Source organism: Nocardia sp. NPDC004168, from assembly GCF_040610355.1.
Classification (GTDB): Bacteria; Actinomycetota; Actinomycetes; order Mycobacteriales; family Mycobacteriaceae; genus Nocardia; species Nocardia sichangensis.
In genome coordinates this window covers 1-114,394 of record NZ_JBEXME010000001.1, presented here as the reverse complement: position 1 = coordinate 114,394, position 114,394 = coordinate 1, and the positions used below count along the sequence as shown (strand labels likewise).

The 114,394-nt window shown below is 68.9% G+C and carries 105 protein-coding genes, 2 tRNA genes, 1 pseudogene and 1 riboswitch (1 of these 109 cut by a window edge); of the genes and pseudogenes, 37 read left to right on the top strand and 71 right to left on the bottom strand.

Annotation, left to right across the window (positions count from 1 at the left end; translation table 11 throughout):
* The 3 genes and pseudogenes from ABZW96_RS00540 to ABZW96_RS00530 all read left to right on the top strand — a co-directional run.
* A pseudogene (locus ABZW96_RS00540) lies at positions 1-366 on the top strand (M23 family metallopeptidase); its annotated part reaches 156 nt to the left of the window's first position; the annotation flags it as partial.
* Positions 367-494: 128 nt separating this feature from the next.
* Positions 495-1,007, top strand: coding sequence for a DUF1990 domain-containing protein (locus tag ABZW96_RS00535; protein ID WP_355069919.1), 513 nt, complete (start codon positions 495-497; stop codon positions 1,005-1,007).
* A gap of 102 nt (positions 1,008-1,109) precedes the next feature.
* Positions 1,110-1,601, top strand: coding sequence for a hypothetical protein (locus ABZW96_RS00530; protein ID WP_355069918.1), 492 nt, complete (start codon positions 1,110-1,112; stop codon positions 1,599-1,601).
* A 12-nt stretch (positions 1,602-1,613) separates the two neighbouring features.
* Here ABZW96_RS00530 and ABZW96_RS00525 read toward each other — a convergent pair whose 3' ends face one another.
* The 5 genes from ABZW96_RS00525 to ABZW96_RS00505 form a co-directional block, all read right to left on the bottom strand.
* On the bottom strand, positions 1,614-3,515 hold the full coding sequence (locus ABZW96_RS00525) for an alkyl sulfatase dimerization domain-containing protein (RefSeq protein WP_355069916.1): 1,902 nt from the start codon (positions 3,513-3,515) through the stop codon (positions 1,614-1,616).
* Between the two features lie 47 nt (positions 3,516-3,562).
* Positions 3,563-3,871 carry a DUF202 domain-containing protein gene (locus ABZW96_RS00520; protein WP_355069915.1) on the bottom strand — a complete coding sequence of 103 codons (309 nt, stop codon included), beginning with the start codon at positions 3,869-3,871 and terminating at the stop codon, positions 3,563-3,565.
* Positions 3,868-4,266: a DUF202 domain-containing protein gene (locus ABZW96_RS00515; RefSeq protein ID WP_355069913.1), complete on the bottom strand. Its 399-nt coding sequence runs from the start codon at positions 4,264-4,266 to the stop codon at positions 3,868-3,870. The genes ABZW96_RS00520 and ABZW96_RS00515 overlap by 4 nt, the downstream gene beginning before the upstream one ends.
* Positions 4,267-4,793: 527 nt before the next feature.
* Positions 4,794-5,525: an acetoacetate decarboxylase family protein gene (locus tag ABZW96_RS00510; protein WP_355069911.1), complete on the bottom strand. Its 732-nt coding sequence runs from the start codon at positions 5,523-5,525 to the stop codon at positions 4,794-4,796.
* Positions 5,526-5,667: 142 nt separating this feature from the next.
* Positions 5,668-6,429, bottom strand: a complete 762-nt coding sequence (locus tag ABZW96_RS00505; RefSeq protein ID WP_355069910.1) for a TetR/AcrR family transcriptional regulator C-terminal domain-containing protein — start codon at positions 6,427-6,429, stop codon at positions 5,668-5,670.
* A 54-nt stretch (positions 6,430-6,483) separates the two neighbouring features.
* On the opposite strand from ABZW96_RS00505, the gene ABZW96_RS00500 reads away from it, so the two are divergent.
* The 3 genes from ABZW96_RS00500 to ABZW96_RS00490 all read left to right on the top strand — a co-directional run bounded on the left by ABZW96_RS00500 (position 6,484) and on the right by ABZW96_RS00490 (position 9,247).
* Positions 6,484-7,947 carry an MFS transporter gene (locus ABZW96_RS00500; RefSeq protein WP_355069908.1) on the top strand — a complete coding sequence of 488 codons (1,464 nt, stop codon included), beginning with the start codon at positions 6,484-6,486 and terminating at the stop codon, positions 7,945-7,947.
* 205 nt (positions 7,948-8,152) lie between these two features.
* Positions 8,153-8,404, top strand: coding sequence for a hypothetical protein (locus ABZW96_RS00495; protein WP_039799516.1), 252 nt, complete (start codon positions 8,153-8,155; stop codon positions 8,402-8,404).
* A 177-nt stretch (positions 8,405-8,581) separates the two neighbouring features.
* On the top strand, positions 8,582-9,247 hold the full coding sequence (locus tag ABZW96_RS00490; RefSeq protein ID WP_355069907.1) for a serine protease: 666 nt from the start codon (positions 8,582-8,584) through the stop codon (positions 9,245-9,247).
* Between the two features lie 29 nt (positions 9,248-9,276).
* Here the strand turns inward: ABZW96_RS00490 and ABZW96_RS00485 are convergent, their stop codons facing one another.
* Positions 9,277-9,966, bottom strand: coding sequence for an FHA domain-containing protein (locus ABZW96_RS00485; protein WP_355069905.1), 690 nt, complete (start codon positions 9,964-9,966; stop codon positions 9,277-9,279).
* Positions 9,967-10,178: 212 nt separating this feature from the next.
* Here ABZW96_RS00485 and ABZW96_RS00480 point away from each other — a divergent pair, with 212 nt between their 5' ends.
* Positions 10,179-10,676, top strand: a complete 498-nt coding sequence (locus ABZW96_RS00480) for a GNAT family N-acetyltransferase (RefSeq protein WP_355069904.1) — start codon at positions 10,179-10,181, stop codon at positions 10,674-10,676.
* 1,210 nt (positions 10,677-11,886) lie between these two features.
* Here the strand turns inward: ABZW96_RS00480 and ABZW96_RS00475 are convergent.
* The 13 genes from ABZW96_RS00475 to ABZW96_RS00415 all read right to left on the bottom strand — a co-directional run bounded on the left by ABZW96_RS00475 (position 11,887) and on the right by ABZW96_RS00415 (position 26,526).
* The gene (locus ABZW96_RS00475; protein WP_355069902.1) at positions 11,887-12,810 is read right to left on the bottom strand and encodes a tyrosine-type recombinase/integrase; all 924 of its coding nucleotides are present in this window, start codon (positions 12,808-12,810) and stop codon (positions 11,887-11,889) included.
* A 54-nt stretch (positions 12,811-12,864) separates the two neighbouring features.
* Entirely contained in the window at positions 12,865-14,025 is a 1,161-nt protein-coding gene (gene dprA, locus ABZW96_RS00470) for a DNA-processing protein DprA (protein ID WP_355069901.1), read from the bottom strand.
* A 779-nt stretch (positions 14,026-14,804) separates the two neighbouring features.
* The gene (locus ABZW96_RS00465) at positions 14,805-16,313 is read right to left on the bottom strand and encodes a YifB family Mg chelatase-like AAA ATPase (protein WP_355069899.1); all 1,509 of its coding nucleotides are present in this window, start codon (positions 16,311-16,313) and stop codon (positions 14,805-14,807) included.
* Entirely contained in the window at positions 16,314-16,670 is a 357-nt protein-coding gene (locus tag ABZW96_RS00460) for a YraN family protein (RefSeq protein WP_355069898.1), read from the bottom strand.
* A 102-nt stretch (positions 16,671-16,772) separates the two neighbouring features.
* Positions 16,773-17,078 carry a DUF2469 domain-containing protein gene (locus ABZW96_RS00455; RefSeq protein ID WP_011210678.1) on the bottom strand — a complete coding sequence of 102 codons (306 nt, stop codon included), beginning with the start codon at positions 17,076-17,078 and terminating at the stop codon, positions 16,773-16,775.
* Positions 17,079-17,124: 46 nt separating this feature from the next.
* Positions 17,125-17,910: a ribonuclease HII gene (locus ABZW96_RS00450; protein ID WP_355070990.1), complete on the bottom strand. Its 786-nt coding sequence runs from the start codon at positions 17,908-17,910 to the stop codon at positions 17,125-17,127.
* 48 nt (positions 17,911-17,958) lie between these two features.
* Positions 17,959-18,741, bottom strand: coding sequence for a signal peptidase I (lepB, locus tag ABZW96_RS00445; RefSeq protein WP_355069897.1), 783 nt, complete (start codon positions 18,739-18,741; stop codon positions 17,959-17,961).
* A gap of 77 nt (positions 18,742-18,818) precedes the next feature.
* Positions 18,819-19,160 (bottom strand): 50S ribosomal protein L19, encoded by a 342-nt coding sequence (gene rplS / locus ABZW96_RS00440; protein ID WP_014352079.1) that lies wholly within the window; start codon positions 19,158-19,160, stop codon positions 18,819-18,821.
* Positions 19,161-19,371: 211 nt separating this feature from the next.
* Entirely contained in the window at positions 19,372-19,662 is a 291-nt protein-coding gene (locus ABZW96_RS00435; RefSeq protein WP_355069896.1) for a hypothetical protein, read from the bottom strand.
* 165 nt (positions 19,663-19,827) lie between these two features.
* Positions 19,828-20,748 (bottom strand): hypothetical protein, encoded by a 921-nt coding sequence (locus ABZW96_RS00430; protein WP_355069895.1) that lies wholly within the window; start codon positions 20,746-20,748, stop codon positions 19,828-19,830.
* A gap of 27 nt (positions 20,749-20,775) precedes the next feature.
* Positions 20,776-23,151, bottom strand: a complete 2,376-nt coding sequence (locus tag ABZW96_RS00425; RefSeq protein WP_355070988.1) for a Tex family protein — start codon at positions 23,149-23,151, stop codon at positions 20,776-20,778.
* A 106-nt stretch (positions 23,152-23,257) separates the two neighbouring features.
* Complete coding sequence (locus ABZW96_RS00420; RefSeq protein WP_355069894.1) at positions 23,258-24,895, bottom strand: AMP-binding protein; 1,638 nt, start codon at positions 24,893-24,895, stop codon at positions 23,258-23,260.
* Positions 24,892-26,526, bottom strand: a complete 1,635-nt coding sequence (locus ABZW96_RS00415; protein ID WP_355069892.1) for an AMP-binding protein — start codon at positions 26,524-26,526, stop codon at positions 24,892-24,894. Before ABZW96_RS00415 ends, ABZW96_RS00420 begins: the two co-directional genes overlap by 4 nt.
* 99 nt (positions 26,527-26,625) lie before the next feature.
* On the opposite strand from ABZW96_RS00415, the gene ABZW96_RS00410 reads away from it, so the two are divergent.
* Complete coding sequence (locus tag ABZW96_RS00410) at positions 26,626-27,477, top strand: LuxR C-terminal-related transcriptional regulator (RefSeq protein WP_355069891.1); 852 nt, start codon at positions 26,626-26,628, stop codon at positions 27,475-27,477.
* Between the two features lie 119 nt (positions 27,478-27,596).
* On the opposite strand, the gene ABZW96_RS00405 is transcribed toward ABZW96_RS00410, so the two are convergent.
* From ABZW96_RS00405 to rpsP, 5 genes are all read right to left on the bottom strand, one after another.
* Positions 27,597-27,887, bottom strand: a complete 291-nt coding sequence (locus tag ABZW96_RS00405) for a WHG domain-containing protein (protein WP_355069889.1) — start codon at positions 27,885-27,887, stop codon at positions 27,597-27,599.
* 21 nt (positions 27,888-27,908) lie between these two features.
* On the bottom strand, positions 27,909-28,613 hold the full coding sequence (trmD, locus tag ABZW96_RS00400) for a tRNA (guanosine(37)-N1)-methyltransferase TrmD (protein ID WP_355069887.1): 705 nt from the start codon (positions 28,611-28,613) through the stop codon (positions 27,909-27,911).
* A gap of 73 nt (positions 28,614-28,686) precedes the next feature.
* Positions 28,687-29,211, bottom strand: a complete 525-nt coding sequence (gene rimM / locus ABZW96_RS00395; protein ID WP_355069886.1) for a ribosome maturation factor RimM — start codon at positions 29,209-29,211, stop codon at positions 28,687-28,689.
* The gene (locus tag ABZW96_RS00390; protein ID WP_011210690.1) at positions 29,212-29,454 is read right to left on the bottom strand and encodes an RNA-binding protein; all 243 of its coding nucleotides are present in this window, start codon (positions 29,452-29,454) and stop codon (positions 29,212-29,214) included.
* 94 nt (positions 29,455-29,548) lie between these two features.
* Entirely contained in the window at positions 29,549-29,980 is a 432-nt protein-coding gene (gene rpsP, locus ABZW96_RS00385) for a 30S ribosomal protein S16 (RefSeq protein ID WP_355069884.1), read from the bottom strand.
* A 222-nt stretch (positions 29,981-30,202) separates the two neighbouring features.
* Between rpsP and ABZW96_RS00380 the strand changes: the two genes are divergently transcribed.
* Positions 30,203-30,358: a hypothetical protein gene (locus ABZW96_RS00380; protein WP_355069883.1), complete on the top strand. Its 156-nt coding sequence runs from the start codon at positions 30,203-30,205 to the stop codon at positions 30,356-30,358.
* 20 nt (positions 30,359-30,378) lie between these two features.
* Here ABZW96_RS00380 and ABZW96_RS00375 read toward each other — a convergent pair whose 3' ends face one another.
* The 9 genes from ABZW96_RS00375 to ftsY form a co-directional block, all read right to left on the bottom strand.
* Complete coding sequence (locus ABZW96_RS00375) at positions 30,379-31,116, bottom strand: class I SAM-dependent methyltransferase (protein WP_355069881.1); 738 nt, start codon at positions 31,114-31,116, stop codon at positions 30,379-30,381.
* 49 nt (positions 31,117-31,165) lie between these two features.
* On the bottom strand, positions 31,166-32,149 hold the full coding sequence (locus ABZW96_RS00370) for an LLM class F420-dependent oxidoreductase (RefSeq protein WP_355069879.1): 984 nt from the start codon (positions 32,147-32,149) through the stop codon (positions 31,166-31,168).
* Between the two features lie 54 nt (positions 32,150-32,203).
* Positions 32,204-33,298, bottom strand: a complete 1,095-nt coding sequence (locus ABZW96_RS00365) for an amidohydrolase family protein (protein WP_355070987.1) — start codon at positions 33,296-33,298, stop codon at positions 32,204-32,206.
* 166 nt (positions 33,299-33,464) lie between these two features.
* A complete protein-coding gene (ffh, locus tag ABZW96_RS00360) occupies positions 33,465-35,027 on the bottom strand; it encodes a signal recognition particle protein (protein ID WP_355069877.1) in 1,563 nt (520 codons plus the stop codon).
* A gap of 104 nt (positions 35,028-35,131) precedes the next feature.
* Entirely contained in the window at positions 35,132-35,446 is a 315-nt protein-coding gene (locus ABZW96_RS00355) for a hypothetical protein (RefSeq protein ID WP_355069876.1), read from the bottom strand.
* A 121-nt stretch (positions 35,447-35,567) separates the two neighbouring features.
* On the bottom strand, positions 35,568-37,982 hold the full coding sequence (locus ABZW96_RS00350; protein WP_355070985.1) for a [protein-PII] uridylyltransferase: 2,415 nt from the start codon (positions 37,980-37,982) through the stop codon (positions 35,568-35,570).
* A 143-nt stretch (positions 37,983-38,125) separates the two neighbouring features.
* Complete coding sequence (locus tag ABZW96_RS00345) at positions 38,126-38,464, bottom strand: P-II family nitrogen regulator (protein ID WP_330249397.1); 339 nt, start codon at positions 38,462-38,464, stop codon at positions 38,126-38,128.
* Between the two features lie 5 nt (positions 38,465-38,469).
* Complete coding sequence (locus ABZW96_RS00340) at positions 38,470-39,849, bottom strand: ammonium transporter (RefSeq protein ID WP_355069874.1); 1,380 nt, start codon at positions 39,847-39,849, stop codon at positions 38,470-38,472.
* 353 nt (positions 39,850-40,202) lie between these two features.
* Positions 40,203-41,696: a signal recognition particle-docking protein FtsY gene (ftsY, locus tag ABZW96_RS00335; protein WP_355069872.1), complete on the bottom strand. Its 1,494-nt coding sequence runs from the start codon at positions 41,694-41,696 to the stop codon at positions 40,203-40,205.
* Between the two features lie 193 nt (positions 41,697-41,889).
* Here ftsY and ABZW96_RS00330 point away from each other — a divergent pair, with 193 nt between their 5' ends.
* Positions 41,890-42,279: a DUF2237 domain-containing protein gene (locus ABZW96_RS00330; RefSeq protein ID WP_019048221.1), complete on the top strand. Its 390-nt coding sequence runs from the start codon at positions 41,890-41,892 to the stop codon at positions 42,277-42,279.
* 119 nt (positions 42,280-42,398) lie between these two features.
* On the opposite strand, the gene ABZW96_RS00325 is transcribed toward ABZW96_RS00330, so the two are convergent.
* Positions 42,399-43,172, bottom strand: coding sequence for a helix-turn-helix domain-containing protein (locus tag ABZW96_RS00325; protein ID WP_355069871.1), 774 nt, complete (start codon positions 43,170-43,172; stop codon positions 42,399-42,401).
* A 106-nt stretch (positions 43,173-43,278) separates the two neighbouring features.
* Here ABZW96_RS00325 and ABZW96_RS00320 point away from each other — a divergent pair, with 106 nt between their 5' ends.
* Complete coding sequence (locus tag ABZW96_RS00320) at positions 43,279-44,196, top strand: NmrA family NAD(P)-binding protein (RefSeq protein WP_355069869.1); 918 nt, start codon at positions 43,279-43,281, stop codon at positions 44,194-44,196.
* 93 nt (positions 44,197-44,289) lie between these two features.
* On the opposite strand, the gene smc is transcribed toward ABZW96_RS00320, so the two are convergent.
* The gene (smc, locus tag ABZW96_RS00315; protein ID WP_355069867.1) at positions 44,290-47,910 is read right to left on the bottom strand and encodes a chromosome segregation protein SMC; all 3,621 of its coding nucleotides are present in this window, start codon (positions 47,908-47,910) and stop codon (positions 44,290-44,292) included.
* Between the two features lie 418 nt (positions 47,911-48,328).
* On the opposite strand from smc, the gene ABZW96_RS00310 reads away from it, so the two are divergent.
* Positions 48,329-49,990 (top strand): hypothetical protein, encoded by a 1,662-nt coding sequence (locus ABZW96_RS00310; RefSeq protein WP_355069865.1) that lies wholly within the window; start codon positions 48,329-48,331, stop codon positions 49,988-49,990.
* A gap of 57 nt (positions 49,991-50,047) precedes the next feature.
* Here the strand turns inward: ABZW96_RS00310 and ABZW96_RS00305 are convergent, their stop codons facing one another.
* A complete protein-coding gene (locus ABZW96_RS00305) occupies positions 50,048-50,473 on the bottom strand; it encodes a DUF1707 domain-containing protein (RefSeq protein ID WP_355069864.1) in 426 nt (141 codons plus the stop codon).
* Positions 50,474-50,699: 226 nt separating this feature from the next.
* On the opposite strand from ABZW96_RS00305, the gene ABZW96_RS00300 reads away from it, so the two are divergent.
* The gene (locus ABZW96_RS00300; RefSeq protein ID WP_355069863.1) at positions 50,700-51,785 is read left to right on the top strand and encodes an S-(hydroxymethyl)mycothiol dehydrogenase; all 1,086 of its coding nucleotides are present in this window, start codon (positions 50,700-50,702) and stop codon (positions 51,783-51,785) included.
* Positions 51,782-52,408 (top strand): MBL fold metallo-hydrolase, encoded by a 627-nt coding sequence (locus ABZW96_RS00295; protein ID WP_355069861.1) that lies wholly within the window; start codon positions 51,782-51,784, stop codon positions 52,406-52,408. The genes ABZW96_RS00300 and ABZW96_RS00295 overlap by 4 nt, the downstream gene beginning before the upstream one ends.
* A gap of 46 nt (positions 52,409-52,454) precedes the next feature.
* On the opposite strand, the gene ABZW96_RS00290 is transcribed toward ABZW96_RS00295, so the two are convergent.
* From ABZW96_RS00290 to kdpF, 4 genes are read right to left on the bottom strand one after another with little or no spacing between them, the layout of a single operon-like run.
* Positions 52,455-53,318, bottom strand: a complete 864-nt coding sequence (locus ABZW96_RS00290) for a potassium-transporting ATPase subunit C (RefSeq protein ID WP_355069859.1) — start codon at positions 53,316-53,318, stop codon at positions 52,455-52,457.
* A 1-nt stretch (position 53,319) separates the two neighbouring features.
* Positions 53,320-55,473 carry a potassium-transporting ATPase subunit KdpB gene (kdpB, locus tag ABZW96_RS00285; protein ID WP_355069857.1) on the bottom strand — a complete coding sequence of 718 codons (2,154 nt, stop codon included), beginning with the start codon at positions 55,471-55,473 and terminating at the stop codon, positions 53,320-53,322.
* A gap of 1 nt (position 55,474) precedes the next feature.
* Positions 55,475-57,145 (bottom strand): potassium-transporting ATPase subunit KdpA, encoded by a 1,671-nt coding sequence (gene kdpA, locus ABZW96_RS00280; protein WP_355069855.1) that lies wholly within the window; start codon positions 57,143-57,145, stop codon positions 55,475-55,477.
* Entirely contained in the window at positions 57,146-57,232 is an 87-nt protein-coding gene (gene kdpF / locus ABZW96_RS00275) for a K(+)-transporting ATPase subunit F (protein WP_195128160.1), read from the bottom strand. It abuts the gene before it with no gap.
* 369 nt (positions 57,233-57,601) lie between these two features.
* Here kdpF and ABZW96_RS00270 point away from each other — a divergent pair, with 369 nt between their 5' ends.
* The 8 genes from ABZW96_RS00270 (at position 57,602) to ABZW96_RS00235 (ending at position 64,442) form a co-directional block, all read left to right on the top strand.
* Positions 57,602-57,727: a hypothetical protein gene (locus ABZW96_RS00270; protein WP_355069854.1), complete on the top strand. Its 126-nt coding sequence runs from the start codon at positions 57,602-57,604 to the stop codon at positions 57,725-57,727.
* A gap of 69 nt (positions 57,728-57,796) precedes the next feature.
* Positions 57,797-60,337: a sensor histidine kinase KdpD gene (locus tag ABZW96_RS00265; protein ID WP_355069852.1), complete on the top strand. Its 2,541-nt coding sequence runs from the start codon at positions 57,797-57,799 to the stop codon at positions 60,335-60,337.
* Between the two features lie 31 nt (positions 60,338-60,368).
* Positions 60,369-61,073, top strand: a complete 705-nt coding sequence (locus ABZW96_RS00260; RefSeq protein WP_355069850.1) for a response regulator — start codon at positions 60,369-60,371, stop codon at positions 61,071-61,073.
* Between the two features lie 98 nt (positions 61,074-61,171).
* Complete coding sequence (locus tag ABZW96_RS00255) at positions 61,172-61,639, top strand: OsmC family protein (RefSeq protein WP_355069848.1); 468 nt, start codon at positions 61,172-61,174, stop codon at positions 61,637-61,639.
* Positions 61,639-61,917, top strand: coding sequence for an acylphosphatase (locus ABZW96_RS00250; protein ID WP_355069847.1), 279 nt, complete (start codon positions 61,639-61,641; stop codon positions 61,915-61,917). The genes ABZW96_RS00255 and ABZW96_RS00250 overlap by 1 nt, the downstream gene beginning before the upstream one ends.
* A 334-nt stretch (positions 61,918-62,251) precedes the next feature.
* The gene (locus tag ABZW96_RS00245; protein ID WP_355069846.1) at positions 62,252-62,755 is read left to right on the top strand and encodes a hypothetical protein; all 504 of its coding nucleotides are present in this window, start codon (positions 62,252-62,254) and stop codon (positions 62,753-62,755) included.
* On the top strand, positions 62,756-63,922 hold the full coding sequence (locus tag ABZW96_RS00240; protein ID WP_355069844.1) for a glutathionylspermidine synthase family protein: 1,167 nt from the start codon (positions 62,756-62,758) through the stop codon (positions 63,920-63,922).
* 64 nt (positions 63,923-63,986) lie between these two features.
* Complete coding sequence (locus ABZW96_RS00235) at positions 63,987-64,442, top strand: DUF350 domain-containing protein (RefSeq protein ID WP_355069843.1); 456 nt, start codon at positions 63,987-63,989, stop codon at positions 64,440-64,442.
* Between the two features lie 81 nt (positions 64,443-64,523).
* On the opposite strand, the gene ABZW96_RS00230 is transcribed toward ABZW96_RS00235, so the two are convergent.
* The 11 genes from ABZW96_RS00230 to ABZW96_RS00180 all read right to left on the bottom strand — a co-directional run bounded on the left by ABZW96_RS00230 (position 64,524) and on the right by ABZW96_RS00180 (position 75,135).
* Positions 64,524-64,712: a hypothetical protein gene (locus tag ABZW96_RS00230; protein ID WP_039799555.1), complete on the bottom strand. Its 189-nt coding sequence runs from the start codon at positions 64,710-64,712 to the stop codon at positions 64,524-64,526.
* A 95-nt stretch (positions 64,713-64,807) separates the two neighbouring features.
* Positions 64,808-66,919, bottom strand: coding sequence for a glycogen debranching N-terminal domain-containing protein (locus tag ABZW96_RS00225; protein ID WP_355070982.1), 2,112 nt, complete (start codon positions 66,917-66,919; stop codon positions 64,808-64,810).
* Positions 66,920-66,933: 14 nt separating this feature from the next.
* Positions 66,934-68,127: a glycosyltransferase family 4 protein gene (locus ABZW96_RS00220; RefSeq protein WP_355070981.1), complete on the bottom strand. Its 1,194-nt coding sequence runs from the start codon at positions 68,125-68,127 to the stop codon at positions 66,934-66,936.
* Positions 68,128-68,485: 358 nt separating this feature from the next.
* Positions 68,486-70,012: a substrate-binding domain-containing protein gene (locus ABZW96_RS00215; protein ID WP_355069841.1), complete on the bottom strand. Its 1,527-nt coding sequence runs from the start codon at positions 70,010-70,012 to the stop codon at positions 68,486-68,488.
* 103 nt (positions 70,013-70,115) lie between these two features.
* Complete coding sequence (locus ABZW96_RS00210; RefSeq protein WP_355070980.1) at positions 70,116-71,153, bottom strand: PHP domain-containing protein; 1,038 nt, start codon at positions 71,151-71,153, stop codon at positions 70,116-70,118.
* Between the two features lie 28 nt (positions 71,154-71,181).
* Positions 71,182-71,763 (bottom strand): dihydrofolate reductase family protein, encoded by a 582-nt coding sequence (locus ABZW96_RS00205; RefSeq protein WP_355069839.1) that lies wholly within the window; start codon positions 71,761-71,763, stop codon positions 71,182-71,184.
* Between the two features lie 64 nt (positions 71,764-71,827).
* Positions 71,828-72,688, bottom strand: a complete 861-nt coding sequence (gene mutM, locus ABZW96_RS00200) for a bifunctional DNA-formamidopyrimidine glycosylase/DNA-(apurinic or apyrimidinic site) lyase (protein ID WP_355069838.1) — start codon at positions 72,686-72,688, stop codon at positions 71,828-71,830.
* Between the two features lies 1 nt (position 72,689).
* Positions 72,690-73,403, bottom strand: coding sequence for a ribonuclease III (gene rnc / locus ABZW96_RS00195; protein WP_355069836.1), 714 nt, complete (start codon positions 73,401-73,403; stop codon positions 72,690-72,692).
* Between the two features lie 22 nt (positions 73,404-73,425).
* Positions 73,426-73,608, bottom strand: a complete 183-nt coding sequence (rpmF, locus tag ABZW96_RS00190) for a 50S ribosomal protein L32 (protein WP_014987105.1) — start codon at positions 73,606-73,608, stop codon at positions 73,426-73,428.
* Positions 73,609-73,661: 53 nt separating this feature from the next.
* Positions 73,662-74,291, bottom strand: coding sequence for a DUF177 domain-containing protein (locus ABZW96_RS00185; RefSeq protein WP_355070978.1), 630 nt, complete (start codon positions 74,289-74,291; stop codon positions 73,662-73,664).
* Between the two features lie 97 nt (positions 74,292-74,388).
* Positions 74,389-75,135 carry a DivIVA domain-containing protein gene (locus ABZW96_RS00180; RefSeq protein ID WP_355070976.1) on the bottom strand — a complete coding sequence of 249 codons (747 nt, stop codon included), beginning with the start codon at positions 75,133-75,135 and terminating at the stop codon, positions 74,389-74,391.
* A gap of 381 nt (positions 75,136-75,516) precedes the next feature.
* Here ABZW96_RS00180 and ABZW96_RS00175 point away from each other — a divergent pair, with 381 nt between their 5' ends.
* Complete coding sequence (locus ABZW96_RS00175) at positions 75,517-76,035, top strand: GtrA family protein (protein WP_355069834.1); 519 nt, start codon at positions 75,517-75,519, stop codon at positions 76,033-76,035.
* Positions 76,036-76,349: 314 nt separating this feature from the next.
* On the opposite strand, the gene coaD is transcribed toward ABZW96_RS00175, so the two are convergent.
* From coaD to ABZW96_RS00160, 3 genes are read right to left on the bottom strand one after another with little or no spacing between them, the layout of a single operon-like run.
* On the bottom strand, positions 76,350-76,835 hold the full coding sequence (gene coaD, locus ABZW96_RS00170) for a pantetheine-phosphate adenylyltransferase (RefSeq protein ID WP_355069832.1): 486 nt from the start codon (positions 76,833-76,835) through the stop codon (positions 76,350-76,352).
* A 53-nt stretch (positions 76,836-76,888) separates the two neighbouring features.
* On the bottom strand, positions 76,889-77,452 hold the full coding sequence (rsmD, locus tag ABZW96_RS00165) for a 16S rRNA (guanine(966)-N(2))-methyltransferase RsmD (RefSeq protein WP_355069831.1): 564 nt from the start codon (positions 77,450-77,452) through the stop codon (positions 76,889-76,891).
* Positions 77,449-80,853, bottom strand: coding sequence for a pyruvate carboxylase (locus tag ABZW96_RS00160; protein WP_355069830.1), 3,405 nt, complete (start codon positions 80,851-80,853; stop codon positions 77,449-77,451). The genes rsmD and ABZW96_RS00160 overlap by 4 nt, the downstream gene beginning before the upstream one ends.
* A 560-nt stretch (positions 80,854-81,413) precedes the next feature.
* A riboswitch (cobalamin riboswitch) is annotated at positions 81,414-81,601 on the top strand.
* Positions 81,602-81,768: 167 nt separating this feature from the next.
* Here ABZW96_RS00160 and metE point away from each other — a divergent pair.
* Together metE and ABZW96_RS00150 are read left to right on the top strand one after the other, a co-directional pair.
* Positions 81,769-84,036 carry a 5-methyltetrahydropteroyltriglutamate--homocysteine S-methyltransferase gene (gene metE, locus ABZW96_RS00155; protein ID WP_355069829.1) on the top strand — a complete coding sequence of 756 codons (2,268 nt, stop codon included), beginning with the start codon at positions 81,769-81,771 and terminating at the stop codon, positions 84,034-84,036.
* Positions 84,037-84,502: 466 nt separating this feature from the next.
* Complete coding sequence (locus ABZW96_RS00150) at positions 84,503-84,745, top strand: hypothetical protein (RefSeq protein ID WP_355069827.1); 243 nt, start codon at positions 84,503-84,505, stop codon at positions 84,743-84,745.
* A gap of 4 nt (positions 84,746-84,749) precedes the next feature.
* Here ABZW96_RS00150 and ABZW96_RS00145 read toward each other — a convergent pair whose 3' ends face one another.
* Positions 84,750-85,121 (bottom strand): limonene-1,2-epoxide hydrolase family protein, encoded by a 372-nt coding sequence (locus tag ABZW96_RS00145; protein ID WP_355069825.1) that lies wholly within the window; start codon positions 85,119-85,121, stop codon positions 84,750-84,752.
* A gap of 279 nt (positions 85,122-85,400) precedes the next feature.
* On the opposite strand from ABZW96_RS00145, the gene ABZW96_RS00140 reads away from it, so the two are divergent.
* A complete protein-coding gene (locus tag ABZW96_RS00140; protein WP_355069823.1) occupies positions 85,401-86,822 on the top strand; it encodes a short-chain fatty acyl-CoA regulator family protein in 1,422 nt (473 codons plus the stop codon).
* 230 nt (positions 86,823-87,052) lie between these two features.
* On the opposite strand, the gene recG is transcribed toward ABZW96_RS00140, so the two are convergent.
* Both recG and ABZW96_RS00130 read right to left on the bottom strand, forming a co-directional pair.
* Complete coding sequence (gene recG / locus ABZW96_RS00135; protein ID WP_355069822.1) at positions 87,053-89,335, bottom strand: ATP-dependent DNA helicase RecG; 2,283 nt, start codon at positions 89,333-89,335, stop codon at positions 87,053-87,055.
* 2 nt (positions 89,336-89,337) lie between these two features.
* On the bottom strand, positions 89,338-91,080 hold the full coding sequence (locus tag ABZW96_RS00130) for a DAK2 domain-containing protein (protein WP_355070975.1): 1,743 nt from the start codon (positions 91,078-91,080) through the stop codon (positions 89,338-89,340).
* A gap of 329 nt (positions 91,081-91,409) precedes the next feature.
* Here ABZW96_RS00130 and rpmB point away from each other — a divergent pair, with 329 nt between their 5' ends.
* From rpmB to ABZW96_RS00115, 3 genes are all read left to right on the top strand, one after another.
* Positions 91,410-91,601 (top strand): 50S ribosomal protein L28, encoded by a 192-nt coding sequence (gene rpmB / locus ABZW96_RS00125; RefSeq protein WP_039799620.1) that lies wholly within the window; start codon positions 91,410-91,412, stop codon positions 91,599-91,601.
* An 88-nt stretch (positions 91,602-91,689) separates the two neighbouring features.
* The gene (locus ABZW96_RS00120) at positions 91,690-92,229 is read left to right on the top strand and encodes a GNAT family N-acetyltransferase (RefSeq protein WP_355069820.1); all 540 of its coding nucleotides are present in this window, start codon (positions 91,690-91,692) and stop codon (positions 92,227-92,229) included.
* A gap of 79 nt (positions 92,230-92,308) precedes the next feature.
* The gene (locus tag ABZW96_RS00115) at positions 92,309-93,097 is read left to right on the top strand and encodes an enoyl-CoA hydratase-related protein (protein WP_355069818.1); all 789 of its coding nucleotides are present in this window, start codon (positions 92,309-92,311) and stop codon (positions 93,095-93,097) included.
* Between the two features lies 1 nt (position 93,098).
* On the opposite strand, the gene ABZW96_RS00110 is transcribed toward ABZW96_RS00115, so the two are convergent.
* Genes ABZW96_RS00110 through thiL form a run of 4 tightly spaced genes read right to left on the bottom strand, consistent with a single transcriptional unit; the run spans position 93,099 to position 96,158 of the window.
* On the bottom strand, positions 93,099-93,962 hold the full coding sequence (locus tag ABZW96_RS00110; protein ID WP_355069816.1) for an alpha/beta hydrolase: 864 nt from the start codon (positions 93,960-93,962) through the stop codon (positions 93,099-93,101).
* A 59-nt stretch (positions 93,963-94,021) separates the two neighbouring features.
* Positions 94,022-94,261: a hypothetical protein gene (locus tag ABZW96_RS00105; RefSeq protein WP_355069814.1), complete on the bottom strand. Its 240-nt coding sequence runs from the start codon at positions 94,259-94,261 to the stop codon at positions 94,022-94,024.
* A gap of 50 nt (positions 94,262-94,311) precedes the next feature.
* Positions 94,312-94,995: a uracil-DNA glycosylase gene (locus ABZW96_RS00100; protein ID WP_355070973.1), complete on the bottom strand. Its 684-nt coding sequence runs from the start codon at positions 94,993-94,995 to the stop codon at positions 94,312-94,314.
* Between the two features lie 11 nt (positions 94,996-95,006).
* Positions 95,007-96,158, bottom strand: a complete 1,152-nt coding sequence (gene thiL / locus ABZW96_RS00095) for a thiamine-phosphate kinase (protein ID WP_355069812.1) — start codon at positions 96,156-96,158, stop codon at positions 95,007-95,009.
* A gap of 152 nt (positions 96,159-96,310) precedes the next feature.
* Here thiL and ABZW96_RS00090 point away from each other — a divergent pair, with 152 nt between their 5' ends.
* Positions 96,311-97,078 (top strand): DUF3515 domain-containing protein, encoded by a 768-nt coding sequence (locus ABZW96_RS00090; protein WP_355069811.1) that lies wholly within the window; start codon positions 96,311-96,313, stop codon positions 97,076-97,078.
* 52 nt (positions 97,079-97,130) lie between these two features.
* Here ABZW96_RS00090 and ABZW96_RS00085 read toward each other — a convergent pair whose 3' ends face one another.
* Together ABZW96_RS00085 and ABZW96_RS00080 are read right to left on the bottom strand one after the other, a co-directional pair.
* Positions 97,131-98,234, bottom strand: coding sequence for a D-alanine--D-alanine ligase family protein (locus ABZW96_RS00085; RefSeq protein WP_355069809.1), 1,104 nt, complete (start codon positions 98,232-98,234; stop codon positions 97,131-97,133).
* A 76-nt stretch (positions 98,235-98,310) separates the two neighbouring features.
* Positions 98,311-99,306: an NAD(P)H-dependent glycerol-3-phosphate dehydrogenase gene (locus ABZW96_RS00080; RefSeq protein ID WP_355069808.1), complete on the bottom strand. Its 996-nt coding sequence runs from the start codon at positions 99,304-99,306 to the stop codon at positions 98,311-98,313.
* Positions 99,307-99,337: 31 nt separating this feature from the next.
* Between ABZW96_RS00080 and cofC the strand changes: the two genes are divergently transcribed.
* The 3 genes from cofC to ABZW96_RS00065 all read left to right on the top strand — a co-directional run bounded on the left by cofC (position 99,338) and on the right by ABZW96_RS00065 (position 103,226).
* Entirely contained in the window at positions 99,338-100,021 is a 684-nt protein-coding gene (cofC, locus tag ABZW96_RS00075) for a 2-phospho-L-lactate guanylyltransferase (protein ID WP_355069806.1), read from the top strand.
* Between the two features lie 71 nt (positions 100,022-100,092).
* Complete coding sequence (locus tag ABZW96_RS00070) at positions 100,093-102,264, top strand: RNA degradosome polyphosphate kinase (protein WP_355069805.1); 2,172 nt, start codon at positions 100,093-100,095, stop codon at positions 102,262-102,264.
* On the top strand, positions 102,261-103,226 hold the full coding sequence (locus ABZW96_RS00065) for a bifunctional NUDIX hydrolase/histidine phosphatase family protein (protein ID WP_355069803.1): 966 nt from the start codon (positions 102,261-102,263) through the stop codon (positions 103,224-103,226). Before ABZW96_RS00070 ends, ABZW96_RS00065 begins: the two co-directional genes overlap by 4 nt.
* Positions 103,227-103,409: 183 nt before the next feature.
* Here the strand turns inward: ABZW96_RS00065 and ABZW96_RS00060 are convergent, their stop codons facing one another.
* The 3 genes from ABZW96_RS00060 to leuC all read right to left on the bottom strand — a co-directional run bounded on the left by ABZW96_RS00060 (position 103,410) and on the right by leuC (position 106,289).
* Entirely contained in the window at positions 103,410-104,063 is a 654-nt protein-coding gene (locus ABZW96_RS00060; protein ID WP_039799597.1) for an HU family DNA-binding protein, read from the bottom strand.
* A 156-nt stretch (positions 104,064-104,219) separates the two neighbouring features.
* Positions 104,220-104,828, bottom strand: coding sequence for a 3-isopropylmalate dehydratase small subunit (leuD, locus tag ABZW96_RS00055; RefSeq protein ID WP_355069801.1), 609 nt, complete (start codon positions 104,826-104,828; stop codon positions 104,220-104,222).
* 39 nt (positions 104,829-104,867) lie between these two features.
* Positions 104,868-106,289 (bottom strand): 3-isopropylmalate dehydratase large subunit, encoded by a 1,422-nt coding sequence (gene leuC / locus ABZW96_RS00050; RefSeq protein WP_355069800.1) that lies wholly within the window; start codon positions 106,287-106,289, stop codon positions 104,868-104,870.
* 154 nt (positions 106,290-106,443) lie between these two features.
* Here leuC and ABZW96_RS00045 point away from each other — a divergent pair, with 154 nt between their 5' ends.
* The 3 genes from ABZW96_RS00045 to ABZW96_RS00035 all read left to right on the top strand — a co-directional run bounded on the left by ABZW96_RS00045 (position 106,444) and on the right by ABZW96_RS00035 (position 108,010).
* The gene (locus ABZW96_RS00045; RefSeq protein ID WP_355069799.1) at positions 106,444-107,145 is read left to right on the top strand and encodes an IclR family transcriptional regulator; all 702 of its coding nucleotides are present in this window, start codon (positions 106,444-106,446) and stop codon (positions 107,143-107,145) included.
* A gap of 33 nt (positions 107,146-107,178) precedes the next feature.
* The gene (locus ABZW96_RS00040; protein WP_355069798.1) at positions 107,179-107,679 is read left to right on the top strand and encodes a PPOX class F420-dependent oxidoreductase; all 501 of its coding nucleotides are present in this window, start codon (positions 107,179-107,181) and stop codon (positions 107,677-107,679) included.
* Positions 107,680-107,830: 151 nt separating this feature from the next.
* Positions 107,831-108,010, top strand: a complete 180-nt coding sequence (locus tag ABZW96_RS00035) for a DUF5302 domain-containing protein (protein WP_355069796.1) — start codon at positions 107,831-107,833, stop codon at positions 108,008-108,010.
* Between the two features lie 869 nt (positions 108,011-108,879).
* Here ABZW96_RS00035 and ABZW96_RS00030 read toward each other — a convergent pair.
* The 4 genes from ABZW96_RS00030 to ABZW96_RS00015 all read right to left on the bottom strand — a co-directional run bounded on the left by ABZW96_RS00030 (position 108,880) and on the right by ABZW96_RS00015 (position 111,563).
* Positions 108,880-108,952, bottom strand: a tRNA-Glu gene (locus ABZW96_RS00030).
* Between the two features lie 146 nt (positions 108,953-109,098).
* A tRNA-Gln gene (locus ABZW96_RS00025) sits at positions 109,099-109,170 on the bottom strand.
* Between the two features lie 115 nt (positions 109,171-109,285).
* Positions 109,286-110,776: a glutamate--tRNA ligase gene (gltX, locus tag ABZW96_RS00020; RefSeq protein WP_355069794.1), complete on the bottom strand. Its 1,491-nt coding sequence runs from the start codon at positions 110,774-110,776 to the stop codon at positions 109,286-109,288.
* Between the two features lie 13 nt (positions 110,777-110,789).
* Positions 110,790-111,563, bottom strand: coding sequence for a fumarylacetoacetate hydrolase family protein (locus ABZW96_RS00015; protein ID WP_355069792.1), 774 nt, complete (start codon positions 111,561-111,563; stop codon positions 110,790-110,792).
* A gap of 205 nt (positions 111,564-111,768) precedes the next feature.
* Between ABZW96_RS00015 and ABZW96_RS00010 the strand changes: the two genes are divergently transcribed.
* The gene (locus ABZW96_RS00010) at positions 111,769-112,950 is read left to right on the top strand and encodes an MFS transporter (RefSeq protein WP_355069791.1); all 1,182 of its coding nucleotides are present in this window, start codon (positions 111,769-111,771) and stop codon (positions 112,948-112,950) included.
* A gap of 237 nt (positions 112,951-113,187) precedes the next feature.
* Here the strand turns inward: ABZW96_RS00010 and ABZW96_RS00005 are convergent, their stop codons facing one another.
* A complete protein-coding gene (locus ABZW96_RS00005; RefSeq protein ID WP_355069789.1) occupies positions 113,188-114,195 on the bottom strand; it encodes a 3-isopropylmalate dehydrogenase in 1,008 nt (335 codons plus the stop codon).
* Positions 114,196-114,394 lie beyond the last annotated feature (199 nt).

Below are 114,394 nucleotides of genomic sequence, written 5' to 3'. Positions count from 1 at the left end.
AAACCCGCGCAGAACTGGCTACCGGGGCATCGGGGGGTCGATCTGGCAGGCGCCGAGGGGCAAGCTGTGCTCGCGGCGGGAGAGGGGATCGTCATTTTCGCCGGAACGGTGGCCGACAAGCCGGTCGTTTCCATCGACCACTCCGGCGGGCTCCGCACGACATACGAGCCCGTTCGCGCCGAAGTCCCCGTGGGAAGGCGGGTCGGACGAGGTACCCGGATCGGCACGCTGGAGTCGGGGCACCTGGGATGCGTGGCGGTGTGTCTGCACTGGGGAGCCCGCGTCGAGGGCGGTCTCCACCGCAACCGTGAGTATCTGGACCCCCTCGGGCTTCTGCATCTCACTCCCCTGCGGCTCAAGCCGGTGCGTCCTGGTTCCAGCGTCGGACGATCCGCCGCGTCGCAGCGCATCGGTCGGCGGCCTCGGCGCCCCCGGACCGGCGTGTCTGCGGCAGAAGGTGGCGAGACCGTAGGCCGTGGGGCGAAGATCAGGACATGGCGGATGGACTGGAGCCGTTCACGTACTCCGAACTCGGCGCGACCCGGGGTGTGGCGCCGGAGGGCTATCACGGGTTACGCCTGCGGCGGCGCATCGGCCGGGGACGCGCGCTGTTCGAGCAGGCGGGGGCGCAGATTCTGGCCTACCGCGTGCAGAAGGGCACCGGGATCTTCCGATCCGCCGATACTCCGACGGCCGAGCCCGGCACCGCCGTCACCGTGCGGCTCGGAGTCGGGCCGTTCGGGATCACCGCTCCGTGCCGGGTGGTGTACGTCCTCGACGAACCCGACCGGCGGGGTTTCGCCTACGGCACCCTGCCCGGGCACCCGGCCTCCGGTGAAGAATTGTTCGCGGTCGAGTACGACTCCGCCGACGACATGGTGTACGGGCTGATCGTCGCGTTCTCCCGCCCAGCCACCTGGTACACCCGGCTCGGCGGACCCGTGATGCGGCTGACCCAGCGCTTCGTTGCGGGCCGATACCTCGCGACATTGCCGACGTCCGATTGAACGATGACGGAACGGCCGTACGTTCGGAACAACCGAAAAGTGCTTTGTATCAGAACTTTTGATCAACCAGCAGGGCAGCGACGACGGGGCGATACTGTTCCGGTGACCGGCGAACCCGAAATGGCCGAGGGTCCTGTGAATTTCCCTGTGGACAGCGATCCGGCCTCGCCCATTTACGGCGAGGCACTCGACAGCCGTGCCGAGATCCAGGAGATCATCGAATCTTCTCGACTGATGGGCGTCGAGTCCCTTTCGTTCGACCAGATGATGACCTACATCACGGCGAAGCGCGAATACCAAGCATCGGCCTATGCCGACACCGAGGCCGTCGATCGAGCTCGGCGCGACCATGAACTGCAGGCGGAGTCGCGCCGCACCGAGCTGATCAAAGAAGAGGCGGAGGCGAAGAACAAGATCCTGGAGGCGCGCTACCGCGCAGGACTCGCCGCCGCGCTGGTGGCGGGCACGGTGGCCGGAGTCATGTTCGGCATCGTCAAAGGTCTGCCCGCACAGGAACTGACGCAATACCTGGCGCCGGTGTCGGGCCTCGCCGGGATCGTGGTCGGCTATTTCTTCGGCCGCGAGGCGAGATGAGCAAAGCGCGAACTATGGTGTGACGATCGCGAAATCGGGGTCCGGGGCGTCGAAGATGTCGACCAGTTCGGCGAGCTTGGTGACGTCTCCCTCGATGACGATGTCGCCGGCGGCCGCCGCGACGCCGAAGTCGTCGCCGGCCAGCAACACGCGGATCAGTGTTGCCTTGGCCAGCGTGAAGGTGGCATCGGCTTCCGGCAGGGACATGCCCGGGGCGACGTCGAAGTGGGTGAGGCGGCCGTTGCGCAACTCGAGCCGATGGGTGCGGTCCTGGTCGGTGAGGATCCAGTCCGTCACCAGCCGATGGTTCCACGCCTTCGGGCCGTCGACGCGCAACGCCAGCGCGTCGAAGATCTGGTCGACGGACAGCGCCGCCGCCATGGTGGCCGATTCCGTCTTGGTGGGCGTGCCGAACGAGCCGTAGCGCAGTTCGTAGGCGCCGCTGAGATAGAAGTTGCGCCACGTGGCGTTCTCCGCGCCGTAGCCCAGTTGCTCGAACGTGCTGGCCTGCAATTCTTTCGCGGCGTCGTTGTCCGGATCGGCGAAGATGACATAGTTGACCACCTGCGCCACCCAGCGGTAGTCCCCGGCGTCGTAGGAGGCCCGCGCTTTGCGGAGCACTTCTTCCGCACCGCCCATGAATTCCACGTGCCGCCGAGCGGATTCGACCGGCGGATGCTCCCACAGATGTGCGGGGTTGCCGTCGAACCACCCCATGTAGCGCTGATAGACAGCCTTCACGTTGTGACTGACCGAGCCGTAGTACCCGCGCGCGTGCCAGGCCTCCTCGATCGCGGGCGGGAGGGCGACCAGCTCGGCGATCTCCGCGCCGACGTAGCCCTGGTTCAGCAGGCGGACGGTCTGGTCGTGCAGATACCCGTACAGATCCCGTTGCAGCGAGAGGAACTCCACCAGGCGGTCGGTGCCCCAGGTCGGCCAATGGTGCGAGGCGAAGACGACGTCGGAGTCACGGGCGAACAGGTTGATCGCCTCGGTCAGGTATCTCGCCCAGACATGCGCGTCACGCACCAGCGCACCGCGCAACGTGAGCACGTTGTGCAGGGTGTGGGTCGCGTTCTCCGCCATGCACAGCGCGCGACGGTCGGGGAAGTGGAAATTCATCTCCGCGGGCGCTTCGGTGCCGGGCGTGAGCTGGAAGACCATCCGTATGCCGTCGATCGTCTTCTCTTCCCCGGTGGCGGTGATGTCGACGGTCGGGGGGATCAGCGTGACCGTGCCGACCGACGTGGTCTGGCCCAGCCCGGAGCCCACCGCGCCCAGCGGACCGCGCGGCAGCACGGCGCCGTACATGTACCCCGCACGGCGCGCCATCGCCGTGCCCGCGTAGATGTTCTCCGCCACCGCGTGTTCCAGGAATCCGGCAGGCGCCAGCACCGGGCAGCGTCCCGTCTCGACCTCCTCGGCGGTGATGACGCCGCAGGCTCCGCCGAAATGGTCGGCGTGCGAATGCGTGTAGATCAGACCGGTCACCGGGCGGTCGCCACGATGCGCGCGGTAGAGCGCGAGACCGGCCGCGGCGGTCTCGACCGAGATCAGCGGATCGATCACGAGGACTCCGGTCTCGCCTTCGACCAGCGTCATATTGGAGATGTCGAAACCACGGATCTGATAGATGCCCGCGCACACCTCGTACAACCCCTGTCGCACCGCGAGGCCGGACTGCCGCCACAGGCTCGGATGGACCGAGGGCGGGCAGGGTTCGCGCAGGAACGAGTAGGAGTCGTTGTCCCAGACGACGGTTCCGTCTTCGGAGGTGACCACCCCGGGTTCCAGCGCGGCCACGAAGCCGCGATCGGCGTCGGCCAGATCGGTCCTGTCGGCGAATGGCAGCGCGGCGGTCGCACGCTCGTGCTCCGCGACGATGAAGCCGCTCGGCTCGCTCGCTGTGCACATTGTCGTCCTCCTGTCGTCTCGGCCAACTTTGCTGGGCCGCTACCCGATCAAGGCAGCGGTTCGAGAGAACCGGCCGCCGCGGCGGCCAGCGCGACCACGACCACGGCCGCGGCCGTCGCGGCGATGACGCGACCACCGTGGGCGTAGCGGCCCCGGCGAAGACCGCGGTTGCGCAGATAACAAGCCCCCGTCAGCGCCGCCATCGCGATCGCGGCGCCGATGGGCGCGACCGCGGCCGCACGCCATCCGCTGCCGAGAGCCTGATGCAGGAACAGCGTGCCGACGACCATCGCCGACACGGCGGTGCGCCGCCACGCCAGTGCGGTGCGTTCGGCGGATAGATGTGGCGCGCTCACCGCAGCAGCACCGCCACCGCCGCCAGTACCGAGACGATCGCGATGCCCGCCGACAGGATCGGCACCAGCACCGTCTCCGGCAGCGGATCGCCGCGCCGCATGGCCACGCCGATGCGCCGCCAGTGCCCGTACGCGCCGATCGCGACGACCGCCGCCAAGACCAGGCAGCTGAGCGCGATCGCGCGCCGCAATCCCGCGATCCGGAACGACTGAACCAGTGTGTGCACCGCGACGCCACCGGCCAGCAGTCCGAGCGAGGTCCGCATCCAAGCCAGGAAGGTGCGCTCGTTGGCGAGCGTGAAGCGGTAGTCGAGCTCCTCCTCACCCTCTTCCCCTTCGGCTCCGGGGTTCGGGTTCGGGAGCGTCACGCCGCCTCGGTTCGGGTCGAACGACATCGGGCGTCCGCCCACCTGCGCCTCGCGAGGGCGACCCGCTCGCGCCCCGCGGGTCTGCATGTCGTTGCGCCAGGCGGTGTTCCGATGCGCAGGAGGACGCCGGACTGCACGGTGGTCACGACACACCACGCTAGTGGGGATCGGGGCAGCTCGCGGCGCACCATCACCGGCGGCGGGAACGCGACCGACTCCGTCACGTGTCCTGAGAATCTTGTCCGGGCGAGCACACTGACCATCGAGCGGTCCGGTCGGCCGGCCGAAGACCCGAACGTTTCTGAATAACTCAGCAACCATAGTTTCGGCACGTATCCGGTACCGGAAATCACTTGCGCAAGCCACCCGAAATCGTGCGATATCCGCTGTTCACAGCGCCCATCAGCGACGCAGGTCCGGTCGGCGACGATCACGGGCACACTCCATAACTTAGAGCGCTGGCAAACGATCCGCTAAGCCAGGCTAACCGCAGCCGCGGCGGACCGTCCACGTACCCCACCCGCCCGTGACCGGGTGGTTATGCGGAAGGCACGTCAGATCGAGATCGCGTCTTCGAACGTCATCGCCAGCCGCGAGACGGACGACGACATCGACGCACGCCGCGGCAGGCCGAGCGACCGGAGTTCCGCGGCGATCGCATGGTCGCCCAGCGTCAGCTCCGCCCCGCCGAGACGCGCACGCATGCCGGAAGGCCGCATCTCCCAGCGCGTGCAGCGAGTGACGCCGTCGATGTGCGAGTAGGCGTCGAACGAGGACGCCGCGGCGCGACCGTTCGGGGTCGCGAATCCCGGCCGCACCGTGAGATCGGCGATGAGCTGCCCGTCCTGGTGCAGCGCGCCGCTGCGCGTCCGGCCGTCGTGATCGACGACGAATTCGGCGAGTTCCTTCGGAAAGCCCCAGATGCCGCGCCCTGCGGCCAAAGTGAACTCGCCGTCCACCGGCAGCTTGTGGATGAACACGCCGGCCTGCCCGGTCACCAGCGCCCGCAGGTCGCCGATTCCGGAGGGCGCCCCCGCGGTGTGGTGGCGCACCATGAACGAGACGCCGAACTCGTTGTACGGACCCAGATCGCCGTCGACGTAGTCGACGAAGACCAGCGTGCACATCGCCCGCCCGCCCGGGAGCCGGAGAATCCCCAAGCCGGAGTAGTCGATGAGGCGCTGCGCCCGTTCAGCGGGCACCAGATAGGTGGCCATGAACGCGTGCGCGAGCCGGATGCGGACCGGCATGCGCACCTCTCGGCCGAGAACGGTGTGCGTGCTCACGTCAGACGCCTTTCTGCGCATCGGCGCTCGGGCGCGCCGCGTGGCCATGCGTGATCCGGTACCGGATCACGTCTATAGAACACGTTTCAATTTATCGGCACAATCCCGATTTTCAGCCCGTTTCAACTATCGAGAACCTGTTTCACGTTTGTTCAGCGTCACCCACGGGCGATCCCGCCGCCCGCGACTCTTGCCCGGGTTCCCGCAGGTTGCGCAGGCGAGCTTCCAGGCCATCGAGGACGCAGAGCAAGCCGAAGTCGAACGCCATCGCACGCCCGGCCTCCTGGTCGGTCGGCACGGTCGCCCGATAGTCCGCCAGCATCTCGGGATAGTCGCCGGCCACGTCCTGCATCACGCGCAGCACGCCGTCGGCGTCGATCTCCATCCCCTCGGATACCTTGTCCCATGCGATCTCCGGAATCACCTGGCCTAAGACGAAACACATCACCGTGCCGCTCGCCAGATAGATGTCCACGCCATGAAAACCCGCCCGGACGAACGCGCGGCGCAGCCGATCGCTCAGACGCAGCGAGTTGGGGCCGATGCTCGGCAGTTGCCCGACCAGCGACGCCATCCATGGGTGCTCCCTGATGGACGCGCGCAAGTTGTAGGCGAAGGTGTTCAGCAGTTCACGCCAGGACGCCTCCTCGGGCTCCGGGGTCCGGACCAGACCCCAGAACTCGTCGAGCACCAATTCCAGCAACTCGTCCTTGTTGGAGACGTGCCAGTAGAGACTGGTCGCCCCCGCACCCAGTTTCGCGCCGAGCTTGCGCATGCTCAGCGACTCCAGCCCCTCGGCGTCGAGAATCTCGACGGCCGCCGCGATGATCTGCTCGCGGCGCAGCCCGGGCGATTTGGGCTGGCGCGGCTGCTTGGTCCATACCGACGCGAACTGCTTGGTCACAACACGATCTTATAATCGCTCGCACGCTGTTCGAGTTTCTCGTACGCTGTGCGAGTGGAATCGAACATTGTGCGAGACCCCCGGCGCTGGTGGGTCCTGGGGGTCCTCTGTCTGTCCTTGCTGGTGCTGATGCTCGACAGCACCGTGCTGAATCTCGCCATCCCCTCGCTGATCCGGGAACTGGGCGCGACACCGTCGGATGTCCAGTGGATCCTGGACGCCTACGTGCTGGTCTTCGCCGGGCTCCTGCTCACCGCGGGCAGCTTGTCCGACCGGTTCGGCAGGCGACGAGCGCTGATCACCGGGCTCGCCGTGTTCGGGATGGCCTCGCTGGCCGCCGTACTGGCGACCGAACCGTGGCAGGTCGTGGCCGCCCGCGTCGCGATGGGCGTCGGTGGGTCGCTGTTGATGCCGTCGACGCTGTCGATCCTGATGACCAGCTTCGCCGAGGACGAACGGCGCACGGCGATGGCGGCGTGGTCGACGGTCTCCATGGTCGGCATCGTCGCCGGTCCCACGCTGGGCGGCTTCCTGCTCCAGCACTACTGGTGGGGGTCGGTCTTCCTGCTCAATATCCCGGTGGCGGCGCTCGCGATCATCGCGGCCGTCGTGCTGATGCCGGAGACCACCGGTGAGCAGCGACCGGTCGATCTCGTCGGCGTCGTCCTGTCCGTCGTGGCGCTGAGCGCCACGGTCTACGTGATCATCGAACGGGAATGGAACTTCGGCGTGCTCGCGCTGGCCGCTGTCGCGGCGACCGCCTTCGTCATCTGGGAGAGCCGTTCGGCACATCCGATGCTGCCGTTGGCGGTGTTCCGCAGCCGCGATTTCACCGGTACATGTTTCACCCTGTTGCTGATGGTCTTCGGCATGGGTGCGGTCATGCTGATGCTCACTCAGTACTTGCAGTTCGTACTCGGCTACGGCCCGATGAAGGCCGGACTGGCGTTGCTCCCGTACGCCGTGGCCGCCGCGGTCTGCAACGGCCTCGGCGCGACGCTCGGCAAGACGCTGAGCAATAAGACACTCGTCGTGTCCGGCCTGCTCGTCATGGGAGTGGCCTTCGGCGTCCTCGCGCTCGGGAGCGGATATCTCTGGGTGCTGGTCAGCATGCTGGTGATGGGTGTGGGCGGCGGCTTGGCGGGTCCGGCCGCCTACGCGGCCATCATGAGCGCCATTCCGCTGGAGCACGCCGGTGTCGGCTCCGCGATGAACGACACGATCCAGCAAGTCGGCATGGCGATCAGCATCGCCGTCCTCGGTAGCGTGCTGGCCGGTGTGTTCACCTCGAACATGCCCGCCGACGCGCCCGACACGGCGCGTGAATCCATCGGCGCCGCCTTCCAGCTCGGCTACGTCGAGCCCGCCAAGGACGCCTTCACCGCCGCTATGTCCACGGGCGCGTGGATCAGCGCCGGATTCAGCATCGCCGCCGCTGCGCTCGGCGCGGTGCTGCTGCGCGCCCGGCGTCCGCAACCGGCCGAGCAGCCGGATCCCGCTGCGGTCGCGCACGGCTGATCGTTTCGGCGGGCCGCCTGATTCGACGCCACATTCGTTTGCGCAGAATAGCGATTCCGATGTCTTCTCGCCTCCTCCGGTATGAATGATTCCGACCCGGAGGCTGATGGCCTCTTGCGCTTGCTCCGAGCAGAGTTGGTTGTGTGTTCACACTGAGGCCTTCAACAAACGAGGGCTGGTGAAGCAATCAACCACTGGAGACATCATGATCACGAACAAAATGCGCGTAACGGCGGCGGCGGTAGCGCTCGCACCGATCATCGCCCTCGGGTCAGGTTTCGCTTCTGCAGCCCCGGACGTAGCACCGGGACCGGTGCAAGTGGCGGACCATCCGGTACCTGTCCAGGTCGAGCCCGCGACACTGGGCCTGATTTGGCCGCTGGGCATTTTCTGCGCTCCTCTGTTGCTGCTTCCGCCGGTGGCCAATGCGGTTGCCGTGGCCATTTGCGCCGCCTGATCGCGTTTCGTCATAAGCTCGTCGAACACGAGTGCGCCTCGGGCGTAGACCCGAGGCGCATCACTTCTGACCATCGATTCCTGTCCCGATGAAGAAATTCGTTTAGAGCCGTATCCCTGCCACGTGAACATCTGGGAATCGACGGTGACGCACGGACAAGTGCGGTTGAATTACCGGATGACCAAGTTCAGGAAACTCGTGGGCGCTGCGGCGGCATTCGCCGCGCTGACAGCGCCGTTCGGAGCACCTGGGACCGCGCAGGCCGCGACGCCATCCGTTCTGGGTGGCGGCTCCGGCATCGTCGTCGGCGGTCAGAACATCTGCACTCTGACCACGATCGGACGCGACTCCGGTGGTCGGCTGGTCGGGTTCACGGCGGGGCATTGTGGTGGGGCGAATGCCGCCATCGTCTCGGAGAACGATCGCGACGCCGGCACCCTCGGCACCATCGTCTACGCCAACAACGACATGGACTACGCCGTCATCGAATTCGATCCGGGGAAGGTGACGCCGGTCAACCAAGTGGGCGGAACCACCATCACCGGCCTGGGCGGGCCGGCTCGATTCCCGGACACCGTCTGCAAGGAAGGCAGGACCACCGGCCGGACCTGCGGGCCTGCCTACGGCGATATGTTGACGGGCGGCAATTCGACGTGGAGCCAAACATGTGTCGCCGAGGGAGATTCGGGCGCTCCGCTCGTCGTCGGAACGACGCTCGTCGGCATGGTCAACGGTTACTTGGCGGTGCCGTGCCTCGGACCGGAACTCGGCGCCGACATCACCGCGGTCGTCGCGGACGTGAATGCACGCGGCGGGGCAGGGTCCGGTTTTCAGCCGATCTGACGGATTTCATTTCGTTCCCAGCCGGAGCCTTACCTCTCCTGGTCGGTGATGATGCCGAATTCGATAGCGCGTTCGACCAGGAACAGCCTCTTCTGGTTCGGGGGTAAGGCTTCGACCTGGAATATCCGGAACAGCGCCCGCATATGCGTCTTCACCGTGGACAGACTCAGACACAAATTGTCCGCGATCTGCCGGTTGGAGGCAGGGTACGAGTACGCGTCGCGCGCGTCGTACGGGTGACACAGAGCCTCGAGAACCACGTACTGGGCCGGGGTAAGGGAGTTTCGTGTCGGCAGTGGTGAATGGGCGAGAGTCATTTCCTCGTCGAAGGACTCGTCGACCCGCAAGACGAATACCGATCGACCCACGCGAATCATGTCGCCGGAACCGAGCTTCCGCCGACCGCCCACACGTTCGCCATTGACGAATGTCCCATTCTTGGACAATCCGTCGTCGACGATGGTCCAGCATCCGCCCACCCGCTCGAGAATGGCGTGCAGCCGGGACACGGTCGGGTCGGAAGTCACGATGATGTCGGCGGCGACGGAGCGCCCGATCGTCATCCTGGACGCGCCGCCGTCGAGGGAGATCTCCCGCGCCCCGTCCGGTGCGGCGGGCTGCGGCGAGGCGGAAGCGATGGCCGAGCGTCGCCACGCGGACTGCCCCACCAGTGGGTACAGTTCGCGACGCAGGGCCTCCGGTCCGCTGGACGTAGACATCGCTCGTCTTCCCACTCGAAGTACGCCGTGAACTGCGGGCACTGATTCGCTACTTCAAGGGTGCCCTTTCTCAACGCCGATCACATGCGTATTCGACTACTTCGCTGCGCGAGCGAGGCAGTACCGGACCGCAGTGCACGACAATGAACGGAAATCCAACCGATCGGTCTGAATAATGCTGCCTCCAGCGTGGGGCAGTAAGAATGGTCGAGATGAGCGTCATCATTCGACCGCGCACCGAGGGTGATCTCGACGCCTGCGCCGCGGCACTGCGGCACGTCCACGACAGCGATCGGTATCCGGACGTGTGGCCTGCGAACCCGGCAGGCTGGCTGTCGCCGCCCAAACTCCTCGCGGCCCTTGTCGCCGAACACGACGGAGCGGTGGTCGGGCACGCCGGACTCGGCACGGGCGGCGGAATGCCGGAGGTCGTGCGCGAATCGGTCGGCGCGGAGACTGTCGTCTCGGTGATCCGGCTGTATGTCGTCCCGGCCGCGCGCCGGGTTGGAGTGGGTTCGCAGTTGCTGACCGCGACTGCGCGCATGGCCGCGAGCCTGGGGCACCGTGCTGTACTCACCGTGGCCTCCGACAGTGCGGCGGCGATTGCGATGTACGAGCGGCACGGTTGGCGGCAGGTGTACAGCGGGCTCGGCGGTTGGCATACCTCGGATGGACAAGAGGCGCGGGTGCATTACTACGTCAGCCCGTGACGGGTCGCGGATGTTGTCGCTTGTCCGCTCACTCCCTTTGTCCGGGAGATCGCGGCCTGCGACGATGCCGGGTGTCCCGGCGCGCGCCGCCTGGGCGGAACCGGCGACCGCACTGCGAAGATGCGGGTTCGGCAGGGGCGCGACGAGCAAAATGGATGCGGCTCACTCGATAAAGCCCACACGGCCTCCCACGCACACGCGCCGGCAGGCAGGCAGGCAGGCAGGCTAAGGCACTGGCCCCGCCCACACTCGTCGCACACAGTCCAGCAGGCCAAGAGCACCGGCCGCCCACACTCCGGTAGGCCAACGCACAGGCCACGCCTCCCTCACCCACACTCTCCAGCAGGCCCACGCACGAACCGCCGCCCCCACACACTCCAGCAAGCCAAGGGCACTAGCCGCCAACACACGCACACGCTCAGGCAGGGCAAGGCACGGACCGCCGCCCCCAGACACTCCAGCAGGCTACGCACGAACCGCCGCCCCCACGCACACACTCCAGGATGGCCAGCACGGGCCGCCAGCACTCGCACACGCTCCAGCAGGCCAACACACGAACCGCCGCCCCACGCATACCCCAGGATGGCCAGCACGGGGCGCCAGCACTCGCCCACGCTCCAGCAGGCCAACACACGAACCGCCGCCCCCCAGACACTCCAGCAGGCTACGCACGAACCGCCGCCCCCACGCACACACTCCAGGATGGCCAGCACGGGCCGCCAGCACTCGCACACGCTCCAGCAGGCCAACACACGAACGGCGCGACTTCACGCACACTCCAGCAGGCCCAGCGGCGCGCCACGGGCCGCCCACACTCGCACATGCTCCAGCAGGCCAACACACGGACCACCGCCCTCCCGGCAGGCCCAGCGGCACGCCACGGGCCGCACGCGCTCCAACAGGCCAAAGCATGGGCCCGGCGCACTGTGCACGTGCGCGCCCGCTGGCGGTACCGGAGGACAGCGTGCCCGGCCATCCGACCGGTTGCCGACACCGTGATTGGCATCGACAGCCGGGCTATTTGTCGTCGCCTTCAAGATGCCGCCGTCTCCGCGTGACCCCAAAGGGCCGAAGCCGATGGACGCCGCGTCGCCGAAGGTGAGCTGCATGCACTCGTTCGCTCGGCCCTCACCCGGACCGATCACTTGGGTATCGGCGAAACCAACGTGCACGCACTACGCCCCGTCGCCGCCACCGCCCCACGAGCGGGTCAGGCGCGGGGGTGAGCCTGGTCGTGCACCTTCTTGAGACGGTCGATGGAGACGTGGGTGTAGAGCTGAGTGGTGGCCATGCTTGCGTGTCCGAGGAGTTCCTGGACCACGCGCAGGTCGGCACCGCCCTCGAGGAGGTGGGTCGCCGCGGTGTGCCGCAGACCGTGCGGCGCCAGGTCCGGTGCGCCGGGGATGGCCGAGACCACCTCGTGCACAACGGTTCTGGCCTGGCGCTGATCCAAGCGCCTGCCGCGGCGGCCGAGCAGCAGCGCTCGACCCGAGTCCGCGGTGGCGAAAGCGGGGCGTCCGTAGCGCAGCCAGTTGCCTACCGCCTCGTCGGCGGGCGTGCCGAACGGCGCCGAGCGCTCCTTGTTGCCTTTGCCGAGCACCCGCACCACGCGCCGCTCGCGGTCCACGTCTTCGATGTCCAGCCCGCACAACTCGCTGACCCGGATACCGGTGGCGTACAGCAATTCCACGATCGCCCGATCGCGCAGCGCCATCGGATCGCGCTGCGCGGCACCGGATTCCGCCGCGTCCATGGCACCGAGCGCCTGTTGCCGCCCGAGTACGGCGGGCAGCACGCGATGCGCCTTCGGCGACCCCAAACGCAGTCCGGGATCGACAGGCAGCCGGCCGGTCCGGGTGAGCCACGCGGTGAACGTGCGCGCCGATGACGCCCGCCGGGCCACGGTCGTGCGCGCCGCACCCGCGGCGGCTTGCCGGGCCAGCCACGAACGCAGCAACATCAGGTCCAGTTCGCGAATCGCCGAATCCGCCGATCGCGCGTACAGATGCTCCAGCAAGGATCGCGCGTCCCCCAGATACGCGCGCACCGTGTGCTCCGAGCGGTTGCGCCCGAGCAGCAGATGCCTGCCGTACTCCGTCAGCAGCGCTTCCAGGTCTTCGGGCAGTTCGTCCATGCCTCCACCGTCCCCACCCGTGGTCCGGATGGCAAGCGACCGCGCCGAACCCGCTCATCGACCCCGTACCGTTCGGTGCCAACCGCTTTCGTCACTGGACACCAGACCCGCCAATTCGAGAGCGGACAAAGTCGCACGGACCACCGGAAGCGACAATCCGCACTGCCGGGCGACCTCCAGTGGCAGTCGTGAGCCGATTCTCGGCAGCGCCGCGAAGACCAGCGCGTCGTCTTCGGTCAGCTGATCCCCCGGATTGCCGCCCGCTGCCGCCGCGGGGATCGACAGCCGCAACGGTCCGGCCTCGTCGACGACTTCTTCGGCTCGGGTCACCAGCAGGGCTTCGCCGTCGCGGATCATGCGGTGACAGCCCACCGAAGCGGCCGAGGTCACCGGACCCGGCACGGCCAAGGCGGGACGACCCATGCGGCGTGCCCATTTGACGGTGTTGCGCGCGCCGCTGCGCAGGCCCGCCTCGACGACGATCACGCCGTCGGCGAGAGCGGCGATCAAGCGGTTCCGGGCCAGGAACTGATGCTTCTGTGCGGTGACGCCGGGCGGGTATTCGCTGACGACCAAACCTGATTCGGCTATATCGGCCAGCAGGCGTTCGTGCTGCACCGGATAGGGCCGGTCGATGCCGCAGGCCAGCACGGCGATCGTGGGGCCTTCCACCGCCAGCGCTGCCCGGTGCGCCATGCCGTCGATACCGAACGCCGCTCCGGACACGATGGTCCACCCCTGCGCGGCGAGGTCGCCCGCGATCTCCCCCGTGACCCGGTTTCCGTAGCCGGTGCTGCACCGCGCACCGACCACCGCCACCGCGCGTTCACTGGATTCCAGCAACGAGCGCGGGCCACGTACCCACAACACCAGCGGTACCGCGCCGTCGCGATCCTTGCCCGGCTCGAGCTGGGCGAGACCGAGCATGCGCCATGCGGGCCATTCCGGATCGTCCGGCGTCACCACGCGCCCGCCGATCCGCTCGACGGTCTCGAGATCCCGCGCCGCGAGATCGATGTCACGCCGCTGCGCCGTGGGACCGCGAAGCGGCTCGGGCAACGCGCACTCCCGCACGGCACGGGCCGCCTCGACAACCCCGACCGACTCGATGAGCGCCGACAGCGGAGCACACGGCCCCTGCACCACCCGCGACAGATACACCCACGCGAGCCGCGGGTCGTCGCATTCACCGGACGACGATCCCGCTCCGCTCACGGGCACACCAACCACCGCAGGCGCATCTACGACCCCAGGAACGCCCGCCGCTGCCGGCGTCTCGACAACCGGTACTCCGTTCGCCGTAGCAGCCACCTCCGCGAGCACAGAGCGATCCGCGCCTGCACTCGAGTCCCCGACTCCAGAGACCGCCACCATCGCGGGCACCTCGACGACGGCAGGCACATCCACGTCGCGCCCTTCGGCATTCCCAGCCACGTCTACAACCACGGACAAACCCGCCCGGGCAGGCAGATCTATTGATGCGGGCACGTCCACGGCCTCACGCGCCTGTCCGACACCAGGAACAACCACCTCGGCGACTGCAGGCGAATCTGCGGCTGCGCGCATGTGGGCCCCCGCCATTGCCCCGAAGACCACAGGGGCGCCGACGATCGCTGGCAGATTCACGACGCCGGATAAATCAATGCTTCGAGGCATGTCCACCACCGCGGGCGCATCGGCGGCCACAGGCGCACTGTCGGCTGCAGTTGCGTTCGCGCCCGCAATCACGTCCGCGCCCCCAGCCACATCCTCGGCGGCAGGCACATCGACTGCCACACACGCCCTATCGGCTGCAACTACGTCCGCGCCCGCAAGCACGTCCGCAACCCGAGGCCCGTCCTCGGCGGTGGATACATCGCCGGCCACACACCCGCTGTCGGCTGCAGTTGCGTTCGCACACGCAAGCACATCCACGACCCCAGCCACATCCCCGGCGGTAGGCACATCGGCGGCCACAGGCAGGTCGTCCGCGCCTTCGGGCGGCACTGTCGCACTCATTGCGCACCCCGCTGACGGAAGTTCAACGCGGACAGTACGTCCTGCGCCGAGGGCAGCTCGCCGCCGCGCAGATCGCATATGGTCCACGCGACGCGGATGGCTCGGTCGGCACCCCGCGCGGACATGCGACCGAGGCGCAACGCGGCCTCGACCGGAGCGAGCGATTCGCGCGGCAACCGGAATCGTTGACGCAGGATGTGGCCGGGAACCTCAGCGTTGGTGAGCCATCCGTATTCGCGCCACCGGTCGGCGGCAGCGCGCCGTGCGACGGCGACCCGGCCGCGGACCACCTCGCTGCTCTCGGCCGCATCGGTGCTGAACGCCGCGCCGGACTGCCCGTGCATCCGCACCCAGATGTCGATCCGGTCCATCAGCGGACCGGACAATTTGCCGAGATAGCGACGGCGAGCCAGCGGCGCGCAGATGCAGTCGACGTCGCGCGCCGGAGCACATGGGCACGGATTGGCCGCCAGCACCAGCTGGAAGCGGGCCGGGTACCGCGCGACACCGTCGCGCCGGGCGATGCGCACTTCCCCTTCTTCCAACGGCGTTCGCATCGCTTCCAGCACTTTCGTGCCGAGCTCGGCACATTCGTCGAGGAACAGAACACCGCGGTGGGCTCGGCTGACCGCGCCCGGCCTCGCGGTCCCCGATCCGCCGCCGATCATCGCGGTCACCGAGGTCGAGTGGTGCGGGGCGACGAACGGCGGCGCGGTGACCAACGGGTGATCGCCTGCGAGTGTGCCCGCCATGGAGTGGATGGCGGTGACCTCCAGCGCCTCGGTCTCCGTGAGCGGTGGCAGCAGCCCAGGAAGACGTTGGGCCAGCATGGTTTTGCCGATGCCGGGCGGCCCGGTCAGCAGCAGGTGGTGCCCGCCCGCCGCGGCCACCTCCAAAGCCCAGCGGGCTTCTTCCTGCCCCACCACCTCGCTCAGATCGCCGCCGTGGCGCACCGTGTCCGGCAGGTCGCCGTCCGGCTCGTCGAGCGTGCCTTCCCCGCGCAACCAGGCCACCACCGCGCGCAAACTGCGCGCCCCGAAGACCTCGATGCCCTCGACGAGCCCGGCCTCCGCCAGGGTCACCGCGGGCACCACGACGGTCGACCAGCCCGCCCTGCGCGCGGCGAGCACGGCGGGCAGGATGCCGCGCACTCGCCGCACCCGTCCGTCCAGCGCGAGTTCGCCGAGCAGCACCGTCTTCGCGAGCCGTTCGGAGGGCACCGAGCCGGACGCGTCCAGCACGGCGATCGCGAGCGCCAAGTCGTACACGCTGCCCAGCTTCGGCAGTGTCGCGGGCGACAGCGCGAGAACCACCCGGCCGTCGGGCCACTTCTCCCCCGAGTTCGCCACCGCGGAGCGGATCCGGTCACGGGATTCCTGCAACGCGGTGTCGGGAAGCCCGACCAGGTGGACCGATGGCAGGCCCTGTCCGATATCTGCCTCGATCTCGACGAGCAGACCGTCCACGCCGGTGACGGCGACCGAGTGCGCCCGCCCCAGCGCCATTCAGAACACCGCCTCGAGATGGTCGATGACCGGTGTACGCCCCCGCGCCACCAGCACCGACACCACGTCGAACCGGATGCGCCGCCACGGTCCGTCCTGCTCGGCCAGCCACAGCAGCGCCAGCCGCCGGATCCGCTGCCGCTTGGCGAAGGTGACCGACTCCGCGGGTGTGCCGTAGCCCAGCCCGGAGCGGGTCTTGACCTCGACGAAGGCGGTCACATCCCCGTCGCGGGCGATCAGATCGAGCTCGCCGTATCGGCACCGCCAGTTCCTGGCGACGATTTCCATCCCCGCGGCGCGCAGAAAGTCCGCCGCTAATTCCTCCCCGTGCGCGCCGAGCGCCTGTTTGTCCGTCACCCGGCCAGCGTGCGCCGCAGCCGGATCAGGTCAGCGCCAGCCGACCTGGGGAATCGGAAAACCTGTTGATAACCGAGTCGCTGTGCAGAACGCCGGGCGGGCTCACTCGGGCAAGCGCAGGTCCGGCTTCTCCAGCTCCTCGATGTTGACGTCTTTGAAGGTGATGACCCGGACGTGCTTGACGAAGCGGGCCGGGCGGTACATGTCCCAGACCCACGCGTCGCTCATCCGCACCTCGAAGTACACCTCGCCGTCCGCGTTCTGCGGCCGCAGCTCCACGGAATTGGCCAGGTAGAAGCGGCGCTCGGTCTCCACCACGTACGAAAACTGACCGACGATGTCCTTGTACTCGCGATACAGCGAGAGCTCCATCTCGGTTTCGTACTTCTCGAGGTCCTCGGCACTCATCGGGTGGGACGTCCTCCTTCTCGCCGCATCGCGTCGTGTGGTGACATCATCGCGCATGCGCTGCATCGGTAGCTACTCGGCCAGCCGTACGCCCGTTCGGAAACTGCTCCGACAGCGCCTCGTCCAAGCCCTCGGCCAGTACGGCGTCCGCGACATCGGCCGCCGCCGCGACCGGGCGCAACCCGGCGGCTTCGCGTACGTTGCGCCAGGAGCGCCGGTGCTCGCTGCTCGGGCCGAGACGTTGCAACGCGGCGGTGTGCTCGGGCGTGTTGTAGCCCTTGTGGGCGGCGAATCCGTAGCCGGGGAACCGCCCGTCCAGCTCGACCATGATGCGGTCCCTGGTGACCTTGGCCAGGATGCTGGCCGCCGCGATGCAGGCCGCCGCACCGTCGCCGCCGATCACCGGCAGCGAAGGCACCGGTATGCCGGGCACCCGGAACCCATCGGTCAGCACGTAGCCGGGAGTGCGCCGGAGCCCGGCCACGGCGCGGCGCATCCCCTCGATATTGGCGACGTGGATGCCGATCGAGTCGATCTCCCAGGCCGGGATCACGACGACCTGATAAGCGAGTGCCAGACGGACGATCACCGGATACAGCTCTTCGCGAGTGGCCTCGGTGAGCTTCTTGGAGTCGTCGAGGCCGGCCAGCCTGTCGTAGGCCTTCGGGGCCAGCAGGCACGCCGCCACCACCAGTGGTCCCGCGCAGGGGCCGCGCCCCGCCTCGTCGACACCCGCGACCGGCCCCAGACCACTGCGGATCAACGCCGCCTCGAGCGTGCGCAATCCTCCGGCCCTGCGCATCACCACACGCGGCGGCCAACCGTTACCCACCGGCACTCGACCTTGCCCCACCGTTCAATTATCCAGCGCCTCGCGTGATCAGTTCTGCTGGGGATTCTCCGAGTGCACCGGACCGATCCGTCCGGGCGGCCAGATCTTGAACACCGCCTTGCCGCGGACGTTCTCCACGGGGATGGTGCCCTGCAGTTCGTCGGTGATGTGGGCGCGGGAGTCGGCGGACTGGTTGCGGTTGTCGCCCATCACCCACAGATGCCCTTCGGGCACCTTCACGGGCTTGAACTCGCGGCCGCCGGACGCGTTGTAGGGCTGGCCGGGCACGTACGGGGCGAGGTACCGGGCGTACGGCTCGTCCAGCGGCTTGCCGTCCACGATGACCCGCCCCTGCGGGTCGCAGCACTCCACGGTCTGGCCGCCGACCGCGATGACGCGCTTCACCAGATCGTTCTCGTCCGGCGGCACCAAGCCGAAGAAGGAGAAGAAGTTCTGCACGCCACGGACCGCGGGATTGTCCGAGCGGATCGACTGGTAGCGGGTGTTCCATGACGGCGGGCCGACGAACACGACCACGTCGCCCGGTTGCGGGTCGCCCCAGTAGTAGCTCAGCTTCTGCACGTAGATGCGGTCGCCGGTGCATCCGGCGCATCCGTGCAACGTGGTTTCCATCGACTCCGAGGGAATCACGTACGGCCGACCGACAAAGGTAACCATCAGCGCGGCGATCACCGCGGCGATCACGATGAGGATCGGCAATTCCTGCCAGAACGGCCGCTGCTTCTTCTTCGATCGCCGCTTGGCGCGACCCGCCCGCGTACTCTCGTCGCCCGATTCGGACACCGATACCGACCCACTTTCGTCTGCCACGCCGAACAGATTAGCCCGGCAGCGAAACCGAGGTCCGATGCCGGGCTGAGGAAGATCTGTTGTGCCGAAAAGCTAACTCAGCGCTTTTCCTTGATCTTGGCGGCCTTGCCACGCAGGTCGCGCAGGTAGTACAGCTTGGCGCGACGGACATCACCGCGGGTCACGACATCGATGTGGTCGATGTTCGGGCTGTGCACCGGGAAGGTGCGCTCGACGCCGACACCGAACGACACCTTGCGGACGGTGAAGGTCTCGCGGATGCCACCACCCTGGCGACGGATCACGACGCCCTTGAAGACCTGGATGCGCTCCTTCGAGCCTTCGATGACCTTCACGTGCACGTTCAGCGTGTCGCCCGGCCGGAACTCGGGGACGTCGCTGCGCAGCGACTTCTCGTCGACGAAGTCAAGGGTGTTCATTTCCATCCTTATGGTTTCGCGCGAACAGAGGACCCTGGCGGCACTTGGCGTGCTCGGCCGGTTCATGCTCCGATCAATGGGATGCGCCGGGTCGACAACCACCCAGGGCAACCTGAGCATTGTGCCAGATCGGCGCGCCGTGGAAGAAATCGACCCTGGTGGTGGCGAGTCGGCGGTCTCTTCACGTTACGCCCGAGGCGGTGCGATCGGTTCACGACTCCGGCGGGAGTATGGGCGAGGCGAACACTTCTTCGAGCGGAATCGGGCCGGTGTAGCGGCGGCAGTTGCAACCGACCCACTCACGCAGGCCGTGGATGCCTTTGCGGGAGATCTCGGCGTGACAAGCGCCCGAGGAGCGGTCGTGCAGTGCCAGGTCGTGACCACAACCGCAGCGTGCGCGAAGCTCCTTCCCCGCCCGGCCTCGCCGAGGCACGAATCGACCACATACCCAGCCGACACCGACGAGGCCGGCGCCGACCGCAAGGCTGAGCGGATCCAACATGAACGCAGTATACGTATACGCATAGCCACCGTCGATCGAAAAATGTCCTGCGACAGAACCATTTACGGGTTACGCGACACAGAGGCTTCCGGCAATCTCACGCGACCCCGATCATCCCCCGCCGCGCACGGCACGTTGCCGGCCGACCCCTCCGCTGAGCGTTCGTCAGCGGTGCTGTTCGCCGGAGATCGCGTCCTGGACAGGCGGCGGGCCGGGCGTACGCGGCGAGCCGTGGTCGGAGTGCCAGAACGAATGGTCGCGGTGCGGAGCGGGCGGGGCGGGCACAACCGTACGGGTGAGTTCCGCCTCCGCCGCCGTGCGGACGTGCTCGACGTCCGGTTTTCCGGCGACCAGATCCTGCACGAAGATCTTGGCGCGGATGACCGGGCGACGGTATCGCCGTTCCCGGACGATGGCCCGGTACCTCAGGCGCCTGCGGTCGCCGTAACGCCAGCGCGCCCAGGGCGCGCCAGGGCGGCTCAGCCGCAGCGCACCGACGACCAGCAACGGCAGGAAGAACATGCCGAACAGGCCGGTCCAGATCTTCCCTTTGGCGATCACGATGGCGGCGAGAGCGAGGTTGACCACGGCGAACACGACGACGAAGGAGCGGACCTCCAGGCTCGGATCCCGCCGGAAATCGTTGATGTCCAGCAGCCACAGCGGATGGAAGCCCAGCAGCAGCAATCCTGTCACGGCGAGCGCGACGAACACCGCGTCCACCGATGTCCGCCCCTGCTCCTCCCAATACACGTCGCGCAGATAGAAGATCAGCGCGAATTCGTCGAGCACCAGAGCGGCGCCCACGCCGAACAGCGCGGCGAGGATGCTGCCCGTGGCGGTGTCGGCGCTCTCGTACTGGGCGACCATGCCGACGCCGGAGGACAGCAGCAGGATCACCCCGAACACCATGTGGTGGATGTGCGTGTCACCGGCCCGCAGGTTGCCCGGCCACCAGCGCACCCGCGCGCGGATCAGCCGGACGCTGAGGCGGATGAACAGGAATCCGACGATGAATCCGAGCAGGAAGCACAGCAACGGCAGCCGCCCTTGGGCGATCACGTCCTCGTGGAGCCACCGTCGCATGGCCGCTACTTCCTCCTGCGGACCGGGCTACTGGCCGAAACCCGCCCTGCGCAAGGCGTCCGCCATCGCGCCGCTAGGTGCCGGCGCGTTCCTGCGCTGATTGCCGCCACGCCCCTGTCCTTGATTGCGGTTCTGGCCCTGCTGCCTGTTCTGACCATTCTGCCGCTGCCGCTGATCGCCTCCACCGGATCGGCCGCCGCCTTGACCGCGCTGCCGGTTGTCGCCGCCCTTGGCGGGCGTGCCGGGTTCGTCGTCCAGGCGCAGGGACAGACCGATGCGCTGGCGCGCGACGTCCACCTCGAGCACCTTCACCTTCACGACGTCGCCGGACTTGACCACTTCGCGCGGATCCTTGACGAAGTTGTGCGACATGGCCGAGACATGCACCAAGCCGTCCTGGTGCACGCCCACGTCGACGAACGCGCCGAAGGCGGCCACGTTGGTCACCACGCCCTCGAGCACCATGCCCGGCTTCAGGTCGGCGACTTTCTCCACGCCCGCGGCGAACTCAGCGGTCTTGAATTCCGGACGCGGGTCGCGCCCCGGCTTCTCCAGCTCGGCGATGATGTCGGTGACGGTCGGGACACCGAAGCGCTCGTCGGTGAAATCGCCCGCGCGCAGCGAGCGCAGCGCCGTGGTGTTGCCGATGATCTCCGCGATGCCGCGTCCCGTCGATTCGAGGATGCGCCGCACCACCGGATACGCCTCCGGGTGCACCGCGGAGGTGTCCAGCGGATCGTCGCCGCCGCGAATGCGCAGGAAGCCCGCGCACTGTTCGAACGCCTTCGGGCCCAGCCGCGGGACGTCGAGCAGCGCGGTCCTGCTGCGGAACGGGCCGTTCTGATCCCGGTGCGCCACGATGCTCTCCGCCACCGACCCGGCGATGCCGGAGACCCGCGACAGCAGCGGCACCGAGGCGGTGTTCACGTCCACGCCGACCGCGTTCACCGCGTCCTCGACCACCGCGCCCAGCGAACGGGCCAGCAGCGATTCGGACACGTCGTGCTGGTACTGGCCGACGCCGATGGACTTCGGATCGATCTTCACCAGTTCGGCCAGCGGGTCCTGCAGCCGGCGCGCGATCGACACCGCGCCGCGCAGCGACACGTCCAGCTCGGGCAGCTCCTGCGAGGCGTAGGCCGAGGCGGAGTACACCGAAGCGCCCGCCTCGGAGACCACGATCTTGGTGGGCTTGTTCTCCGGGATGCGCGAGATCAATTCGGCGGCAAGGGCGTCGGTCTCGCGCGAGGCGGTGCCGTTGCCGATGGCGATGAGTTCCACGCCGAATCGGGCCACCAACGCGCCGAGCACCGCGAGCGACTTCTCGGTCTGGCCCTGCGGTTTATGCGGGTAGATCACCTCGGTGGCGACCACCTTGCCGGTGGCGTCGACCACCGCCACTTTCACGCCGGTGCGGTAGCCGGGGTCCAGACCCATCGTCGTGCGGGTGCCCGCGGGGGCGGCGAGCAGCAGATCGCGCAGATTCGCGGCGAACACGTCCACCGCGTCCTTCTCCGCCGCCTGCCGCAACCGCATCCTGGTGTCGATGCCGAGGCTGACCTGCAGCTTGGTCCGCCAAGCCCAGCGCACCGTGTCCAGCAGCCAGGAGTCGGCGGGGCGGCCCCGGTCGGCGATGCCGAAGCGAGTGGCGATACGACCCTCGTAGACGGTGCGTTCGCCCGGCTGCGGCTCCTCGGTATCCGGTTCGAGGTGCAGGGTGAGCACCTCCTCCTTCTCGCCGCGCAGCAGCGCCAGGATGCGGTGGGAGGGCAGCTTGTCGAACGGCTCGCTGAACTCGAAATAGTCGGCGAACTTCGCGCCCGCCTCCTCCTTGCCCGCGCGCACGGTCGAGGTGACCTGCCCGCGGTTCCACATCAGTTCGCGCAACTCGCCGACCAGATCGGCGTCCTCGGCGAAACGTTCGACCAGGATGGCGCGCGCGCCGTCGAGTTGCTCGGCGGTGTACTGCGCCGGGTCGGTGTTCGGATCCTCGATCAGGGCGTCGGCCACCGGCTCGTGCCCGGCCTCACGCGCGATCTGCGCCTTCGTGCGCCGCTTCGGCTTGTACGGCAGGTAGATGTCCTCGAGCCGGGCCTTGGTCTCGGCGAGCAGGAGCTGCCGATGCAGAGCGTCGTCGAGTTTGCCCTGGCCCCGGATCGATTCGATGATCGCGGCCCTGCGCTCGTCGAGTTCGCGCAGGTAGTGCAGACGCTCGTCGAGCACGCGCAGCTGCGCGTCGTCCAGGCCGCCGGTGACCTCCTTGCGGTACCGGGCGATGAACGGCACCGTCGAGCCCGCGTCGAGCAGCTCGACGGCGGCGCGCACCTGGGTCTCGCGCACCGCGAGTTCCTCGGCGATGCGACGGTTCACGCTGGCTGGGCCCGCGGTGTCGGAACGTGGCACGGCGGGTGTGGACTCTGCACTGGCAGTCTCGGGCGCTGTCGTCACGTCGGAGACACTACCGTCGCCGCCTGACACGCGGTCCACACCCAGGTGAACCTCCCTCGTCTCAGCTGTCGTCCAGGCCGAGCAGCCGCCGCGACAGTTCCCGCATCTGCGCCTTGCGGACCTTGCCGGTGACCGTCATCGGGAATTCCTCGACCACATGCACGTAGCGGGGAATCTTGAAGTGCGCCAGCTTGCCGGCGGCGAAGTCGCGCACGGCCGTGGCGTCCAACGGCGTTGCGCCCTCGCGCATCCGGATCCAGGCCATCAGTTCTTCGCCGTACTTCGGATCCGGCACACCGATCACCTGCGCGTCCAGGATGTCGGGATGAGTGTAGAGGAATTCCTCGATCTCCCGCGGGTAGACGTTCTCGCCACCCCGGATGACCATGTCCTTGATCCGGCCGGTGACGGCCACATAGCCCTCGTCGTCCATCACGCCGATGTCGCCGGTGTGCATCCAACGGGCGGCATCGATGGCCTCGGCGGTCTTGTCCGGCTCGTCCCAGTACCCGAGCATCACCGAATAGCCTCGGGTGCACAGTTCGCCGGGTTCGCCGCGCGGCACCGTGAGACCCGTTGCGGGATCGACGATCTTGACCTCCAGGTGCGGCCCGACCCGGCCGACGGTGGCGGTGCGCCGTTCGATGCCGTCGTCGCGCCGGGTCTGGGTGCTGACCGGAGACGTCTCCGTCATGCCGTAGCAGATGCAGACCTCGCGCATGCCCATCCGGTCGATCACCCGCTTCATCACCTCGACCGGACACGGCGAGCCCGCCATGATCCCGGTGCGCAGCGTGGACAGGTCCGCGGCGGCCGAGTCCAGCGCGGCGAGCATGTCGATGAACATCGTCGGCACACCGTAGAGAGAGGTGCAGCGCTCGGCTTCGACCGCCGCCAGGGCCGCTCTCGGATCGAACGACAGCGACGGAATCACGATAGCGGCACCGTGGCTGGTGCTCGCCAGGTTGCCCATCACCATGCCGAAGCAGTGGTAGAACGGCACCGGGACGCAGATCCGGTCCTGCTCGGTGTATCCGCACAGTTCCCCGACGAAATAGCCGTTGTTCAGGATGTTGTGGTGACTGAGCGTGGCGCCCTTCGGGAAACCGGTTGTGCCCGAGGTGTACTGGATGTTGATCGGGTCGTCGGCGGAAAGCCGCGCGCCCAGTTCGACGAGCCGATCGGTGTCGGTCTCGGTGCCCGACAGCGCCTCCCACTCCGGTGTGCCCAGCACGAGCACCTGCGTCAGCGCCGGACAGTTCGGCCGGACCTGCTCGATCATCGCCACGTAGTCCGAGGACTTGAACCGCTCGGCCGCGATGAGCATTCGCACGCCCGCCTGGCACAGCACGTACTCCAGTTCACTGGTGCGGTACGCCGGATTGATGTTGACCAGGATCGCGCCGATTTTCGCCGTGGCGTACTGCACCAGAAACCATTCCGCGCGGTTCGGCGCCCAGATGCCGACCCGGTCGCCCTTGCCGATGCCCTGTGCGGCCAGGCCGCAGGCCAGGGCGTCGACCGCGGCGCCGAGAGCGCGATAGGTCCAGCGCCGTCCGCTCGGCAGATCCACCAGGGCTTCCCGGTCCGGGAACGCCGCCACCGCGCGATCGAGATTGCCGCCGATGGTGTCGCCGAGCAGCGCGACGTCCGACACGCCCGAGGCGTAGCTGGGCAGGGGCAACATGGCCGAAGTCATCGGGCACCGCCCTGCCGCAGCACGAACCGCTGCACCTTGCCGCTGGGCGTCTTCGGCAGGCTCGCCACGAAGTGAACCCGGCGCGGGTAGGCATGCGCCGCGAACTTTCGCTTCACCAGGCTCTGTAGCTCGGCTTCCAACTCGGCACCGCCGACGGCGCCGTCACGCAGCACGACGAACGCCTCGAGCACTTCGCCGCGCAGTTCGTCCGGCATGCCGACCACCGCCGCCTCCGCGACCTGCTCGTGCAGCACCAGAACGCTCTCCACCTCGAACGGGCCGATGCGGTAGCCGGCCATGATGATCACGTCGTCGTCGCGGGAGGAGAAGCGGAAGAAGCCGTCCGCGTCCTGTGAGCCCGCGTCACCGGTCAGATACCAGCGGCCGTCGGCGGTGTAGCGCTGCGCGGTGCGGTCCGGAGCGTCGAGATAGCCGAGGAACCACAGCAGCGGACTGCGTTCCGTATCGATCGCGACCCGGCCCAATTCGCCGGGGGGAGCGATCGTGTCGGCGTCGTCGGAGAGCACGGCGCAGGTCCAGCCGGGCAGCGAGCGACCCATCGATCCGGCGGGGGTCTCGGTGTCCAGGTCTTCGTGCCAGGCGTTGCAGATAACCATGCCGTGCTCGGTCTGGCCGTAGTGGTCGCGCACCGCGACACCGAGGTACTCGACGGACCACGCGACCACTTCAGGGGTCAGCGGTTCTCCCGCCGAAGACGCACGGCGCAATCGGGAATGCACGGGCGGCGTGGCACCGTCGGCGCGCAACGCTCGATATACCGTCGGGGCGGCGGCGAAGTTGGTGACGCCGAACGTCTCCAGCACCTGCCAGGTCAGCGGTGCCGAGAAGCCCGCGTGCAGCAGGATGCTGCGGATGCCGGTGGCCAGCGGGCCGAGGATGGCGTAGTAGAGCCCGTAGGCCCAGCCCGGATCGGCGGCGTTCCAAAAGACGTCGTCGGGGCGGACGTCCAGCGCGAATTCCTGGTACGCGTGGAAGGAGGCGAGCGCGCGCAGCGGAATCGGGACACCCTTGGGCGTGCCCGTGGTGCCGCTGGTGAACAGTTGGACGAGCAGTCCGTCACCGCCCACCACGATCGGCTGAGCCTGCGGAGAGGTGGCCGTATGAGCGTGGAGCAACTCGTCCATCCGCAGCGCCCCTTCGGGCGCCTCCGCTCCGGTGACGATGAGCCGCCAGGACGGATCGCCGGGCAGATCGGGTCCCGGCGCCAGCTTCGGCGCCTGGTCGGCATCGGCGATGACGACCGAGGCGCGACTGGCGTTCAACCGCAGGGCGATCGCGGGCGGAGCGAAGGCGGTGAACAGCGGAACGTGCACCGCACCCCGGCGCCAGATCCCGAGCAGAGCGACCACCAGGTCCGCGGATTTCGCCATCAGCGTGGCGACCCGGTGGCCGGGTTCGACGCCGAGTCCGGCGAGTGCGTCGGCGAAGCGGGCGGAGCGTTCGCGCAGTTCGCCGTAGGTGAGGTCGGTCGAGGCCAAGTCGGCCTCGACGATCGTGAAGGCGACCCGGTCGGCCGGGTGCCGATCACACAGCAGGTCCGCCGCCGACGCGTCGGCGCGGTCGTAACAGTCCAGCAGTTCGCGCACCCGCTGATTCAGATCGGTGCCCATCTTCAGTTCTCCTCGTTCTGTGATCCAGCTCAACCCGGGTGTGCAATAGGATGTGGGTCACATCCCGCTGCCCACTACCCCCGAAAAGGGGTGAGTCTCGTGACCCACACCGCACTGCTGCGTCCGCGCGACAGCGACGCGCTGCGCGCCGAGATCCGCTGGGTGGCGAGCGCGGCGGGCGTGCCGGTGGCGTTCGGCGGCGAAGTGCACGGCGACGCGCTGCTGCTGTCGGAATTCGTCGGCACGCTGACCAACGGCCTGCGCGGTCTGGCCGTCGTGCGGGCTTCCGGGCTGGGCGGACGGGTGATGGATTCCGGACGGCCCGCCGCGGTCTCCGACTATCGCCGCGCCTCCTCGATCACCCACGACTACGACGGGCCGGTCTCCGGCGAGGGCATCCGCTCGGTGCTCGCCGTGCCCGTGGTGGTGGACCAGCGCTCCCGCGCGGTGCTCTACGCCGCGACGCGCGGCGCGAGTCCGCTGGGCGACCGCACCGCGGATCTGGTCGTGCAGGCCGGGCGCCGCTTGGCCACCGAGATCGCCGTTCGCGACGAGGTCGACCGTCGGCTGCGCATGCTGGAGGTCACCGCGCCGTCGGCGGCCGCGGCACCGGCGATCACGGAGGAACTCCGCGACATCCACGCCGAACTGCGCGGCATGGCGCGCTCGACCGAGGACGATCGGCTGCGCGGACGCCTGCACGCGGTATGCGAGCGCCTCACCCGGGTCATGACCGGCGACCCGCGGCCGGACGGCCCGAAACTGTCCCGCCGAGAACTCGACGTGCTATCCCAGATCGCCTTGGGTTGCACCAATCAGGAAGCGGCGCAACGACTCTCACTCGGCCCGGAGACCGTGAAGAGCTACCTTCGCAACGCGATGGTCAAACTCGACGCCCACTCCCGGCACGAGGCGGTGGTGGCCGCCCGCCGCCATGGTCTGCTGCCCTGACGATCCCCGCTGCAGTCCACCGAGGGCAACGTTCCGTTGTCGGTACACCTCTCGGCGGTGACGTCGGTGCTGAAGGCCCGAGCACGGCCGATGACGCATGGCTGCTCGAGAATTCGGATTCAGGTGGGTGAGGAGGTCGTCGACCAGGTCGGTGGGGTCGGCGTTGCCTTTCCATCGGCCGCGAGGTGACCCGCCGCGGCGAGGTCGGCGGCGCCGTGCGCGAGTGCGCGGAGCAGGGCGGCGAGGCGGATGGGGTCGCCGGCGGGAAGGTCGCCCGCGGCTTGGCATCGGGCGACGATGTCGATCTGCGCCTCTTGCGCGGCGTGAGCGGCCGTGGCGAGTTCGGGCGAGTCGATCGTCCACGCGCCGAAGACCAGCTTGAAGCGGGCCGGATAGGGGCCAGTGCCCACTCGATGTAGCCGTGCAGCGGTCTATCGCTCGGGTCCGGCCGTGCCGTGGTCCGCGAGCAGGTCCGGACGACGCTCGCGGGTCCGCGCGAGTGATTGCTCGCGCCGCCAGGCCGCCACCTTCGCGTGGTCGCCGGACAGCAGGACCGGAGGGACGTCCAACCCGCGCCAGGAGACCGGACGGGTGTAGCTGGGACCTTCGAGCAACCCGTCGGAAAACGAATCCTCTTGATGTGACTGCTGATTGCCGAGGACACCGGGCAGCAGCCGGACCACGGCCTCGGTCATCACCAGCACGGCCGCCTCGCCGCCGATCAACACGTAGTCGCCAATGCTGACCTCTTGCACCCGGACGCGGCGGGCGGCGTCGTCGAAGACGCGCTGGTCGATGCCCTCATAGCGGCCGCAGGCGAAGACGAGATGCCGCTCGGCGGCCCAGCTGTGTGCCATGGCCTGCGTGAACGGCACCCCCGCGGGCGTGGGGACCACGAGCAGCGCGTCATCGGGACATACTTCGTCGAGCGCGTCGCCCCACACGGTCGGTTTCATCACCATGCCCGGCCCACCCCCGTAGGGGGAATCGTCGACGGACTTGTGCACGTCATGCGTCCAACGGCGCAGGTCGTGCACCGTGAGCGAGATCAGTCCCTTGTCGATCGCCTTACCCAGCAGTGCCGTGCGCAACGGCTCCAGGTACTCGGGGAAGATCGTGACGACGTCGAGTTTCATGACTGTCTCCTAGCGCCGCCGGGCCGCAGGTCGTCGGCCGGGGCGAGCGACGCGCGGTCGGACGCCCACCGTGTCATTCCGGGTCGAGCAAACCTTCGGGCGGATCGATCACGATCACGCCCTCGGCGAGGGACACCGTGGGCACGATGGCGGTGACGAACGGGATCAGGATCTCCCGCCCGTCGTCCGCGGCCCGCACCTCCAGCAACTCACCCGCCGCGGAATGCAGCACTTCGCGCACGGAGCCGACCACGGTGCCGTCGGTGAGCCGTACCTCCAGCCCCTCCAGTTCGTGGTCGTAGAACGCGTCCGGATCCTCCGAAGGCGGAAGGTCGGCACTGTCGACCACGAACAGCATGCCGCGCAGCGCGTCGGCAGCGGTGCGGTCGGTCACACCGGACAGGAACACCAGAAGCCGGCCCGAGTGCTCCCGGGCCGACTCCACGGTGAACTCGCGAACCTCCGCCGCTCGCGGCAGCCGACCGCGCAACCTGACGCCCGGCGCGAAACGCGCCTCCGGCTCGTCGGTGCGCACCTCGACGACGAGTTCGCCGCGCACGCCGTGCGACTTGGCGACCCGCCCGACGACGAGTTCCATCTACTGGTCGGTGTCGACCACGTCGACCCGGATGCCCCGGCCGCCGATACCGGCGACGAGGGTGCGCAGCGCGGTCGCGGTACGTCCGCCGCGACCGATCACTTTGCCCAGGTCATCGGGGTGAACGTGCACCTCGACGGTGCGTCCCCTGCGGCCGGTGATCAGCTCGACGCGGACGTCATCGGGATTGGCGACGATACCGCGCACCAAGTGCTCGACGGCATCGGCGACGACGGCGCTCACTGCTCCATCACCTCACGACGCAACTCACCCGTCGTCGGGGCCGGTCTGCGCACGGCTCGTGACGGGTATCGGATGGACGGGTATCGCCCGCTCATTACTCGCCGGCCTCGGCAGCCTCGGCGCCCTCCTCGGCGTCCTTCTTGCCCTTCTTCTTGGGGGTGACCGCCTCGGCGACCGGCTCGTTGTCGGCGGCGGCCAGCGCGGCGTTGAACAGGTCCAGCTTCGACGGCTTGGCCGGCTTGACCTTCAGGGTGCCCTCGGCGCCCTCGATGCCCTTGAACTTCTGCCAGTCGCCGGTGATCTTCAGCAGCTGGAGGACCGGCTCGGTCGGCTGCGCGCCGACGCCGAGCCAGTACTGCACGCGCTCGGAGTTGATCTCGATCAGCGAGGGCTCTTCCTTCGGGTGGTACTTGCCGATGGACTCGATGGCCCGGCCGTCACGGCGGGTGCGGGCGTCCGCGACGACGACGCGGTACTGCGGGTTGCGGATCTTGCCCAGGCGGGTGAGCTTGATGCGAACAGCCACTGCTGATCTGCCTTTCGTTGGTTGGTCACGACGCAATTCGGCGACCCGCATGGTCTGCGAGCCCGGTTTTGCGCTTTCGAGTGTGTGACCGCCGCGCGGTTCGGAACCGGAGACGGGCTGACACTTGTCCGGAAGGACGGTGGTCCATTGTGCCAGACCGGACGATCCCGCCAGAAATCGCGTGCGTGTTCACACAGCGATGCCCACCCGCCATAACCAGGCATGCGACTGTTCCGACGCCACCGCACACGACCCGCCCGCATCACCCGCGACATCGCGAGCGAACTCGGCGATGAGGCTGCCGTCGAGTACGTCGTACCCGGCGTGTTCCGGGTGCTGCGACTCGTTGCCGCGGGCGTCGCCCGCGCCATGGAGTGAGGCTCGGCGTCTCGATGCGGCTAGCCCGGGACGGTGGCGGTGAGCGCACGGGTGGGGACCCAGGGGCCGCCCCACCACATCTGCCACCCCACGGGGCGCAGGGTGAGGGCGGTCGCGCCGTTCGCCGCCAGAACGGCGCGGTACGCCCGGGTGTCGCCGATATCGACGATGACCAGTTTGCCGCCGGGACGCAGCACGCGGCACGCCTCCCGGAGCGCCGCCGCCCGGCCCTCGGCGGTCTTGATGTCGTGAATCGCCAAGCTGGAGACGACGACGTCGAACACGCCGTCCGGGAACGGCATGCGGGTCATGTCGCCGGTGCGCAACTCGATCCGATCGGCGACGTTCTCCGCGAGCGCGTTCCGCTCCGCGGTGGCCGGGGTGTTCTCGCAGTGGTCCGCGGAGCACCACAGATCCAGGCCCACCGCACACCCGGCGGGCAAGCGGCGCGCGGCGGCCAGCAGCACCGCGCCGCGCCCGCACCCCATGTCGAGCAATCGTTCGTCGCCACGCAGTTCGAGGTCGTCGAGCAGGCGCGCCCAGACCCGGAACTTGCCCCGGCGGGTCGCGTGCAGGAACAGCCCGAACTGCGTGGCCAGCACGACGCCGATCAGCAGGAGCAGCAGGCTCGGGCGCAGTTGCTGGAACAGCGCCACCACCAGCGCGGCGGCAAGATACCCGACCGCGAGAACTCCCAGCAACAACAGCACCGACGGCGCGTCGACACCGTACGACGCGCGCCACGGAGGGGCTATCATTGCCCGATCATAACCAGCGCCAACGGTATTCGCGCCGGGTTCGCGCTCGTCAGCGCACCAAGGGAGCGAAGGTACGCCCGGCGAGTTCGACCGCACCCGGCTCGTGCCCGTTGAACACCATATTGATGATGAGACCGTCTACGCCGTGGTCCAGAACGCGGGTCCGCAGCTGTTCGGCAACCTCGTCCGGTGTGCCGACGAACTGGCGGTCGGCCGGGCTCTGCGCGAGCTCGGCGTCCGACAGGGCCGACAGGTCGATACCCATGCGGCTCAAGTAATCCCGCTGCTGCTTGCGCACGAGGTCACCGTCTTCGTCCATCATGACGAAGCACAGGTAGCTGGTCTCCAGGGTCCGCGGATCCCGGCCGACCTCCGCGCAGCGCGCCCGCAGCGCCTCGATCTTGCGCGGCAGCTCGGACGCGTTGCAGATGATGTTGAGATGGTCGGCGAAGCGAGCGGCCAGGCCGAAGGTCTTCTTCTCACCGCTGCCGCCGAGCAGGATCGGCAGATCGTCGCGTACGCGCGGCTCGTTCATCGCGTTCTCGACCCGGTACCACTTGCCCTGGAAGGTGGGCCGCTCGCCGCGCAGCATCGGCTGGATGATGTGCAGCGCCTCGTCGAGCCGCTCGAAGCGGTCGGTGAAGGTGCCGAACTCGTAGCCCAGGGAGCGGTGCTCGAGTTCGAACCAGCCCGCGCCGATGCCGAGCACCGCGCGGCCACCGCTGACCACGTCCAGCGTGGTGACCGTCTTGGCGAGCATCGCCGGGTTGCGGTAGGTGTTGCCGGTGACCAACGCCGACAACTGGATTCGCTCCGTCGCCGTGGCCAGGCCGCCGAGCGCGGTGTAGGCCTCGAGCATCGGCTCGTCGGGCGTGCCGATGCCGGGCAACTGATAGAAGTGGTCCATGACGAAGGCCGTGTCGAAACCGGCGGCTTCGGCCTCTCGGGCCTGCGCGATCACCGTGGGGAACAGCTCGCGCACCGACTTGCCGTAGCTGAAGTTGGGCATCTGATATCCGAGGCGAATTGTCACGAAATCCGACCTTACGCCCCTTTCGGATACGCGCGGGTGAGCCGCGGCGCCGAGTTATCTATGGCCGGTGACCGGACCGTGCCCGCCGTACACGCGCCCGCGCAGCACGACGGCGTACGGCGTGGTGAGCGTCTCGGGGTGGCTACGCGGATCCTCCTCGTAGACAACGAAATCCGCGGGAGCACCGTCCTCGATGCCGGGTCGCCCGAGCCACTCGCGCGCCTGCCAGGAGGCCGCGCCGAGCGCGTCGTGCCGGGACAGTCCCGCGGCGCCGAGCGCGGCGATCTCGTCGGCGATGCGCCCGTGGCGGATGGAACCGCCCGCGTCCGTGCCCGCGAAGATCGGCACGCCCGCCTCGTGCGCGGCGGCGACCGTGCCGCGCACCCGCCGGTGCAGATCGCGCATGTGCGCGGCGTAGACGGGGAATTTGCCCGCGCTGTCGGCGATACCGGGGAAGGTGTCGATATTGATCAGGGTGGGAACCAGGGCGGTGCCGTGCTCGACCATCATCTCGATGGTCTCGTCGGTGAGACCGGTGCCGTGCTCCAGGCAGTCGATACCGGCGTCGATCAGGCCGGGCAGCGCGTCTTCGCCGAAGACGTGTGCGGTGACCCGCGCACCGTTGGCGTGCGCCGCGGCGATGGCCTCCTTCAGGATCGCGTCGCTCCACAACGGCCGCAGGTCGCCCACCGAGCGGTCGATCCAGTCGCCGACGATCTTCACCCAGCCGTCGCCGTGGCGGGCCTGCTCGGCGACGATCTCCGGCAGGTCGCGTTCGTCGTCGAGCTCGATGCCCAGTTCGCGGATGTAGCGCTTCGGACGGGCGATGTGGCGGCCCGCGCGGATGATCCGCGGCAGGTCCTCGCGGTCGTCGACGAACCGGGTGTCGATGGGCGAGCCCGCGTCGCGCAGCAGCAGGGCACCGGCGGCGCGCTCGGTCTCGGCCTGTGCGACGGCGCCGGCGTGGTCCTCGTGGCCCCCGCCGTACCGGATCCCGACGTGGCAGTGGGCGTCGACCAGTCCCGGCACGATCCAGCCCGAGCCGCACAGCGTTTCGGCTCCGGGCGCGGGCTCGAACGACACCAGGCCGTCGCGCACCCAGAGGTCGCGCACCTCGCCTTCGGGAAGAACCACACCGCGCAGATGCACCGCAACCTCCTGGAACTCGTCGGCGGCCGCCAACCTGGTGTCCGACTCCCGGATCGGACATTTCGCGCGAAGCACGGCCACGCGGCAGCGACGCCGCGCACACGGCGACCGACGGGCGAGGCACACAGGCACGCCGCCCACGAACAGCGTGGGCGGCGTAAGTGGCCTACTTCTTCGGGAACTTCAGTTTGCTGAGATCGAAGCCCTCCAGGCCGGGCGGCAACTGGTCCAGACCGGCAGGCATGTTGGACAGGTCGGGCATCCCCGCGGGCAGGCCGGGCATGCCGCCCATCCCGGGGAAACCACCGCGCACCTTCGGCGGCGTCGGGCCGCGACCACCCTTCTTTCCTTTCTTGCCCTTCTTCGCGTTGCCGCGACGGGCGCCGGGCAACCCCATCTGGCGGCCCATCATCGTCATCATCTTCTTGGCCTCGAAGAAGCGGTCGACGAGCTGGTTGACCTCGGAGACCTGGACACCGGAACCGTTGGCGATGCGCAGGCGGCGCGAGGCGTTGATGATCTTCGGGTTCGCCCGTTCGGCCGGGGTCATACCGCGGATGATCGCCTGCACCCGGTCCAGCTGCTTGTCGTCGACCTGGGCGAGCATGTCCTTCATCTGGCCCGCGCCCGGCAGCATGCCGAGCAGGTTCCCGATCGGGCCCATCTTGCGGATGGCCAGCATCTGGTCGAGGAAGTCCTCGAGGGTGAGCTCGCCGCTGCCGATCTTGCGGGCGGCCTCCTCGGCCTGCTTGGCGTCGTAGACCTGCTCGGCCTGCTCGATCAGGGTGAGCACGTCGCCCATGCCGAGAATGCGGCTGGCCATGCGATCCGGGTGGAAGACGTCGAAGTCCTCGAGCTTCTCACCGGTCGAGGCGAACAGGATCGGCACGCCGGTGACCTCGCGGACACTCAGCGCCGCACCACCGCGGGCGTCGCCGTCGAGCTTGGTGAGCACCACGCCGGTGAAGCCCACGCCGTCACGGAACGCCTCGGCGGTGTTGACCGCGTCCTGGCCGATCATGGCGTCCAGCACGAACAGGGTCTCGTCCGGTTGCACGGCGTCGCGGATGCCCGCGGCCTGGCGCATGAGCTCTTCATCGATGCCGAGACGGCCCGCGGTGTCGACGATGACGACGTCGTACTGCTTCTGCCGCGCCTCTTCGACACCCCCGCGCGCCACGTTCACCGGATCGGCGGCGGAGATGCCGAGCGGGTTCTCACCGCCACCGATCGAGGTGCCGGGGTGCGGCGCGTAGACGGGCACGCCCGCGCGCTCGCCGACGACTTGCAGCTGGGTGACGGCGCCGGGGCGCTGCAGGTCGCACGCCACCAGCAACGGTTGATGGCCCTGCCCCTTCAGCAGTTTGGCCAGCTTGCCCGCGAGCGTGGTCTTACCGGAACCCTGCAGACCGGCCAGCATGACCACCGTCGGCGGGTTCTTGGCCAGGTTCAGCCGCCTGGTCTCGCCGCCGAGGATCCCGATGAGTTCCTCGTTGACGATCTTCACGACCTGCTGGGCCGGGTTCAGCGCCGCGGAGACCTCCGCGCCCTTGGCGCGCTCCTTGATCCGCCCGATGAACCCGCGGACCACGGGCAGCGCGACGTCGGCCTCCAACAAGGCCAGGCGGATCTCGCGGCAGGTGGCGTCGATGTCGGCCGGTGACAGACGCCCCTTACCGCGCAGATCCTTGAGGGCACCGGTAAGCCGGTCGGACAGGGATTCGAACACCGATCGCGCTCCTGATCTCGGGGGACGTCACATTCTCTCCCAGGGTAATGGGATCGCCCGCGTGTTCGCGCAGGCGGTGCGTCCTTCCCGGCGCGGCGGGCTCGCTAGTCGAGCACGCGACGGCGCGGCCTGGCCGTTTTGCGGTAGTCGTGGTTCTCCTCGGCCACCATGAAGACCGCCTCGTTGGCGGTCAGGCCCAGCTCGAGGGCCAGGCCGTCGAGAACGGCCCACTCGGCCCTGCTCGGGATGGGCGAGGTGGCGACCGTGGAGGCGATCGTCATCGCGGTAACCGCCTGTCGCCCGGTCAGCGTGCGACCAGGAAGCCAGGAGACCACCCACCGGTCGCCGCCGACGCAGCGCGCCATGTGCGCGGTCTCGTCACTCGTCATCGTGGATGCCGAAACGACTTCAATTGCCATCGACCTGCTCCCCTCGTGCTCGCGATAGCCGGACGCTCTAGATCGTAGGGTCAGGTCGCGAGACGAGAGTTGGGATGCAGCAAATATTGCGCAACAGATTTATCACCGGATAAAAGTGCTGCTAATCACCATTTTCCGAATCTCGAGCACCGTCAGCAGGCGGTTTCGGCGCGGTTCTGGGAACCACCGCGATAAGCGCTTTCTCGATCGTTTCGCGGCGCGCGGGGCTGTCCTCGGCGCCCAGCTCGAGGCAGAAGCTGTCGACCACCGCGGACCCCATCGTGACCACCTTGGCCCAACGGACGTCGGCTCCGCAGCCGGCCAGCTCCGCGGCCAGGCGGCTGAGCAAGCCGACCCGGTCCTCGGCGCGCAATTCCAGGATCACCTGCCCCGGTACCGAGGTGTCCGACCAGATCACCCGGGGTTGGGCCTGCGCGTACCGGCTCCGGCCGATCGTGCCCGCCTCGCGCTCGCGTTTGGCCAGCGCCGCCGCCACATCCAGCTCGCCGGCCGTGGCTCGGATCAATTCCTGGCGCAACAGCCCCGGGTCCGGCGGATCGCCGAACTTGGGCGCGACGACGAAGGTGTCCACCGCGGAGGCGCCTTCGACGCCGAGCGCGGCCGACAGCACGCGCAGCGAATGCAGCGCGAGCACGCCCGCGGCGTCGGACAGCAGCCCGGAACTGTCGGGCGCGATGACGGTGACCACATACGTGTGCTTGCTCTCACCGGGCTGCAGATCGACGTGCACGCCGCCCGCCCTGGCCTTCTCGACCAAGTCCGGTGCGATCGGTTCCGGTGTCGGCAGCTGGTCGCCCGCCATGACCAACCGGCAGCGCCGGACCAGTTCGCCGATCAGCGACGCCTTCCAGTCGCCCCACACGCCGGGACCGGTGGCCTGCGAATCCGCCTCGGCCAGGGTGTGCAGCAGCTCCAGCAGTTGCGGATCGCCGTCGAGCGCCTCGACGACGTACCGCACCGTCTCCGGATCGGACAGATCGCGCCGGGTCGCGGTTTCCGGCAGCAACAGGTGATGGCGCACGACCGCGCTGAGCGTGCGCACGTCCGACGGCCACAGTCCGAGGCGGCGGCCGATATGGGTGGCCAGTTCCGCGCCGACCACGCTGTGATCGCCCGCGCGACCCTTGCCGATGTCGTGCAGCAGCGCACCGAGGGCGAGCAGGTCGGGGCGGGCGACCCGGGTGCTCAGCCCGCCCGCGTAGGCGACCGTCTCCATGAGATGCCGGTCGACGGTCCAGATGTGCTGGACATCGCGCGGCGGCAGGTCGCGCACGGCGCCCCATTCCGGCAGCAGCCTGCCCCACAATCCCGTCCGGTCCAGCGCCTCGATCGCGTCGATCGTGCCGCGGCCCGCGCCCAACAGGACCAGCAAGTCGTTGAGGGCGTCCTTGGGCCACGGCTCGCGTAGCTCGGGAGCGTCCTCGGAGAGCCGGTTGAGGGTGGTGGCCGACATCGGCAGGCCGGTCTGCGCCGACGCCGCCGCGACGCGCAGGATCAGCCCGGGGTCGCGCTGCGGGCGGGCGTCTCTGGCCAGCACGACCTCACCCGCGTGCTCGACCACGCCTTCGTCCAGCGGCCTGCGCACCGGCATCCGGCGCAGGCGCGCCAATCCCCGGCGGGGCAGTGCGTTGGCCGCGGTACGCAGCCCGACGTCCACGGAGTAGCTGACCGTCCGGGCCGAATCGCTCAGTGTGCGGGCCAGATCGAACCGATCGCCGATGCGCAGGGCAGCGCCGATCTCGTCGGCGTCCTGTGCGCGCAGCTGGTCGCGGGCTCGTCCCGCCACACGGTGCAGTTCGGTGCGCACGTCCAGCAGCCGACGGTGCGCTTGCTTCAATCCGCCGCCGGGCACGTCCGGCCCCAATCCGGGCATGGCGTCGGTGAGCTGGGCGATCGCCAGCGCGTCCAGCAGCTGGATGTCGCGCAGGCCGCCGCGCCCGTTCTTCAGGTCGGGCTCGGCGCGGTGCGCGATCTCGCCATTGCGCTCCCATCTGGCCTTGGCCTGGGCGATGAGCTCCTCGAAGCGGGAGCGGATGCCGGTGCGCCACTCCCGGCGCACCCCGCCGATCAGCAGATTGCTCAGTTCCTGGTCGCCGACGATGTGCCTGGCCTCGAGCATGCCGAGCGCGGCGATGAGATCGTCCGCGGCCACCCGAAGCGCCTGCGGAACGGTACGCACGCTGTGGTCGAGTTTGATGTGCGCGTCCCACAGCGGATACCAGAGCTGGTCGGCGACCTCGGCCACCCGGGCCGGGTCGACGTCGTCGTGCAGCAGCACCAGGTCCAGATCGGAGTACGGCAGCATCTCCCCGCGCCCCAGGCCGCCGACGGCCACCACGGCCAGACCGCTGTCGGGGGCGATGCCCAGTTCGGCGCCCTTGCTGGTGAGCCAGAGTTCATAGAGGTCGACCAGCGCCTGGCGCAGCGACTGGGCATCCAGCCGGGGATTGCGCGGCTGGCCGCCGTCGAGCAGTTGGGTTCGCGCGCGGACCAGGTCGGCCGCCCCGTTGGACACCTTGCCGTTGCCTTGTTCGGTGACCTTCGGATCACCGTCGTGCTCGTACTGACTAGCCACAACCCACCGCCCATTTGATGCGCGCGGCCCCGCCCCGACCGGGAGCTCCGGTGGGAGCGGGGCCGCCGCTCGACTCGTTTCCGCTACAGCGCGTCGGTGCCGCGTTCGCCGGTCCGCACCCGGATGATCGCCTCCACCGGAGTGATCCAGACCTTGCCGTCGCCGATCTTGCCGGTGCGGGAGGCCTCCACGATCACCTCCACGACCTTGTCGACGGAGGCATCGTCCACGACGACCTCGACGCGAACCTTCGGCACGAAGTCGACGGAATACTCCGCGCCGCGGTACACCTCGGTGTGGCCCTTCTGCCGGCCGTACCCTTGGACCTCGCTGACGGTCATGCCCAACACACCCGCCTGCTCGAGACCGGACTTGACGTCTTCGAGCGTGAACGGTTTGACGATTGCGGTGATCAGTTTCATGTTCGTCATGCCTCCTTGACGGCCGAACGTGCCGTGCTACCCAGAGCGGCGAAGTCGTAGGCGGTTTCCGCGTGCTCGGACTCGTCCAAGCCGACCGACTCTGCTTCCTCGCTCACGCGCAGCCCAATGGTGAACTTCACGATATAGGCAATGATCAGGGTCGCGATGAAGGAGAAGGCAAGTACCACACCGGCGCCCACCGCCTGCCGCCACAGCTGATCGAAACCGCCGCCATAGAACAGGCCGGTCTTGGCCGCACCCGCCTCGGGCGCCGCGACGAAACCGACCATCAGAGTGCCGACGATACCGCCGACCAGGTGCACGCCGACCACGTCGAGCGAGTCGTCGAAACCGAACTTGAACTTCAGACCGACCGCGAGGGCGCACAGCGCGCCGGCGACGACGCCGATGGCGAGCGCGCCGAGCACGTTCACCGAGGAACACGACGGCGTGATGGCGACCAGACCCGCCACGATGCCCGAGGCCGCGCCCAGCGAGGTGGGCTTGCCGTCGCGGATCTTTTCCACCAACAGCCAGGCCAGCATCCCGGCGCAGGTCGCGATGGTGGTGGTGACGAAGGTCGAACCGGCGAGGCCGCCGGAGGTCACCGCGGATCCGGCGTTGAAGCCGAACCAGCCGAACCACAGCAGACCGGCGCCGAGCATGACGAACGGCAGATTGTGCGGGCGGAACGGGGTGGTCGGCCAACCCTTGCGCTTGCCGAGCACCAGCACCAGGGCCAGACCGGCCGCACCGGCGTTGATGTGCACCGCCGTTCCACCGGCGAAGTCCACCGCGAGCAGCTTGTTGGCGATCCAGCCGCCCTCGTGCACGACGTTGCCGTCGGCGTCCTTGACGTCGAAGTCGAACACCCAGTGCGCGACCGGGAAGTAGACCACCGTGGACCAGATGCCCGCGAACACCAGCCACGCGCCGAACTTCAAGCGGTCGGCGACCGCACCCGAGATGAGGGCAACCGTGATGATGGCGAACATCAGCTGGAAGGCGACGAAGACGGTCGCCGGAATAGTGCCCGCGAGCGGGATGTTCACCGCGTCGGTGGTGACCGCGCCCGCCGCGTCCTTGACCTCGGCGACGGAGTTGCCGCCGATCAGGCCCTTCAGGCCGAAGAACTGCGTCGGGTCACCGATCACGCCGAACGTGTTGTCGCCGAAGGCCGTCGAGTATCCGTACAGCGACCACAGAACGCCGACCAGGCCCATGGCGCTGATGCTCATCATGATCATGTTGAGCACGTTCTTCGACCGGACCATGCCGCCGTAGAAGAAAGCCAGGCCCGGCGTCATCAGCAACACGAGCGCCGAACTCGCCAGCATCCAAGCGGTGTCACCGGTATCCGGTGCACCGGTAAGTGGAAAAGCCACCTTAATGTCCTCCTCATCTCGGGCCCAGCCGCTTCCGGCAAATGGACCTGAACAGAAGGGTCCTAACTCGGTGTTTCATCCGTAGAGCTGCCGTGTTTCACCTACGTGAACGGATGGAGCAGCTGTGTTGCCACTAGGTTTCGTCCCACGCACCAGCGGTTTTCCGGCGCTGTGAGCACGGTGTTCGGGAAATCGGACATTCGTTACCGCGCACGAGGAGTCGGCAAACTTCCGGGGTGTGACCGCCCTCGCACCGAGGGCGGCGGCGATCGAACGAGCGCCCTCGGCGCACCTCGTGGATGGAACGCCGCGGGCGGCAACCTCTTTCGACCGGTCTCGGCGAGTGGAACGGCTCAGCCCAGCAGCGCGTCCACGAACGCGGCGGGCTCGAACGGAGCCAGGTCGTCAGCCCCCTCACCGAGCCCGACCAACTTCACCGGCACGCCCAATTCGTGCTGGACCTGGAAGACGATGCCGCCCTTCGCCGTCCCGTCGAGCTTGGTCAGCACGACGCCTGTGATATCGACCACTTCGGCGAACACCCTGGCCTGGGTCAGTCCGTTCTGCCCGACGGTCGCGTCCAGCACGAGCAGGACCTCGTCGACGGCGGCCTTCTTCTCCACGACGCGCTTGACCTTGCCCAGCTCGTCCATCAGACCCGTCTTGGTGTGCAGCCGACCGGCCGTATCGATCAGCACCACGTCGACGCCGTGCTCGACGCCCGCGGCCACCGCGTCGAACGCGACCGCGGCCGGGTCGGCGCCCTCGCGGCCGCGGACGGTGTCGGCGCCGACCCGCTCGCCCCAGGTCTGCAACTGGTCGGCGGCCGCGGCGCGGAAGGTGTCGGCCGCGCCGAGCAGCACCCGGCGGCCGTCGGCCACGAGCACGCGGGCGAGCTTGCCGGTGGTGGTGGTCTTGCCGGTGCCGTTCACGCCGACCACGAGCAGGATCGACGGGTGATCGGGATGCGGCAGCGCGCGCACCGAGCGGTCCAGCTCCGGTCGCAGCTGCTCGATCAGCACGTCGCGCAGCACGGCACGTGCCTGGTCGGTGGTCCGCACGCTGCGTGCCGCCATCTCCGAGCGCAGCCGGGACACGACAGCGGTGGTGCTCGCGGTGCCGAGGTCGGCCAGCACGAGGGTGTCCTCCACCTCTTCCCACGAGTCGTCGTCCAGGTCACCGCCGCCGAGCAGGCCGAGCAGGCTCTTGCCGACCGCGTTCTGCGAGCGCGACAGTCGTCCGCGCAGCCGGACCAGGCGGCCGGCGGTGGGCTCGATCTCCTCCAGCGCGACGGGTGCTTCCACCCCCGCGGGCGTGTCGGGCGCGACGATCTCGGTGGCGGCTTCGGTGTCCGGCCCCGCGGTGTCGGTGGGCGGCTCGGCGGTCGCGTCCTCGGCCGTGGCCGGGCTCTCCTGTGTTTCCAGCTGGTCGGGCGCCTGCGCTGGCGTCTCGGCCGCCGGAGTGCCCGCCTCGGGCTCGACGGCCGGCTCGACGACGTCCGGGGCGACGGAGGCCTCGGTGACGTCCGCGTCCGGCAACGGAACGTTGGTTATGCCGCGTTTGGGCGCGTCGCGCGGAATCGCGGCGTCGTCGCCGACGTGCGGCTGTCCTTCGGTGTCGGTGCGCTCGACCGGTTGCGGTTCGGTCGCCGCGCCGCCCCGGCTGAAGGTGAATCCGCCGGACGCGGCATAACCACCGGACCGGTCGGTCACCTCTTTCTCCTGCGTGGGCGGAGTCAGCGACACGCGGCCGCGCTTGTACCGGACGAAACCGGCGACGAGCACGACGAGCAGCAGTGCGGCGACCGCGGCGATCAGGATCCAGACTTCAGGACTCACGCGGACCATCCTTGCAGACCGACCGTCACGGGATCGGCCCCGAGCCGCACCCGGCGCGCGCGTCGCGCGCCGGGGCCGGGGGTGCGAACTCGGCCAACATCGCAGGTGCCGGGCCGAGGGCGGGTGCGAGCGGGCACCGACACAGCCCTCCAGATTTCTTGTCCTGCGGAACTTCTCGCGAAGGGACAATAGGATCGGCGACGTGACCGATCGAAACGTGCTTGGGGGGCCGCTGGAAGAGTGCGGCACCGATCCTCTCACCGGCTTCTACCGGGACGGCTGCTGCAGTACCGGGCCGGAGGATCTGGGCAGCCACACTGTGTGCACCGTCGTCACGGCAGAATTCCTGGAGCATCAAGCTTCCATCGGAAACGATTTGAGCACGCCGCGTCCGGAGAACAATTTTCCCGGTTTGCAGCCGGGTGACCGATGGTGCGTGGTCGCCGTGCGATGGCTGCACGCGCACGAGGACGGCGTCGCCGCGCCCGTGGTGCTGGCCGCCACGCACGAGAACGCCCTGGAAGTGATCTCGATGGACATCCTGCGCAAGTACGCCGTCGACGTGCCCGACGACGTCAGCGACCTGCTCTGAGCCACCGGTAACCCTACGGCGGGCGCAGCGTGGACCACCGGCTCACCCGAATCGCGGGCCGGTGTCCGATCGGTTCGTGGCGCAGCGGAGAACCGATTGGCACAAATGCGCCATTCGGCTCAGCGCGCCGCCGCGATGCGCCGGCGATGAGCTTTCTGACGACATGCCGCCGAGCAATATCTCGCCCGTCGGCCCGTCCCAGCGCGGGACAACGCCGCGTGACATACCGGGCAGCTGTCAGCTCCACTTTCGTTACGATCGACAGTTTCGTTACGGACTTCGGCCACCGCATCCCGTTTCGTCACCATCAGCCCTACCGGCTCCGCGCGCAGCGCGTCCAGCACGATGGCGGCGCTACGGTCCATGCCGCCCCGCGCCTTCCGTAGCCGTTGGATCGCAACGCATCCGGTGAAGATCGCCAGCACATCGTCGAGTTCGATGTCGGCCCGGACCGCCCCGTCTCGCTTGGCCGCGTCGAGCAGAGCGGCCAACGCGTCGTGGAAACGCGCCCCCGCGCTGCGCAAAAGCGCACGCGGCCAGCCGTCGTCGGACTGAACGATGTCGCATAACGCCTGGTTGTCCGGCGTTGTGGTGATCACCGCGGTGCAGAAGTCGAAGAAGGCGGCGCCCGGATCCGGCGCGGCGAGATGGTCTGCGGCCATCTTCGCCAACCGGTCGACGCGCTGCTGCATAACCGCTTCCAACAGTGCGGCTTTCGTGGGGAAGTGCCGGTAGACGGTGCCCGCGCCGACACCCGCCCTGCGGGCGACCTCGACGAGCGACACGGAGGCGCCCTGCTCCGCGAAGGCGCGTTGCGCGGCAGCCAGCACGAGGGCGCGATTGCGGCGGGCATCGGCTCGCGACGTCGCGCCCTGGGCGAGCGATGCGGTCATTTCGTTACGGCCTTCCGTTGAGCAGCCTGGTCAATCGGGTCGAGGCACCCGTATCGTTCGAATCCGGGTCAACCAACCCGATTCTACCGAGCAGAGAAGGCGGAGCATGTCCCCTCAGCACAACCTCATCCTGGTCACCGGCGCCACCGGCAAGCAAGGCGGCGTGACCGCCCGGCGACTGCTGGCCGACGGCAGGGCGGTGCGCGCGCTGGTCCGCGACGCGCAGTCGCCCGCCGCGCGGGAGTTGGCCGCGGCGGGCGCGGAACTCGCCGTCGGCGACTTCGACGCCCCCGAGACCTTGCCCGCGGCGCTGGCCGGCGTCAGCGGACTGTTCCTGGTCCCGCCCGCCGCGTACGGCCCCAAAGGCTGGGATGTCGAATTGGAAGCCGCGCGCGGAGAAGCCGTCGTGGCCGCCGCGCGTGCGGCCGGTGTGTGGCAGATCGTGTTCACCGGCATCGCGTCGATGGGCGACGACGTCTCGTGGGGGGCCAGGGGCAAGAAGCGCATCGAAGACGCCGTCATCGCCAGCGGCGTGCGGTACACCCTGCTGCGCCCGGTGCGCTTCATGGAGAACTACCTGCTGCGCACGTCCCCCGTCGACGGCATCTTCGACGGCGTGCACCGGCACCTGTTCCCGGCCGAAGGTCCGATGAAGGTCATCGCCGTCGCGGACATCGGCGATATCGCCGGTCTCGCGTTCGCCGACCCGGATCGCTTCCACGGCCGCGTCCTCGAACTCGCGGCCGATGTGCTCGTCCCACCCGCGGCCGCCGCGGCGATCAGCGCCGCCACCGGGCATCAGGTGCGCTACCACGAAGTCACCGAAGCCGAGGCGGACGCGCTCGGCGAGGAGATCGGCAATACGTGGCGCCTCATGCGCCACACCGGCGGCTGGCTCGCCGACGTCGACGAGATCCGCGAGATCCACCCCGGGCTGCGCACGTTCGACACTTGGCTCGCCGAGACCGGCGCGGCGCAGATCAAAGCGCTGCTCGACCACGAAAGCGCGCGCGTCGCAGGGTGATTGGAGGCGACTATTCGCCCTGTTCAACGGGATGATCGTGCGGCGAGGCGTACCTGGCCTTCCCGCACGCCGCGGGTGACCGCGCGGCGCGGCTCAGCCCGCCGCGCCGACCGGGGCCAGGTTCTCCCCGCGCAGCCGCTGGGAGATCACCTGGGTGATGCCGTCGCCGCGCATGCTGACACCGTAGAGCGCGTCGGCGATCTCCATCGTCGGCTTCTGGTGGGTGATGACGATCAGCTGGCTCTTCTCCCGCAACTGCTCGAACAGGCCGATCAACCGGCGCAGGTTGGTGTCGTCGAGCGCGGCCTCGACCTCGTCCATCACGTAGAACGGCGAGGGCCGGGCGCGGAAGATGGCCACCAGTAACGCCACCGCGGTCAGCGACTTCTCCCCACCGGACAGCAGCGACAGCCGCTTGACCTTCTTGCCCGGCGGACGTGCCTCCACCTCGATGCCGGTGGTGAGCATGTCCGAGGGGTCGGTGAGCAGCAGCCTGCCCTCGCCACCGGGGAACAGTTTCGCGAACACCTCGACGAACTCGCGTTCCACGTCGGCGTATGCCTCGGTGAACACCTGGAGGATGCGGGCATCGACCTCGGCGACCACGTCGAGCAGATCCTTGCGCGCGCTCTTGACGTCTTCGAGTTGCGTGGCCAGGAAGTTGTACCGCTCCTCCAGCGCCGCGAATTCCTCCAGCGCCAGGGGATTCACCTTGCCCAGGGTGGCGAGATCCTTCTCCGCACGCTTGGCGCGACGTTCCTGGGTCTGCCGGTCGTAAGGCATCGGCGCGGGTTCGCTGACTTGCTCGCCGCGCTCCTTGGCCTGTTCATATTCCTGCAGCTCCAGCGCCGAGGGCGGCAGCGGCACGTCCGGACCGTACTCGGCGATCAGGTCGTCCAGCGCGATGCCGAACTGCTCGGCGATGGTCGCCTCCAGTTGCTCGATGCGCAGCGCCGCCTGAGCCTTCGCCACCTCGTCCCGATGCACCGCGTCGGTGAGCTGGGAAAGCTGCGCGGTGAGCGCACGCACCCGCTCCTTGACCTGCTCCACCTGCCCGGCACACTCGGAGCGCTTGCGCACCAGTTCGTCCCGGCGCGCGCCCGCCTCGGCGACCACGCGCTCGAGTTCGCCCGCGATCTTCGCGCCGGATTCGGCGACGGCGGCGGCCACCTCCGCCGCCTTCTTGCGCGCGGCCTGGGCGCGCTCGGCCCTGGCCCGGGTCTCCCGCTCGGCGCGCGCGGCCCGGCGCAGCGAGTCCGCCTTGCCGCGTACCGATTCCGCTCGCTCCTCGGCCGTGCGCACGGCGAGCCTGGCCTCGACCTCCATCGCCCGCGCCTCGGCCAGCGCGGCCGCCGCCTCCTCCCGCGCCCGGCCCGCGGACTCGGTGCCCGCCGCGCCCGCACCGTCGGCATCGACCTCGGCCTGCTCGAGTTCCGCATGACGCAGGCGGTCTTCCAGTTCGGCGAGCGAGGCGAGTGCCTCTTCCCGGCTCGTCTCCGCGTCGTCACGCTGGCCGACCAGCCGTTCGCGGTCCGCGTGTGCGGTGCGGGCGGTCTGGCCGAGCCTGCCCAGCCGCTCGTAGATCGCCACCAGCGCCTGGTCGGATTCGTGCAGGGCGAGCAGCGCGTGGTCGACGGCGTCCTTGCGATCGGCTTGCTCTTCGAGCGCGCCGGACAACGCGGCCTCGAGTTCCTCGGCGCGCCGCTGCGCCGCGACCAGTTCGGTCCGGGCGGCGTCGATGTCGGCCTGGATCTCCAGCTGGCTGGGCGCGCGATCGGAACCGCCCAGCAGCCAGCCGTTTCCGGCGAGATCGCCGTCGCGGGTGACCACGCGCAGCTCGGGCCGCACCGCGACCAGCGCGCGGGCGGCGGGCAGATCGTCGGCCACGGCGGTCCCCGCGGTGAGCGCCGCGATCGCGCCGCGCACCGTATCGGGGCACTCCACCACGTCGACCAGCCAGCGGGCGCCGTCGGGCAACGCGCCCGGCTGCGGCCGATCGGTGCGCTCGGCGCCGAAGACGACGGCGGCGCGGCCACCGTCGGCGTCCTTGAGAGCCTGGATCGCGGCGTGCGCGGACTCGCCGGTGTCGGCGGCGACGGCGTCGGCCAGCGGGCCGAGCGCGGCGGCGACCGCGGCCTCGAAGCCGCCGTGCACACGCAGCAGCGCCGAGAGCGGGCCGAGCAGACCTTGTTCGCGGTGCTCCACCAGCCAGGCGACGCCGTCCCGGCGCGCCAGGTTCATGCCGAGCGCCTCGATCCGCGCGCCGAGCGATGCGACTCGCTTGCTCGCGTCGCGGTCCTGTTCACGCAGTTCGGTGACCCGCTGATCGGCCAGTTCCAGCGCCTGTACCGCGTGCTCGTGCTGGGCGTCCAGACCGGCCTCACCCGCGTCGAGTTCGGCGAGTTCGGCTTGCACCGTGTCGAGTTCGGCTTGGGCGGCCTCGCCGCGGTGACGGGCGTCGGCGATGGCGACCGACAGTCGCGCGATCTCCGCGTCCACCGACTGCGCCCTGGCCCGCAGGGTGTCCACCTTGCCGGACAACCGGGCCACGCCCTCGCGCCGGTCGGCGATCGCCCGCACGGCGGCCAGGTGCGCCTGCTCGGCGGCCTTGGCGGCGTATTCGCGTTCGGCCAGTTGGTCTCGGGCCGCCTCCAAGGTCTCCGCGGCGATCTCCACCGCTTCGCGCAGTTCGGCCTCCTCGGCTTCGACCCGGTCGGCCTCGGCCTCGAGCTGCTCGGGGTCGCGGCCGTTGCTGACCGGAGCTGCGGTGTCCAGGTGCCGCGCCCGGTCGCCGGCGATGCGAATGGTCGCGTTGACCCGTTCGGCGAGCGCGGAGAGCTGGAACCACAGCTGTGCGGCGGCCTCGGCGCTCGGCGTCAGCCGGGACAGCTGGAATTCCTGCTGCGCCAGCGCCGCGTTGGCGGCGTCCAACTCGGAGTGCACGGTGATCTGCTGCTCGCGCGCGTACGCTTCCTTGCTCTGCTGGCTCGCCAGCTCTCCGCGCCGGGTGACCAGATCGTCGGCGGCCAGCCGCAACCGGGCATCGCGCAGGTCGGCCTGCACGGTCTGCGCCCTGCGCGCCACCTCGGCTTGCCTGCCCAGCGGTTTGAGCTGGCGGCGCAGTTCGGTGGTGAGGTCGGTCAGCCGGGCCAGGTTGGCCTGCATCGCCTCGAGCTTGCGTACCGCTTTTTCCTTGCGTTTGCGGTGCTTGAGCACACCGGCGGCCTCCTCGACGAACGCGCGGCGGTCCTCCGGGCGCGACTCCAGGATGGCCGACAGCTGACCCTGCCCCACGATGACGTGCATCTCGCGGCCGATACCGGAGTCGCTGAGCAGTTCCTGCACGTCCATCAGGCGGCAGGAGTTGCCGTTGATCTCGTATTCGCCCGCGCCGTCGCGGAACATGCGCCGGGTGATGGACACCTCGGCGTAGTCGATCGGCAGCGCGCCGTCGGAATTGTCGATGGTCAGCGTGACCTCGGCGCGGCCGAGGGGGGCGCGGCCCGCCGTGCCCGCGAAGATCACGTCCTGCATCTTGCCGCCGCGCAACGCCTTCGCGCCCTGCTCGCCCATCACCCAGGTGAGCGCGTCGACGACGTTGGATTTGCCCGATCCGTTGGGACCGACCACACACGTGATGCCCGGTTCCAAGCGCAGGGTCGTCGCGGACGCGAAGGATTTGAAGCCCTTCAACGTCAGGCTCTTCAGGTGCAAGTTCGACGACCTTTCCGTGTTCTGCCCGGTCGGCGTTTCGCGTCGCGGCAGCGCATCCGGCGACCTGTCATGGTATCCGTCGCGTACCGGGAGCCTCCGGGGCCCGACGGCGTGCGCGGCCGAGTGGTGGTTCGGCGATATCCGTAGGTTATCGACTCGCCGCCGGTTCGCGCGCATTTCGATGTGCTCGAGGTTTGCCGGGATGGGCGGCCACGCTGCCGTTCGGCGTCAGCGGCACGGCCCACTCAGCCCTCTCGCCGCGACCGGGGAACGCCCGCCCGCGCTCGGCCTGCCACCGGTACCCTCCCCACCCGTGGGTCCGCCGATTCCGCGCGGTCTCGAACTGGCACTGACGCCACACCCTCCGGCCACATACGATCCCTCTGATTCGCCAGCGGAATTTCGGGAGCGCACCACGATGTCTGCCCCCTCACCAGGGACAAGTACCCGGTTCCGCCTTGCCCGGATCGCGGGGCTGGTACTCGGCAGCCTGCTGCTCCTGCACGCCTGTGAACGCAGCAAGAGCGCGCTGCTGAGCGATGTGCGGGTGGAGGTCGCGATCGCGGCCGCCTTCGGTGCGGCCGCCCTGGGCGCGGCGTGGTTCGAGATCAAACTGCGGGCGCAGGAGCAGGACGCGGACCCGCCGTGGGACGACGACGAGGAGGACGAAACTCCCAGTTCTGGGAATTTTCCCGGTCGAGCCGGGCGATCCGCCGACCCCGGGTACGGCAGGGGCGAGCGTGCCGGACGCACCGGCACCGGCGCGCGGTCGACGGCCATGGCTCACTTCGAGGACGAAGACCTGCCCGAACCCGCGGAAGCCCCCGGGCGCGCGGATCTCGTCGCCGGGATTGCGCGGACATTGCGGATCACCCGCTCCGGCGACTCGGACGACCGGCAGCCGCTGCTCCCGCTGGGCGCGGTGACGAAGTGGATGCGCCGCGTCGACCCCGACGACGACATCGAGCCCGGCGAACTCGACGACCATGACGAGATGGAGCAGATCACCCGCAGCGAGACCGGCGAACTCGTCATCGAATCCGGCACGCGAACGGTGCGGGCGAAAATCTCCCGCTCCGGCGACCTCGTCCTGCACGGCCGCCGACACGGTGAGGCGCGGTCGGAATGGAAGTGGACGTTCCCCGCGGACGTCTTCCCCGCCATCCGCGGCGCACTCGGCGACGGGCGCGGTGACCTGCTCGATCTGCTCGAGGACACCCTTCCGTGGCTGGACGCCGCCGCTCGCCACGACCCGGGTGCGTGGCTGCGCGCTCACGACATTTCCGCGAAGTATCAGGAGAAAGGCGTCAGCGCCACCCAGGACACCCGGGAACTTCCCGTACTCCAGCCGGGGCGTCCGCCGCAGCCGCCCCACGCGAGCGGATCCCACCGTAAGCCGCCGAACGACGCGTCCGGCGCACGGGAGGCCCGCGCGTCCGCGAAAGCCTCCGACGACCATGACCACCGCGGAAAACCCGCTGCGACACGATCCCGCGAGTCCCTAGCCGCGCACGGCGAAACTCGCTCCACCCGGCGCGGAGCCGCCGACCCACCGCCCTCGTCCCCGCGCACCGATACCGATCGACGAACTCGCGGCGACAAACCCCGGCCCACCGGACAAGCGAAGCGTCCGGCCGACGACTACGGTTCGCCCGCGCCGTCGCGCCGTCGCCGTGACGAACCCGAACCCACTCGGCGCGGCGATCGGCTCCCGCGCGGCGGCGGGACGGATGCACACCCGCGCCCTACACCCGGCCGCCCCGAACTGCCGAGACGTCGGCAGCAGGACGGGCACGGCACAACACCCGTCGCTGGACATCGCGACGACTACGACGAAGCGGATGCCCGATGGCCGCGAGCGAACCGGCGATCGGGGCGTGGCCAGGAGCCCAGGGACGTCGAGTCCGAGACCGGCCGACGAGAGCGACCCGATACTCCCTACCGCGACCGCCCCACCCCATCCGACCGAGCACCGGAACGGACCTACGACCAACCACCCAGCCGCCGCCATCGCGACGACCAGCGGTCACGCCGCGATACCTCGCTTCCCCCGCACGAGTCCTCGCGGCGCAGATGGTAGGACACGAAAACGGCGCTGTCACTCGATGTTCCGGGTGACAGCGCCGAGGAATGACGCTCAGCTCGCGCGGTGGGTGAATCGGCCGTTCTCGAAGCCGGCCACCATGCGGAACGCCAGGACGGCGCCCCACGGGCCGATCACCCAGACCGGCCAGAAGTAGGTCAAGGCGCCGACGCTGAGCGAGATCGCGCCCCAGATGACCAGCACCAGCGCGCTCACTGCGAGCCAGGTGCTGCCCTCGATGCGCTGCCAGATCGGGATGCGCGGGCGTGCGGAGGCCGGTGCGCCCGCGTCCTTGCTCAGTTCGGGCAGATCGGACAACACCCCGCGCAGGTCCTCCCGGTCGGTGGTGGCGTACACCTGGGCGACGCGCTGGTCGTATTCGGGCAGATCGATCCGCCCGTCCGCCATATGCCTGCCGAGCAGGCGCACCACGGCGTCGCGTTCGGCGTTCGAGGCGCGGGTGCCGGTGGAGATGTCCATGCCTGGTCCTATCGACGGGTTCCACCTTCCATAGTGGAATATGACTTAAGCATAACCCTCCAAAGTGGAATGTCAACCCCCCGCCGTGATTCCGCGCCGAAACTCGAGACTTCCCGCGATCCGGCGGTAGTGTTCGCACCGAGAACAACTGTATGGACAGGTGTTCGGCTCGCGGGTCCATGAAACGTCCGGATCCGCGTCCCGAGAACTCGCTCAGGAGGCACAGGTGTCGGAAACCGTCCGCGGGATCGTGGCCCGCAGCAAAGGCGCACCGGTCGAGCTCGTCGAGGTGGTGATCCCCGATCCGGGCCCGCACGACGTGGTGGTGCGGGTGCAGGCGTGCGGGGTCTGCCACACCGACCTGCACTATCGCGAAGGTGGCATCACCGACGACTTCCCCTTCCTGCTCGGCCACGAGGCGGCGGGCGTGGTGGAAGCCGTCGGCGCCGCGGTAACCCACGTGGCCGAGGGTGACTATGTGATCCTCAATTGGCGCGCGGTCTGCGGCGAGTGCCGGGCGTGCAAGCGCGGCAAGCCCTGGTACTGCTTCGACAGCCGTAACGCGAGCAACAAGATGACGCTCGCCGACGGGACCGAGCTGACTCCCGCCCTCGGCATCGGCGCGTTCGTCGACAAGACCTTGGTACACGAAGGCCAGTGCACGAAGGTCGATCCGGCCGCCGACCCGGCGGTGGCGGGCCTGCTCGGCTGCGGGGTGATGGCGGGCATCGGCTCGGCGATACACACCGGCAACGTCTCGATCGGCGACACCGTCGCGGTGATCGGCTGCGGCGGCGTCGGGGACGCGGCCATCGCCGGAGCCCGGCTGGCGGGCGCGCGCACCATCATCGCGGTGGACCGCGACGCCCGGAAACTGCGGTGGGCCAAGGATTTCGGCGCCACCCACACCATCGACGCGAGCACCGAGGACGTGGTCGAGAAGATCCAGGAGTACACCGACGGCTGGGGCGCGGACGTGGTCATCGACGCGGTCGGACGGCCGGAGACCTGGCAGCAGGCCTTCTACGGTCGCGACCTGGCGGGCACAGTGGTCCTCGTCGGCGTGCCGACCCCGGAGATGACCCTCGAGATGCCATTACTGGACTTCTTCTCGCGCGGCGGCGCGCTGAAATCCGCTTGGTACGGCGACTGTCTTCCCGAACGCGACTTCCCCACCCTGATCGACCTCTACCGCCAGGGACGGCTGCCACTGGACCGCTTCGTCTCCGAACGCATCGGGATCGACCAGGTCGAGCAGGCCTTCGCGAAGATGCACGCGGGCGACGTGCTGCGTTCGGTGGTGGTCTGGTGACCGTCCGCATCGACCGCGTCGTCACCTCCGGCGACTTCTGTCTCGACGGCGGAACCTGGGCGGTGGACAACAACATCTGGCTCGTCGGCGACGACGACGAAGTGGTCGTCATCGATGCCGCCCACGACGCCGATCCGATCGTCGCGGCGGTCGCCGGGCGCACCGTTCGCGCGATCGTGTGCACCCACGGACACAACGATCACGTGACGGTCGCCCCCGAACTGGCCGAGCGCTCGGCGGCGCCGATCCTGCTGCATCCCGGCGACGAGCCGCTGTGGCGCATGACCCACCCGGACACGGCCTACCGGCCGCTCTCGGACGGCGATCGAATCGCGGTGTCGGACAGCGAGCTTCACGTCCTGCACACCCCCGGCCACTCCCCCGGTTCCGTCGCATTGCATCTGCCCGATGCGAAGGTCGTGTTCACGGGCGACACATTGTTCGCCGGTGGACCCGGTGCGACCGGCCGATCGTTCTCCGATTTCGGCACGATCATCGAGTCGATCCGCGAACGCCTGCTGACGCTCCCGGAGGAGACCACGGTCCATACCGGGCACGGCGATTCCACCACCATCGGCGCGGAGAAACCTTTCCTCGCCGACTGGATCGCCCGCGGCCACTGACCGCCGCGGGCGGCACCCGGCGCCGCCCGCGGCGGCACCGCGCGGATCAACCGGGGAACCGGCGATCCAGCTCCAGGTTCAACCGCAGCACCTCGACTCGCGGCTCGCCGAGGAATCCCAGCGTCCGGCCGCTGGTGTGCTCGGCGACCAGCGCGCGCACCTGCTGTTCGGAAATCCCGCGCGCCTTCGCGACCCGGGGCACCTGGATGGCCGCGTACTCCGGCGAGATGTTCGGGTCCAGCCCACTCCCGCTCGCGGTGACTGCATCGGGGGGCACCGCCGGATCGGCGGGCGCGTCGCCGTGGATCGGGACGACTCGCCCGGCGGAATAGTCCCGTCCCGGTTCGGCGCATTCGACTCGGACGCCGCGAAAGGCGGCGACGAATGGCTGCGCCGGGCACGCCTCGTTGACGCTGACGACCTGACCGGGATGCGAAACGTCCCCGTCGGCGTCACGCGGTCCGATCACCGAGAGCACCGCGCCCACACCGCCTTTCGTGCAGAACGGACGACTGCCGTCGACCCCCTCACGGTCGCCGATCTCCTTGCTGCGGGCGCAGATCGTGGTGAGCAGGCTCACGCGTGCCGGAGTGTCGACGATGTCCTCCGGTCCGAGATTGCTCGCCGCGGTGGACCGAGGATCGTAGCCGTCACCGGCGGCGGAAGGGCGGCTCTGGAAGTACCGCACCAGGGCCGCGCCGTCGGATCCGGTGAACGATTGCCCGATCAGGCCGGATCCCACGGTCGTTCCGTCGACGGCGACCAGCGACCCGTCCGCCTTCTCGTGCAGGCCGGGCAGCTGGGCCACCGCGAAAACGGCCAGCGGGTAGACGATTCCGGTGATCGCCGTGAGCGCGAGCAACGCGCGCAGGGCGGCGAGATGCTGCCGGATCCAGGTTGAAAGGCGCATGTCAGGACATCCCGGGGAGGAACTGGACCACGAGGTCGATGAGTTTGATGCCGAGGAACGGCGCGATGATGCCGCCGAGCCCGTAGACGGTCAGGTTGCGGCTCAACAGTTTCGACGCGTTCGACGGCCGGTAGCGCACACCGCGCAGCGCCAGCGGGATCAGCGCCACGATGACGACGGCGTTGAAGATCACCGCGGACAGGATCGCCGACTGCGGACTGGACAGCCGCATGACGTTGAGCAGGTCCAGGCCGGGAAACAGCGTCACGAACAGGGCGGGGATGATCGCGAAGTACTTGGCGATGTCGTTGGCGATGGAGAACGTCGTCAGCGCGCCACGCGTGATGAGCAGTTGCTTGCCGATCTCGACGATCTCGATCAATTTGGTCGGATCGGAATCCAGATCCACCATGTTGCCCGCCTCTTTGGCGGCCGACGTGCCGGTGTTCATCGCGACGCCCACATCGGCCTGCGCCAGCGCGGGCGCGTCGTTGGTGCCGTCGCCGGTCATCGCGACCAGCCGTCCGCTCTCCTGCTCCCGTTTGATCAGCGCCAGCTTGTCCTCCGGCGTCGCCTCGGCGAGGAAGTCGTCGACCCCCGCCTCGTCCGCGATCGCCTTCGCGGTCAACGGGTTGTCGCCGGTGATCATCACCGTGCGGATGCCCATGCTGCGCATCTCGTCGAACCGCTCGCGCATGCCCTGCTTCACCACATCCTTGAGGTGGATCACGCCGAGCACCCGGGCGGCACCGCCGTCGACCTGGCCGACGACCAGCGGCGTGCCGCCCGCGGCGGAGATGCCGTCGACGGTGGCGCCGAGTTCCGCCGGCACCGAACCACCCTGCGATCGCACCCATTCGGTGACCGCGCTCGCCGCGCCCTTGCGCAGCAGACGGCCCTCGACGTCGACGCCGGACATCCGGGTCTGCGCGGTGAACTCCACCCACCGCGCGTGGCTCAGCTCGCCCGGTGTGCGCTCCCGCAGGCCGTAGGCCTGTTTGGCGTAGACCACGACCGAGCGGCCCTCCGGGGTCTCGTCGGCCAGGCTGGAAAGCTGTGCGGCGTCGGCCAGTTCCGCCTTGCTCACGCCGGGCGCCGGGACGAAGTCCGCCGCCTGGCGGTTGCCGAGCGTGATGGTGCCGGTCTTGTCCAGTAGCAAGGTGTTCACGTCTCCGGCCGCCTCGACGGCCCGCCCGGACATGGCGAGCACATTGCGCTGCACCAGGCGATCCATGCCCGCGATCCCGATCGCCGACAGCAGCGCGCCGATGGTCGTGGGGATCAGGCACACCAGCAACGAGACCAGCACGATGCCGGTGACGCCGTGCGCGTCCAGCGCCACGGTGTCCGGCACGCCCGGATTGTTCGACTTGCTGAAGATCGCCATCGGCTGCAGCGTGACCACCGCGAAGACGAAGATGATCGTCAACGCCGCCAACAGGATGTTCAGCGCGATCTCGTTCGGGGTCTTCTGCCTGCTGGCCCCCTCCACCAGGGCGATCATCTTGTCGATGAAGCTCTGCCCCGGTTCCTGCGTGATCCGGACGACGATCCGGTCCGACAGCACGGTGGTGCCGCCGGTCACCGCCGACCGGTCACCGCCGGATTCTCGGATCACCGGAGCGGATTCACCGGTGATCGCCGACTCGTCGACCGAGGCGATGCCTTCGACGACGTCGCCGTCACCCGGGATCACCTGCCCCGCCTCGACCACGACGTGATCGCCGCGACGCAAGTCCGGGGCCGCGACGCGCTCCTCGACCACCCGCGCGCCCGGCGACCACTCGACCAGTCGCCGCGCGACGGTGTCGGTCTTCGCCTTGCGCAGCGTGTCGGCCTGCGCCTTGCCGCGCCCCTCCGCGACGGCCTCGGCCAGGTTCGCGAAGATCACCGTGAGCCACAGCCACACGACGATCGCCCAGGCGAAGAAGGTCGGGTCCGCCAGCGCGAGCACGGTCGACCACGCCGCGCCCAGTTCGACGATCAGCATCACCGGGTTGCGCCACAGCGTGCGCGGATCGAGCTTGCGTACCGCGTCCGGCAACGAGGTCAGCAGCATCTTGGGGTCGAGCACGCCGTTCGGGACACTCTTGCCCCGTGGCCGCTCGGGCTCGGCCTGTGCCGAGACGTTCTCATCGATCGCGGGACTCGACATGTCAGTGGATTCCTTCGGCGAGCGGCCCGAGCGCCAGCGCGGGCAGGAAGGTGAGCGCGACCAGGATCACCGTCACGCCGACGACCATGCCGACGAACTGCGGACGATGGGTCGGCAGCGTGCCGATCGATGCGGGAGTGGTGCCCTGCCGCGCGAGCGAACCGGCCAGCGCGAGCACGAAGATGATCGGCAGGAAGCGCCCGAAGAGCATGGCCAGGCCCAGCGCGGTGTTGTACCACTCGGTGTTGCCGGTCAGGCCCGCGAAAGCGGAGCCGTTGTTGTTGGCGGCCGAGGTGAACGCGTAGAGCACCTCCGACAGTCCGTGCGGCCCGGAGTTGAGCATGCTCGCGCGCCGGCCCGGCATCGCCATCGCGGCGGCCGTGCCGACCAGCACGATCAGCGGGCTGATCAGGAAGTACGACGCGGCCAACTTGATCTCGCGCGGCGTGATCTTCTTACCCACATACTCCGGGGTGCGACCGACCATGAGGCCCGCGACGAACACCGTGATCACCGCCAGGATCAGCATGCCGTACAGGCCCGACCCGGCGCCGCCCGGCGCGACCTCGCCCAACTGCATGTTGAACATCGTCATCAGACCGCCGAGGCTGGTGTAGGAATCGTGGAAGGAATCGACCGCGCCGGTGGAGGTCAGGGTGGTAGCACCGGCGAAGGTGGCCGAATTCGCCACACCGAAGCGCTGTTCCACGCCCTCCATCGAGGAGCCGATCGCGGTCGGTACCGTGCCGTGGTGCTGGAGCTGGAGCTGGTTGGTCAGCGTGACGCTGAGCAGTGCGATCGTCCCCATCACCGCGGCGATCGCGTAGCCCTGCTTGCGGCTGCCCACCATCCGGCCGAAGGTGCGCGGCAGCGAAAAGCTGATCACGAGCAGCAGGAAGATCTCCACCCAGTTGGTCCAAGTGGCCGGGTTCTCGAACGGGTGCGCGGAGTTGGCGTTGTAGAAGCCGCCGCCGTTGGTGCCGAGTTCCTTGATCGCCTCTTGGCTGGCGACCGGGCCGCCCGTGATGGTCTGCTCGGTGCCGCCCAGCGTGTGCGCCACCTGGTCGTGCAGATGGAAGTTCTGGATCGCCCCGCCCGCCACCAGCACGAGGGCGAAGACGAAGGCGATCGGCAGCAGGATGCGCAGCGTGCCGCGCACCAGGTCCACCCAGAAGTTGCCGAGGTCACCGGTGTGCCTGCGAGCGAACCCGCGCACCAGCGCCACGGCCACCGCCATGCCGACCGCCGCCGAAACGAAGTTCTGTACGGCGAGCCCGGCCATCTGCACCAGGTGCCCTTGAGTGGATTCACCGGAGTAGTTCTGCCAGTTGGTGTTCGTCACGAAGCTGACCGCGGTGTTCCACGCCAGCGCGGGCGTCATCTCGGTGCCCGGATCGTTCAGGTGCAGGGGCAACCTGCCTTGCACGAGCTGGAAGAAGAAAAGGAAGAGAATGCCGACCGCCGAGAAGGCCAGCACACTGCGCGCGTACACGGGCCACGGCTGCTCGACTTCGGGATGCGCGCCTATCGCGCGATAGACGAGACGTTCGACGCGAGAATGCGCACGTCCCTCGTAGACCCGGTACATGTAGTCGCCCAGCGGCACGTGTACCAGCGCGAGCGCCGAGATCAGGGAGGCCACGAAGGCGATCCCCGCGGTTGTCGTGCTCACTCAGAACCTCTCGGGAAACAGCAGCGCCGCGACCAGGTAGACCGCGACGCCTGCGGCGAGAACGAGACCGATCAGGTTCGCGGTCACAACTTCTCCACCCCGCGCTGGATCAACCCCAGCAGCGCGAACGCCGCCACGGTGAGCGCGGTGAACACCACGACCGACATAGCTCGACAACCTCCATCCGCGCGCCGGGCTTCGGCGCGACAGAGCGAGTGAAGCGCCCCGATGGCGCGTTGGGTCGTTTCCTGACGACTTCTTGACGCCCCGGCACCTGGCATTTGCGGTTCGTTGACGGGCCCGCGATGCCCGCAAGTATGGCGTCAAGGAACACGGGCGGACCGTCAACACACCGTAAAAATCGAGGTCGGCCCGCCTGGCGGCGGTAGAAGTGGAGAGCCGGCCAGGCGGGACGATTCCAGCGCGACCGGCGCCGGGAAGGAAGAGAGGATCGCAATGTCGGCAGTGATCTTTGTCCTCGCATTCGTCTGCTGCGCGCTGGTCATTCGCGCATTCTGCGCTCGTGCGCAGACGCCGCGGCTGCAACCGGTGCGGATCGAGGCCGATGATGTGCGGCGGTGACGTGGGGCAGCGCGCCGGGACGACCCAGGGGTGTTCGGCCGGGGCGGCGCGACGCGCGATGATGAAGGCGTGAAACGCGGTCAGCTGCGTATCTACCTCGGCGCCGCGCCGGGAGTCGGCAAGACCTACGCCATGCTCGGCGAGGCGCACCGGCGACTGGAGCGCGGTCGCGACGTGGTGGCCGCGGTGGTCGAAACACACGGCAGGGAGAAAACCGCGGAATTGCTCGATGGCATCGAACGCATCCCCCCGAAGCTGATCGAATATCGCGGTAGCACGTACCAGGAAGTCGACGTCGAGGCGGTGTTGCGCCGCGCCCCCGCGGTGGTGCTGGTCGACGAGCTGGCGCACACCAACGTGCCCGGCAGCACGCACGAGAAGCGCTGGCAGGACGTAGCGCAGCTGCTCGACGCGGGGATCGACGTGATTTCCACGGTCAACGTGCAGCATCTGGAGAGCCTCAACGACGTCGTCGAGCAGATCACCGGCATCCAGCAGCGCGAAACGGTGCCCGACGCCGTGGTGCGCGGGGCGGATCAGGTGGAGTTGGTCGACATCACGCCGGAAGCATTGCGGCGCAGGCTCTCCCACGGCAACGTGTACGCCGCCGAGCGGATCGACGCCGCGCTGCGCAACTACTTCCGCGCGGGAAACCTCACCGCGCTGCGCGAACTGGCGCTGCTGTGGCTGGCCGATCAGGTCGACGCCGCGCTCGCCAAGTACCGGGCCGACCACAAGATCACCGAACTGTGGGAGGCGCGCGAGCGCGTCGTCGTGGCGGTGACCGGCGGTCCGGAATCGGAGACGATCGTGCGCCGGGCCGGCCGGATCGCCACCAAATCCAGCGCCGACCTGGTGGTCGTGCACGTGGTGCGCGGCGACGGCCTGGCCGGGGTCTCCACCGAGCGGCTGGCCCGGCTGCGCGAGCTGGCGGCCAGCCTGGACGCCTCCCTGCACACCGTGACCGGCGAGGACGTGCCCACCGCCCTGCTCGAGTTCGCCCGAGAGGCGAACGCCACCCAGCTGGTGCTCGGCACCTCCCGTCGCTCGCGGTGGGCGCGCATCTTCGATGAGGGCATCGGCTCCACGGTGGTGCAACGCTCCGGCAAGATCGACGTGCACATGGTGACGCACGAGGAGGCCCACCGCGGATTCCGGTACGCGGCCCTGCATCCGCGCCGCCCGGTGGCGGCGTGGCTCGCCGCCGTCGCCGTACCGGCCCTGGTGTGCGCGCTGAGCGCCGCCTACCTCGACGAGGTGCTGGATCTCGGCGGCATCAGTGCCGTGTTCGTGGTGGGCGTGGTCGCCGTCGCGCTGCTCGGCGGCGTCGTACCCGCCTCCTTCTCGGCGCTGCTGTCGGGCCTGCTGCTGAACTGGTTCTTCGCGCCACCCCGCTACAGCCTGACCATCGCCGAGCCGAACAGCTTCATCACCGTGGTGGTGCTGCTCATCGTCGCCGTCGCGGTGGCCGCGCTGGTCGATCTGGCCGCGAAGCGAACCGCGCAGGCGCGCAAGGCCTCTCGGCAAGCCGAACTGCTGACCATGTTCTCCGGCGCGATCCTGCACGGCGCGGATCTGCCCCGGCTGCTCGAACAGATCAGGGAGGTGTTCGGGCAGCGCGCGGTCGCCCTGGTGTCGGGTGACCAGGTCCTCGCCGAGGTGGGAGTGGGCCCACCGCGGCGGCCCTCCGACGCGGACACCGTGGTCGAGGCGGGCGATGCCGTGCACTGGTTGCTGCTGGCCGGCCGCCCGCTGGCGGCCGCCGACCGTCCGGTGCTGAACGCGGTCACCAACCAGGCCGTCGCTCTGGTCCGGCAGGCTCGCCTGGCCGAGGAGGCCAGCGCCGCCGCGGCCCTGCTGGAGGCCGATCGCCTGCGGCGGGCGTTGCTCTCGGCGGTCGGCCATGACCTGCGCACCCCGCTGGCAGGCGCCAAAGCGGCGGTTTCCAGCCTGCGCAGCGACGACATCGAGTTCTCCCCGGAGGACACCGCCGAACTGCTGGAGACCATCGAGGAGTCGGTGGATCAGCTCACCGCGCTGGTCGGCAATCTGCTCGACTCCTCCCGGCTCGCGGTCGGCGTGGTCACGCCGCAGGTGCGGCGGGTCTACCTGGACGAGGCGGTGCACCGCGCGCTGGTGAGCGTCGGGATGGGTGCGCGCGGGCTGCGACGCGCGGCGATGGACCGGGTGCGGGTCGAGGTCGGCGACGTCTCGGTGCTCGCCGACAGCGGCCTGCTGGAACGGGTGCTGGCCAATCTGATCGACAACGCGCTGCGGCACGCCCCACGCGCGGGCACGGTCCGGGTCACCGCCGAACGCGCGGGCGACCGGGTCGCGATCGCGGTCATCGACACCGGTCCCGGCGTACCGCACGGCACCGAGGAGCAATTGTTCGAGCCTTTCCAGCGGCGCGGCGACCGGGACAACACGACCGGCGTCGGGCTCGGCCTGTCGGTGGTGCGCGGGTTCGTCGAAGCGATGGGCGGCACAGTGCACGCCGAGCCCACACCCGGTGGAGGATTGACCATGCTGGTCGACTTGCCCGGCGGCGAGGCACCGGACGCGAACGGCACGGGCGTGGCACACGAGACGACGAGCGCGGGTGAGTGAGGTGTCCGCGACGACACAGGAGGCGGCGGTTGTGACGAAGACGCCCGATGCGGTGGCGACGAAGGTGCTCGTGGTCGACGACGAACCGCAGATCGTGCGCGCGTTGCGAATAAATCTCTCGGTCCGCGGCTACGAGGTGATCACCGCGGCGACCGGCAGCGCGGGCCTGCGCGCGGCCGCCGACCGGCATCCGGACGTCGTGATCCTCGATCTCGGCCTGCCCGACATGGACGGCATCGAGGTGCTCGCCGGATTGCGCGGCTGGACCTCGGCGCCGGTGATCGTGCTGTCGGCGCGGACGGATTCCGCCGACAAGGTCGAGGCGCTCGACGCGGGGGCCGACGACTACGTCACCAAACCGTTCGGCATGGACGAACTGCTGGCCCGGCTGCGCGCCGCGGTCCGGCGCGGCGTCACCGATCCCGATGCCTCGGCGCCGGTGGTGACCACCGACTCGTTCACCGTCGACCTGGCCGCCAAGAAGGTCACCAAGCGCGGCGAGACGGTGCACCTGACCCCCACCGAGTGGGGCATGCTCGAAATGCTGGTGCGCAATCGCGGCAAGCTGGTCGGGCGGCGCGAGCTGCTGCGGGAGGTGTGGGGCCCGTCGTACGCCACCGAGACCCATTACCTTCGGGTCTATCTGGCGCAATTGCGCCGCAAACTGGAGGACGATCCGTCACGCCCCAAGCACCTGCTCACCGAGGCGGGCATGGGATACCGGTTCCAGGAGTAATCCCGGCCACGGTCCGCCGACCGCGCGGAATGGCCCGTCCTCGCGCGGCGTTGCCAGGCCCGCGAACTGATTGCGACGACAATGGCAGGATCGAACCCATGGCTGAACAGACCGCTACACCCGTCACCGCCCCCGCGGCGCCGAGCGCGCCGGAGCCGACCACGTTGTGGGTCGAGCGCACCGGGACCAGGGCCTACACCGGCCGCAGCTCCCGCGGCGCCGAGGTCCTGATCGGTTCGCAGGGCGTCCCCGGTGTGTTCACCCCCGGCGAGCTGCTGAAGATCGCGCTCGCCGCCTGCTCCGGCCTCAGCGCGGACTTCCCCCTGTCGCGCAAACTCGGCGACCACTTCGACGCCACCATTCGCGTCTCCGGCGACGCCGACCGGGAGAACGAGGTCTACCCGCAGCTGGACGAGGTGTTCGAACTCGACCTCAGCGACCTCGACGAGGAGGCTCGTGAACGGTTGCTGGTCACCGTGCAGCGCGCGATCAACAAGGTCTGCACCGTGGGGCGGACGTTGAAAGCGGGATCGAAGGTGACGCTGTCGTTCGACATCGAGGCCTGATGGACGAGGCCGTTCGGTTGAGCGCCTGGGTGCACGGACTGGTCCAGGGTGTCGGTTTCCGCTGGTGGACCCGGTCCCGCGCGCTCGAACTGGGACTGGCCGGGCATGCGACGAATGCCAGGGACGGCCGCGTGCACGTGGTCGCCGAAGGTCCGCGACCGGCTTGCGAGCGGTTGCTGGCCCTCTTGCGTTCCGAGGACACACCTGGTCAGGTCAGGTTGGTTGTGGAAAGCTGGGAGCCCGCGCGGGGTGATTTGACCGGTTTCGAGGAGCGGTAGTGGTGGTTCGGGCGACGAGGGGGGCGCAGCGATGAGCACGCGAGATCCGGGTGACGAGCGCCGGGAGGAGCCCGAGCGGCCGTCCGGCCCACAGCGCCCGGCCGAGGACCGGCAACCGCCGACGCCGACGTCCGGCGATGCACAGGACAGGTCGACACCTGCCGCCGGTGGCGCCGACCGATCGACCTCCACGTCCGCATCGGGTGACGCCGATCAGCCCGAAAACAACTGGTCGAGGCCCCCTTCGGCGCCAGCGAGCGGGGCCGGTCCCGGCGATCGGCCGCCCGCCGCGCCCCCTCCTCGCCCCGGCAGTATCCAACGCCAAGAAGCGGGCGTGACCCGCCCCCGCCCGCCCACGGTGGCCGAGGCACGAGCGCGCGACAAGGCGCGCAAGCGCGCCGAGGAAGTCCAGCGCGCGGCCGCCGCGGCCGAGGAGGCCAAGAAGCGCACCCGCAAACGCGTCATGATCGGCGGAGTCGCCATCGTCGGCGTCGCCGCCCTGGTCGGCGGCGGCTATCTGGCCTATCGCGCCTTGGCTGCCCCTGACCGGGTCACGGCCCAGTGCATGAAAATCGAGAACGGCCAAGAAATCGTGGTCGACGACTCTTACTGCGGCGACGGCCGTCCTGGCTTCGTCAACGACACCGGCATCAATCCCGGTTTGATCATCCTCGGCGGCGGGCCGCAGTACCGCTACTACTACGGCGGCACCGGCACGATCGGCAAACCGCCCGTCGGCGGCACCACGATCAAGCCGAAGAGCGCCGAGATCAAGACCAAGAGCGGCACCACCATCCAGCGCGGCGGCCTGGGTAGCAAGAGCGGCGGAGGATCGTAGATGCGGCGTGTACGGGATACGCCCCGGCCGGGCTGGCAGCAGATCATCGAGAGCCAAGGCCTGGTCTACGGTGCCCCGGGGCGGGACGCGAGCGGTCAGCCGCGGCCGTACTGGGACGAGTCGGTGCACTACGAGTTCGAGATGTCGGAGATCCTCGCCTTGGAGGCCGACGTCGAACTCCTGCACTCGATGTGCCTGAACGCGGTGGAGCACATCGTGCTCACCGAGCGGTACGCCGATTTCGGCCTGCCCGAATGGAGTTGGGGCCCGATCGCCGAATCCTGGCGGCGTTCCGATCCGCACGTGTACGGGCGTTTCGACCTGCGCTACGACGCACGGCGTCCGGCGAAACTATTGGAGTACAACGCCGACACGCCGACCTCGCTGCTGGAGGCGGCCATCGTGCAGTGGCACTGGCTGACCGACCGCTACCCCGGCGGCGACCAGTGGAACTCGTTGCACGAGAAGCTGGTCGAGCGGTGGGGCGAGTTGCGTGACGTGCTGCCCACGTCGCAGCTGCACTTCACCTGGTCCGGTGCGGACGCCACCGGCGAGGACAACGTCACCACCGCCTACCTCCAGGAGACCGCGGCCGAGGCCGGTTTCGACACCATCGCGCTGCCGATCGAGGAGATCGGATTCGATTCCGAGCTGGAGCGTTTCGTCGACCTGGCGGAGGCTCCGATGGAGGCGGTCTTCAAGCTCTACCCGTGGGAATGGGTGCTCGACGACGATTTCGGCAAACGCGTCGTGGACAGCCTGCCGGAGACCATGTGGATCGAACCGCTGTGGAAGACGCTGCTGAGCAACAAGGCGATCCTGGCGGTGCTGTGGGAGATGTACCCGGGTCACCCGAATCTGCTGCCCGCCTACCTCGACCAACCCAACGAGCTCACCGAGTACATCCGCAAACCGAAGCTGGGACGCGAGGGCGCCAACATGACGATCGTCGGCGCCGGACTGGAGACCGCGACCGGCGGCGTCTACGGCGAGGAAGGCTACGTGTACCAACTGCTCGATCCGCTCCCGGAATTCGATGACATGCGTCCGGTGCTCGGCGCGTGGATCGTCGGCGACGCCGCGGCGGGGCTGGGTATCCGCGAGACCGCGGGACTGATCACCGACGACGGCTCCGCATTCGTCCCGCATCGCATCGCCACCGACTGAGCATCGTCACCGTCAAGCACGAACCCATCTCGGCCGCATGCCGATCCATCTCGGAAGGATCAAGATGACCGCAGTCGCCCTGGAATCGGGGTACTGGAACTCGCTCGGCGAGGGCGTGGGCGCGATCGTCCTCTATGCCCTCGTCGGCTTGGTGCTCATGCTCGTCGGCTTCTACGCCATCGACCTGACCACGCCGGGCAAGCTGCGCAAGCTGGTGGTGGCGGGCAAGCCGAACGCCGTCATCGTCACCGCGGCGGGCATGATCAGCATGGCGTTCATCGTCGTGCTCGCCATCTTCGCCGTGGGCGGCGGCGGCAAGCTCTCCGAGGGCCTGATCGCCGCCCTGGTGTTCGGCCTGGTCGGCATTGTCGCGCAGGTCATCTCGGTGCGCGTCATCGAACGGGCGCTCGGCATCGACATCGGCGCCGCGCTGCACGCCGACACCTACACCACCGAGGTGCTCGTGGTGGCGGCCGCGCATTTCGCGCTCGGGCTCGTGGTCGCCTTCGCGATCCTGTAGGCGTCGTCACGGCGGTGCGTGGTGTCGGCAGGACGCTCGGTGCCCTGCCGACACCGCGTTCCGCGGAGTGCGGCCGATGGTTCAGTGCTCGTCGCCGTGGGCGAGACAGTACGCCGCCGCCGCGAGATATTGGCGGCACTCCGGGCCGTGACCGGCGTGCACGCTGCGAATGAACAATGCGCGATCCATGTCGAGATCCGTCGACGGCTCCGCGGAACAGTCCCGGTACCGGGTCCGCCACAGATCCTGTATGTCCAGCGATGTCTGCATCGTGCACCTCCCGTGCTGCGTATCAGTGCGAGAAGGCTTGCAATGTCCTTATATCGGGGGCATACCCGCTCCCGACCCGCGGCAATCGGTGCGGGTCATCGGGTCACCAACCGCCAGTCGTCGGGCAAGCGCGCCGCGGTGATCTGCGCGCCTTCTGCCTCGAGGTCGACGGTGGTCGCACCGAGCCGCAGCGCGCGCAGCGACACCTTGCCCCACCGCGCGGGCAGCTGCGGTCGAACGGTGAGCGTCCTGGTCGGCGCGTCGGGATCGAGCCCGAGGAACGCGCGCACCAGCAACAGCGGCGCCGCGCTGGCCCACGCCTGTGGCGAGCAGGACGTCGGATACGGCACGGGCGTGGCGAATCGAGACCGAGGGAAGCCGCAGAACAGCTCCGGCAGGCGTCCGTCGAACACCGCGGCCGCGTCCAACAAGCCGGTGGCCAGCCGAGTGGCCAGCTCCACCGCGCCGGGAACGTGCCGGTAGCGCAGCAGCCCCGCCACCGCGATCGCCGTATCGTGCGGCCAGACCGAGCCGCAGTGATAGCTCATCGGGTTGTAGGCGCCCATGTTCGACGCCAGCGTGCGCAACCCGAAGCCGGAATCCATCTCCGGGGCCGCCATCCGCGACACCAGCTCCGCCGCGTGCTCGTCGGTGGCGATGCCCGACCAGAGGCAGTGCGCTACATTGCTGGTCAGCGCGTCGACCTGGCGCTTGCCGCCGTCCAGCGCCACGGCATACCAGCCGCGATCGGGCAGCCAGAACTGTTCGGCGAACTTGACGCGCAACTCCGCGGCGCGTTCGCGTAGCTGGCCGGCCAGCCGCAAGTCGTCGAAAGCCTCCGCCAGTTCGGCCCTGGCCAGCAGCGCGGCGTGCACGTACCCTTGCACCTCGCACAGGGCGATGGGCGCTTCGGCGATATGGCCGGTGGCGTCGTTGATTCCGTCGAAGCTGTCCTTCCAGCCCTGGTTGACCAGGCCGCGATCGGTGGCGCGGCGGTACTCGACGAAGCCGTCGCCGTCCCGGTCGCCGTAGTCGGTGATCCAGTGCAGCGCGGCGTCGGCGGCGGGCAGCAGGTGCCGGATCGCCTCCGGGTCGGCGCCCCAGCGATGACATTCGGCCAGCAGCATCACGAACAGCGGTGTGGCGTCGGCAGTTCCGTAGTAGATGTGGCCGCCGAACACCTGTCCGCCCGCGGGGCCGCGGCGCATCTCGTGCATGATGCGGCCGGGTTCCTCCTCGGTGAGCGGGTTCACGTCCTGCCCTTGCAGTTCCGCCAACTGTTGCAGCGTGCCCAGCGCGAGATCGATCTCCAGCGGCAGCGCCATCCACGCGGTGAGCAGGCTGTCGCGGCCGAACAGGGTCATGAACCACGGTGCGCCCGCGGCGACGAAAGGCCGCGCGTCGCCGGATTCGTCGTGCATCTGCAAGGCGCCCAAGTCGCTCTCGGTGCGGCGCAGCACCCGGGTGAGCGCCGGATCGGAGGCGGCGATGTCGGTGGCGGTGTCGCGCCACGCCTCGATCTTGCGGCCCGGCGCGCTGACGTTGTAGTGCTCACCCGGCGAGATCGCCTGGAAACGCTGGTTGCCCACGGTCGGCTGGGCGATGATCTCGGCCTGCCAGCATTCGCCGACCGGCACGATCACCCGCCACAGCAGCGAACCGGGCATCACCTCGGGCTCCACGGTCGCCGAGATCGAGATGCCCCGGCTGCGGTCGGCGTGATCGTGCAGCACCAGTTCCCCGTCGGCGACCGTCACGTCCGCCCGCCCGTGTCCTGCGCGTCCTTCCTTCACCGCGAACAGGTCGACGAAGTCGGCGTCCACATGCAGTTCCAGCAGCACCGCGGTGGGCTCGCGGCCCATGTTCTCCAACGTGATCAGCTCGTGCATGCCGTCGGCCACGATCCGTTCGCGCACCACCAGCAACGTGCTGTCGGCCAGGCCCGCCTGCGGGGGCCTGCGCAACACGAACCTGGCGGCGAACGCCTCCGGACTGAGCACCGAAAGCGACTCGGCGGGTTTGCCGTTCACCAGCAACTCCCAGCGCGACAGCACGCGGGCGTCCCGGAAGAACAAGCCGTGCGGCTTACCCGGTTCGACGTCGCCGAGCCGATTGGACAGGCAGAAGGTGCCGCCTTCCACCAGGGTCACCGAGCCGCACCCCCCGAACCCGGTGGACTCACCGGAGTTCAGGGGGGCGGGGCTCACCGGTACGGAATCGGTCACGCCAAGCCGCTCGCCGCGATCCGGATCGGCGAGGCGGGCGCCGGGTCGTCGAGTGGCGTGGTCACGGCCGCCGCGGTGTCGAGCGGCACCGCCCCGGACCGCTTCTTGGAGCGCAGGACCCGGCGATACACCTGCTCGTACCCGAAACCGAGCGTGTCGGAGCCGAACTTGGCCTGCACGTGCGCCCGGCAGGCGTACGGATCCAGCGCCCTGACCTCTTCGATGGCCGCGGGCAATTCGGCGGGATCCTCACAGATCCGGCCGGTTACGCCGTCGACGATCACCTCGGACACCGCCCCGCCGCGCAGCGCGACCACCGGCGTGCCACAGACCATGGATTCGATCATCACCATGCCGAACGGTTCCTCCCAGCGGATCGGGAACAACAGGCAACGCGCGTTCGCAAGCAGCTTACGCTTGGCCGTCGCGTCGGCGAGACCGAACACGTGATCGTTTTCCGTCAGCAGCGGTCGCACCTTCTCCTCGAAATAGGCCTGCTCGGGACGCTCGCTGCACTTGCCGGCCAGCACCAGCGGGATACCCGCGGCATGCGCGGCTTCCAGCGCCAAGTGCGGGGCCTTGCACTCGTTGAACCGCCCGAGGAACAGCGCGTAGTCGTCCTTCTCGACGCGGAACGGCCAATCGTCGACGTGCAGTGCGTTGTGCACCCGTCCGGACCAGTTGAGACCCTGCGCGAGCTCGCGCTGGCGGTCGCTGATCGCCACCAAGGCGACCTCGTCGCCCAGATCCTGGTAGTAGCGGTAGATATCGTCCTCCACCGGCCCGTGGACGGTCAGCACCGTCGGAAGGCCCATGTTCTGGAAGACGGTCGCGTTCAGCGGCCCCGCGAACGTGTGGTCGTGCACCAGGTCCACACCGGAAGTGGCCGCGAGGTTCTCGATCGCGCGGCGCACCCGCAACGCGTGCACGACCTCGGGAAACGGCTCTCCGAGGCGTTCGGGCAGCGCCCGGTCCCACACCGGCACGAACTTGGCCTTCGTCCCCGGCTCCCCCGCGCCCAACAGCGTGACGTCGTGGCCGCGAGCCACCAGCGCGTCGACCAGATCGGCCACCACGGCCTCGACGCCGCCGTATGCCTTGGGCGGGACGTCGAAGTACGGTGGCACGACCATCGCGATGCGAAACGGGCCGCTGGAACGATCTGTCGACAAGTAGTCGGACGACGGCATCTCCAGATCGGACGACGCCTGCGCGGAAATCGGCACGGAAAGCGCGCTCATGACCCTCCTTCCAGGGACAACCAAGTAGCACTCGCATTCACCCAGCACTCGGAGTACCGGGCGCCGAACTGAACTAAGTGGCCCCCGCGGCGGAGGTGAAGACCTAGCTGCACCGCCGTCCATGGGGCTTGGTTGGCCTGGTCACGCGGTCGGCATGATCAGGGGGGCCGAGTGGGAGGTACCTCAGGGGGTGCCGTTCAAACCAAACAGTTCGGGAAAAATCCCCTCCCGCAGCGTTCGTTCCGCTACCGATGGGTAGTCCGGTGGCCCCGCGTTGTCGGCCGGACCATGGGAACGACGTCCGGGGTCACTGATCCGGCAGGCAGCGACCGGGATCGGGCAGGTCGGCACACGGCGCGTTGCCGTGCGCGCGCAGCACCTCTTTGCCGGTCTGATCGGTCAGGAAGTGCAGGAAGCTCGCGGCGAGCGACCCACCGGGCAACTCGCCGTTGCTGTAGGCGTACTCGACGCCCCACAAGGGATAGGCGCGCCGCACGGCGGCGTCCCGGCTCGCGCCGACACCCTCGATCGCGATGGTCGGCAGTCCGGCTCCGACGGCCTCGGAGAATTCCGAATAGCCGATGGCCCCTGGTATTTCGGCCACCGCTTTGCGCATGTCGGCGGTGACCTGCACCTCGCACTGCGCGGGCGCGGTGACGACCGTGCCCTTCAACGCCGTGCAGCTCACGTGCGGGCGCTCCGGCTGCGTGCCGCCGAGCAGCCTGCGTTCGAAGATGGTGCGCGTGCCCGAGCCGGGTATGCGGTTGACCAGCACCACCGGCAAGTCCGGACCGCCCACCTCGCGCCAGTTGCCGATCCTGCCCCGGAACAGATCCTGGATCTGGGCGGCGGTGAGGTCGCGGACGCCGACGCCGGGATGCGCGATCATGGTGAACAGCGACAACGCCAGCGGCCGGTGCACCAGTGTCGGATAGCCGCCGCCCTTCGCACCGTCGGTGACGGCGAGCAACCCGGGATTGCCCGCGCCTTCTTCGGCGAGCCGGTCCAGTCCGCGCTCGGATCCTTCGAAGCCGTAGGTGAAATCGGCGCCGACGCAACTCTTCCGATACTGCTCGGCGGCGTCTTCGATCACCTGGGCGAACGCCGAAGACCCGATCACGGTCAGTTTGCCGGAGGCGCACTCCAGCGGCGTCGGCGACGGCTCCAGTGCGGACACCACCAACTGGACGACGATCACCAGCACCAAGAAGACCGTGAGCGCGACCATCATCAGGGAAACGCCGGTGCGGCTGCGGGTCTCGGTGATCCGCCCGCCTTTGATGCCGCCGCGCAACGCCGGCGGCGGGTATTCGCCCACGCCCTCCGAACGCTGCAGGATCGCCAGAATCTTGTAGTGATCGCCGGGGGCGAGCGGCACCTTCGGCAGGTCGATCACGCCGATGTGCCCGCCGGTGTCCTCGCGCACCGCGATGCCGGAATCGGCGTCGAGGTTGTCGGCCAACGCGGGATCGCTGAGTTCGTTCACCGCCATGCCGATCACGCGGCGCTGCGGAAAACGCAGATGCAGGCCGATCCGCGCGGCTTCCGGCGCTTTGTAGTCGTGGCTGTCGATGGTCGTGATGCCGCTGTTCTCGACGCGCACCAGAACGACCGAGATGTCCTTCAGGTCCGGACTGGCGCCGTCGAGTGAGGGGCGCAGTTGCGGGAGCACACCGGGAAACACCGATTCGATCTCACCGGTGACCGGCGTATCCATCTGCACCCGATAGCCCAAGCGCCTGCGGCCGGCGAAGACGAACTCCCACAGGAACGCGCCGATGGGCACCGCGATACCGATGAGCGCGAGTACGATTTCGAGCGGAAAGTCGCCCACCAGTTGATCCCACCCCTAGCGATTCGTGTGACCCTTATTCTGTGCCGCAATAGCCTTCGGACACAGGCGAAGTCGTATTGTTCGGTACAAGTTAACCCGGCGGTCACGCTTGCGCGCGAGTCCACGCCAGCAGATCCGCCAGCGGCCAGGTATTGATCACACGTTCCGCCGCGACGCCGTTCGCGAGCGCGCGCTCGCAACCGTACCCCTGCCAGTCGAGCTGGCCGGGTGCGTGCGCGTCGGTGTCGATCGAGAAGTGACAACCCATCTCAGCGGCCAGGCGCAGCAATCGCGAAGGCGGATCCAGTCGTTCGGGCCTGCTGTTGATCTCCACGGCGGTGCCGTAGGTGCGGCACGCCTCGAACACCACTTCGGCGTCGAACGTCGACTCCGGCCTGGTGCCGCGTCCCCCCGTGACCAGGCGGCCGGTGCAGTGACCGAGCACGTCGACGTTGGGATCGGCGACCGCGTACGCCATGCGCTTGGTCATGGTCGCGCTGTCGTCGCGCAGACGCGAGTGCACGCTGGCCACGACCACATCCAACCGGGCGAGCAGATCCGCCTGCTGATCGAGGGTGCCGTCGTCGAGGATGTCCACCTCGATGCCGGTGAGGATGCGGAACGGCGCCATCCGGTCGTTGAGCTCGGCCACCACGTCCAGCTGCCTGCGCAACCGGTCGGCGGACAGGCCGTTGGCCACGGTCAGGCGCGGGGAATGGTCGGTCAGGGCGCAGTATTCGTGCCCGAGCGCGGCCGCGACTCGCATCATCTCCTCGATCGGGCTGCCGCCGTCGGACCAGTTCGAGTGGGTGTGCAGATCGCCGCGCAGCAGCTCGCGCAACGGCTTGCCCGGCGCCCCGATCGGCTGCGCGGCCGCCCGCAACTCGCTCAGGTACCGCGGCACCACGCCCGCGTACGCCTGCTCGATGACGGCGGCGGTCTTGGGCCCGATGCCGGCCAGCTCGGTCCAAGTGCCTGCCGCCCGGCGCGCCTCCCGCTCGTCGGCGGACAACTCCGCGACGACGTCGGCGGCGCGCCGGTAGGCCTTCACCCGGTGGGTCTCCGCCCGGGAGCGCTCCAGCCAGAAGCCGATCTCCCGCAGCGCCGCCTCCGGACCGGGCGCCGCGGCGGCGTCCGGCATCCCGCTCGATTCCTGACCGGGCACCGGGTCAGTGCACCCGGCTGTATTTGACGAAGGCCACCCCGTCCTCGAACACCGTGCTGGTGATCACCCGGAACTTGGCCGGTTCCGGCAGCCGCGACCCGGCGCCGAACAGCGCACGGCCGCTGCCGAGCACGATCGGGTAGAGCTTGAGGAAGATCTGGTCGATCTCCGGCAGCAGCGCCTGCGCCAGTTCCCCGCCGCCGCACAACCAGATACCCAGCCCGCTCTCCCGCTTGAGTGCGCGAACCTTCTCGATCGGGTTCTCCGAGATCAGCTCCACGGCCGCGTCGGGACTCTCGGGCAGGGTGGTCGAGACCACGAATTGCCGCAGATGCGCGTAGGGAGTGGAGGTGCCGGTGCGGACGCCGAAGTCGTGCGTCTTGCGTCCCATCAGCACCGTGTCGAAGTAGCGATTGCGCTCCTCCAACCCGATCGCCTCGCGCACCTTGGTCGGCAGCGTCTCGGGATACTGCGCGTTGATCGAGGGACCGTGGTCGCCGCCGACCGGGAAGAAGTCGACCGAGCCGTCCTCGGTGGCGATGAAACCGTCGATCGTCGACGCGACGTAATAGGTGAGCTTGCGCATGCTTCCCTTCCTCACGGTCGGCTGACATTCCGAACCGCCCTGAGGAAACGGTAGCTCGCCCGCGCTAACGACGACGAGGCTTCGGCTGGCAGCGCGGGCAGGAGTAGGACGAGCGGTTCATGAACCGCTCGCGGATGATCGGCGCACCACACCGGCGACACGGCTCGTGCTCCCGACCGTATACGGCCAGGGAGCGTTCGAAGTAGCCCGACTGGCCGTTGACGTTCACATAGAGCGCGTCGAACGACGTACCGCCCGCGGCGAGCGCTTCGCTCATCACAATGCCGACTTCGGCGAGCAACCCGCGCACCGCGGGTCTGGACAGCCCGGAGGCGGTCCGTCCCCCGTGGATCTCGGCCCGCCACAGCGCCTCGTCGGCGTAGATGTTGCCGATGCCGGAGACCACGCCTTGGTCGAGCAGCACGCGCTTGATCTCACTCTGCTTGCCCCGGATGACGGCGACCACGGATTCGACGTCGAAACGCGGATCCAGCGGATCGCGAGCGATGTGCGCGACCGGCTCGGGCACCAGGGTGCCGTCCACCTCGACCAGCGGCGCGAGCGCCCAGCCGCCGAAGGTGCGCTGGTCGACGAAGCGCAGCTGGGTGCCGTCGCCGAAGGTGGCGCGGATGTGGGCGTGCTTCTCCAGCGGCGCTTCCGCGGGCTGGACCAGCATCTGACCGCTCATGCCGAGATGCACGACGAGCGCCGCCTCCGGATCGTCGAAGGTGAGCCAGAGGAATTTGCCGCGCCGCTCGGCCGACTCGACCTTCAGGCCGGTCAGCCGTGCGGCGAGATCGGCGGCGCCTTCGAGATGGCGGCGCACCGAGCGGGGATGGGTGATCGCCACCGATTCGATCATCCGGCCGACCACGTGCTCGGCGAGCCCGCGCCGCACGACCTCGACCTCGGGAAGTTCGGGCACGTCAGGTTTCGGCGGTCAGCGCCTCGTAGGCGGCCCCCGCGGCCTTCTGCTCGGCTTCCTTCTTCGACCGTCCGACGCCCTGCCCGTAGGCCCGGCCGCCGATCACCGTGGTGGCGGTGAATTCCTTGTCGTGGTCCGGCCCGGTCGAAGTGATCTCGTAGCTGGGCACGCCGAGACCACGCTCGGCGGTGAGTTCCTGGAGGCTCGTCTTCCAGTCCAGGCCCGCGCCCATCCGCGGTCCGCGCTCGAGCAGCTCGGCGAACAGCCGCAGCACCACGGCGCGAGCCACCTCGATGCCGTGCTCCAGATGCACGGCGCCGAGCAACGACTCCATACCGTCGGCGAGGATGCTCTCCTTGTCCCGGCCGCCGGTGAGCTCCTCGCCCTTGCCGAGCAGCAGGTGGGCACCGAGCCCGCCCTCGCCGAGCCCGCGGGCGACCTCCGCCAGCGCGCGCATGTTCACCACGCTCGCGCGTAGTTTGGCCAGCTCACCCTCGGACTTCGAGGGATGCTCGTGATACAGCCGTTCGGTGATGCTCAGCCCGAGCACGGAGTCGCCGAGGAACTCGAGACGCTCGTTCGTCGGCAGACCGCCGTTCTCGTACGCGTACGACCGATGAGTCAGTGCGAGACGCAGCAGATCCGGCTGCACGTCGACGCCCAACGCGGCGAGCAGGCTCGCGTGTTCACCGGACGAGTCGGGTTCGTCGGTCACGTCGCTACGACAGATCGGACGATCAGACCGCCGCCGTGACCTGGCGGCCCTTGTAGGTGCCGCAGGACGGGCAGGCGATGTGCGGCAGGGTCTTCTCGCCGCAGGCGCGGTTCGGGCAGGTGATCAGGGTCGGCGCGGTGGCCTTCCACTGGCTGCGCCGCGACCTGGTGTTGGAACGGGACATCCGGCGCTTGGGAACGGCCACGACTACTTCTCCTCTGTCTTAATTGCTCTGCCGGTTCGGCTGATCGGTCTTGCTCAGTGGTCTCGGTCGGCCGCACCCTCGTCGGGGCTGCCGCTGCCGGGCGATTCGGAGGCGAATCTGGCCAGTCCGGCCCAGCGAGGGTCAAGTATCTCATGCCGGTGGTCGGATCCCGCAATCGCCATCCGTACGCCGCATTCCGGGCACAGTCCCGCGCAATCCGGGGTGCACAGCGGTTGCAGCGGCAACTCCAGCCCGACGGCGTCGATCACCACCGGTTCCAGATCGATGAGGTCGTCGTCCATGCGATAGATCTCGTCGTCCTCGGTGGTCTGCTCGGTGGTGCTGTCCGGATAGGCGAACAGCTCGGTCAGCCGCAGGGTGACCGAGTCGGTGAACGGCTCCAGGCAGCGCGAGCACTCACCTTCGATCGGCGCCTCGACCGTCCCGGTGACCAGCACGCCCTCGGACACCGCCTGCAACTGCAGATCCAATTCCACCTGCGCACCCACCGGAACGCCGATCAGATCCAGACCGATCCGCTCCTCGGTGGTGACGGTACGGCGCAGCTCGCGCATGGTCCCCGGCCTGCGGCCGAGGCTGCGGGTGTCCAGCACGAAAGCGGCGTCCGGCGACCGGCGCTTGGCCGATCGGGGACGCGACGCGGAACCGGAACCGGCGGACATCACGGACTCACTCACGATCGAGGGGATACGGGCAACCACTCAACAATACGCGATCACGCGGTCCGCGCCCAAACGCGGCCCATCGCGCTCGGGGCCGCTACCTGCGGAATTCCGTGGCGTAGTCGGGTGCGCCCGCCCCACTGCGCAGTTGATGGCGCCCCCGCCCGACCGTGCGCAGCGTGCTGGTCAGCGTCTCCTCGAAATCGGCGAGCCGGGAGTCGACGTAGTGGTCGCACTCCTCGCGCAGGCGATCCGCCTCGGCGTGCGCGGCGTCGATCACCCTGGCCGATTCGGCGTGCGCGGCCCGCACCACCTCGGTCTGCGTGACCAGCCGCTCCTGCTCGGCGAGCCCGTCGGCGACGGAGCGGTCGTAGGCGGCCTTGCCCGCATCGATCATCCGCTCCGACTCGGCCCGCGCCCGGCCGGTCACCGCCTCGTATTCGGCGTTGCCGTCGGCCACCACCCGATCGGCCGCCTCCTGAGCGGAGGCCACCAGGTGATCGGCGTGCGCGCTCGCCTCGGCGACCATCCGATCGGCATGCGCCTTGGCGTCGGCGAGGATGCGGTCGGCTTCCTCGCGCGCCGCGCCGATGGTGCGCTCGGCCTGCTCGTTCGCCGCGGTCACGGCGGTCTCGGCCGCGGTCCTGGCATCGGAGACGATCTTGTCGCGATGGTCGAGCACGTCCTGTGCGTCGTCGAGTTCGCCGGGCAGCGCGTCGCGGACGTCGTCGAGTAATTCCAGCACGTCGCCGCGCGGCACGATGCAACTGCGGGTCGGGGGGATGCCGCGCGCCTCTTCGACGATGGCGACCAGTTCATCGAGCGCTTCGAAAACGCGATACATGCTCACTACCCTCCTGCGGACTCACGGCGAAATCTCCGCCGACGCCCAGTGTGCCCCTCGTCACGGCTCGTGCCGAGTCCCTTTCCGGTGTGTCGTGCCAGTGTCTCGCACGCCACAAAATCAAGTGGAGACCTCCTCTCCGCTTCGTGTTACATTTTCTTGGAAGGTCGACCAAGATCTTCAGCACCTACCGCGTTCCCTGGATCGCGGACAAGGAAGCCGGAGGTAAGGACAACCCGCCGTCGAATGTTGACAGGCGCCGACACGTCAGCGATTGCCGAATATGCGCTACGAACGGAACCTGCCAAGAGTCGACGGGGGAAGCATGCGAGCACTCTCGCCGTTGTCCCTGCCGAGGGCTTGTGTTCGATCGGAAAGACGATGACCTTACTGGAACTGCCGCGACCCGGAGGAGTGAGCGCCACCAGCTTCTTCGTGCCGTGGGCCGGCCCCTATCCGGCACTGCCGAGGACCTCGGTGGCGACCGGGCTCGGCCGGCTCGCCCGGTACCTGCGCGGCGATCGAGCCTTCGCTCAGCTGATCCGATTCGCGCTGGTCGGCGGCTCCAGCAATATCGCGTACGTCCTGTTGTTCTTCGCCATGCACGGCGTCGGACCGCTGATCGCCAACGTCGTGGGCTCGATCGTCAGCACCGTGATCGCCAACGAGCTGCACCGTCAGCTCACCTTCCACGCCGCGGAACGGGTCGGCTGGTTCACCGCGCAATGGGAAGGCGGCGGGCTCGCGTTGGTCGGACTCGGCGTCACCACCGCGGGGCTGGCCGCCCTGGGTCTGTGGGCTCCCGGCCTCGGGGACACCGCCCAGGCCGTCGCGATCCTGGCGATCACCGCTGTGGTCGGCGGCATGCGCTTCCTGGCCCTACGTGGTCTGGTGTTCTAGGCTGCCCGCCCGCCTCGCTGCCCGCCTCTCCGAGTATTCAGGCCGTACCAGTGGGGTGGGACGCGAGTCGCGTTCAGGTCTTGCGTCGACAGCCGCTGGAGTTCTGGGCGTACCCCGGGGAGTTACCCATGTTCTCGCGTGATCAGTAGTTGCTTTGGCGGACCCGACAGGGGGGCGGTGAACCACCCGGTCGAGTCTGCAGGTGTGAAGGCTCCGTGGCTTTCCCGTAGAGGGTCCGTTGTTCGCCACCGCGTCAGCGTTCTGGCGGGTTTGCGATGAAGGCGAGATCACCTGCGGATTCGCGGCCTGGTTGGTCAGTTCTTGCGTTCGGCCAGGCGGTCGAGGAGGCGCTTGTGCACCGAGGGGGGCAGCATGTCGGCGACGTCGCCGCCGTAGGCGGCGACCTCCTTGACCAGTGAGCTGGACAGGAAGCTGAACGACGGGTTGGTGGCTATGAAGAAGGTGTCCACGCCGGAGAGCTTCTTGTTCATCTGCGCCATCTGCAGTTCATAGCCGAAGTCGCCCGCGTCGCGCAGACCCTTCACGATGGCGGTGATGCCCTGCTCGCGGGCGAAGTCCACCAGCAGCCCCTGCCACGACTCCACCCGGACGTTGCCCAGGTGCGCGGTCGACTCGCGCAGCATCTCGATGCGCTCGTCGACGGTGAACATGCCCTGCTTGTTCGGGTTGATCATGACGGTGATGACGACCTCGTCGAACTGGGCCGCCGCCCGGGTGAAAACGTCGAGGTGTCCGTAGGTCACGGGGTCGAACGACCCGGGGCACAGTGCTCCTGCCATGAGGCGACGCTAGCAGGACGCACGCGGCCGGGCACGGGTGGCCGCACGCGCGCCTATTCGTCCGGATCGAACTCCGCCAGCTCGATGCGGGTTTCGCCGTACCGGCGCGACTTGGCCGGGACGAAGCCTGCGGGCCAGGCGGTTTCGGGGGAACGCGCCGAACGCTCCAGCACGACCACCGCCCCTGGGCGCAGCCAACCGCGCTCGGCCAGCGCGCTCAGGTCGGCCAGCACCGCGGCGTTGTCCACCGCGTACGGCGGGTCCGAGAAGACCACGTCGAAGCCGCCCGCCTCGCCCAGTTGCAGCACACTGGCCACCGTCGCGACCCGCAATTCGGCGCCGGGCAGCCCGAGGTCGGCGATATTGCCGCGAACAACGGCCGCCGCCTTCCGGTCGGATTCGACGAGCAAAGCGTGCTCGGCGCCACGCGACAGCGCCTCCAGCCCGAGTGCGCCGGAACCCGCGTACAAGTCGAGGACGCGCGCGCCCGCGAAGTCCAACCGGGCGTCCAACGCGCTGAACAGCGCCTCCCGGACGCGATCGGAGGTCGGGCGGGTGCCGGACGGCGGCACCCGGAGGCGCCGTCCGCCCGCCGCGCCCGCGACGATCCTCGTCATCCGGCGGACGACTCCCGCACCGCCAGTTCGATGAGCAGGTCACCGCCCTCGACCTGCTGCACGGAGCCGATGGCGACGCGGCCGACGATGCCCGCGCGTGGCGCGGTGATCGCGGCTTCCATCTTCATGGCCTCGATGGTGCCGATGGTGTCGCCCGCCGCGACCGAATCGCCTTCGGAGACCGCGAGAGTGACGACACCGGCGAACGGCGCCGCGATGTGGCCTGGGTTGGCCTTGTCGGCTTTCTCCGCCGCGGGGATCTCGCTGGCGATCGATCGGTCACGCACCGAGACCGGCCGCAGCTGCCCGTTCAAGATGCACATCACCGTGCGCATACCGCGCTCGTCGGGCTCGGAGATCGCTTCCAGGCCGATGAGCAAGGTGACTCCCTTCTCCAACTGCACCCGGTGTTCCTCGCCGCGGCGCAGCCCGTAGAAGAACTGGTTGGCCGACAACCCGGAGGTATCGCCGTACTTCTCCCGGTGGGCGAGGAATTCGGCGGTGGGGCCGGGGAACAGCAACCGGTTCAACGTCGCCCGGCGCTCCTCGGAGCTGCCGGACAGGCCCTTCTCGTCCGCGGGCGTCAACGGTGTCTCGGGCTTGGCCGCGCCGCGCCCGGCCAGAGCCTTGGTGCGGAACGGTTCGGGCCAGCCGCCGGCGGGTGTGCCGAGTTCTCCGCGCAGGAAACCGATCACCGAATCCGGGATGTCGTAGCGACCCGGGTCGGAGGCGAAATCCTCGACCTCGACACCGGTGCCGACCAACGCCAGCGCCAGGTCACCGACGACCTTCGAGGACGGGGTGACCTTCACCAAGCGGCCGAGCAGCCGGTCGGCGGCGGCGTACTTCGCCTCCACCTCCTCGAACCTGTCACCCAACCCGAGCGCGATGGCCTGCTGACGCAGGTTCGACAACTGCCCGCCAGGGATCTCATGGGTGTAGACGCGACCGGTGGGTGCGGGCAGCCCGGACTCGAACGGGGCGTACACCTTCCGCAGCGCCTCCCAGTACGGTTCCAGGTCGCACACGTTCTGCAGGTTCAACCCGGTGTCGTACTCGCTGTGCGCCGCCGCGGCGACGATCGCCGAGAGCGCGGGCTGGCTGGTGGTGCCCGCCATCGCGGCGCTCGCCCCGTCCACGGCGTCGGCGCCGGCCTGCCACGCGGCCAGATAAGTGGCCAGCTGCCCGCCCGGGGTGTCGTGGGTGTGCACGTGCACCGGCAGATCGAAATTGCTGCGCAACGCGGTGACCAGTGTGGTCGCGGCCGGGGCGCGCAGCAGACCCGCCATGTCCTTGATCGCGAGCACGTGCGCGCCCGCGTCGACGATCTGCTCGGCCAGCTTCAGGTAGTAGTCCAGGGTGTAGAGCGACTCGTCCGGATTCGACAGATCCCCGGTGTAGCTGATCGCGACCTCCGCGATCGCGGTACCGGTCTCGCGGACCGCATCGATGGCCGGACGCATCTGGTCGACATTGTTGAGCGCGTCGAAGATACGGAAGATGTCGATACCCGTGGCGGTCGCCTCCGAGACGAACGCGCGGGTCACCGCCTCCGGATACGGGGTGTAGCCGACGGTGTTACGGCCGCGCAGCAGCATCTGCAGGCAGATGTTCGGGATCGCCTCGCGCAACGCCGCCAGCCGCTCCCACGGGTCCTCGAACAGGAACCGCAGCCCCACGTCGTAGGTCGCTCCGCCCCACGCCTCGATCGACAGCAACTCCGGAGTCAATCGCGCCACATGCCCCGCCACGCCCAGCAGACCGTTGGTGCGCACTCGGGTGGCCAGCAGCGATTGGTGTGCGTCGCGGAAGGTGGTGTCGGTGACGCCGACCGCCTTCTGCTCACGCAACGCCCGCGCGAAACCCTCCGGACCCAGCCGCAGGAGCCGCTGCCGCGAGCCGTCCGGCGGCGGCACGCTCAGATCGATCGCGGGCAACTTGTCGTGCGGGTACACCGTGGTCGGCCGATCGCCGTGCGGCTTGTTCACCGTGACGTCGGCCAGGTAGTCGAGGATCTTGGTGCCGCGGTCCGCGGACCGGCGCAGGGTCAGCAGCTGCGGACGCTCGTCGATGAACGAGGTGGTGACCCGGCCCGCCTTGAAGTCCGGATCGTCCAGCACCGCCAGCAGGAAGGGAATGTTCGTGGCGACGCCGCGAATCCGGAACTCGGCCAGCGCCCGGCTCGCCCGCGCCACCGCCGTATCGAAGTCACGGCCCCGGCAGGTGAGCTTGACCAGCATGGAGTCGAAGTAGGCGCCGATCTCGGCGCCCAGGTTCGCGCCGCCATCGAGGCGGATGCCCGCGCCGCCGGGTGTGCGGTAGGCGGTGATCCGGCCGGTGTCGGGACGGAATCCGTTGGCCGGGTCCTCGGTGGTGATCCGGCATTGCAAAGCCGCGCCCCGGATGGTCACGGCGTCCTGGCTGAGACCCAGTTGCTCGAGCGTCTCCCCCGCCGCGATGCGCAGCTGCGACTGCACCAGGTCCACGTCGGTGATCTCCTCGGTCACCGTGTGCTCCACCTGGATGCGCGGGTTCATCTCGATGAAGACGTGGTTGCCGCGCTCGTCGAGCAGGAACTCCACGGTGCCCGCGCACGAGTAGCCGATCTGCCGGGCGAAGGCGACCGCGTCGGCGCAGATCCGTTCCCGCAGTGCGGGGTCCAGATTGGGTGCCGGTGCCAGCTCGATCACCTTCTGGTGGCGGCGCTGCACCGAGCAGTCCCGCTCGAACAGGTGCATCACGTTCCCGTGCTGATCAGCCAGGATCTGCACCTCGATGTGGCGGGGGTTCACCACCGCCTGTTCCAGGAACACCGTCGGGTCGCCGAACGCCGACTCCGCCTCCCTGGAGGCCGCCTCGATCGACTCGCGCAGCTGTTCGGGCGCGGCGACCCGGCGCATCCCGCGCCCTCCGCCGCCGGCCACCGCCTTCACGAAGATGGGGTATTCCAGCCCCCGTGCCGCGGCCAGCAGCTCCTCCACGTCCGACGACGGTGCGCTCGAACGCAACACCGGCAGCCCGGCAGCCTTGGCCGCCGCGATCGCCCGCGCCTTGTTACCCGCCAGTTCGAGCACCTCGGCCGACGGTCCGATGAAGGTGATGCCCTCGCGGGCGCATGCCGCCGCCAGATCCGGGTTCTCCGACAAGAACCCGTATCCCGGGTAGATCGCGTCCGCGCCCGCCGACTTGGCCGCCTCGATGATCGCCTCGATCGACAGGTAGGCCCGCACCGGATGGCCGGGCTCGCCGATCTGGTACGACTCCGCCGCCTTCAGCCGATGGACCGAATTGCGGTCCTCGTAGGGAAACACGGCGACCGTCCCGATGCCGAGTTCGTAGGCCGCACGGAAGGCGCGGATGGCGATCTCGCCACGGTTGGCAACCAAGACTTTCGAGAACATTGACCCAAGGTACCCGGCCGCGTGAACCGCACCGACACGGAATCCCCCTTCGCAAACCTTTTCACAAGACCGACTAGCACGGTTGCGAAGTTGCGTTCACAGCGCCGACACATGAGCGGTGCGGCAGCAACCGGTGTGCTGTCCCGAGGCCGGGTTCGGTTCGGGTCCGGCGGCGGAGGCCGCCGAGCAGCCGTCCCGGTGGTCGATCCCGGCATCTAGCCGCGCTCCCCTGGCACGAGTTCGCGCCCTCGGACCAGGCGAACCACGCGTGCGACGAGTTCGGAAAGGTGAATCCCGGGTGACCCGGCGGTCTGGTAGCCGGTCGAGAGCAGATCCGGGACCGCATGGGCGGCCCGGCCGATAGCCGGAACGGAAGCAGGTGCGGAATCGGTTCGCGATGAGCGGTGCGGGCAAATGCCGGTGTGTGATCCCTCGCGGTGTGCTCGCTCGGCCGCGTCCTATGCTGAGTGGGCAGCTGGTTCACCGCAGCACGACGAGATGGAGCCCCGACGTCGCGCCACGGAGTCGAGCCCGCCCGTACGGCGACGTCACGGCGGGTGAGAGGGAACCCGGTGGGAATCCGGGACTGTCCCGCAGCGGTATGCAGGAACGACCGCCGTCACCAGGCACTGAGTTGAGCGATCCGGACGGTTCGGCGACTTGGGAAGCGACGGCCAGTAGGTCGGCCATCGGGAGCACTCCGGCGTATGCCGGCCCGCACGGCCGGTGCCCGCGAGTCCGAAGACCTGCCAGCCGTGCCGGGTACGCCGTACCCGGCGGCCACCGCCTCGTGGATTGGGCGTGCGGATCACCAGCTGACGTGTCGGGCTCCGCCGGGAACATCACCGGCATGTCACCGGGTTCTCCGCCTGCCCGTATGGCGATGGCTTTCGTCCTCAGCAATGGAGAAACATCGTGACTGTTGCACAGCAAAACCCGTTTACCGCGACGGTTCTCGGGCTTCCACGAGTGGGGCCGCGGCGCGAACTGAAGCGTGCCACCGAAGCCTATTGGGCGGGCAAGATCGACGCCGACCAGTTGCACGCCGTGGCGCGCGACCTCCGGCACGCCCAATTCGCCGAATTACGGGCCGCGGGCCTGGACTCCGTTCCGATCGGCACGTTCTCCTACTACGACCAGATGCTCGACACCGCCGAGTTGCTGGGCGCGCTGCCGCCCCGGGTCGCCGGGATCGCGGACCCGCTGGAACGGTATTTCGCCGCCGCGCGCGGCACCGACACGGTCGAGCCCTTGGAGATGACCAAGTGGTTCGACACCAACTACCACTACCTGGTGCCGGAAATCGAGCCGGAGACCGCCTTCTCGCTGCACCCGGAGAAGCTGCTCGCGGAACTGCGGGAAGCGCTGGAGCTGGGGGTGCCCGCGCGGCCGGTGGTGATCGGGCCGATCACCTTCCTCAAACTGGCGAAGGCGACCGGCGGCTCGGCGCTCGCCCGGCTGATCGAGCTGCTGCCGCTGTATCGGGAACTGCTGCGCAGGCTCGCCGTCGCCGGTGCCGGATGGGTGCAGATCGACGAGCCGGTGCTGGTCACTGACCTCACGGCGGAGGAAATCGACTTGGTGCAGGTCACCTACGAGGAACTCGCCGACGCCGCCGAGCGCCCGGCGATCCTCGTCGCGACCTACTTCGGGCGACCGGATGCGGCGCTGACGGCGCTGGCGAGCACCGGAATAGAGGGGGTCTCCCTCGATTTCACGGCCGGCGCCGACGTCGCCACGGTGGCCGCCGTGCCCGCGCTGACCGGCAAACTGCTCGTCGCGGGGATCGTCGACGGCCGCAATGTGTGGCGCACCGATCTGGACCGCGCCATGGCCACCCTCGGCGCGTTGCTGGGATCCGCTGCGCACGTGGCGGTTTCGAGTTCCTGCTCGCTGCTGCACGTGCCGTACACGCTGGCCGCGGAAACGGGGTTGGACGAGCGGCTGCGGTCCTGGCTGGCGTTCGGTGCGGAGAAGGTGGCCGAGGTGCGCCTGCTCGCCACCGGGTTGAGCCAGGGCACGGAGGCGATCGCCGCCGAGTTGGCCGAGGTGCGGGCGGCGCTGGCGTCGCGGTGGTCGGATCCGCGGCTGAACGATCCGCGCGTGCGAGCCGCGCTCGCCGCGCTCGGGCCCGACGCCGACCGCCGCGCGCCCGCCGAACAACGCCGGGAACTGCAACGGGATCGTCTGCGGCTGCCCGCGCTGCCGACCACGACGATCGGTTCCTACCCGCAGACCTCGGCCATCCGGCTGGCGCGCGCCGCGCTGCGCAAGGGCGAGATCGATCGGGCGGAGTATGTACGCCGGATGCGGGCCGAGATCGCGGATGTCATCGCGCTCCAGGAGGAGTTGGGGTTGGACGTGCTGGTGCACGGCGAGCCGGAACGCAACGACATGGTGCAGTACTTCGCCGAGCAACTCGACGGGTTCGCGGCGACCGAGCAAGGTTGGGTGCAGTCCTATGGGACGCGCTGCGTGCGGCCGCCGATCCTGTTCGGGGATGTCGCGCGGCGGGAGCCGATGACCGTCGAGTGGATCGGCTACGCGCAGTCGCTCACCGACAAGCCGGTGAAGGGCATGCTGACCGGCCCGGTGACCATTCTGGCGTGGTCGTTCGTCCGCGACGACCAGCCGTTGGGCGAGTCCGCCCGACAGGTGGCGCTGGCGATCCGGGAGGAGACCGTGGATCTGGAGTCGGCGGGCATCCGGATCATCCAGGTCGACGAGCCCGCCTTGCGGGAACTGCTTCCGCTGCGCGCGGCCGATCAGCCCGGGTATCTGGAATGGTCGGTGCGGTCGTTCCGGCTCGCGACCTCCGGGGTGTCCGACGCGACGCAGATCCACACGCATCTGTGCTACTCGGAGTTCGGCGAGGTGATCGACGCGATCGCCGGACTGGACGCCGATGTCACGTCCATAGAGGCGGCGCGCTCACGCATGGAGGTGCTCGACGACCTCAACGCGGCGGGATTCGACCTCGGCGTCGGCCCCGGCGTGTACGACATCCACTCTCCACGGGTGCCCAGCGTTGACGAGATCACCACATCGCTGCGCGCGGCATTGAAAGCCGTTCCGGCCGAGCGTCTTTGGGTGAATCCCGACTGCGGATTGAAGACCAGGGGACGCACCGAGGTGGAAGCCTCGCTCCGCAACATGGTCGCGGCAGCGGCGGCCGTGCGGTAACCCACCCGCAGATCGCCGATTCGGCGCCCCCTTTACCTGCCGAAGGGGGCACCGGATCAACTACGGCCTCAGCCGGATTCGGGTTCCGGCCGAGGCGGCTGCCGCCGCCGTAGGGTGTACCGGTCACACGGTTCTTCCCGCCGCGTGACCGGCAACTCCCGCGCCCGCGTCCGCATCCCTCCTCGCCACGCCGTATGACACCCGGAACAACGCTCCATCGGCTACCCCTCCTCACTAGTCGACTACGACACCGTCTTTCCCCTCTTGCTTACTTTCGACGCACCGATGGCCGGTTCGGTTCCATACGATACGAAAGTTCACTTCACAAATCCGAATGTCATTGCGCCCATGTAGCTTTCATCCCATGCCGACACGCTCGCGACGGATGACGAGCGGGCGAAAATGTACTATGACCCTTGTTGTCGCGGCCCTGTCGAAGACGGCCCGGCATCGACTGGAGGAACTCATGACGTCGACCTTCAAGTACGAGTACCAGAGCGACTTCGCCCGCAAGTACGTGGCGCAAGGCCGCGACGAGGGGCGGACCGAAGAAGCGGTGCGGGCCCTTCTCCTTGTGCTGGAAGCGCGCGGGATCGTCGTCGGGCAGAAGACGCGAGCCGAGATCACCGGGTGCACCGATCTCGACCGGCTCGAATCCTGGACGCGCAAGGCCGCCACAGCCGAATCCGAGCACGATCTGTTCGGCTGAGGCCCTACAGTCCGAAGGCGCGGTTGATGGCGACCATGTCGAAGTAGTCACGCCACGTGGTGATGGCGCCGTCGGCGACTTCGAAGAAACCCATGACCGGGAGCGGAGTCTCGCGCCCGGCGGAGCGGAGGGTGTCGGTGCGCTCGTTCATCACCACGTTGCCGGAGGCGATCTGGTGGTGGATGTCGAAATCGATGGCGTCGAAGGTGGTCAGGAAACCCGCGATGAAGTCGCGAATGGCGGCGCGGCCGACGATGGGCTCCATCGGGATGTTGTGGTAGACGGCGTCCTCGGCGAAGTACGCGCTGATCCGATCCGGATCCGGGTCGGACCAGCTTCGGCACATCGCACGCACGAGCTCGTCGGGATCGGGCATTCGTCTGCTCACTTCCTGGTGCCGGGGCGGGGATTGGACCCCTCGATTCAACCAAGCAATTGCTCGGCAGGGAAGGGCGTCAGCGACTTCCGGGTCGGTTTCGTTCCAGGCCGCGGGCAACGGCGAATTTCACGCGTTCACAACGACACGGTGGCAAACCTCTCTTCGCACGCTACGCAGATCGAATACATTGCTGGACACCTCGCAAAAGCACATCTTTGTGGGTAATAGCGCGCGTTATTGCGATGATTGCGAATAATCACAGCTACCATCGTGCACGTGCGCAAGATGTATGCGGGCGCCCGGCTTCGGCGGTTGCGTGAAGAGCGGAGAATGACTCAGGCGGCTCTGGCGAAATCGCTGGATCTGTCGCCGAGCTACCTCAATCAGCTCGAGCGGGACCAGCGCCCACTCACCATTCCCGTACTGCTGAAATTGAATTCCACCTTCGACCTGGACGTCCAGTTCTTCGCCGCCGATTCCGACGCGCGGCTCGTATCGGATCTACACGAAGTGCTGGTCGACGCCGCGGGCGGACACACAGCGCCGCTGACCGAGGTGGAGGAGCTGGCGACCCGCCAACCGGAAGTCGCCAGGATCGTCGTCGCCATGCATCGCCGCCTACGCGCCGCCACCGATCAGCTCGACCTGCTGTCCGCGCGGGTGTCCGCGCCCGCGGGCGCGCCCGGGGTGCCCATGCCCTACGAGGACGTACGCGACTTCTTCTACGACCACCACAATCACATTCCGCAACTCGACATCGCCGCCGAGCAACTGTTCGAGAATTCCGGGCTGACCATCGGCTCGCTCGATCGCCAGCTCGCCCGCATCGCCGAGGAACGCGCCGGCGTCACCGTTCTCGTGCGCGGCGACGGCGCCGACCCCACCGTCCCCAAACGCCACTACGACACCGAGACCCGCACGCTCACGCTCGCTCGCCGATTGCGGCCGGGCCAGCGCGCCTTTCAGATCGCCACCACGCTCGGCCTCCTGCTGTACGGGGCCGAGCTGGATGCCGTGCTGGCCGAGAGCCCGTCGCTCAGCGGCGAATCCCGCACGCTGGCGCGGATCGGGCTGGCCAATTACTTCGCGGGCGCGCTGGTGCTGCCCTACAGCCGGTTCCTGCGCTCGGCCGAGGAACTCCGCTACGACATCGACCTGCTCGGCCTGCGTTTCGAGGTCGGGTTCGAGACCGTCTGCCATCGGCTCAGCACCCTGCAACGGCAGGGCCAGCGTGGCGTTCCGTTCTTCTTCGTCCGCACCGACCGGGCGGGCAACATCTCCAAACGTCAGTCCGCCACCGCTTTCCACTTCTCCCGGGTCGGTGGCAGTTGCCCGCTCTGGGTGGTGCACGAGGCCTTCTCCCATCCCGGCCGGATCCTGACCCAAGTGGCCGAGATGCCCGACGGCCGCCGGTATCTATGGATCGCGCGCACCGCGGCGATCGCCCCACACGGGTTCGGCACCGCGGCGAAGAACTTCGCCGTCGGCCTCGGCTGCGATATCGAATACGCCGACCGCTTGGTGTACTCGTCCGGGTTGCAGCTGGACGACCCGGCGGCCTCGGTCCCGATCGGCGCGGGCTGCAAAGTGTGCGAGCGTCCCGCATGTCCGCAGCGCGCCTTCCCGCACATAGGCAGCCCGTTGGCGGTCGCCGAACACACCAGCACCGACCTGCCCTACCCGCGGCTCGGGCGCTGACGACTTCGCTTCCGGCGAGCTCGTGCGGGTCGGCCCGGCGCGGATCGCCCGGAGTCGCTGCGTCGATCTCGAGCACGACCACCGTGAACGGCGCGCCCGCCGAGGAGATCAGTGCGGCCGGGTCGCCGTTCAGCACCGATCTTTCGGCCGCCACTGTGCGCGAACGGCGACGTGGCTGCCGCACGTGCGCGCCCGGAGTCCGACGTCTCCCGTCCACACCGCCGGTGCGATCAAGACTTGGCCAGATACTCCAGCCGCTCGGAGTCCACCGCCGCGTGCATCATCCCCGCCAGCCCGGGATGCCCGCGCAGCCCCGGGTCGGACGCCACCACCGCGCGGGCGAACTCCTGCGCCGCGGTGATCACCTCGAGATCGTCCAGCAGTGACAGCAGGCGCAACGAGCGGGCGGTGCCGGATTGGGCGGCGCCCAGCACGTCGCCCTCGCGCCGGGTCCGCAGGTCGAGCACCGCGAGTTCGAAGCCGTCGGTGGTGGCGGCGACCGCGTCCAGACGCGCCATGGCCGACCCGCCTGGCGCGGCATCCGTGATCAGCAGGCACAAACCGGGGTGCTCGCCCCGCCCGATCCGGCCGCGCAGCTGATGCAATTGGCTGACGCCGAACCGGTCGGCGTCGACGATCACCATCACCGTCGCGTTGGGCACGTCCACACCGACCTCGACCACGGTGGTGCACACCAGAACGTCCACCGATCCGTCGTTGAACGCCCGCATCACCTGGTCTTTTTCGTCGGCGGGCAGTCTGCCGTGCAGCAAGCCGACCCGCACGCCGGACAGCGGGCCCGCGCGCAGCGTCTCGAACACGTCCAGCACGGCCTCGGTGGTCGGGCCGTCCTTCTCGCCGTCGCCGTTCTTCGCCCGCCCGTTGCGGGATTTGCCCGCGGCCTCCTCGTCGTCGCCGATGCGCGAACACACCACGTACGCCTGGCGCCCGGCGGCGACCTCCTCCACGATCCGCTCCCAGGCGCGATCCACCCAGTTCGGGTGCTGCCTGCGCGGCACCACCCTGGAGACGATCGGCGAGCGGCCTCTCGGCAGTTCGGTCAGCGTGGAGGTCTCCAGATCGCCGAGCGTGGTCATGGCGATGGTGCGCGGGATCGGGGTCGCGGTCATCACCAGCAGATGCGGACTGGCGCCCGCTTTCGCCTTGGCGCGCAGGGCATCCCGCTGCTCGACACCGAAGCGATGCTGCTCGTCGACCACCACCATGCCGAGGTCGAAGAACTCGACGTTGTCCTGGATCAGCGCGTGCGTGCCGATCACGATGCCCGCCTCACCGGTCACCGCTTCCAGCAACGCCGCCTTCTTGGCCGAGGCCGACATCGACCCGGTCACCAGCACCACTCGGGTGGCGTGGTCGGCCGCGCCCAGCTCGCCCGCGGCGCCCAGGTCACCGAGCATTCCGCGCAGCGACCGATAGTGCTGCGCGGCGAGCACCTCCGTCGGGGCGAGCAGCGCGCACTGCAGTCCCGCGTCCACCACCTGCAGCATGGCGTGCAGGGCGACGATCGTCTTGCCGGAGCCCACCTCGCCTTGCAGCAGCCGGTGCATCGGCTGTTCACGGGCCAGGTCGGCGGAGATCTCCGCGACGACCTGCTGCTGCCCCGCGGTGAGTTCGAACGGAAGTCGCTGCTCGAACGCCGCGGCGATACCGTCCGGCCGCGGAGCACAAGCGCGCGCCCTGCGCCCGGACACCTCGTGCCTGCGCTCGGCCAAGACCAATTGCAAGGCCAGCGCCTCGTCGAAACGCAGCCGGTCCTTGGCTCGATCGATATCGTCCTTGCGTTCGGGCAGATGGATCAGGCGCAGCGCGTCGGACAGGTTCGGCAGCGCGCGTTCGGCGCGCACGTCTTCCGGTACGGGATCGTCGAGGGGATCGAGCTGGTCGAGCACCTGACGCACGCAGGCGAGCACGTCCCAGCTCTGCACCTTCGCGGTCGCCGGGTAGACCGGGATGAACTCGCGTTCCATGAACGAGGTGTCCACTCCCCCCGCGCCTTTCGCGCTCTCCGCGAGGCCGCGCAGGTCTCCGCCGCCGCGCACCCTGGTCAGCGCGCCGACCGAATCGTCATCGCCCTCGGTTTCCGGCAGGATCAAGTAGCCGGGATGGCTGAGGTTCCACTGGCCGGGACGCCAGTAGTTCACCGTGCCCGACATCATCGCGCGCAACCCTTCGCGGACCACGTACTTCACCTTGTCGCCGTTGAAGAAGGTGACGTCCACGCCGCGCCCCGAGCCGGTGTCGAGGACCACCTTCAGCAGGGAACCGCGGCGGTTGCGCATCGGCCGCAACTCGGCCTTCGTGATCCGGCCGATGACGGTGATGTGCGAACCGTCTTCCGGCGCTTCCTCGGTGAGCGGCTGCCCCTGCGTCGCGTATCGCAGGGGGTAGTGCCGCAGCAGATCCTCGACGGTCCGCATGTCGAAAGCGTCCGCGAGCGAGTCCGCTGCCTTCGCGCCGAGGATGTGGTCGAGCCGATCACTCAGTGCCGCCATGCCTACTCCACTCCGATCTGCACCGAATCGCCCTGCTGCCCACCGGAATACACGATCACCTCGACGCCGGGAAAGTTCTGCGCGATATGCGCCGCCAGTTCGTCGCCGAGGCCCTCCGGCGCCGCCGCGCCCATCAGCAGGGTGACCAGCTCGCCGCCGAAGGCGAGCAGCCGGTCCAGCAGCGTCCGCCCGGCGGCGGGCACATCGCGCTCGATCACGACGACGTCGTGCCCGGCCAGACCGAGCCCATCGCCCGGTTCGCAAGTGCCGACCATGGTGAGCGCGCGCTCGGTCGCCGCGCGCAGCGATCCCCAGCGCGTGGTGGCGGCCGCCTCGGACATGGCGAAGGCGTCGTCCACCGCGATCCGCCCGCGGTCGTGCACGGCCAAGGCCGCCAGTCCTTGCACCATCGACGCGCTCGGCAACAGCAGCACGTCCCGGTGGGCGTCACGCGCGGCGACACCGACGGCGACCAATTCGTGCGCAGGCAGCGCGCCGTTGGGCAGCACCAGTACCTCTCGGTTCGGCATACGCCGGATCGCGGCCAGCAGAGTTGCCGCGGTGACGGGCTCGCCTGCCAGCACCACCGCGCCCGCGTCCTCGAACAGCGTCGCCGCGCCCGCACCCGCGACCACCGCCAGAATCCCGCGGTCGGCCGGAGCTACGCTCGGGCCGAGCGCACCGGCCACCACCTGGGTCGAATCGGCGGGCGGAACCGATCCCGCGATGCCTTCGCCTCGGGCAGGCCCGGTCCGGGACGCATCGCCATCGGACAGTTCGCCGGGGTTCGCGCGCGTGGCGCGATCAGCCGCGCCGAGGCCGCTCGACACCTCGGATATGTCCGCGTGCGAAGCGAAAGCGACGTTCTCGACGCGGATCCGGCTGAGCATGCCCGCCGCGATGCCCGCTTCCACCGCCGCACCCGCATCGGCGCAGTGCACGTGCGCCGACCAGGATCCGCTTCCGTCGCCGACGACGACGACCGAGTCGCCGAGTTCGCCGAGACGGGCGCGCAACGCGGCCACTTTCCGCTCGTCGGAGTCGGCCAGCAAATACATCACCTCGTACTGCGGTTCGGCCTCGCCGGCGGGCGCCGAACGGTCGGCCGCCGCGGGCCGCGGGTACTCCGGCCGCGTCGGCGCCTCGCCTCGGGTCACGGCGACCAAGCTGTCCAGCAGCACGACCAACCCTCGGGCTCCCGCGTCGACGACACCGGCCCGACGCAGCACGCCCAATTGGAACGGGGTGTCGCCGAGCGCTTTGGCCGCGCCGTCGGCCGCCGCGAGTGCCACATCCGCCAATTCCTGGTCGGGGCATGCCGCGGCCGCCGCGGTCGCGCAGTCGAGCACGGTGAGGATCGTCCCTTCGATCGGCACGCTCAGTGCCTCACGGACCAGTTCGGAGGCCCTGGCCAGCGCGGCGCGCAGGCTGTCGGCCGTGAACGGACCGCCGTGCACCGTGTCCGCGACGCCGCGCAGTACCTGCGACAGGATGATCCCGGAATTGCCGCGGGCGCCGACCGTCGCGCCGTGCGCCATCGCGACGGCGACGGCACGGGCGGCGCTCCCGTCCGCCCGCGCGGCCGCCTCCCCCGCCTCCACCGCGGCACGCATCGTGGCCAGCAGATTGGTGCCGGTATCCGCGTCCGGGACGGGGAACACATTGAGCGCGTTGATCTCCTCGCGCCGATGCTCCAGGCCGGCGAGACAGGTACGGCCCCAGCGCAGCAATGCCGTGCCGTCCATCACGTCTCGCGCTCCGGACACCGTCACCTCACTCCCTTCCGCCACCTGCGCACCACCACCGCCCGCCAGGTTAGCGGGCGGTCCCGACAGGCGACCGGTAAGACCGCGTCATTAGAATGGATATGCCCGGCGACCGATCCGGCACTCGTTCACGGGGACCGGTTTGGTGGATCGAAGGCAGCACAGCTACCCTTGCAGGGTTGCCTCGCGCGGCCGTCACCGGTCTGCGCTGGTCGGCTCTCCGCTGACAGGGCACTCGACATTGCACGAGGATGCGCCGCACCGCGAAAGCGGCGGTCCCCACCATTGACATGAAGGAGTTCGCGACTATGGCTGCCGTCTGCGACGTCTGCGCCAAGGGCCCCGGCTTCGGGAAGTCGGTCTCGCACTCGCACCGGCGCACCAACCGTCGTTGGAACCCGAACATCCAGACCGTTCGCGCGCAGGTCGCCCCGGGCAACACCCGCCGGATGAACGTGTGCACCTCTTGCCTGAAGGCGGGCAAGGTCGCCCGCGGCTGATCCGCCCTCGGGCTGACCGGCCTCGTCGGTACACGCCCCGGCACCCGCATCGGGTGGTCCGGGGCGTTGTCATGAGTGCGGGCCGCGCATGGCCGCTGTGACCGAGCATCCGTGGCGGGTTCAGCCGCTGACCGCCGAGTACGTCTACAGCCTCGCCGAATGCCACATCGCCTGCTGGCGCGAGGCGTACCGGGGGCTGGTGCCCGCGCACGTGCTCGACGCCTTCGATATCGGACGACGGGCCGAGCAGTGGGAGCGCGACCGGCTGCGCTATCCGGGCCGCACGCACGTCGCGGTCGTCGATGACGTGGTGATCGGATTCTCCAGCGCGGGCCCGCCCGGCGACCCGGACGCGGTGATCCCGATCGAACTGCACGCGCTCTACGTGCGTTCCTCCTGGCACGGCAGCGGGGTCGCCGACGACCTGATCCGCGCCGCGCTCGATCCGGCCGCTCCGTGCTCGCTGTGGGTGTTCGAGCAGAATGCGCGCGCCAAGGCGTTCTACCGGCGGCATGGGTTCGTGCTCGACGGCACGCGCAAGGTCGAACCGTTCACCGCCGCGATCGAGGTGCGCATGGTGCGCACGCCGACGACGCACGCCGAGTCGGTGTCGGACGACGGCCGCTAGAGGTAACCTCGCCCTCGCTCCGGTTGCCGTGCGGACTACCGAGGGACTGCGTCCGGCCGCGCCCGTTAAGGTGCAGATCATGACCACCAGCGAGCAAACCGGCTACGTGACGACCGTCGACGGCGTCCTCCAGATCACCATCGCCACCTCCGCCAACGGCACGTCCATGGACTTCGCGGGCATCAACGCGGGCACCGCCGCACTGGGTTCGCTGGGGTCCGAGGTGGGCGCGGTGCTGCTGCGCGGCACCGGCGCGAACTTCTGCGCCGGCGGCGACGTGCGCGGCTTCGCCGCGGCGCAGGACCGCTCCGCGCACATCCGCGGTCTGGCCACCGATCTGCACGATTTCGTCCGCGCGCTGGACGCGACCGCGGTGCCGGTGGTCGCGGCGGTGCAGGGCTGGGCCGCGGGCGCGGGCATGAGCCTGGTCTGCCTGGCCGACATAGCCCTCGGCGGGCCCGGCACCAAACTGCGCCCGGCCTATCCCGGCATCGGACTGAGCCCCGACGGGGGCATGTCCTGGACGCTGCCGCGCATCGTGGGGCAGGGGCGGGCGCGCGAAATCCTGCTCACCGACGCCGTCATCGACGCCGACGAGGCAGTGCGCCTCGGCGTGCTGAGCAGGCTGGTCCCCGACGGCGAGATCGCCGAGGAGGCGCAGCGCCTCGCACGCACTCTGGCCACCGGACCGCGTTCTACCCACGCGAGCATCAAGTCGCTGTTGCGGCAGTCGGGCACCGCGACGCTGAGCGATCATCTCGACAGCGAGCGCGACGGTATCGCCGCTGCCGCGGGCTCCGCCGCCGGACGCGAGGGCGTCGACGCGTTCGTCGCGAAACGCAAACCCGACTACGCCGGACTCGCCTGAATCACTCCCGGGTGGAGAGCACGAATTTCGCCACCGCGTCGGTGAACGAGTCGTTGTCGTCACCGGCCGCGGTGTGCGCCGCGCCGCCGATCTCGACCAGCTGTGCGTGCGGCACCAGCCGCTGGAACGCTTCGGCTCCTTCGGCGCTGACCACGTCCGAGCGCATGCCGCGCACCAGCAGCACCGGGATGCGCAGCGCCCGCGCCGCGTCCTCCATCGGCTCGATCATCGCGGACGGGTCCTCGACCCGATCACTGAGCATGTCCGGATCCCAGTGCCAGTACCAGCGGCCGTCGCGCTCACGCAGATTGCGCAGCAGTCCTTCGGGGCTCTTCGGCCGCGGGCGGTGCGGCAGGTATTCGGCGACCGCGTCGGCGGCCTGTTCGAGGCTGTCGAAACCGTCGCGATGCTTGCCCAGGAAGTCGATCACCCGGGCGACGCCTTCCGGCTCGGGCCTGGTCACGATGTCGACGAGCACCAAGGCGCTGATCGCATCCCCGCCGGGCCGCGCGGTGGCGAGCAGACCGGTGATTCCCCCCATGCTGGCCCCGACGACCACCGCGGGCTCGCCCAGCTGTTCGAGCACGAGCAGCAGGTCGTCCACCATGGTCTGGCGCCGATAGTCACGATCCGGCGCCCACTCGCTGTCGCCGTGGCCGCGGGCGTCCACCGTGACCACCCGCATTCCCGACGCGCCGAGCCGGGCTCCGGTCTTCTTCCACGAATGGCGGGTTTGCCCGCCACCGTGCAGGAAGACGACGAGCGGGCCGTCGACCGGGCCGAACTGATCGGCGGCCAGCTCGATTCCGCCCGAACCGCGCAGCCGGAGCCGGGACGGTTCGAGAAGATAGTTCGCATTACTCACGATCCGTAGGATCGCACAAACGCCGGGACGCGCTGGCGCGAACCCGGCGTTTCGAGTGTTCAGCAGGCGAGGTTGCCCGCGAAGAACAGGCACGCGATCTTGGCGTTGAACGACGCGGAGATGGTGGAGGAACCGCTGGAGGTGTATTCCTCGGCGACCGGGGCCGTGGTGGTCTCCGTGGCCGGCTCGAGCCGCAGCGGAGCCGCGCTCGCGACGGCGGCGCCACTGCTCAGAGCGGCGCAGAAGGCCAGGGTCGCGGTGGTACCGCGCAGCGCGCCCCGGACGGTGTTGTTGTGCATGGAACAGCTCCTCACTCGTTAACTCGGTCGATCACACACAGACGCCCAACTCAGGGCAGGCGCCAGTCAACCGGTTCGGCCCCCAGTTCGTCGAGCAGTTCGTTCACTCGCGAGAAGGGGCGGGAACCGAAGAACCCGCGGGACGCCGACAGCGGCGACGGATGCGCGGACTCGATGTAGGGCACCTCGGACTCGGTCAGCAACGGCTTCAGCGTCGCCGCGTCGCGGCCCCACAGGATCGCGACCAACGGCTCGTCCCTGGCGACCAAGGCGCGGATCGCCTGCTCGGTGACCGCCTCCCACCCCTTGCCGCGGTGCGAGGCAGGCTTGCCGGGCGACACGGTGAGCACTCGGTTCAACATCAGCACACCCTGGTCCGACCACGGGCTCAGATCGCCACAGGACGGCGTCGGGTGACCGAGATCCTTGCTGTATTCGGCGAAGATATTGGCCAGGCTGCGCGGGATCGGCGAAACATCCGGCGCCACGGAGAAACTCAGCCCCATCGGGTGACCGGGCGTCGGATACGGATCCTGGCCGACGACCAGCACGCGCACCGCGTCGAACGGACGCTGGAAGGCCCGCAGCACGTTGTCACCGGACGGTAGATAGCCACGGCCTTCCGCGTTCTCGGCACGAAGGAAATCGCCCATGGCGGTAATCCGATCCGCCACCGGCTCGAGTGCCTTCGCCCATCCCGGATCCATGATTTCCGACAGTGGTTTCGCGCCCATGACCGCACAACTTAGCGTGACCGGCCGTCGCATGACGAGTCCGCCCCACGGAACGATTCCCACCCGACGTCGCCGGTCTGCGCCACACCGTCGACGGTGAGCCCGCGACCGGCCAGAACCCGCCCGACCGCGACCCATCCAGGGGGAAGCGCACCGTCCGGCGCCCAGGTGCCCGCGAAGGCATGGTCCTCTCCGCCGGTCAGGATCCATTGCGCCGCATCGGCATCCAGCCGGGCGGCGATCGGTTCCAGCGCAGGGTCGCGCAGGGCGGCCGAATCCAGATCGATGGCCACGCCCGAGGCCGACGCGATGTGCCCCAGATCCGCGAGCAGTCCGTCGGACACGTCGGTCAGCGCGTGCGGGCCGACGTCGGACGCTTCGGTTCCGAAGTCCTCGTCGAGCGTGACCGGTGCGGACGACTCGATGGCCGAGGTCCCGAAGGAGCCAGGCACTCCCGAATCGAGGCGTGCGGTCGCGGGATCTCCGGCAGTTACCTCGGACGCCGAATCATGCTGCACCTCAGACCGATTTGACCCGCCGTATCGCCCGCGCCGCAGCGCGTCCAACACGAGCGCGTACGGCGGCTGCGGAACGCGATGCGCGGCAAGCACTCCCACGAACTCCGGTCCGGTCGCTCCGGCGGTGAAGGCGGCCAGTCCCGCGGCCGACCAGCCGAGGCGGCCCGCTACCGCGACGACATCGCCCACGCGGGCACCCGCTCGGGTGACCGGCGCGCCGCGGCCCGGATCACCGAAGGCGGTGACGGAGACGACCAGTTCGCGGCTGCGGACCAGGTCGCCGCCCGCGATGGACGCGCCCGCCCTGGCGGCCTCGGCCCACATGCCGTCCGCGAGTCCGTCGATCACCTCGAGCGGGGTCTCGGCCGGGCAGCCGAGCGCGACGACGAACGCGGTCGGCGTCGCCCCCATGGCGACCACGTCGGCGGCGTTCTGCGCGATCGCCTTGCGGCCGACGTCCTCGGGGCTGGACCAGTCCAGCCGGAAGTGCCGGTCCTGCACGAGCATGTCGGTGGTCACCACGAAACGGCCGTCCGGCGCCGCGACCAGCGCCGCGTCGTCACCGGGGCCGAGCAGCACACCCGGCGCCTGGACGCGACCCGCGTTGATGCGCTCGATCAGCGCGAACTCGCCCAGTTCACGCACTGTCCTCGGGGCACTGCTGGCGCTGATGACCGATCCTCTCCGGCGCGCTGCTTGCTGGAATGAGCCCGACGGTACCCTTTCGGGGGCACTCGAGTACCAACGGCCCTGCGGCGCGGCAGCGACGACGCGCGTAGCGGAAAGGATCGGTGAGCATGGCGGCGGATTCGTCGGACCGTGATTCGGCGGAGCCCGAGCACGAACGCACCGATGCCACGGATCCCGGGAGCGCCCCGAAGGAACCGGCGGCGACGGACAATGCGTCCGATCGCCCACAAGCCGCCGACTCGGACGCGCGGACCACTCCTTCCTTGTCGAAGAGCGAGGACAGCGCGAAAGCGGATACCGATACCGGTGAGCCGGACAGCCGCCCCGCGTCGTCCCCGGCACACCAGTACCCGCCCGCGCTCATCGCGACCGCCGTGGCGCTTCCGGTCGTGCTGGTCGTCGCGGTGCTCGTCGCCGCCGTACTCGCGCACCGCGCGCCCGTCGAGCGCGAACCGCTGGTGCTCGGCCCTGTCCCGGCTCCGGCTGCGGAGGGCCCGGCGTGCGCCGCCCTGCTGCCCGCCTTACCCGCGGAGCTGGGTGATTTCACGAAATCGACGCTGGTCGAGCCCGCTCCGCCCGCCACACGCGCATGGCAGCGCGCCGACGGCGGCGACGCCATCGTGCTGCGCTGCGGGCTGGATCGCCCGTTGGAATTCAATCGCGCCTCGCCGCTGCAGATCGTGAACGGCGTGCAGTGGTTCGAGGTCCGCGACCAGGCCGCCAAGGCGAGCACGTGGTTCGCCGTCGACCGTGGGACCTACGTCGCCCTCACCGTCCCTGACGGCTCCGGTCCGACACCGCTGCAAGAAGTCTCCGACACCATCACCGCCAACCTCCCGGCCCAGCCGATCGACCCGGGACCGCTGCCCAACTGACTCCGAGTAGTCGCGCGCCGATCACCTGGGGCGCACCCGACGACGGCAGGCCCTAACGCAACCCGGTGCCGCGAACGAGCGCGGTCTCGATGAGCGTGGAGACGAGTGCGGCATAGTCGATGCCGGTGGCCTCCCACATGCGCGGATACATGGAGATGGCGGTGAATCCCGGCATCGTGTTGATCTCGTTGATGACCGGCCCCTGCTCGGTGACGAAGAAATCGACCCGCGCCAGTCCCTGGCAGTCGAGAGCCTGGAAGGCACGCACGGCCAATTCCCGGATCCGGTCGGACACCTCGTCGTCCAGTTTCGCGGGAACGTCGAATTCGCAGACGTCGTCGAGGTACTTCGTGTCGAAGTCGTAGAACGCGGGTCCGTCGACGGTGACGCCGGTCTCCGGCATCCGGATCTCCGCCACCACGCTCGCCGCGACCCGGCCGTCCGGGTATTCCAGGACCCCGCACTCCACCTCACGCCCGACAATGCCCGCTTCGACGATCACCTTCGGATCATGCGCGCGCGCCACGGCGATGGCCGCGTCCAGCTCGTTCCAGTCGGTGACCCGGGTGATGCCGATCGATGAGCCGCCACGGGCCGGTTTGACGAACACGGGCAGACCCAGGCGCAGCCGGTCTTCCTCGGTGACCGTCGCGGTGCCGGGCCGCAACACCACCTGCGTGCCGATCGGCAGCCCCTCCGCCGCGAGCAGTTTCTTGGTGAACTCCTTGTCCATGCCCGCGGCGCTGGCCAGCACGCCGGGGCCGACGTAGGGAATTCCGGCAAGTTCCAGCATCCCTTGCAGGGTGCCGTCCTCGCCGAACGGTCCGTGCAGGATCGGGAACACCACATCGACCGAGCCGAGCGCCGCGCCGGGATCGTCGAGCGCGATCAGCGCCCCGGGGCGGCTGGGGTCCGCGGCCAGGGTCAATGCCGTGCCGGTGGCGTCCACCGACGGCAGTGCGCGATCGTGGATGCCGAGCGCGGCCACCTCCGAACCGCCGAGCACCCAGCGACCTTCCGTGGTGATGCCGATCGGCACGACCTCGTACTTCTCCTGATCCAGGTGGCGAAGCACGCTACCGGCCGATACGCAGGACACGGCGTGCTCGTTACTGCGCCCGCCGAACACCACAGCCACCCTGATCCGGTTCGTCATGCCCCGAACCGTACCCGTTTCGATGCGCACTCCCACCGCTGACCGTCCCGGACACTCCCGCCGGGGCGGAGCGGGCTCACTCGGGCTTCATCCGCCGCCCGAGCAGGTTGCCGACGGCTTCGCGCACGGAGAGCCCTTCGTGACAGACCTGATGCACCGCGGTGGTCAGCGGCATCTCGACGCCGTGCCGCTCGGCCAGCGCGCGCACCGATGTGCAGGACTTCACACCCTCGGCGACCTGGCCATGAGTGGCCGACTGGGCGGCGTCCATGGATCCGCCCGCGCCGAGCACGTGCCCGAACGACCGGTTGCGCGACAACGGGGAGGTACAGGTGGCGACCAGGTCTCCGACGCCGGCCAGACCCGCGAGCGTCACCGGCTCCGCGCCGAGGGCCACCCCGAGCCGGATGATCTCGGCGAGACCGCGGGTGATCAGGCTGGCGATCGAGTTGTCGCCGAGTCCCATTCCCGACGCGATGCCGCAGGCGAGCGCGATGACGTTCTTGCAAGCGCCGCCGATCTCGCAGCCGACCACGTCGGTGTTGGTGTAGGGACGGAAGTATCCGGTCGCGCAGGCGTGCTGCACCGCCACCGCGCGATCGTTGTCCGAGCAGGCGACCACGGTCGCGGCAGGCTGGCCCACCGCGATCTCGCGCGCCAGGTTCGGTCCGGAAAGCACCGCGATCCGGCTCGGATCGGCCCCGGTGACCTCCTCGATCACCTGGCTCATCCGCAGCAGCGTCCTGGTCTCGATGCCTTTCGCCAGACTCAGCAGCGTGGCGTCGCCCGGGATCAACCCCTTCCACTCCGCGAGGTTGGCCCGCAGCGACTGCGACGGCACCGCCAGCACGACGATGTCCGCTCCATCCAGCGCCACCGCCGGGTCGTGGGTGGCCGCGACCGGCGGCAGCGGAATATCCGACAGGTAATCGGGATTGCGATGTTCGGAGGCCAGCGTCGCGGCGACCTCGGGCCGCCGGGCCCAGATCGTGACCTCGGTTCCCGCGTCCGCCAACACCTTCGCGAACGCGGTGCCCCACGATCCCGCGCCCAGCACTGCCGCCCTCGTCATCAGCCCAATATGCCATGGAAGGATTGCTCGCATGCGCCCGCACGCCGTGCATGCCGTGATCGCGGTCAAGAGCCTCGATCAGGCCAAGAGCCGACTGGCCGACCGGCTGCGCCCGGAGCACCGGGCCCGGTTGGTGTTGGCCATGCTCGCCGACACCGTGACCGCCACCGCGGCGGTCGGCGAGGTCGTATCGGTCACCGTGGTCACGCCCGACCCCGCCGTCGCGGACCTGGCCCGCACGTTGGGCGCGGAAGTCCATCCGGAACCGCGTCAGCGGCACGCCGACGGGCTGAACACCGCGCTCGCCGCCACCGCCGCCGCGTTGCGCGGCGCGCACGGCCCGATCGATCTGCTCGCTTTGCAGGCGGATCTGCCCGCGCTGCGCCCGGAAGAACTGTCGGACATGCTCGCCGCCGCCCCGCGCGGGTTGCGCTCGATCGTGATCGATCACGAGGGCAGCGGCACCGCCGCGCTCGTGGTTCGCGACCCGGTCGCCGCGCTCGATCCCCGTTTCGGTCCCGGGTCGGCACGCAGCCATATCGACGCGGGCGCGGTCGATCTCACCGGGGACTGGCCGGGCCTGCGCTTGGACGTCGACACCCCCGCCGATCTGGACCGCGCGGTGGCACTCGGGGCCGGAAACGCGACGCGTGCTGTCCTGCACGACATCGGCTGGCCGGGCGGCGTTCACGAACACGTTCCACACGTGTGCTAGCCGGTCGCCGTGGTGGCGTGAGACACATGACGATCACGGTCGCGGGATGCACACGACCTCTCCGGTAGGGGATGATCGGTGACGTGAGCGATACGGAAACCGTCAAGCAGCAGCCGTTGCTTCCCACGCCACCCCCAGCGGCGACACCCTTGTCCGCCGACTCGTCGGCGGCGCGGTTGCCACGCGATCGCTACCTCAATCGCGAATTGAGCTGGCTGGACTTCAACGCCCGCGTGCTCGCCCTCGCCGAGGACGAGTCGCTGCCGTTGCTGGAGCGTGCGAAGTTCCTGGCGATCTTCGCGTCCAATCTCGACGAGTTCTACATGGTGCGGGTGGCCGGGCTGAAACGCCGCGCCGAGACCGGCCTGCTGGTGCGCTCGGCTGACGGCCGCTCCCCCGGCGAGCAGTTGGAACTGATCGCCGCGCGCACCCAGGAGATCGCGGTGCGGCATGCCCGCGTCTTCCTCGACAGCGTGCTGCCCGCGTTGACCGCCGAGGGCATCGCGATCATCGACTGGAGCGATCTGGACGAGGACGAACGCAGTCGCCTTTCGGGTTACTTCCAGGATCAGGTCTTCCCGGTCCTCACCCCGCTCGCGGTCGATCCGGCGCACCCCTTCCCCTACATCAGCGGGCTGAGTCTCAACCTCGCGGTGACGGTAAAGGATTCCGCGACCGGCGGCGAGCACTTCGCCCGCGTCAAGGTCCCCGACAACGTCGACCGGTTCGTCCGTGTGCGCCGCACCGACTCCGGCTCCCCGATCGCGGCTTTCCTGCCGATGGAAGCGCTCATCGCCGCGCACTTGGACCTGTTGTTCCCCGGCATGGAGGTGGTCGAGCACCACTCGTTCCGGATCACCCGCAACGCGGACTTCGAAGTCGACGAGGATCGCGACGAGGACCTGCTCCAGGCGCTGGAGCGGGAACTGGCCCGGCGGCGGTTCGGTTCGCCGGTGCGACTAGAGGTGTCCGACGACATGACCGAGCACATGCTCGATCTGCTCCTCCGCGAGTTGGACGTCGACCCCGACGACGTCATCCAGGTGCCCGGACTGCTCGACCTGTCCTGCCTCTGGCAGGTGTACGGCGTCGACCGGCCGAATCTGAAGGACACTCCGTACGTTCCCGCGACCCCGCCCGCGTTCGGCGAGCGCGAGACGCCGCGCAACGTCTTCGCCGCGCTGCGCGAGGGTGACGTGCTGGTGCACCATCCGTACGACTCGTTCTCCACCAGCGTGCAGCGGTTCATCGAACAGGCCGCCGCCGACCCGCAGGTGCTCGCCATCAAGCAGACGCTGTACCGCACCTCCGGTGACTCCCCGATCGTCAACGCGCTCATCGACGCCGCCGAGGCGGGCAAGCAGGTGGTCGCCCTGGTCGAGATCAAGGCGCGGTTCGACGAGCAGGCCAACATCAAATGGGCCCGCGCGCTGGAACAGGCCGGCGTCCACGTGGTGTACGGCCTCATCGGCCTGAAGACCCACTGCAAGACCTGCCTGGTGGTGCGCCGCGAGGGCGCCACCATCCGGCGCTACTGCCACATCGGCACCGGCAACTACAACCCGAAGACCGCGCGCCTCTACGAGGACGTCGGATTGCTCACCGCCGCACCCGAAATCGGCGCCGACCTGACCGACCTGTTCAATTCGCTGACCGGTTACTCGCGGAAAGAGAACTACCGCAATCTGCTCGTCGCCCCGCACAGCGTGCGCTCCGGCATCATCGAGCGCATCCAGCGCGAGACCGATCTGGCGGGTGAGGGTAAGGACGCCCGAATCCGGCTGAAGGCCAACGCCATCGTCGACGAGGAGGTCATCGACGCGCTGTACCGGGCCTCCCAGGCGGGCGTGCCGGTACAGATCGTGGTGCGCGGCATCTGCGGCCTGCGCCCCGGTGTGCCAGGGATGAGCGAGAACGTCGAGGTCCGCTCGATCCTCGGCCGGTTCCTGGAGCATTCCCGCATCCTGCACTTCCAGGCGCAGGACGAGTACTGGATCGGTAGCGCCGACATGATGCACCGCAACCTCGATCGCCGGGTCGAGGTGATGGCGCAGGTGAAGGATCCGCGGTTGACCGAACAACTCGGCGGGGTCTTCGACTCGGCTCTGTCGCCGACCACGCGCTGCTGGGTGCTGCAACCGGACGGCACGTGGCAGGCGTCGCCGGGCGTGTCCGGCGACGGGGACAAGATCAGAGACCATCAGGAGTTCTTGATGCGGCTGCGGAGGCCAGATCAGCAGTGAACGCCAAAACGGGGTTCGAACAAGAGGGGGGCCCGTTCTGGGATCCCCGCGTCACCGCCAATATCCACGCCGCCGGAGCGGTGCTGTGGCGCGAGTCGTCCTCGGGTGCGATCGAGATCGCGATCGTCCACCGCCCCAAGTACGAGGACTGGTCGCTGCCGAAGGGCAAACTCGACCCGGGCGAGACCCCGGTGCTGGCCGCGGTCCGCGAAGTACGGGAGGAAACCGGGCTGGAGAGCAGGCTCGGCCGCTACCTCGGCCACGTGACCTACCCGATCCCCGGCCACCGCAAGCTGAAGCGGGTCGACTATTGGGCCGCCGAACAGGTGGGCGGGGAGTTCACCGTCAACTCCGAGGTGGACGTGCTCAGCTGGCATCCGCTGGATCGGGTGATGGACCAGCTGTCGTATCCGATGGACCGGCAGGTGGTGCGCGCCTTCACCCGGCTGCCCGCGCGCACCGACACTCTGCTGTTGGTGCGGCATGCCAAAGCAGGCCGCAGGGACCGCTTCAACGGTCCCGACGAGCAGCGTCCACTCGACCGCGAGGGCGAGGCGCAGGCACAGGCGCTCACGCCGAACCTCTTGGCGTTCGGTGCATCTGAGGTCTATTCGGCTCCACCACTGCGTTGCGTGCAGTCCGTGGCGCCGTTGGCGGAGAAACTCGGTGTCGAAATCATCGAGGAGCCATTGCTTTCCGAGACCGGGTACGCCGAAACCCCGGACGACGCCCGGGAACGTTTTCGAGCCCTGGTGTCGGACAAAGCCATTCGTGTCGTCTGCAGTCAGGGCAAGGTGATCCCCGATCTGCTGGGATGGCTGGCCGAACGCGATGGAGTCGCGCTGCCGTCGGCGCGCAATCGCAAGGGCAGTGTGTGGGTGCTGTCGTTCGTCGGCCATCGCTTGGTGGCCGCCGACCATCTGGATCGATCGCTGTCAGCCTACGTGGTGCGGTCGGATTAGACCGGCAGCTCCCGCGTCACCGCGCGGGTCGGCGGGCGCCGAGTGGCGGCCACGGCCGTGAGGTCTCGGTAGGCGGACAGCCGAAAACGGCCCCGGGTGTCTCCCGGGGCCGTCTCGACGTTGAGGCGAATGGGCCCAGTCGTGGGGCCACGCATTCAGCGCCGATCCGGCGGTGGCTCGAGATCAGCGGGTTCCGCGAGTCGAGGCCTTCTTGGCCGCGGTCTTCTTCGCGGTGGTCTTCTTGGCGGCAGCGGTGGTGGTCTTCTTGGCCGCCGTGGCCTTGGTGGCCGTCTTCTTGGCCGGAGCCTTCTTCGCGACCGCGGTCTTCTTCGCGGGCGCCTTCTTCGCAGCGGTCTTCGTAGCGGTCGTCTTGCGCGCGGTGGTCTTCGCCGGAGCCTTGGCGGCGGCCTTGCGGGCCGTCGTCTTGGCGGGCGCCTTGGTCGGCGTCGACTTCTTGGCGGCGGTCTTCTTGGCCGCCGTCTTCTTCGCCGCCGCCTTCTTCGCCGACACCGGCGCATTCACCCCGCGCTTGACGGCGGGCCCGGTCGCGGCCAGTTTCTGCTTACCCGCGATCACCGCCTTGAACTGAGCGCCGGGACGGAACGCGGGCACCGAAGTGGGCTTGACCTTCACGGTTTCGCCGGTACGCGGGTTCCGCGCGACGCGAGCCGCACGCTTACGCTGTTCGAACACACCGAATCCGGTGATAGTGACGCTCTGACCCTTGTGCACCGCGCGCACGATGGTGTCGACCACATGCTCGACTGCCGCGGTGGCCGTGCGCCTGTCCGTACCCAACTTTTCGGTCAGAACGTCGATCAGTTCCGCCTTGTTCATTGAATCCTCCGCAGACTAATGGCCCGTCGTCGGACCGACTAGGTACCACGGTAAACCCACTTTGGGCAAGAGTCTATGTGCCACGCCAAAATTCATGTGGTTTAGCACACGTCCAGCTACCGCAACTCCGGGTGTCCAGCTAACCGGCGGGGGTGATTACGTCTGCGAAATATGTGCAGGCAGGGTAGTGGGTTTCCATGTTGGCCTTGCCTTTTCGAACCGGGCGATCGCGTCCTCCCGGCGCAGCGTCAGGCCGATGTCATCCAATCCTTCCAGCAGACGCCACCTGGTGTAGTCATCAATTTCGAACGGCAACACGACGGTTCCGGCCGTCACCGTGCGCGCCTCGAGGTCCACAACCAATTCCAAGCCGGGCTGTTCCTCGAGCAACTTCCAGAGCATTTCGACATCGTTCTGTGACATCTGAGCGGCGACCAGACCGCCCTTGCCCGCATTGCCGCGGAAGATGTCGGCGAACCGGGATGAGATGACCACCCGAAAGCCGTAGTCCGACAGCGCCCAAACGGCGTGCTCACGCGACGATCCCGTACCGAAATCCGGACCCGCCACCAAGACACTACCCCTGTTGTAAGGCGCGATGTTCAGAATGAAGTCGGGATCGGTGCGCCATGCGGCGAACAACCCGTCCTCGAATCCGGTCCGCGTCACCCGCTTGAGGTAGACCGCCGGGATGATCTGATCGGTATCGACATTGGAGCGGCGCAGCGGCACCCCGATGCCCTTGTGCACAGTGAAGGCTTCCATAACGAATCTCCTGGGTTTGATTGAGGGAATCGGGGCCGGTCAGTCCAGATCCGCAGGCGATGACAGAGTTCCACGGACCGCCGTCGCGGCCGCTACGAGGGGAGAAACGAGGTGCGTACGGCCGCCTTTGCCCTGCCTGCCCTCGAAGTTGCGGTTCGAGGTGGACGCGCAACGCTGGCCCGGCTCGAGCTGGTCCGGATTCATTCCCAGGCACATTGAGCAGCCGGCTTGCCGCCATTCGGCGCCCGCCGCAGTGAAAATCTCCCCGAGTCCTTCTTTTTCCGCCTGTGCGCGAACCCGCATCGAGCCCGGTACAACCAGCATTCGCACGCCGTCGGCGACATGACGTCCCTTCAAAATCCCGGCCACCGCACGCAAATCTTCAATGCGTCCGTTGGTGCACGAGCCGACGAATACGGTGTCGATCGGCACTTGTCGAAGCGGAGTACCCGGCTCCAAGTCCATGTAACGCAGAGCTTTCTCCGCGGACTCGCGAGCCACCTCGTCGGCGATGGCGGCGGGGTCGGGCACCGCCTCGCCCAGCGGGGCGCCTTGACCCGGGTTGGTGCCCCAGGTGACGAACGGAGTCAGCTCGGAGGCGTCGATGTGCACCTCGGCGTCGAAAACAGCGCCCTCGTCGGTCTTCAGCGCCTCCCAGGCGGCCACCGCGGCGTCCCAATCGGCTCCCTGCGGCGCGTGCGGCCGTCCTTTGAGGAATTCGTAGGTGGTCTCGTCCGGCGCGATCATGCCTGCCCGCGCGCCCGCTTCGATGGACATGTTGCAGATCGTCATTCGGGCCTCCATCGACATGGCCCGGATGGCCTCGCCGCGGTACTCCAGGACGTAGCCCTGTCCGCCGCCGGTGCCGATCTTCGCGATGACGGCCAGGATCAGGTCCTTGCTCGTCACGCCGGGCGGCATGACGCCGTCCACCGTGATCGCCATCGTCTTGAACGGGCGCAGCGAGAGGGTCTGAGTGGCAAGCACATGCTCCACCTCGGAGGTGCCGATGCCCATCGCCAGCGCCCCGAACGCGCCGTGCGTCGAGGTGTGGCTGTCGCCGCAGACCACGGTCGTGCCCGGCTGGGTCAGGCCCAGCTGCGGCCCGACCACGTGCACGATGCCCTGGTCCAGGTCGCCCATCGGGTGCAGCCGCACACCGAATTCCGCGCAGTTGCGCCGCAGCGTCTCCACCTGGGTACGCGAAATCGGGTCGGCGATCGGCTTGTCGATATCGATCGTCGGAACGTTGTGGTCCTCGGTCGCGATCGTGAGATCGGGCCGTCGCACCGGCCTGCCCGCCGCGCGCAGTCCGTCGAAGGCCTGCGGGCTGGTCACCTCGTGGACGAGATGCAGGTCGATGTAGATCAGGTCCGGTTCGCGCGAGGCACCCTCGCCCTCCCCGCGAGCGACGACGTGCTGGTCCCATACCTTCTCGGCCAGCGTGCGCGGTTCGGCCATTGTCGATCACCTTTCGGACGAAGCAGCCGTTCCGCGATCTGGACTCCGACGCGGCGACGGTTGCACAAGTTGGGATAGCTGCGCCTGGTCCGAACGCTGAGAGGAAGGATCCGTGGAGGTGGTTTCTCAACATCCGAGACGCTAGTATCGTTCTATGAGACAGCATAGCGGCATCGGCGTCCTCGACAAAGCAGTGGCGGTCCTGTACGCCGTAGCCGAGCATCCCTCGGGTCTCAACGAGCTGTGCGCGCGCACCGGTCTACCCCGCGCCACCGCACACCGTCTCGCCGTCGGCTTGGAAGTGCATCGCCTGCTCGCGCGCGACAGCAACGGCACCTGGCGGCCGGGGCCGGCCCTCGCCGAGCTCGCGACCAGCGCGAACGATCCACTGCTCGAGGCCGCGTCGGCCATCCTCCCCCGGCTGCGCGAGATCACCGGCGAGAGCGTCCAGCTGTACTGCCGCGACGGCAACGCCCGCGTCTGCGTCGCGGCGCTGGAACCTCCCGTGGGACTGCGCGACACCGTGCCGATCGGGGCGCGGCTGCCGCTCACCGCGGGGTCGGCGGCCAAAGTACTGCTGGCGTGGGCCGACCCGGAACTACAGCGCACCATCCTGGCCGACGCGGTGTTCGGCGAACGCGCGCTGGCCGAGGTGCGCAAGCGCGGGTGGGCGCAGAGCGCGGCCGAGCGTGCGGCAGGCGTGGCCAGCGTCTCCGCGCCGGTGCGCGACGCGGGCGGCGCCGTGGTCGCGGCCGTGTCGGTGTCGGGACCGATCGATCGGATGGGCCGCAGGCCGGGCGCGCGGTGGGCGGCGGATCTGGTCGCGGCGGCCGAGGCGCTGCACAAGCGCCTGTAACCTGTTTCAATCCGGACTCTCTAGAGTTGCCCCATGGGAGTCAATCAACGGGCACAGATCGTGATGTCCGACACCGAGATCACCGAGTTCCTGCAGCGCAGCCGGATCGCGACGCTGGCGACCATCGGACCGAAGGGCACGCCGCACCTGACCGCGATGTGGTACGCGCTCATCGACGGCGAGATCTGGTTCGAGACCAAGGCCAAATCGCAGAAGGCGGTGAACCTGCGCCGCGATCCTCGGGTCACCTGCATGGTCGAGGCGGGCGACACCTACGACCAACTCCGGGGCGTCTCGATCGAGGGCCGCGCCGAGATCATCGATGACGCCGAGAAACTCTTCGCCGTCGGCGTGAGCGTATGGGAGCGCTACACCGGCCCCTACAACGAGGAATTGCGCCCGATGGTCGAAGCCATGCTGAACAAGCGGGTCGCCGTGCACGTCGTGCCGGAGCGCACGCGCAGCTGGGATCATCGCAAGCTCGGCCTTCCGGCGATGCCGCTGGGCGGCAGTACCGCGCAGGCACTCGACTGACCGGCCCGAACGCGATCGGGCCGCGCGACGCGCGCGAAATCCAACTGACACAACCGCCTCGCACGGGCTAGCGTCGGGTGTTCGACAGCAATCGGCCGGGCACCGCCGCCCGCGAGGACGCGGCGCGCGGCCGCGACGACGAGGAGCAGCGATGGCGGATTCGGGTAAGTCCAACGGCGCCGACGAGGTGAAGCGCAAGTTCCGGGAAGCACTGGAGCGCAAGAACCAGCAGAACGCCCGCGCGGCCGACCACCTCGACGGACGGTCGAAGGCGTCCTCGGCGCACTCCGCGGTCGGCCACAAGCGGGAATTCCGGCGCAAGAGCGGATAGTCCGCACAGTCGGCGAAAGCCCTCCAGCAAGATCGCTGGAGGGCCTTTCTTTTGCCGCTCTCCCCTGCGACCGGCGCGGCCCGGCGGCCGATTTGCGTCCGTCCCCCGCGACCGGCGCGGCCCGGCGGCCGATTTGCGTCCGTCCGCTGCCACCGGCACGGCCCGGCGGCCGATTTGCGTCCGTCCGCTGCCACCGGCGCAGCCGGGCCGCTCATTTGCCCCCTCTCCCGCGAACGGCTCGGCTGGACTGCCGGACTCACCGGGACGGCTCGAACAGTCCCGCACCCGGAAGACCCGGCACGGGCAATTCGGCGCCACCGCCGCGCAGCCCGATCCTGCCGGTGGGCGATCCTGACCGTCCGCACAGGCGGCTCCGACGCTCTCTGCCGTGCGATCCAGGTCATTGCGGATCGAGACTCGGGCCGACTGCCGCAGCATGCGAATCGGTCCACACGAGCACGTCGCATGGGATGCCGCTCTGCCTTCGATGACTCGGCGGCGTTCCCACGGTGGGACGGGACCAGAGCTGGTACCCGCCGAACACCTGGATCATGGCCCCTTCATACGGAGCCGGACAGCGCCCACGGGGTCCAGCGCGAACCATCGGCCGAGAGTGAGATACGGCACAGTCAGTAGTTCAGGCGAGGTACCACCAACGACAGGCCGAGCTTCCGAAGAGATCCGCCGCCCGCCTAGGCCCGGATCCGCCACTGACCACACCACCGGACCACGACCATCCAGGCGGGGCGAAGCCCTCGCCGAGTGTCCGGGGGCGAAGCCCTCCAGGCGGGGCGTGGGGGTTGCACCATCACAAGACACTGCGAAACGAGAAAGGCCCATGCTCCATGAGCATGGGCCTTCCATTCGTGTAGCCCCGACGGGATTCGAACCCGCGCTACCGCCTTGAGAGGGCGGCGTCCTAGGCCGCTAGACGACGGGGCCAGGACTGCTTCTCACTGTCGCGAGGAGCGCCGTGGTTGATCTTTCGATCAGGAGGCTCGGCTAGTTTATCTGGCCGAGGCCCGGCGACCAAATCGCCAGGTGCTGAGGGATTTCGGCCGCGAACCGAAGTCTTACAACACACTCCGCTGGGGTACCAGGACTCGAACCTAGAATGGCTGAACCAGAATCAGCTGTGTTGCCAATTACACCATACCCCAATGACCAGGTCGTTCAGCCTCGCGTCTGGGTGACTCGAGACCGTGTTCCGGGCCGAGAAGAAGAGTACCAAACGGCTACGGGTTAACTACAAATCGCCTGGTCAAAGCCATATTTTCAGCCTTCGGAGCCGGTCTGGGCGGTCTCCTTCCAGTCCAGCGCCGCGCGCAGCCGGTCCAAGGTGAGGTCGCGGCCGAGCAGTTCCAGGGATTCGTACAGCGGCGGGCTGATATGCGATCCGGTGATCGCGACCCGCACCGGAGCGAAGGCTTTGCGCGGTTTCAGCCCGAGATCATCGATCAGCGCCTTTTTCAGTGCCGCTTCGATCGCTTCGGTGGTCCACTCGGTCAACGGCTCCACGGCGGTAATAGCCGCCTGCAATACCTGAGCCGCGTCGGGACCGAGATTCTTGGCCCCCGCGGCCGGGTCGATCGCGAACTCCTCCGCTGGTGCGAACAGGAAACGCAGAAGGTCCCAAGCGTCGGACAAGACGACAATCCTGGTCTGCACGAGTTCCGCCGCCGCGGCGAACACTTTTTCATCGATTTCGGCGCCGATATGGCCGTGTCCGGTGAGATACTCCCGCAGCCGGTGGGCAAAATCACCCGGAGCCAGCAATCGGATGTGCTCGGCGTTGAGCGCGTCCGCCTTCTTCTGGTCGAATCGGGCCGGATTCGAATTCACTTTCGAAATGTCGAAGGCCTCGACCATCTCCGCCATGGAGAACACGTCGCGGTCCTCGGACAGGCCCCAGCCGAGTAGCGCGAGATAATTCAGCAAACCCTCGGGGATGAACCCGCGGTCGCGATGGGCGAACAGATTCGACTCCGGATCACGCTTGGACAACTTCTTGTTGCCCTGACCCATCACGAACGGCAGATGGCCGAACTCGGGAGTGAAATCGGCGACCCCGATCCGGCGCAGCGCGGCGTACAGCGCGAGCTGGCGGGGAGTGGAGGAGAGCAGGTCCTCGCCGCGCAGTACGTGGGTGATCCGCATCAGCGCATCGTCGACGGGGTTGACCAGCGTGTACAGCGGCTGGCCGTTACCGCGGGTGAGCGCGAAGTCCGGGACGCTGCCGGCCTTGAAGGTGGTCTCCCCGCGCACCAGATCGTTCCAGGACAGGTCTTCTTCTGGCATCCGCAGCCGGACGACGGCGGGGCGCCCCTCGGCCCGGTACGCCTCGATCCGCTCCGGCGTCAGGTCGCGATCGTAGTTGTCGTAACCGAGCTTCGGATCGCGTCCCGCGGCGCGATGACGGGCCTCGACTTCCTCCGGCGTGGAGAACGATTCGTAAGCCTCACCGGCCTCCAGCAAACGCCGAACAACGTCCTGGTGCAGTTCTTTTCGTTGCGACTGGCGATATGGCGCGTAAGGCCCGCCGACCTCCGGCCCCTCGTCCCAGGTGAGGCCGAGCCAGCGCAGCGCGTCGATAATCGCCCGGTAGGATTCCTCGGAATCCCGTGCGGCATCGGTGTCTTCGATTCGAAAGACGAATGCGCCACCGTGGTGGCGGGCGTAGGCCCAGTTGAACAGCGCCGTCCGGATCAGGCCGACGTGCGGCGTCCCGGTCGGTGACGGGCAGAATCGGACCCGTACTTCAGTCATGGCTCTCTTTCGATCAGCGTTTGGCGGCAACGGGATTGGTGAGGGTTCCGATGCCCTCGACGGTCACCGACACCTGCTGGCCCTCCCGCATCGGGCCGACGCCCTCCGGGGTGCCGGTGAGGATGACGTCACCGGGCAGCAGTGTCATCACGGTGGTGATCCACTCGATGAGCTTCGGAATGTCGTGCAGCAGAAGCGAAGTGCGGCTGCGCTGACGCACTTCACCGTCGAGCTCGGTGACGACCTCCAGATCCGAAGGGTCCAGGGAGGTTTCGATCCACGGACCGAGCGGGCAGAACGTGTCGTAGCCCTTGCCCCTGGTCCACTGGCCGTCGTGGCGCTGCTGGTCGCGAGCGGTCACATCGTTGGCGGCGGTGTAACCCAGCACCACGTCCAGCGCGCGGGCGGCGGGCACGTCCTTGCAGGGGCGGCCGATGACGATCGCCAGCTCCCCTTCGTAGTCGACCTGAGATGAACTGGGCGGCAGGATGATCGGTGCGTTCGGCCCCACGATCGCGGTATTCGGCTTGAGGAAGATCACCGGGTCGGCGGGCGCGGGACCACCCATCTCCGCAGCGTGGGCGGCGTAGTTCTTGCCGATGCAGACCACCTTGCTGGCCAGGATCGGCGCGAGCAGCCGCACGTCGGCCAGCGGCCAGCTGCGGCCGGTGAACGTCGGTGTGCCGAACGGGTGTTCCGCGATCTCCTTGGCCACGCTGTCGCTTCCGTCGCCTTCGATGCTGACGAAAGCGACTCCATCGGGACTGGCAACTCGACCTAGACGCATGCCCGGAGTCTATCGACCCACCGTCACCTGCTCGAACGCGCCCGACCGGGTGGTACGGAATCCGCCCGGATCCGACGGCGGCGCGCGCTGTGAGCAGCCCGACAGCCGCAACCGTCGAATCGAACCGCCGCCGGGTGTACCGTGAGCAGCGAAGTTCACACAATGGGAATTGTATCCCAAATAATGAGATGTCGAGGTGAGGCCGATGGCGACCGTTACGCAGATCGACGAGGTTCGGCGCTGGTCCATGCTCGGTCTCGGCGTGTTCGCCCAGGCCTCCAGCGCGGTCTTCATCCACGGCGTCCCGTTCCTGTTGCCCGCGCTGACCGACCGTGGCTTGCCGCTGGCGACGGCGGGCCTGCTGGTGGCCATGCCCACCGTCGGGCTGGTGTGCACCCTGATCGCGTGGGGTTATCTGGTGGACCGGATCGGCGAACGCAAGGTGCTGGTCGGTGGTCCGCTGCTGATGCTGGCGGCGGGCTGCGCCGCCGCGGCGACGACGAACGACATCGCCCTCGGCGCGCTGCTGTTTCTCGGGGGCGTCGGGGCGGCCAGCACGAACGGCGCGAGCGGCCGGGTGATCGTCGGCTGGTTCCCGCCGCAGCGGCGCGGGCTGGCGATGGGCATCCGGCAGACCGCGCAGCCGCTGGGCGTCGGTGTCGGCGCGCTGGCGATTCCGGCCGTCGCCTCCGCCCACGGTGTACCCGCGGCCATTCTCGTTCCCGCACTCATGGCGGGTGTGGCGGCCATGGGTTGTCTGGCCGGCATCGTGGACCCGCCGCGTCCCGATCGCGCCGCCGCCGATCCGGCGTTGCGCGCCAATCCCTATCGCGACAACGCCATGCTGTGGCGCATCCATCTGGTCTCGGTTCTGCTCGTCGTCCCGCAGGGCACCGTGTGGACGTTCGCGCTGCTGTGGTTGCACCGGGATGTCGGCTGGTCGTTGGCCGCGGCGGGTGCGCTGGTGACCGTCACACAGATCCTCGGCGCGCTTGGCCGCATCGGTGCGGGCGCGTGGTCGGATCGGGTCGGCAGCCGGATGGGCCCGCTGCGCACGGTGGCCGTCGCCGCCGTGCTGTCGATGACCGCGCTGGCGCTGACCGCGTCGACCCACTGGTGGTGGGCCGCCATTCCGCTGTTGATCGCCGCGTCCGTGATCACCGTCTCCGACAACGGCTTGGCCTTCACCGCGGTCGCCGAGATCGCGGGCCCGTACTGGAGCGGCCGGGGCCTCGGCATCCAGAACACTGGGCAGAACCTCGCGATGGCCGCGGTTCCGCCCGTGTTCGGCGCCCTGATCACCGCGAGCGGCTTCCCGGCCGCCTTCCTCCTGGCCGCGGTCTCGGCCGTCGCGGCGGTCCCGCTGGTTCCCCGCGACCCCGCCTAGGTTCACGCGTCGAAGGATTGCCGGGTCCGCGGCACAGGGCCGCACTCCGCATGCAGATCGCCCCGGACGATCTCGACTCGATGTCGCTGCGTCACCTGAATTCGGTGACACAGCGCTGGTCGAGCGCGCCGCGTGGCGCGGGAGCCGCCGCGGGATTCGCCCGCGCTGGCGGAGCGGACGGCTGAACGTGGAAGGTCCCGTTGCCGGCGGTGGCAACGGGACCTTCCTGGGCGACGGTCAGAGAGTGGCCGCGATGCGGTCGCCGATTTCCACGGTCGACGCCGTGCCGGAGCGAGACTCGAGGTCCTTCGCGACCGCCGACTCGATGCGCGCGGCCTCCTCGGCGTCGCCGAGGTGGTTGAGCAGCAGGGCGACCGAGAGGATCGCCGCGGTCGGGTCGGCCTTGGACTGGCCCGCGATGTCGGGGGCGCTGCCGTGCACCGGCTCGAACATGCTCGGGTTCGTGCCGGACGCGTCGATGTTGCCGCTGGCGGCGAGGCCGATGCCACCGCTCACGGCGGCGGCCAGGTCGGTGATGATGTCGCCGAAGAGGTTGTCGGTGACGATCACGTCGAACCGGCCCGGGTCGTTGACCATGTGGATGGTCGCGGCGTCGATGTGCTGGTAAGCCGTTGTGACATCGGGGAACTCGGCCGCGACCTCGTCCACCGTGCGCTGCCACAGCGAGCCTGCGAAGGTGAGCACGTTGTTCTTGTGCACCAGCGTCAGGTGCTTGCGCCGGGCCTGCGCCTTGGCGAAGGCGTAGCGCACCACGCGCTCGATGCCGAAGCGGGTGTTGGTGCTGACCTCGGTCGCCACCTCGTGCGGGGTGCCGACGCGGATCGCGCCGCCGGTGCCGGTGTACGGGCCCTCGGTGCCCTCGCGCACGACGACGAAGTCGATGTCGGGGTTGCCGGCCAGCGGGCTGGTCACGCCAGGGAACAGCTTGGACGGCCGCAGGTTCACGTGGTGGTCCAGCGCGAACCGGGTGCGCAGCAACAGGCCGCGTTCGAGCACGCCACTTGGCACCGACGGATCGCCGATCGCGCCGAGCAGGATCGCGTCGTGCTGCTTCAGTTCGGGCAGCACCGAATCCGGGAGGATCTCGCCGGTCGCGTGGTAGCGGCGCGCGCCGAGGTCGTACTCGGTCTTCTCGACGCCGGGCACGACCGCGTCGAGCACTTTGAGCGCCTCGGCGATGACCTCGGGCCCGATCCCGTCGCCCGGGATGACAGCAAGCTTCATGACAAATGCTCCGTTCGATATTGCCGGTCGCGGGCCGCCGCAACGTGCGGCCCGGAGGCGACCGTCGGCGTGCGCACGACATTCCGGCCGGGTGACCGCAGCACCGTCACGGTACTCGGCGCGGCCGGATCGCCGAGCACCGGGCGCGCGGCGGGCCTGCGCGCCGACGAAGAGACCGGCGCCGCGCACGAGTGCTCGT

Bases quoted from the DNA above. Each gene is read 5' to 3' on its own strand.
- ABZW96_RS00535 (WP_355069919.1), top strand. From the start codon at position 495: ATGGCGGATGGACTGGAGCCGTTCACGTACTCCGAACTCGGCGCGACC.
- ABZW96_RS00525 (WP_355069916.1), bottom strand. From the start codon at position 3,515: ATGTGCACAGCGAGCGAGCCGAGCGGCTTCATCGTCGCGGAGCACGAG.
- ABZW96_RS00515 (WP_355069913.1), bottom strand. From the start codon at position 4,266: ATGTCGTTCGACCCGAACCGAGGCGGCGTGACGCTCCCGAACCCGAAC.
- ABZW96_RS00495 (WP_039799516.1), top strand. From the start codon at position 8,153: ATGATCACGAACAAAATGCGCGTAACGGCGGCGGCGGTAGCGCTCGCA.
- ABZW96_RS00490 (WP_355069907.1), top strand. From the start codon at position 8,582: ATGACCAAGTTCAGGAAACTCGTGGGCGCTGCGGCGGCATTCGCCGCG.
- ABZW96_RS00485 (WP_355069905.1), bottom strand. From the start codon at position 9,966: ATGTCTACGTCCAGCGGACCGGAGGCCCTGCGTCGCGAACTGTACCCA.
- ABZW96_RS00480 (WP_355069904.1), top strand. From the start codon at position 10,179: ATGAGCGTCATCATTCGACCGCGCACCGAGGGTGATCTCGACGCCTGC.
- ABZW96_RS00475 (WP_355069902.1), bottom strand. From the start codon at position 12,810: ATGGACGAACTGCCCGAAGACCTGGAAGCGCTGCTGACGGAGTACGGC.
- ABZW96_RS00465 (WP_355069899.1), bottom strand. From the start codon at position 16,313: ATGGCGCTGGGGCGGGCGCACTCGGTCGCCGTCACCGGCGTGGACGGT.
- ABZW96_RS00455 (WP_011210678.1), bottom strand. From the start codon at position 17,078: ATGAGTGCCGAGGACCTCGAGAAGTACGAAACCGAGATGGAGCTCTCG.
- rplS (WP_014352079.1), bottom strand. From the start codon at position 19,160: ATGAACACCCTTGACTTCGTCGACGAGAAGTCGCTGCGCAGCGACGTC.
- ABZW96_RS00435 (WP_355069896.1), bottom strand. From the start codon at position 19,662: ATGTTGGATCCGCTCAGCCTTGCGGTCGGCGCCGGCCTCGTCGGTGTC.
- ABZW96_RS00430 (WP_355069895.1), bottom strand. From the start codon at position 20,748: ATGCGACGGTGGCTCCACGAGGACGTGATCGCCCAAGGGCGGCTGCCG.
- ABZW96_RS00420 (WP_355069894.1), bottom strand. From the start codon at position 24,895: ATGACTTCGGCCATGTTGCCCCTGCCCAGCTACGCCTCGGGCGTGTCG.
- ABZW96_RS00415 (WP_355069892.1), bottom strand. From the start codon at position 26,526: ATGGGCACCGATCTGAATCAGCGGGTGCGCGAACTGCTGGACTGTTAC.
- trmD (WP_355069887.1), bottom strand. From the start codon at position 28,613: ATGAAACTCGACGTCGTCACGATCTTCCCCGAGTACCTGGAGCCGTTG.
- rimM (WP_355069886.1), bottom strand. From the start codon at position 29,211: ATGGAACTCGTCGTCGGGCGGGTCGCCAAGTCGCACGGCGTGCGCGGC.
- ABZW96_RS00380 (WP_355069883.1), top strand. From the start codon at position 30,203: ATGCGACTGTTCCGACGCCACCGCACACGACCCGCCCGCATCACCCGC.
- ABZW96_RS00375 (WP_355069881.1), bottom strand. From the start codon at position 31,116: ATGATAGCCCCTCCGTGGCGCGCGTCGTACGGTGTCGACGCGCCGTCG.
- ABZW96_RS00355 (WP_355069876.1), bottom strand. From the start codon at position 35,446: ATGGCAATTGAAGTCGTTTCGGCATCCACGATGACGAGTGACGAGACC.
- ABZW96_RS00345 (WP_330249397.1), bottom strand. From the start codon at position 38,464: ATGAAACTGATCACCGCAATCGTCAAACCGTTCACGCTCGAAGACGTC.
- ftsY (WP_355069872.1), bottom strand. From the start codon at position 41,696: ATGGTCCGCGTGAGTCCTGAAGTCTGGATCCTGATCGCCGCGGTCGCC.
- ABZW96_RS00325 (WP_355069871.1), bottom strand. From the start codon at position 43,172: ATGACCGCATCGCTCGCCCAGGGCGCGACGTCGCGAGCCGATGCCCGC.
- ABZW96_RS00320 (WP_355069869.1), top strand. From the start codon at position 43,279: ATGTCCCCTCAGCACAACCTCATCCTGGTCACCGGCGCCACCGGCAAG.
- ABZW96_RS00310 (WP_355069865.1), top strand. From the start codon at position 48,329: ATGTCTGCCCCCTCACCAGGGACAAGTACCCGGTTCCGCCTTGCCCGG.
- ABZW96_RS00305 (WP_355069864.1), bottom strand. From the start codon at position 50,473: ATGGACATCTCCACCGGCACCCGCGCCTCGAACGCCGAACGCGACGCC.
- ABZW96_RS00290 (WP_355069859.1), bottom strand. From the start codon at position 53,318: ATGCGCCTTTCAACCTGGATCCGGCAGCATCTCGCCGCCCTGCGCGCG.
- kdpB (WP_355069857.1), bottom strand. From the start codon at position 55,473: ATGTCGAGTCCCGCGATCGATGAGAACGTCTCGGCACAGGCCGAGCCC.
- ABZW96_RS00270 (WP_355069854.1), top strand. From the start codon at position 57,602: ATGTCGGCAGTGATCTTTGTCCTCGCATTCGTCTGCTGCGCGCTGGTC.
- ABZW96_RS00255 (WP_355069848.1), top strand. From the start codon at position 61,172: ATGGCTGAACAGACCGCTACACCCGTCACCGCCCCCGCGGCGCCGAGC.
- ABZW96_RS00250 (WP_355069847.1), top strand. From the start codon at position 61,639: ATGGACGAGGCCGTTCGGTTGAGCGCCTGGGTGCACGGACTGGTCCAG.
- ABZW96_RS00240 (WP_355069844.1), top strand. From the start codon at position 62,756: ATGCGGCGTGTACGGGATACGCCCCGGCCGGGCTGGCAGCAGATCATC.
- ABZW96_RS00235 (WP_355069843.1), top strand. From the start codon at position 63,987: ATGACCGCAGTCGCCCTGGAATCGGGGTACTGGAACTCGCTCGGCGAG.
- ABZW96_RS00230 (WP_039799555.1), bottom strand. From the start codon at position 64,712: ATGCAGACATCGCTGGACATACAGGATCTGTGGCGGACCCGGTACCGG.
- ABZW96_RS00220 (WP_355070981.1), bottom strand. From the start codon at position 68,127: ATGCCGTCGTCCGACTACTTGTCGACAGATCGTTCCAGCGGCCCGTTT.
- ABZW96_RS00210 (WP_355070980.1), bottom strand. From the start codon at position 71,153: ATGCCGGACGCCGCCGCGGCGCCCGGTCCGGAGGCGGCGCTGCGGGAG.
- ABZW96_RS00205 (WP_355069839.1), bottom strand. From the start codon at position 71,763: ATGCGCAAGCTCACCTATTACGTCGCGTCGACGATCGACGGTTTCATC.
- ABZW96_RS00185 (WP_355070978.1), bottom strand. From the start codon at position 74,291: ATGTCCGCCGGTTCCGGTTCCGCGTCGCGTCCCCGATCGGCCAAGCGC.
- ABZW96_RS00180 (WP_355070976.1), bottom strand. From the start codon at position 75,135: ATGTATCGCGTTTTCGAAGCGCTCGATGAACTGGTCGCCATCGTCGAA.
- ABZW96_RS00175 (WP_355069834.1), top strand. From the start codon at position 75,517: ATGACCTTACTGGAACTGCCGCGACCCGGAGGAGTGAGCGCCACCAGC.
- coaD (WP_355069832.1), bottom strand. From the start codon at position 76,835: ATGGCAGGAGCACTGTGCCCCGGGTCGTTCGACCCCGTGACCTACGGA.
- rsmD (WP_355069831.1), bottom strand. From the start codon at position 77,452: ATGACGAGGATCGTCGCGGGCGCGGCGGGCGGACGGCGCCTCCGGGTG.
- ABZW96_RS00160 (WP_355069830.1), bottom strand. From the start codon at position 80,853: ATGTTCTCGAAAGTCTTGGTTGCCAACCGTGGCGAGATCGCCATCCGC.
- ABZW96_RS00150 (WP_355069827.1), top strand. From the start codon at position 84,503: ATGACGTCGACCTTCAAGTACGAGTACCAGAGCGACTTCGCCCGCAAG.
- ABZW96_RS00145 (WP_355069825.1), bottom strand. From the start codon at position 85,121: ATGCCCGATCCCGACGAGCTCGTGCGTGCGATGTGCCGAAGCTGGTCC.
- recG (WP_355069822.1), bottom strand. From the start codon at position 89,335: ATGGCGGCACTGAGTGATCGGCTCGACCACATCCTCGGCGCGAAGGCA.
- ABZW96_RS00130 (WP_355070975.1), bottom strand. From the start codon at position 91,080: ATGGACGGCACGGCATTGCTGCGCTGGGGCCGTACCTGTCTCGCCGGC.
- rpmB (WP_039799620.1), top strand. From the start codon at position 91,410: ATGGCTGCCGTCTGCGACGTCTGCGCCAAGGGCCCCGGCTTCGGGAAG.
- ABZW96_RS00120 (WP_355069820.1), top strand. From the start codon at position 91,690: ATGGCCGCTGTGACCGAGCATCCGTGGCGGGTTCAGCCGCTGACCGCC.
- ABZW96_RS00115 (WP_355069818.1), top strand. From the start codon at position 92,309: ATGACCACCAGCGAGCAAACCGGCTACGTGACGACCGTCGACGGCGTC.
- ABZW96_RS00105 (WP_355069814.1), bottom strand. From the start codon at position 94,261: ATGCACAACAACACCGTCCGGGGCGCGCTGCGCGGTACCACCGCGACC.
- ABZW96_RS00100 (WP_355070973.1), bottom strand. From the start codon at position 94,995: ATGGGCGCGAAACCACTGTCGGAAATCATGGATCCGGGATGGGCGAAG.
- ABZW96_RS00090 (WP_355069811.1), top strand. From the start codon at position 96,311: ATGGCGGCGGATTCGTCGGACCGTGATTCGGCGGAGCCCGAGCACGAA.
- ABZW96_RS00085 (WP_355069809.1), bottom strand. From the start codon at position 98,234: ATGACGAACCGGATCAGGGTGGCTGTGGTGTTCGGCGGGCGCAGTAAC.
- ABZW96_RS00080 (WP_355069808.1), bottom strand. From the start codon at position 99,306: ATGACGAGGGCGGCAGTGCTGGGCGCGGGATCGTGGGGCACCGCGTTC.
- cofC (WP_355069806.1), top strand. From the start codon at position 99,338: ATGCGCCCGCACGCCGTGCATGCCGTGATCGCGGTCAAGAGCCTCGAT.
- ABZW96_RS00070 (WP_355069805.1), top strand. From the start codon at position 100,093: ATGATCGGTGACGTGAGCGATACGGAAACCGTCAAGCAGCAGCCGTTG.
- ABZW96_RS00060 (WP_039799597.1), bottom strand. From the start codon at position 104,063: ATGAACAAGGCGGAACTGATCGACGTTCTGACCGAAAAGTTGGGTACG.
- leuD (WP_355069801.1), bottom strand. From the start codon at position 104,828: ATGGAAGCCTTCACTGTGCACAAGGGCATCGGGGTGCCGCTGCGCCGC.
- leuC (WP_355069800.1), bottom strand. From the start codon at position 106,289: ATGGCCGAACCGCGCACGCTGGCCGAGAAGGTATGGGACCAGCACGTC.
- ABZW96_RS00045 (WP_355069799.1), top strand. From the start codon at position 106,444: ATGAGACAGCATAGCGGCATCGGCGTCCTCGACAAAGCAGTGGCGGTC.
- ABZW96_RS00040 (WP_355069798.1), top strand. From the start codon at position 107,179: ATGGGAGTCAATCAACGGGCACAGATCGTGATGTCCGACACCGAGATC.
- ABZW96_RS00035 (WP_355069796.1), top strand. From the start codon at position 107,831: ATGGCGGATTCGGGTAAGTCCAACGGCGCCGACGAGGTGAAGCGCAAG.
- gltX (WP_355069794.1), bottom strand. From the start codon at position 110,776: ATGACTGAAGTACGGGTCCGATTCTGCCCGTCACCGACCGGGACGCCG.
- ABZW96_RS00015 (WP_355069792.1), bottom strand. From the start codon at position 111,563: ATGCGTCTAGGTCGAGTTGCCAGTCCCGATGGAGTCGCTTTCGTCAGC.
- ABZW96_RS00010 (WP_355069791.1), top strand. From the start codon at position 111,769: ATGGCGACCGTTACGCAGATCGACGAGGTTCGGCGCTGGTCCATGCTC.
- ABZW96_RS00005 (WP_355069789.1), bottom strand. From the start codon at position 114,195: ATGAAGCTTGCTGTCATCCCGGGCGACGGGATCGGGCCCGAGGTCATC.